At 35.2% G+C, this 115343-nt stretch carries 125 protein-coding genes, 2 pseudogenes, 2 riboswitches and 1 other annotated feature (1 of these 130 running past the window's edge); of the genes and pseudogenes, 90 read left to right on the forward strand and 37 right to left on the reverse strand.

The genetic code is table 11. The features are described 5' to 3' along the window. Positions 1-211 precede the first annotated feature (211 nt). Positions 212-1009, forward strand: coding sequence for a DUF4047 domain-containing protein (locus tag SB773_RS15565; RefSeq protein WP_410590767.1), 798 nt, complete (start codon positions 212-214; stop codon positions 1007-1009). 444 nt (positions 1010-1453) lie between these two features. Next, a complete protein-coding gene (gene calY / locus SB773_RS15570) occupies positions 1454-2047 on the forward strand; it encodes a biofilm matrix protein CalY (RefSeq protein ID WP_060751349.1) in 594 nt (197 codons plus the stop codon). Positions 2048-2129: 82 nt separating this feature from the next. On the opposite strand, the gene SB773_RS15575 is transcribed toward calY, so the two are convergent. Next, entirely contained in the window at positions 2130-2453 is a 324-nt protein-coding gene (locus SB773_RS15575) for a helix-turn-helix domain-containing protein (protein WP_002011473.1), read from the reverse strand. Positions 2454-2532: 79 nt separating this feature from the next. Next, complete coding sequence (locus SB773_RS15580) at positions 2533-2667, reverse strand: anti-repressor SinI family protein (protein WP_002011474.1); 135 nt, start codon at positions 2665-2667, stop codon at positions 2533-2535. A gap of 342 nt (positions 2668-3009) precedes the next feature. On the opposite strand from SB773_RS15580, the gene inhA1 reads away from it, so the two are divergent. The 11 genes from inhA1 (at position 3010) to SB773_RS15635 (ending at position 16143) form a co-directional block, all read left to right on the forward strand. Then, positions 3010-5397 carry a M6 family metalloprotease immune inhibitor InhA1 gene (gene inhA1 / locus SB773_RS15585; protein ID WP_410590770.1) on the forward strand — a complete coding sequence of 796 codons (2388 nt, stop codon included), beginning with the start codon at positions 3010-3012 and terminating at the stop codon, positions 5395-5397. A gap of 170 nt (positions 5398-5567) precedes the next feature. Beyond that, positions 5568-6935, forward strand: coding sequence for an aldehyde dehydrogenase (locus SB773_RS15590; RefSeq protein ID WP_410590772.1), 1368 nt, complete (start codon positions 5568-5570; stop codon positions 6933-6935). Between the two features lie 237 nt (positions 6936-7172). Next, positions 7173-8156 (forward strand): spermidine/putrescine ABC transporter ATP-binding protein PotA, encoded by a 984-nt coding sequence (gene potA, locus SB773_RS15595; protein WP_002030425.1) that lies wholly within the window; start codon positions 7173-7175, stop codon positions 8154-8156. Further along, a complete protein-coding gene (potB, locus tag SB773_RS15600) occupies positions 8153-9001 on the forward strand; it encodes a spermidine/putrescine ABC transporter permease PotB (protein WP_002126118.1) in 849 nt (282 codons plus the stop codon). The genes potA and potB overlap by 4 nt, the downstream gene beginning before the upstream one ends. A 6-nt stretch (positions 9002-9007) precedes the next feature. Next, on the forward strand, positions 9008-9808 hold the full coding sequence (gene potC, locus SB773_RS15605) for a spermidine/putrescine ABC transporter permease PotC (protein WP_002011483.1): 801 nt from the start codon (positions 9008-9010) through the stop codon (positions 9806-9808). Between the two features lie 38 nt (positions 9809-9846). Next, positions 9847-10896, forward strand: a complete 1050-nt coding sequence (potD, locus tag SB773_RS15610; RefSeq protein WP_410590775.1) for a spermidine/putrescine ABC transporter substrate-binding protein PotD — start codon at positions 9847-9849, stop codon at positions 10894-10896. Between the two features lie 59 nt (positions 10897-10955). Next, the gene (locus tag SB773_RS15615) at positions 10956-11603 is read left to right on the forward strand and encodes a phosphatase PAP2 family protein (protein ID WP_410590777.1); all 648 of its coding nucleotides are present in this window, start codon (positions 10956-10958) and stop codon (positions 11601-11603) included. A 110-nt stretch (positions 11604-11713) separates the two neighbouring features. Further along, the gene (locus SB773_RS15620) at positions 11714-13906 is read left to right on the forward strand and encodes an MMPL family transporter (protein ID WP_410590779.1); all 2193 of its coding nucleotides are present in this window, start codon (positions 11714-11716) and stop codon (positions 13904-13906) included. A gap of 99 nt (positions 13907-14005) precedes the next feature. Further along, a complete protein-coding gene (locus tag SB773_RS15625; protein ID WP_002126125.1) occupies positions 14006-14422 on the forward strand; it encodes a hypothetical protein in 417 nt (138 codons plus the stop codon). A 100-nt stretch (positions 14423-14522) separates the two neighbouring features. Beyond that, on the forward strand, positions 14523-15446 hold the full coding sequence (locus tag SB773_RS15630; RefSeq protein WP_410590782.1) for an RluA family pseudouridine synthase: 924 nt from the start codon (positions 14523-14525) through the stop codon (positions 15444-15446). A gap of 91 nt (positions 15447-15537) precedes the next feature. Beyond that, positions 15538-16143, forward strand: coding sequence for a DUF1648 domain-containing protein (locus SB773_RS15635; protein ID WP_002126129.1), 606 nt, complete (start codon positions 15538-15540; stop codon positions 16141-16143). A 35-nt stretch (positions 16144-16178) separates the two neighbouring features. On the opposite strand, the gene SB773_RS15640 is transcribed toward SB773_RS15635, so the two are convergent. The 4 genes from SB773_RS15640 to SB773_RS15655 form a co-directional block, all read right to left on the reverse strand. Continuing rightward, on the reverse strand, positions 16179-17009 hold the full coding sequence (locus SB773_RS15640) for a CAP domain-containing protein (protein ID WP_410590784.1): 831 nt from the start codon (positions 17007-17009) through the stop codon (positions 16179-16181). A 465-nt stretch (positions 17010-17474) separates the two neighbouring features. Further along, positions 17475-18803 (reverse strand): (Fe-S)-binding protein, encoded by a 1329-nt coding sequence (locus tag SB773_RS15645; RefSeq protein WP_002166117.1) that lies wholly within the window; start codon positions 18801-18803, stop codon positions 17475-17477. Beyond that, positions 18800-20212, reverse strand: a complete 1413-nt coding sequence (gene glcD, locus SB773_RS15650) for a glycolate oxidase subunit GlcD (protein ID WP_410590787.1) — start codon at positions 20210-20212, stop codon at positions 18800-18802. Before glcD ends, SB773_RS15645 begins: the two co-directional genes overlap by 4 nt. Positions 20213-20329: 117 nt before the next feature. Beyond that, positions 20330-21445 carry a CdaR family transcriptional regulator gene (locus SB773_RS15655; protein WP_002140915.1) on the reverse strand — a complete coding sequence of 372 codons (1116 nt, stop codon included), beginning with the start codon at positions 21443-21445 and terminating at the stop codon, positions 20330-20332. Between the two features lie 136 nt (positions 21446-21581). Between SB773_RS15655 and SB773_RS15660 the strand changes: the two genes are divergently transcribed. The 9 genes from SB773_RS15660 (at position 21582) to SB773_RS15700 (ending at position 29741) form a co-directional block, all read left to right on the forward strand. Beyond that, entirely contained in the window at positions 21582-22553 is a 972-nt protein-coding gene (locus SB773_RS15660) for a YncE family protein (RefSeq protein ID WP_002086851.1), read from the forward strand. Further along, a complete protein-coding gene (locus tag SB773_RS15665) occupies positions 22550-23221 on the forward strand; it encodes a response regulator transcription factor (protein WP_002126137.1) in 672 nt (223 codons plus the stop codon). Before SB773_RS15660 ends, SB773_RS15665 begins: the two co-directional genes overlap by 4 nt. A 3-nt stretch (positions 23222-23224) precedes the next feature. Further along, positions 23225-24625 carry a sensor histidine kinase gene (locus tag SB773_RS15670; protein WP_410590790.1) on the forward strand — a complete coding sequence of 467 codons (1401 nt, stop codon included), beginning with the start codon at positions 23225-23227 and terminating at the stop codon, positions 24623-24625. A gap of 229 nt (positions 24626-24854) precedes the next feature. Beyond that, positions 24855-25544: a FadR/GntR family transcriptional regulator gene (locus SB773_RS15675; protein ID WP_410590892.1), complete on the forward strand. Its 690-nt coding sequence runs from the start codon at positions 24855-24857 to the stop codon at positions 25542-25544. A gap of 168 nt (positions 25545-25712) precedes the next feature. Further along, on the forward strand, positions 25713-26432 hold the full coding sequence (locus SB773_RS15680) for a (Fe-S)-binding protein (protein WP_002011587.1): 720 nt from the start codon (positions 25713-25715) through the stop codon (positions 26430-26432). Between the two features lie 16 nt (positions 26433-26448). Next, positions 26449-27870, forward strand: a complete 1422-nt coding sequence (locus SB773_RS15685; RefSeq protein ID WP_002011586.1) for a LutB/LldF family L-lactate oxidation iron-sulfur protein — start codon at positions 26449-26451, stop codon at positions 27868-27870. Next, positions 27870-28580: a LutC/YkgG family protein gene (locus tag SB773_RS15690; RefSeq protein WP_410590792.1), complete on the forward strand. Its 711-nt coding sequence runs from the start codon at positions 27870-27872 to the stop codon at positions 28578-28580. The genes SB773_RS15685 and SB773_RS15690 overlap by 1 nt, the downstream gene beginning before the upstream one ends. Positions 28581-28692: 112 nt before the next feature. After that, positions 28693-29415: a prepilin peptidase gene (locus tag SB773_RS15695; RefSeq protein WP_113770128.1), complete on the forward strand. Its 723-nt coding sequence runs from the start codon at positions 28693-28695 to the stop codon at positions 29413-29415. A 14-nt stretch (positions 29416-29429) separates the two neighbouring features. Further along, a complete protein-coding gene (locus tag SB773_RS15700; RefSeq protein ID WP_410590795.1) occupies positions 29430-29741 on the forward strand; it encodes a cyclic-phosphate processing receiver domain-containing protein in 312 nt (103 codons plus the stop codon). 27 nt (positions 29742-29768) lie between these two features. On the opposite strand, the gene SB773_RS15705 is transcribed toward SB773_RS15700, so the two are convergent. From SB773_RS15705 to phaQ, 7 genes are all read right to left on the reverse strand, one after another. After that, complete coding sequence (locus tag SB773_RS15705) at positions 29769-30620, reverse strand: formate/nitrite transporter family protein (protein ID WP_002011581.1); 852 nt, start codon at positions 30618-30620, stop codon at positions 29769-29771. Positions 30621-30829: 209 nt separating this feature from the next. Next, on the reverse strand, positions 30830-31624 hold the full coding sequence (locus tag SB773_RS15710; RefSeq protein WP_002011580.1) for a TerC family protein: 795 nt from the start codon (positions 31622-31624) through the stop codon (positions 30830-30832). Positions 31625-31703: 79 nt separating this feature from the next. After that, positions 31704-31876, reverse strand: a riboswitch (yybP-ykoY riboswitch). Positions 31877-31914: 38 nt separating this feature from the next. Further along, positions 31915-33234, reverse strand: a complete 1320-nt coding sequence (locus SB773_RS15715) for a TrkH family potassium uptake protein (protein ID WP_410590798.1) — start codon at positions 33232-33234, stop codon at positions 31915-31917. A gap of 113 nt (positions 33235-33347) precedes the next feature. After that, positions 33348-33533: an alpha/beta-type small acid-soluble spore protein gene (locus SB773_RS15720; RefSeq protein WP_000241212.1), complete on the reverse strand. Its 186-nt coding sequence runs from the start codon at positions 33531-33533 to the stop codon at positions 33348-33350. 142 nt (positions 33534-33675) lie between these two features. Next, positions 33676-34119 carry a MaoC family dehydratase gene (locus SB773_RS15725; RefSeq protein ID WP_001067911.1) on the reverse strand — a complete coding sequence of 148 codons (444 nt, stop codon included), beginning with the start codon at positions 34117-34119 and terminating at the stop codon, positions 33676-33678. Positions 34120-34220: 101 nt separating this feature from the next. Continuing rightward, a complete protein-coding gene (gene phaP / locus SB773_RS15730) occupies positions 34221-34745 on the reverse strand; it encodes a polyhydroxyalkanoic acid inclusion protein PhaP (protein ID WP_113770126.1) in 525 nt (174 codons plus the stop codon). A gap of 42 nt (positions 34746-34787) precedes the next feature. Continuing rightward, a complete protein-coding gene (gene phaQ / locus SB773_RS15735) occupies positions 34788-35240 on the reverse strand; it encodes a poly-beta-hydroxybutyrate-responsive repressor (RefSeq protein ID WP_000903018.1) in 453 nt (150 codons plus the stop codon). A 198-nt stretch (positions 35241-35438) separates the two neighbouring features. Between phaQ and phaR the strand changes: the two genes are divergently transcribed. From phaR to SB773_RS15760, 5 genes are all read left to right on the forward strand, one after another. Further along, positions 35439-35921, forward strand: a complete 483-nt coding sequence (gene phaR / locus SB773_RS15740; RefSeq protein WP_000566956.1) for a polyhydroxyalkanoic acid synthase subunit PhaR — start codon at positions 35439-35441, stop codon at positions 35919-35921. 152 nt (positions 35922-36073) lie between these two features. Beyond that, entirely contained in the window at positions 36074-36817 is a 744-nt protein-coding gene (locus SB773_RS15745) for an acetoacetyl-CoA reductase (RefSeq protein WP_002086832.1), read from the forward strand. Positions 36818-36900: 83 nt separating this feature from the next. Next, complete coding sequence (gene phaC / locus SB773_RS15750; RefSeq protein ID WP_000206840.1) at positions 36901-37986, forward strand: class III poly(R)-hydroxyalkanoic acid synthase subunit PhaC; 1086 nt, start codon at positions 36901-36903, stop codon at positions 37984-37986. A 95-nt stretch (positions 37987-38081) separates the two neighbouring features. Further along, entirely contained in the window at positions 38082-39275 is a 1194-nt protein-coding gene (locus tag SB773_RS15755) for an NAD(P)/FAD-dependent oxidoreductase (protein WP_410590803.1), read from the forward strand. A 23-nt stretch (positions 39276-39298) separates the two neighbouring features. Beyond that, positions 39299-40648 carry a TrkH family potassium uptake protein gene (locus SB773_RS15760; protein WP_002011570.1) on the forward strand — a complete coding sequence of 450 codons (1350 nt, stop codon included), beginning with the start codon at positions 39299-39301 and terminating at the stop codon, positions 40646-40648. A 38-nt stretch (positions 40649-40686) separates the two neighbouring features. Here the strand turns inward: SB773_RS15760 and SB773_RS15765 are convergent, their stop codons facing one another. Further along, positions 40687-41070: a DUF3905 domain-containing protein gene (locus tag SB773_RS15765; protein ID WP_002011568.1), complete on the reverse strand. Its 384-nt coding sequence runs from the start codon at positions 41068-41070 to the stop codon at positions 40687-40689. 97 nt (positions 41071-41167) lie between these two features. Between SB773_RS15765 and SB773_RS15770 the strand changes: the two genes are divergently transcribed. From SB773_RS15770 to cbpA, 11 genes are all read left to right on the forward strand, one after another. Next, positions 41168-41323 (forward strand): hypothetical protein, encoded by a 156-nt coding sequence (locus tag SB773_RS15770; protein ID WP_002011566.1) that lies wholly within the window; start codon positions 41168-41170, stop codon positions 41321-41323. Between the two features lie 228 nt (positions 41324-41551). Beyond that, a complete protein-coding gene (locus SB773_RS15775; RefSeq protein WP_002030507.1) occupies positions 41552-42628 on the forward strand; it encodes a putative 2-aminoethylphosphonate ABC transporter substrate-binding protein in 1077 nt (358 codons plus the stop codon). Between the two features lie 19 nt (positions 42629-42647). Beyond that, positions 42648-43649, forward strand: coding sequence for a putative 2-aminoethylphosphonate ABC transporter ATP-binding protein (locus SB773_RS15780; protein ID WP_002086828.1), 1002 nt, complete (start codon positions 42648-42650; stop codon positions 43647-43649). Then, a complete protein-coding gene (locus tag SB773_RS15785; protein ID WP_131929218.1) occupies positions 43650-45407 on the forward strand; it encodes a putative 2-aminoethylphosphonate ABC transporter permease subunit in 1758 nt (585 codons plus the stop codon). It begins immediately after the preceding gene. A 21-nt stretch (positions 45408-45428) separates the two neighbouring features. Further along, positions 45429-46223, forward strand: a complete 795-nt coding sequence (gene phnX / locus SB773_RS15790) for a phosphonoacetaldehyde hydrolase (protein WP_044437885.1) — start codon at positions 45429-45431, stop codon at positions 46221-46223. Between the two features lie 15 nt (positions 46224-46238). After that, positions 46239-47336, forward strand: a complete 1098-nt coding sequence (phnW, locus tag SB773_RS15795) for a 2-aminoethylphosphonate--pyruvate transaminase (protein WP_044437887.1) — start codon at positions 46239-46241, stop codon at positions 47334-47336. Further along, on the forward strand, positions 47333-48517 hold the full coding sequence (locus SB773_RS15800; RefSeq protein WP_410590808.1) for a saccharopine dehydrogenase family protein: 1185 nt from the start codon (positions 47333-47335) through the stop codon (positions 48515-48517). The genes phnW and SB773_RS15800 overlap by 4 nt, the downstream gene beginning before the upstream one ends. 40 nt (positions 48518-48557) lie before the next feature. Continuing rightward, positions 48558-49340: a DeoR/GlpR family DNA-binding transcription regulator gene (locus SB773_RS15805; RefSeq protein ID WP_002030497.1), complete on the forward strand. Its 783-nt coding sequence runs from the start codon at positions 48558-48560 to the stop codon at positions 49338-49340. Between the two features lie 438 nt (positions 49341-49778). After that, positions 49779-52079, forward strand: a complete 2301-nt coding sequence (locus tag SB773_RS15810; RefSeq protein WP_410590810.1) for an NEAT domain-containing leucine-rich repeat protein — start codon at positions 49779-49781, stop codon at positions 52077-52079. 249 nt (positions 52080-52328) lie between these two features. Beyond that, complete coding sequence (locus SB773_RS15815) at positions 52329-52958, forward strand: class II aldolase/adducin family protein (protein WP_002011549.1); 630 nt, start codon at positions 52329-52331, stop codon at positions 52956-52958. A gap of 125 nt (positions 52959-53083) precedes the next feature. Further along, positions 53084-53707 (forward strand): cyclic di-AMP binding protein CbpA, encoded by a 624-nt coding sequence (cbpA, locus tag SB773_RS15820; RefSeq protein WP_410590813.1) that lies wholly within the window; start codon positions 53084-53086, stop codon positions 53705-53707. 67 nt (positions 53708-53774) lie between these two features. Here the strand turns inward: cbpA and SB773_RS15825 are convergent, their stop codons facing one another. After that, complete coding sequence (locus SB773_RS15825) at positions 53775-54545, reverse strand: divergent polysaccharide deacetylase family protein (protein WP_131246159.1); 771 nt, start codon at positions 54543-54545, stop codon at positions 53775-53777. Positions 54546-55033: 488 nt separating this feature from the next. On the opposite strand from SB773_RS15825, the gene SB773_RS15830 reads away from it, so the two are divergent. Further along, positions 55034-55315: an aspartyl-phosphate phosphatase Spo0E family protein gene (locus SB773_RS15830; RefSeq protein ID WP_002011543.1), complete on the forward strand. Its 282-nt coding sequence runs from the start codon at positions 55034-55036 to the stop codon at positions 55313-55315. A gap of 29 nt (positions 55316-55344) precedes the next feature. On the opposite strand, the gene SB773_RS15835 is transcribed toward SB773_RS15830, so the two are convergent. Further along, positions 55345-56841: a DUF3149 domain-containing protein gene (locus SB773_RS15835; RefSeq protein ID WP_410590816.1), complete on the reverse strand. Its 1497-nt coding sequence runs from the start codon at positions 56839-56841 to the stop codon at positions 55345-55347. A gap of 194 nt (positions 56842-57035) precedes the next feature. Between SB773_RS15835 and SB773_RS15840 the strand changes: the two genes are divergently transcribed. The 4 genes from SB773_RS15840 to SB773_RS15855 all read left to right on the forward strand — a co-directional run bounded on the left by SB773_RS15840 (position 57036) and on the right by SB773_RS15855 (position 60231). Next, complete coding sequence (locus SB773_RS15840; protein WP_002011538.1) at positions 57036-57482, forward strand: MarR family winged helix-turn-helix transcriptional regulator; 447 nt, start codon at positions 57036-57038, stop codon at positions 57480-57482. A gap of 160 nt (positions 57483-57642) precedes the next feature. Next, on the forward strand, positions 57643-59337 hold the full coding sequence (locus SB773_RS15845; RefSeq protein ID WP_002011536.1) for a M3 family oligoendopeptidase: 1695 nt from the start codon (positions 57643-57645) through the stop codon (positions 59335-59337). Positions 59338-59475: 138 nt separating this feature from the next. After that, on the forward strand, positions 59476-60009 hold the full coding sequence (locus tag SB773_RS15850; protein WP_002030551.1) for a DinB family protein: 534 nt from the start codon (positions 59476-59478) through the stop codon (positions 60007-60009). A 105-nt stretch (positions 60010-60114) separates the two neighbouring features. Further along, on the forward strand, positions 60115-60231 hold the full coding sequence (locus tag SB773_RS15855) for a DUF6254 family protein (RefSeq protein WP_000038354.1): 117 nt from the start codon (positions 60115-60117) through the stop codon (positions 60229-60231). Between the two features lie 9 nt (positions 60232-60240). Here the strand turns inward: SB773_RS15855 and SB773_RS15860 are convergent, their stop codons facing one another. After that, a complete protein-coding gene (locus SB773_RS15860) occupies positions 60241-61449 on the reverse strand; it encodes an ATP-binding protein (protein ID WP_044437898.1) in 1209 nt (402 codons plus the stop codon). Between the two features lie 208 nt (positions 61450-61657). Further along, a riboswitch (PreQ1 riboswitch) is annotated at positions 61658-61701 on the forward strand. 93 nt (positions 61702-61794) lie between these two features. Between SB773_RS15860 and queC the strand changes: the two genes are divergently transcribed. The 4 genes from queC to queF are packed head-to-tail and all read left to right on the forward strand — an operon-like array spanning position 61795 to position 64173. Then, positions 61795-62457 carry a 7-cyano-7-deazaguanine synthase QueC gene (gene queC, locus SB773_RS15865; protein WP_002086813.1) on the forward strand — a complete coding sequence of 221 codons (663 nt, stop codon included), beginning with the start codon at positions 61795-61797 and terminating at the stop codon, positions 62455-62457. Next, positions 62457-62948: a 6-carboxytetrahydropterin synthase QueD gene (gene queD / locus SB773_RS15870; RefSeq protein WP_002011526.1), complete on the forward strand. Its 492-nt coding sequence runs from the start codon at positions 62457-62459 to the stop codon at positions 62946-62948. The genes queC and queD overlap by 1 nt, the downstream gene beginning before the upstream one ends. Beyond that, on the forward strand, positions 62941-63657 hold the full coding sequence (gene queE / locus SB773_RS15875) for a 7-carboxy-7-deazaguanine synthase QueE (RefSeq protein WP_002086811.1): 717 nt from the start codon (positions 62941-62943) through the stop codon (positions 63655-63657). The genes queD and queE overlap by 8 nt, the downstream gene beginning before the upstream one ends. Positions 63658-63675: 18 nt before the next feature. Beyond that, the gene (gene queF / locus SB773_RS15880; protein ID WP_002140938.1) at positions 63676-64173 is read left to right on the forward strand and encodes a preQ(1) synthase; all 498 of its coding nucleotides are present in this window, start codon (positions 63676-63678) and stop codon (positions 64171-64173) included. A 50-nt stretch (positions 64174-64223) separates the two neighbouring features. On the opposite strand, the gene SB773_RS15885 is transcribed toward queF, so the two are convergent. Further along, positions 64224-64409: a YkvS family protein gene (locus SB773_RS15885; RefSeq protein ID WP_002064385.1), complete on the reverse strand. Its 186-nt coding sequence runs from the start codon at positions 64407-64409 to the stop codon at positions 64224-64226. 253 nt (positions 64410-64662) lie between these two features. On the opposite strand from SB773_RS15885, the gene SB773_RS15890 reads away from it, so the two are divergent. Together SB773_RS15890 and SB773_RS15895 are read left to right on the forward strand one after the other, a co-directional pair. Further along, the gene (locus SB773_RS15890) at positions 64663-64821 is read left to right on the forward strand and encodes a hypothetical protein (protein WP_002086806.1); all 159 of its coding nucleotides are present in this window, start codon (positions 64663-64665) and stop codon (positions 64819-64821) included. A gap of 81 nt (positions 64822-64902) precedes the next feature. Further along, positions 64903-65505: a histidine phosphatase family protein gene (locus SB773_RS15895; protein WP_410590822.1), complete on the forward strand. Its 603-nt coding sequence runs from the start codon at positions 64903-64905 to the stop codon at positions 65503-65505. 60 nt (positions 65506-65565) lie between these two features. On the opposite strand, the gene SB773_RS15900 is transcribed toward SB773_RS15895, so the two are convergent. After that, entirely contained in the window at positions 65566-66144 is a 579-nt protein-coding gene (locus SB773_RS15900; RefSeq protein WP_410590824.1) for a GNAT family N-acetyltransferase, read from the reverse strand. A gap of 261 nt (positions 66145-66405) precedes the next feature. On the opposite strand from SB773_RS15900, the gene SB773_RS15905 reads away from it, so the two are divergent. The 18 genes and pseudogenes from SB773_RS15905 (at position 66406) to SB773_RS15990 (ending at position 84627) form a co-directional block, all read left to right on the forward strand. Further along, complete coding sequence (locus tag SB773_RS15905) at positions 66406-66600, forward strand: hypothetical protein (RefSeq protein WP_060750619.1); 195 nt, start codon at positions 66406-66408, stop codon at positions 66598-66600. A 25-nt stretch (positions 66601-66625) separates the two neighbouring features. Continuing rightward, a complete protein-coding gene (locus SB773_RS15910) occupies positions 66626-66943 on the forward strand; it encodes a hypothetical protein (protein WP_060750618.1) in 318 nt (105 codons plus the stop codon). A gap of 478 nt (positions 66944-67421) precedes the next feature. After that, entirely contained in the window at positions 67422-67781 is a 360-nt protein-coding gene (nrdI, locus tag SB773_RS15915) for a class Ib ribonucleoside-diphosphate reductase assembly flavoprotein NrdI (RefSeq protein WP_000959445.1), read from the forward strand. Next, positions 67768-68466: pseudogene (locus SB773_RS15920) on the forward strand (ribonucleotide reductase N-terminal alpha domain-containing protein); the annotation flags it as partial. The gene nrdI and the pseudogene SB773_RS15920, both read left to right, overlap by 14 nt. A 401-nt stretch (positions 68467-68867) precedes the next feature. Continuing rightward, a pseudogene (locus tag SB773_RS15925) lies at positions 68868-70253 on the forward strand (ribonucleoside-diphosphate reductase subunit alpha); the annotation flags it as partial. A 94-nt stretch (positions 70254-70347) separates the two neighbouring features. Then, positions 70348-71316, forward strand: coding sequence for a class 1b ribonucleoside-diphosphate reductase subunit beta (gene nrdF, locus SB773_RS15930; protein ID WP_002011508.1), 969 nt, complete (start codon positions 70348-70350; stop codon positions 71314-71316). 422 nt (positions 71317-71738) lie between these two features. Continuing rightward, entirely contained in the window at positions 71739-73088 is a 1350-nt protein-coding gene (locus SB773_RS15935) for an APC family permease (protein ID WP_002126196.1), read from the forward strand. Positions 73089-73573: 485 nt separating this feature from the next. Beyond that, complete coding sequence (locus tag SB773_RS15940; RefSeq protein WP_060750616.1) at positions 73574-73864, forward strand: SAV0927 family protein; 291 nt, start codon at positions 73574-73576, stop codon at positions 73862-73864. A gap of 27 nt (positions 73865-73891) precedes the next feature. After that, complete coding sequence (locus tag SB773_RS15945; protein ID WP_060750615.1) at positions 73892-74140, forward strand: biotin/lipoyl attachment domain-containing protein; 249 nt, start codon at positions 73892-73894, stop codon at positions 74138-74140. Between the two features lie 144 nt (positions 74141-74284). Then, a complete protein-coding gene (locus SB773_RS15950) occupies positions 74285-76414 on the forward strand; it encodes a sigma 54-interacting transcriptional regulator (protein WP_410590829.1) in 2130 nt (709 codons plus the stop codon). A 269-nt stretch (positions 76415-76683) separates the two neighbouring features. Beyond that, a complete protein-coding gene (locus tag SB773_RS15955) occupies positions 76684-78177 on the forward strand; it encodes an aldehyde dehydrogenase family protein (RefSeq protein ID WP_410590831.1) in 1494 nt (497 codons plus the stop codon). Continuing rightward, positions 78178-79551: a putrescine aminotransferase gene (locus tag SB773_RS15960; RefSeq protein WP_002030584.1), complete on the forward strand. Its 1374-nt coding sequence runs from the start codon at positions 78178-78180 to the stop codon at positions 79549-79551. A 193-nt stretch (positions 79552-79744) separates the two neighbouring features. Next, positions 79745-80125 carry a GntR family transcriptional regulator gene (locus SB773_RS15965; RefSeq protein ID WP_060750611.1) on the forward strand — a complete coding sequence of 127 codons (381 nt, stop codon included), beginning with the start codon at positions 79745-79747 and terminating at the stop codon, positions 80123-80125. Further along, the gene (locus SB773_RS15970) at positions 80122-80820 is read left to right on the forward strand and encodes an ABC transporter ATP-binding protein (protein WP_113733573.1); all 699 of its coding nucleotides are present in this window, start codon (positions 80122-80124) and stop codon (positions 80818-80820) included. The genes SB773_RS15965 and SB773_RS15970 overlap by 4 nt, the downstream gene beginning before the upstream one ends. Continuing rightward, positions 80817-81608 carry a hypothetical protein gene (locus SB773_RS15975; protein ID WP_060750609.1) on the forward strand — a complete coding sequence of 264 codons (792 nt, stop codon included), beginning with the start codon at positions 80817-80819 and terminating at the stop codon, positions 81606-81608. Before SB773_RS15970 ends, SB773_RS15975 begins: the two co-directional genes overlap by 4 nt. A 14-nt stretch (positions 81609-81622) precedes the next feature. Next, positions 81623-82525 (forward strand): ABC transporter ATP-binding protein, encoded by a 903-nt coding sequence (locus tag SB773_RS15980; RefSeq protein WP_002030591.1) that lies wholly within the window; start codon positions 81623-81625, stop codon positions 82523-82525. Beyond that, the gene (locus SB773_RS15985) at positions 82525-83301 is read left to right on the forward strand and encodes an ABC transporter permease (protein ID WP_002030593.1); all 777 of its coding nucleotides are present in this window, start codon (positions 82525-82527) and stop codon (positions 83299-83301) included. The genes SB773_RS15980 and SB773_RS15985 overlap by 1 nt, the downstream gene beginning before the upstream one ends. Before the next feature lie 312 nt (positions 83302-83613). Further along, the gene (locus tag SB773_RS15990) at positions 83614-84627 is read left to right on the forward strand and encodes a CPBP family intramembrane glutamic endopeptidase (RefSeq protein WP_078177950.1); all 1014 of its coding nucleotides are present in this window, start codon (positions 83614-83616) and stop codon (positions 84625-84627) included. Positions 84628-84656: 29 nt separating this feature from the next. Here SB773_RS15990 and SB773_RS15995 read toward each other — a convergent pair whose 3' ends face one another. Further along, positions 84657-84839, reverse strand: a complete 183-nt coding sequence (locus SB773_RS15995) for a DUF3913 family protein (RefSeq protein WP_000707108.1) — start codon at positions 84837-84839, stop codon at positions 84657-84659. A gap of 100 nt (positions 84840-84939) precedes the next feature. After that, entirely contained in the window at positions 84940-85392 is a 453-nt protein-coding gene (locus tag SB773_RS16000; RefSeq protein WP_002030598.1) for an Lrp/AsnC family transcriptional regulator, read from the reverse strand. Between the two features lie 123 nt (positions 85393-85515). On the opposite strand from SB773_RS16000, the gene SB773_RS16005 reads away from it, so the two are divergent. The 3 genes from SB773_RS16005 to SB773_RS16015 all read left to right on the forward strand — a co-directional run bounded on the left by SB773_RS16005 (position 85516) and on the right by SB773_RS16015 (position 86983). Continuing rightward, complete coding sequence (locus tag SB773_RS16005) at positions 85516-85929, forward strand: carboxymuconolactone decarboxylase family protein (protein WP_410590837.1); 414 nt, start codon at positions 85516-85518, stop codon at positions 85927-85929. Between the two features lie 13 nt (positions 85930-85942). Then, entirely contained in the window at positions 85943-86497 is a 555-nt protein-coding gene (locus SB773_RS16010) for a cysteine hydrolase family protein (RefSeq protein WP_283749542.1), read from the forward strand. 87 nt (positions 86498-86584) lie between these two features. After that, positions 86585-86983, forward strand: a complete 399-nt coding sequence (locus SB773_RS16015) for an SseB family protein (RefSeq protein ID WP_002011614.1) — start codon at positions 86585-86587, stop codon at positions 86981-86983. Between the two features lie 27 nt (positions 86984-87010). Here the strand turns inward: SB773_RS16015 and SB773_RS16020 are convergent, their stop codons facing one another. Continuing rightward, positions 87011-87931, reverse strand: coding sequence for a S66 peptidase family protein (locus SB773_RS16020; protein ID WP_002011617.1), 921 nt, complete (start codon positions 87929-87931; stop codon positions 87011-87013). Positions 87932-88004: 73 nt separating this feature from the next. On the opposite strand from SB773_RS16020, the gene SB773_RS16025 reads away from it, so the two are divergent. Then, entirely contained in the window at positions 88005-89141 is a 1137-nt protein-coding gene (locus SB773_RS16025; RefSeq protein ID WP_215587506.1) for an NAD(P)H-dependent flavin oxidoreductase, read from the forward strand. 17 nt (positions 89142-89158) lie between these two features. Here SB773_RS16025 and dltD read toward each other — a convergent pair whose 3' ends face one another. The 5 genes from dltD to SB773_RS16050 form a co-directional block, all read right to left on the reverse strand. Next, positions 89159-90334 carry a D-alanyl-lipoteichoic acid biosynthesis protein DltD gene (gene dltD, locus SB773_RS16030; RefSeq protein ID WP_131246166.1) on the reverse strand — a complete coding sequence of 392 codons (1176 nt, stop codon included), beginning with the start codon at positions 90332-90334 and terminating at the stop codon, positions 89159-89161. Next, positions 90331-90570: a D-alanine--poly(phosphoribitol) ligase subunit DltC gene (gene dltC, locus SB773_RS16035; RefSeq protein ID WP_002011622.1), complete on the reverse strand. Its 240-nt coding sequence runs from the start codon at positions 90568-90570 to the stop codon at positions 90331-90333. Before dltC ends, dltD begins: the two co-directional genes overlap by 4 nt. 68 nt (positions 90571-90638) lie before the next feature. Further along, the gene (gene dltB / locus SB773_RS16040) at positions 90639-91805 is read right to left on the reverse strand and encodes a D-alanyl-lipoteichoic acid biosynthesis protein DltB (RefSeq protein ID WP_063219072.1); all 1167 of its coding nucleotides are present in this window, start codon (positions 91803-91805) and stop codon (positions 90639-90641) included. Further along, entirely contained in the window at positions 91802-93316 is a 1515-nt protein-coding gene (dltA, locus tag SB773_RS16045) for a D-alanine--poly(phosphoribitol) ligase subunit DltA (protein ID WP_002064418.1), read from the reverse strand. Before dltA ends, dltB begins: the two co-directional genes overlap by 4 nt. A gap of 12 nt (positions 93317-93328) precedes the next feature. Beyond that, positions 93329-93475 (reverse strand): teichoic acid D-Ala incorporation-associated protein DltX, encoded by a 147-nt coding sequence (locus tag SB773_RS16050; RefSeq protein ID WP_002011626.1) that lies wholly within the window; start codon positions 93473-93475, stop codon positions 93329-93331. Positions 93476-93811: 336 nt separating this feature from the next. On the opposite strand from SB773_RS16050, the gene SB773_RS16055 reads away from it, so the two are divergent. The 5 genes from SB773_RS16055 (at position 93812) to SB773_RS16075 (ending at position 96875) form a co-directional block, all read left to right on the forward strand. Continuing rightward, entirely contained in the window at positions 93812-94990 is a 1179-nt protein-coding gene (locus SB773_RS16055; RefSeq protein WP_410590842.1) for an amidohydrolase, read from the forward strand. Between the two features lie 223 nt (positions 94991-95213). Beyond that, positions 95214-95378 (forward strand): hypothetical protein, encoded by a 165-nt coding sequence (locus SB773_RS16060; RefSeq protein ID WP_002011628.1) that lies wholly within the window; start codon positions 95214-95216, stop codon positions 95376-95378. Continuing rightward, a complete protein-coding gene (locus tag SB773_RS16065) occupies positions 95371-95817 on the forward strand; it encodes a flavodoxin (RefSeq protein ID WP_002086759.1) in 447 nt (148 codons plus the stop codon). Before SB773_RS16060 ends, SB773_RS16065 begins: the two co-directional genes overlap by 8 nt. A gap of 24 nt (positions 95818-95841) precedes the next feature. Further along, positions 95842-96615 carry a hypothetical protein gene (locus SB773_RS16070; RefSeq protein WP_410590845.1) on the forward strand — a complete coding sequence of 258 codons (774 nt, stop codon included), beginning with the start codon at positions 95842-95844 and terminating at the stop codon, positions 96613-96615. Positions 96616-96713: 98 nt separating this feature from the next. Further along, a complete protein-coding gene (locus SB773_RS16075) occupies positions 96714-96875 on the forward strand; it encodes a hypothetical protein (RefSeq protein WP_410590847.1) in 162 nt (53 codons plus the stop codon). On the opposite strand, the gene SB773_RS16080 is transcribed toward SB773_RS16075, so the two are convergent. Continuing rightward, complete coding sequence (locus SB773_RS16080) at positions 96872-97780, reverse strand: aminoglycoside phosphotransferase family protein (RefSeq protein WP_410590849.1); 909 nt, start codon at positions 97778-97780, stop codon at positions 96872-96874. The genes SB773_RS16075 and SB773_RS16080 overlap by 4 nt on opposite strands. A 100-nt stretch (positions 97781-97880) precedes the next feature. Between SB773_RS16080 and SB773_RS16085 the strand changes: the two genes are divergently transcribed. Next, positions 97881-98390: a biotin transporter BioY gene (locus SB773_RS16085; RefSeq protein ID WP_410590851.1), complete on the forward strand. Its 510-nt coding sequence runs from the start codon at positions 97881-97883 to the stop codon at positions 98388-98390. Between the two features lie 25 nt (positions 98391-98415). Here SB773_RS16085 and SB773_RS16090 read toward each other — a convergent pair whose 3' ends face one another. The 3 genes from SB773_RS16090 to SB773_RS16100 all read right to left on the reverse strand — a co-directional run bounded on the left by SB773_RS16090 (position 98416) and on the right by SB773_RS16100 (position 100192). Next, a complete protein-coding gene (locus SB773_RS16090; RefSeq protein WP_000743737.1) occupies positions 98416-98565 on the reverse strand; it encodes a hypothetical protein in 150 nt (49 codons plus the stop codon). 18 nt (positions 98566-98583) lie between these two features. After that, positions 98584-98757, reverse strand: a complete 174-nt coding sequence (locus SB773_RS16095; RefSeq protein WP_410590853.1) for a 2-isopropylmalate synthase — start codon at positions 98755-98757, stop codon at positions 98584-98586. Between the two features lie 76 nt (positions 98758-98833). Continuing rightward, on the reverse strand, positions 98834-100192 hold the full coding sequence (locus tag SB773_RS16100) for an MATE family efflux transporter (RefSeq protein WP_002126252.1): 1359 nt from the start codon (positions 100190-100192) through the stop codon (positions 98834-98836). Positions 100193-100374: 182 nt separating this feature from the next. Here SB773_RS16100 and uppP point away from each other — a divergent pair, with 182 nt between their 5' ends. Further along, complete coding sequence (gene uppP / locus SB773_RS16105; protein ID WP_002030627.1) at positions 100375-101166, forward strand: bacitracin resistance undecaprenyl-diphosphatase; 792 nt, start codon at positions 100375-100377, stop codon at positions 101164-101166. Positions 101167-101361: 195 nt separating this feature from the next. After that, positions 101362-101826, forward strand: a complete 465-nt coding sequence (locus SB773_RS16110; protein WP_002126258.1) for an SRPBCC family protein — start codon at positions 101362-101364, stop codon at positions 101824-101826. 39 nt (positions 101827-101865) lie between these two features. Here SB773_RS16110 and SB773_RS16115 read toward each other — a convergent pair whose 3' ends face one another. Both SB773_RS16115 and SB773_RS16120 read right to left on the reverse strand, forming a co-directional pair. After that, the gene (locus tag SB773_RS16115) at positions 101866-102453 is read right to left on the reverse strand and encodes a thioredoxin family protein (RefSeq protein ID WP_410590894.1); all 588 of its coding nucleotides are present in this window, start codon (positions 102451-102453) and stop codon (positions 101866-101868) included. Between the two features lie 33 nt (positions 102454-102486). After that, a complete protein-coding gene (locus SB773_RS16120; protein WP_001287955.1) occupies positions 102487-102918 on the reverse strand; it encodes a regulatory YrvL family protein in 432 nt (143 codons plus the stop codon). 162 nt (positions 102919-103080) lie between these two features. Between SB773_RS16120 and SB773_RS16125 the strand changes: the two genes are divergently transcribed. After that, a complete protein-coding gene (locus SB773_RS16125) occupies positions 103081-103500 on the forward strand; it encodes a MarR family winged helix-turn-helix transcriptional regulator (protein ID WP_002166098.1) in 420 nt (139 codons plus the stop codon). 153 nt (positions 103501-103653) lie between these two features. Beyond that, the gene (locus SB773_RS16130) at positions 103654-103809 is read left to right on the forward strand and encodes a hypothetical protein (RefSeq protein ID WP_000184933.1); all 156 of its coding nucleotides are present in this window, start codon (positions 103654-103656) and stop codon (positions 103807-103809) included. A 22-nt stretch (positions 103810-103831) separates the two neighbouring features. On the opposite strand, the gene SB773_RS16135 is transcribed toward SB773_RS16130, so the two are convergent. Further along, positions 103832-105067: a dicarboxylate/amino acid:cation symporter gene (locus tag SB773_RS16135; protein ID WP_060750595.1), complete on the reverse strand. Its 1236-nt coding sequence runs from the start codon at positions 105065-105067 to the stop codon at positions 103832-103834. A 1219-nt stretch (positions 105068-106286) separates the two neighbouring features. Between SB773_RS16135 and SB773_RS16140 the strand changes: the two genes are divergently transcribed. Continuing rightward, positions 106287-107630 carry a TrkH family potassium uptake protein gene (locus SB773_RS16140; RefSeq protein WP_367961902.1) on the forward strand — a complete coding sequence of 448 codons (1344 nt, stop codon included), beginning with the start codon at positions 106287-106289 and terminating at the stop codon, positions 107628-107630. Positions 107631-107664: 34 nt separating this feature from the next. On the opposite strand, the gene SB773_RS16145 is transcribed toward SB773_RS16140, so the two are convergent. Then, entirely contained in the window at positions 107665-108039 is a 375-nt protein-coding gene (locus SB773_RS16145; protein WP_002011728.1) for a hypothetical protein, read from the reverse strand. A 172-nt stretch (positions 108040-108211) separates the two neighbouring features. Between SB773_RS16145 and ytfJ the strand changes: the two genes are divergently transcribed. Both ytfJ and SB773_RS16155 read left to right on the forward strand, forming a co-directional pair. Further along, positions 108212-108619 carry a GerW family sporulation protein gene (ytfJ, locus tag SB773_RS16150; protein ID WP_060750593.1) on the forward strand — a complete coding sequence of 136 codons (408 nt, stop codon included), beginning with the start codon at positions 108212-108214 and terminating at the stop codon, positions 108617-108619. A gap of 108 nt (positions 108620-108727) precedes the next feature. Further along, positions 108728-108817, forward strand: coding sequence for a hypothetical protein (locus SB773_RS16155; RefSeq protein WP_000608225.1), 90 nt, complete (start codon positions 108728-108730; stop codon positions 108815-108817). Between the two features lie 423 nt (positions 108818-109240). Here the strand turns inward: SB773_RS16155 and SB773_RS16160 are convergent, their stop codons facing one another. After that, positions 109241-109480, reverse strand: a complete 240-nt coding sequence (locus tag SB773_RS16160; RefSeq protein WP_060750592.1) for a YkuS family protein — start codon at positions 109478-109480, stop codon at positions 109241-109243. Positions 109481-109566: 86 nt separating this feature from the next. After that, a complete protein-coding gene (locus SB773_RS16165) occupies positions 109567-109806 on the reverse strand; it encodes a DUF3911 family protein (protein ID WP_002011724.1) in 240 nt (79 codons plus the stop codon). 59 nt (positions 109807-109865) lie between these two features. Here SB773_RS16165 and SB773_RS16170 point away from each other — a divergent pair, with 59 nt between their 5' ends. The 6 genes from SB773_RS16170 to leuA all read left to right on the forward strand — a co-directional run. Beyond that, positions 109866-110081, forward strand: coding sequence for a hypothetical protein (locus tag SB773_RS16170; RefSeq protein WP_078184166.1), 216 nt, complete (start codon positions 109866-109868; stop codon positions 110079-110081). Between the two features lie 141 nt (positions 110082-110222). Next, positions 110223-111119: a branched-chain-amino-acid transaminase gene (gene ilvE, locus SB773_RS16175; protein ID WP_410590860.1), complete on the forward strand. Its 897-nt coding sequence runs from the start codon at positions 110223-110225 to the stop codon at positions 111117-111119. A 15-nt stretch (positions 111120-111134) separates the two neighbouring features. Then, positions 111135-111363 (forward strand) — a binding site (T-box leader). Positions 111364-111436: 73 nt separating this feature from the next. Continuing rightward, positions 111437-113137, forward strand: coding sequence for an acetolactate synthase large subunit (ilvB, locus tag SB773_RS16180; RefSeq protein WP_002168823.1), 1701 nt, complete (start codon positions 111437-111439; stop codon positions 113135-113137). Continuing rightward, positions 113134-113643, forward strand: coding sequence for an acetolactate synthase small subunit (ilvN, locus tag SB773_RS16185; protein WP_000822948.1), 510 nt, complete (start codon positions 113134-113136; stop codon positions 113641-113643). Before ilvB ends, ilvN begins: the two co-directional genes overlap by 4 nt. 27 nt (positions 113644-113670) lie before the next feature. Further along, the gene (gene ilvC / locus SB773_RS16190) at positions 113671-114681 is read left to right on the forward strand and encodes a ketol-acid reductoisomerase (RefSeq protein ID WP_002126277.1); all 1011 of its coding nucleotides are present in this window, start codon (positions 113671-113673) and stop codon (positions 114679-114681) included. Position 114682: 1 nt separating this feature from the next. Continuing rightward, positions 114683-115343, forward strand: the 5' portion of a protein-coding gene (leuA, locus tag SB773_RS16195) for a 2-isopropylmalate synthase (protein WP_410590862.1). The gene runs 860 nt beyond the window's last position; 661 of the gene's 1521 nt are visible here — the first part of the coding sequence; it begins with the start codon at positions 114683-114685; its stop codon lies beyond the right edge, outside the window.

Raw genomic sequence — 115343 nt, forward strand, 5'->3', positions numbered from 1 at the left:
CCCCTCCAAGTAATAGTGTAACATCCATGTGTGTATATGGTCTTTTTTACACTGTCTACCTAAAGGGGATAATATCAAGTGGTAGTCTCTTTTTGTGTTAAAAGAGAAATGTAAAAAGAAACATAATTTTTATATCATTTTGTAATTCACTTTATTATAATAAAGGTATAGTTCTTGATAAAGAACAAGTTGTTCGATAGGAGAGATTAAAATGCTGAAGACACCTCGCAAATTCAAAAAGATGCTTATATTGCCATGTTTGTGCTCTATTACTTTTTATTTAGGTTCTCAAATGATGACTTATACAGAGGCAGCTTTCATTCATGAGACGAAAGTGCAGGCTACTATTTCTACAGCAAGTATTTTTCCAAAAACAGTTGATCAGTTGACAGAACAAGCTAAGCAACATAAGGAAGTAATTTTGCATGAGTATGAAGAGATGAAATCGAAAGTAACTTTCACTTCCACTCAAGAATTAGAACAGGCGCTTGTTACGTGGAAGCAAGGACGTGAGAAAATTGTTACTGAGAGGGAACTGTTACAAAAGGTATATGCATCAATAGAAAATCCTTATAACAAAGTGAAAGAAGAGTTAAAGGGAAATAAAAGTGAATCTAATAAGCAAGTATTCTCGTATGTGAATGCTGGTTTTCATATAGTTAAAGAGCACTGTGAGTATGTTGATAAAGAGGTTAATTTACAGGTGATTGATAAACAAATTCAAGCTTTTGAAAAATTATTAGTAGATGAAACAGCAAAGCAAGTGAGTGAGGCTGAGAAGCAAAAGAAATTAGAAGAGAGTAAGAAGCAAGAAGAAGCGAAAAAGCTAGAAGAGAGCAAGAAACAAGAAGAGGCGAAAAAGTTAGAAGAGAGTAAGAAGCAAGAAGAAGCGAAAAAGCTAGAAGAGAGCAAGAAACAAGAAGAGGCGAAAAAGCTAGAAGAGAGTAAGAAACAAGAAGAGGCGAAAAAACTAGAAGAGAGTAAGAAGCAAGAAGAAAAGAAGGAATAGTAAGTAAAATACAGCAGCATTTCGGAAGGAATAAATACAATGATAAGACAAATAGGTGAGAGAGCCCTACGACTCATCTATTTGCTTTGTTTTTCTTATTTCACTATTCGTGGGTATAAGGTCTTCACCTAAAAATTTAACGAATGCGAGGAAGTTAGTTGGCAGCCCACCGCTTGGTGAAGGTTAATGATTAGTGGGGATGGACAGAAAAACACTGATTAAAGTTTCACTTTATTTCTCAATACTTTTCTGAAAAAAAAGGAAAAAATGTTGAGAAATAAAAATAATCAAAATATATATTGTATTTATATAGTCTTGTTCGTTATAATGAACTTAAGGTTTTAAAAAAAGAACAAATATTAGCTAAGCTAATATAGTTTTAGTTACACCTCTTATTTTGAAATAAGAGATAAAAATACAAAAAACAGCTAGGGGGAATTGATTGTGAGTCTGAAAAAGAAATTAGGTATGGGAGTTGCATCAGCAGCATTGGGGTTATCTTTAATTGGTGGAGGAACATTCGCTTACTTTAGCGATAAAGAAGTATCAAACAATACATTTGCAGCTGGGACGTTAGATCTTACATTAAACCCTAAAACGCTTGTAGATATTAAAGATTTAAAACCAGGGGATTCTGTTAAGAAAGAGTTCTTATTAAAGAACGACGGTACTTTAGCAATTAAAGATGTTAAATTAGCGACAAAGTACAGCATTACAGATGCAAAAGGTGATAATGCTGGTGAAGATTTTGGTAAGCACATTAAAGTAAAATTCCTTTGGAACTGGGATAAACAAAGTGAGCCTGTATATGAAACAACTTTAGCGGATTTACAAAATGCTGATCCAGATCTTTTAGCTAAAGACATCTTTGCTCCTGAGTGGGGAGAAAAGGGTGGCTTAGAAGCTGGAACAGAAGACTATCTATGGGTACAATTTGTATTCGAAGATGATGGTAAAGATCAAAACAAATTCCAAGGCGATTCATTGAACTTAGAATGGACATTCAATGCTAACCAAACAGATGGCGAAGAAAAATAATAAATAAAAAAAGCGGGGATTTCCCCGCTTTTTTTTATAAAGAAAAAAAGAAGTGCCCGTTTTAAGCACTCTTTCATATGTATTATTGTTGATTTTTCTTCCATTGTGTAAATTCGAGAAATTCACGAAACTGTTCTTTTGAGACACCAGAGCTCATCGCATCTTTAACGAGCTGTGTCCATTCGGAGTCTAGATGACTTTCCGTTGTTGTTTCATCGTGAAGTAAAGTATCAACTGGAATTTGTAGAACAGCTGCAATTTTTTCAAGAAACTGAATAGAAGGGTTTTTTTGTAAATTCCGTTCTATAGAACTAATGTAAGATTTAGCGACACCAGCTTTTTCGGCGAGTTCTGTTAATGAAATGCCTTTTTGTAAACGAAGGCGTTTTATACGTTCTCCTATCATATTTGCGCACCTTTCTATCAATATGTAGTCGTCTTATGATGTGATTATTATAACATAAACTTCGTTAAAAAGAACGAGGCTATTGAGCCTGGCTCGTATGCTTCATACGTTGAAAAAAGTGTTCAATATCTTGCAGGGCAATGCCAGCATCTAGAGCTTCAAGTATTAAATCAATCCATTCTTGATCTAGTGAGTCAGCCTTATCTTTGTACAAATGTAATTCCTCCCTAATTAGTGGTCATAATTGCTGCTACAGAATATATGATAATGCAATCGGATTTTGTATTTTATATAGTGAATTATCAAATATTTTGTAGATGAAACAAAGATAAAATCCCCATTAAATTCCCTCTATGGCGATTATAAAGTTTCTGACAAATATTTTCAATATTTTCTGAAAACATTGTTGAATTGTGATATATTCGTATACTAACTATGAAATTTTTACAAATATATTAAAAAAATTACATAATATAACTAAATATTGAAAATATATTGAATTTTTAATAATATAGAGTATGTAATACATATTTTATATTAGGGGAGGCAATAAGGGATGAAAAAGAAACCATTTAAAGTGTTATCATCAATTGCTTTGACAGCTGTTCTAGGCTTGTCGTTTGGTGCTGGAAGCCAGTCTGTATATGCTGAAACACCGGAGAACAAGACAGCTACAAGCCCAGTTGATGATCACTTAATCCCAGAAGAGAGATTAGCAAATGCGCTAAAAAAACGTGGGGTAATTGATTCATCTGCTTCAGGGACAGAAACAAAGAAAGCTGTCGAAAAGTATGTAGAGAAAAAGAAGGGTGAAAATCCTGGGAAAGAAGCGGCAAGTGGGGACCAACTTACGAAAGATGCATCTGACTTTTTAAAGAAAGTGAAAGATGCAAAGGCAGATACGAAAGAAAAATCAGAGCAGCCAGCAAACGGGACTACAGCAGGAACAGGTCCAGTTAGAGGAGGCTTAAATGGGAAAGTACCAACTTCACCTGCTAAGCAAAAAGAGTATAACGGTGAAGTTCGTAAAGATAAAGTACTTGTTTTACTTGTAGAGTACGCTGATTTCAAGCATAACAATATTGATAAAGAGCCTGGCTACATGTATTCTAACGATTTTAACAAAGAACATTATGAAAAAATGTTATTCGGTAATGAGCCATTCGCGTTAGAGGATGGAAGCAAAATCGAAACGTTTAAACAATATTACGAAGAGCAATCAGGTGGTAGTTACACAGTGGACGGAACAGTCACAAAATGGTTAACAGTTCCAGGTAAAGCTGCTGATTACGGTGCAGATGCTGGTACAGGTCATGATAATAAAGGACCAAAAGGACCACGTGATCTAGTAAAAGATGCATTAAAAGCGGCTGTAGATAGCGGACTTGATTTATCACAGTTTGATCAGTTCGATCAATATGATGTAAATGGTGATGGGAATCAAAATCAACCGGACGGTTTAATCGATCACTTAATGATTATTCATGCGGGTGTTGGACAAGAAGCTGGCGGTGGTAAATTAGGTGATGATGCAATTTGGTCACATCGCTGGACAGTTGGACCAAAACCATTCGCAATTGAAGGTACACAAGCGAAAGTTCCATATTGGGGCGGAAATATGGCAGCATTCGACTACACAATTGAACCAGAAGATGGCGCGGTTGGTGTATTCGCACATGAATATGGCCATGATTTAGGTCTTCCAGATGAGTATGATACACAGTATAGCGGTGATGGTGAACCGGTTGAAGCTTGGTCTATTATGAGTGGCGGAAGCTGGGCTGGTAAAATCGCAGGAACAACGCCAACGAGTTTATCACCACAAAATAAAGAGTTTTTCCAAAAAACAATCGGTGGTAACTGGGCGAATATCGTAGAAGTAGATTATGAGAAATTAAATAAAGGTATCGGTCTTGCAACATACTTAGACCAAAGTGTTACGAAGTCAGATCGTCCAGGTCTGATTCGTGTTAACTTACCAGATAAAGATGTAAAAGGAATTCAGCCTGCATTTGGTAAACAGTATTACTACAGCACAAAAGGTGATGACCTTCATACAACGATGGAAACGCCACTATTCGATTTAACGAAAGCAACGACTGCAAAATTCGATTATAAGTCATTGTATGAAATCGAAGCAGAGTACGATTTCCTTGAAGTACACGCTGTAACAGAAGATGGACAAAAAACGTTGATTGAAAGAATTGGTGAGAAAGCAAATAGTGGAAATGCAGCTACGACAAATGGAAAATGGGTTGATAAATCATATGATTTAAGTCAATTCAAAGGTAAGAAAGTGAAACTAGTATTTGAATATATTACAGACGGTGGATTGGCGTTAAATGGATTTACACTTGATAATGCGTCACTAACTGTAGATGGAAATGTTGCATTCTCTGATGATGCAGAAGGTACACCACAATTCAAATTGGACGGTTTCGTTGTATCTAACGGAACAGAGAAGAAAAAACATAACTACTATGTTGAGTGGAGAAACTATGCGGGTTCAGATAACGCATTGAAATTTGCTCGCGGTCCAGTATATAACACTGGTATGGTTGTATGGTATGCGGATTCAGCTTACACAGATAACTGGGTTGGCATACATCCAGGACATGGTTTCCTTGGTGTAGTTGACTCTCATCCAGAAGCAATTGCAGGAACTCTAAATGGCAAACCAACATTTAAAAGCAGTACGCGATTCCAAATTGCTGATTCGGCGTTCTCATTCGACAAAACGCCAGCTTGGAAAGTTGTATCTCCAACGCGTGGAACATTCGTATACGATGGATTACCAGGGGTACCGAAGTTCGATGACTCTAAAAAGTATATTAATGAGCAGATTCCAGATGCAGGACGTATTTTACCGAAGCTTGGCCTGAAGTTTGAAGTAGTAGGACAAGCTGATGATAATTCTGCAGGTGCTGTTCGTTTATACCGTTAATACAGTAAAACTACCGGGAGATTTTCTTTCGGTAGTTTTTTGTGAGCAATGAATTTTATATAAAGGGAAAAGTTATATATAATGTAACTTTAAGAATAGAAATTTGTTACATATGAAGTCTATATAAATAATGAAAGAATTGGATAAAAATAGTGGGAGAAGGTGAGTGCATGAGTATTTCCTCTATTGTAAATAAACAAAAGGAATATTTTTACAAAGGGCATACGAGAAGTCTAGAGACGAGAAAGAATAATTTGAAGAAGCTTTATGAAGGAATTCAGCGTTTTGAGGATGAGATTTTTCAAGCGTTGAAATTAGATTTGAATAAATCAGTTCACGAATCATTTACAACAGAAATTGGATATGTACTAAAAGAGATTTCTTTTCAAATGAAGCATATTTCATCTTGGAGTAAACCAAAGCGTGTTCGCACAGCTCTTACTCATTTTGGATCGAAGGGGAAAGTGGTGCCAGAACCGTATGGTGTGACGCTTATTATCGCACCGTGGAACTATCCGTTTCAATTAGCGATTGCACCACTCGTAGGAGCATTGGCAGCTGGCAATACAGTCGTTTTAAAGCCGTCAGAGTTAACGCCAAACGTTTCAAAAGTGCTTACGAGAATGTTAGGTGAATTATTCCCAAAAGAGCTTGTATCGGTAGTAGAAGGCGGCGCTCAGGAAAGCACTGCACTTTTAAAGGAACCGTTTGACTATATTTTCTTTACAGGTAGTGTTGGTGTCGGAAAAGTTGTGATGGAAGCAGCGGCGAAAAAATTAACGCCTCTTACGTTAGAGCTTGGCGGGAAAAGCCCATGTATTGTACATAAAGATGCAAAGCTAGATGTAACCGCAAGACGTATCGTTTGGGGGAAGTTTTTGAATGCTGGGCAGACGTGTGTAGCGCCTGATTATATGTACGTTCATTCTTCAGTGAAAGAGCAGTTAATCGAGGCATTACGACATGAAATCGCAGAGCAATATGGAAAAGATGCTTTGCAAAATGACAATTATGTACGAATTGTGAGTGAGCGTCATTTTGAACGCTTATGTACATTTTTGCAAGATGGTAAACCTGTGATTGGCGGGAATTATACGAAAGAAACATTACACATCGAGCCGACAGTATTAACGAATGTTACATGGCAAAGTGCTGTTATGGAAGATGAAATTTTTGGGCCGATTTTACCAATTATAGAATATGATAAAATAGAAGAGGTAATTGAAACGATTCAGCACCATCCAAAGCCGTTAGCACTATATGTATTTTCTGAAGATAGAAAAGTGCAAGAGAAAGTGACGAGTAATATTTCATATGGCGGAGGATGTATAAATGATGTCGTATATCATCTTGCAACGCCATATTTACCTTTTGGGGGCGTTGGAAGTAGTGGATTAGGCAGCTATCATGGTGAACAAAGTTTTCGGACTTTTTCCCATTATAAAAGCATTTTGTCCCAATCTACAGCATTCGACATGAAAATTCGTTACTCTTCTACAAAAAGTGCTTTAAAATTCATACGAAAGTTGTTAAAATGATGATGGTGTTTATCAGTAGGCGTAGCCGTATGATAAAAACCCCTTCGCAACTGAAGGGGTTTTTCTGTTCGACATATGTATCATGCGAAAATGAATCAAACATACTACATAAAGAATAGAAGAGAACGCTGCTAAACAACCATTTTTGTTTGGATCGAAACAAAAAAATAGTCTATAGAACATAAATATTTATTCATGAATATAAAAATTAAAATTTAAGGTAGATAGGACGGGAAAATGAAAAAGATTATTAAAGTTGAAGCAGTAGAAAAACATTTTGGAAATCAAGTGATTATCCCCCCTCTTTCTTTAGATATTAAAGAAGGAGAATTTTTAACAATTTTAGGACCGAGTGGTTGCGGGAAAACGACTTTACTTCGTATGATCGCAGGATTTGAAACCCCAACTAAAGGGAATCTTTTATTAGATGATGAAAAGATTAACGATTTGCCGCCATACAAGCGTCATATGAATTTAGTGTTCCAACATTACGCACTATTCCCACATATGAATGTTGAAAAAAATATTTGTTTCGGTATGAAAATGCAAAAAGTATCAGCAGCAGAACAGAAAGAACGTGCGGAAGAGGCAATGCGTTTAACGCAGTTACTTGAGTTCCGTAATCGTAAACCTTCGAAGCTTTCTGGTGGACAGCAGCAGCGTGTAGCAATTGCAAGAGCAATTGTAAACAACCCACGTGTATTACTATTAGATGAGCCACTTGGAGCGCTTGACTTTAAGTTAAGAAAAGATTTGCAACGTGAATTGAAAAACTTACAACGTAATTTAGGAATTACGTTCATATATGTAACGCACGATCAAGAAGAAGCGATGAGTATGAGTGATCGTATTGTCGTTATGAATAAAGGGCATATCGAACAAGTCGGCACGCCTAAGGAAATTTACAATAAGCCGAAAACATTGTTTGTTGCGACGTTCATCGGTGAAAATAATATCGTGAAAAATGGGGAAAACTACGTAGCAGTTCGCCCTGAAAATGTAAAAGTTCGCTCGGTTGAAGAGCCAATTTTAAAAGAATACCATCTTGGACATATTGAAGATATTGAATTTGTTGGAAATATGGAAAAGCTATATGTACGTGAGGAGAAAACAGCGGAATTACTAATGGCATACCAAACTGCTGAAGAAGCAACGCAGTGGAGCATTGGAGATAATGTATATGTAGGCTGGGAGCAAGAGGACGAGGTGACCTTAAATTGAAGAAAGGGAAATTACTCGCATTACCTACAGTCGTATGGCTGTTACTCTTCTTCCTAATTCCACTTCTGTTCGTATTAGCATTTGCCTTCATGCAGCGCGGAGCATACGGGACAGTGGAAATGAAATTTACATTAGATAACATAGCACGTGTGTTTGATCCATTATATATGGGGACGTTATGGGAAACAGTGAAGATAGCTGTTATTACGACAGTACTATGTTTATTAATCGGTTATCCATTCGCCTATACAATTACAATTGTTGATCGTAAATATCGTTCTATCCTTCTATTATTGGCAACGATTCCGTTCTGGATTAACTTTCTTGTTCGTTCATACGCATGGATTGTTATTTTACGTTCACAAGGTCTTGTAAACACATTGCTATTGAAACTAGGTATTATTAGTGAACCTTTAAATCTGCTATATAATACGCCTTCTGTAATACTCGGAATGGTATATTCTTTATTACCATTTATGATTTTACCAGTGTATGCAGCAATTGAGCAGCTTGATAAGCGTAAGCTAGAGGCGGCTTATGATTTAGGAGCAACACCAGTAAAGGCATTTTGGAATGTAACAGTACCGATGACGATGTCAGGGATTACAACTGGTTCTATTTTAGTATTCGTTTCTTCTATCGGAATGTTTGTTGTATCAGACGTTATGGGTGGATCGAAAGTAGCATTAATCGGAAACGTAATTCAAAACCAATTCTTAGGTTCACGTGACTGGCCGTTTGGTTCCGCGTTATCTATGATTGTTGTTCTATTCTCTGTTCTGTTAATTTACTTATATTATCGTGCAACGAAAGTATATAAATATGATGGAAACGGAGGGGAATAGGCAAAAATGAAGAAGTTTTTAGTTTCTTATTCTTGGTTAATCTTATTGTTTTTGTATTTTCCAATGATGGTTTTAATGGTATATTCCTTCAACGATTCTCGCATTAATGCGGAATGGGAGGGCTTTACACTCCATTGGTATACAGATTTATTTCAAAAACAAGATGTTATTGATGCGTTTGTAAATAGTATGACGATTGCTGTTATAACGACAATTGTGACGACAGTTCTTGGTGTGATTTTTGCTATTGCATTACACCGTTACAAATATCGTTTTGAAGGGGCCATTAACGGTCTTGTATATTTACCAATTTTAATTCCTGATATTTTAATGGGGTTATCTTTACTTATCCTATTTAGTCAATTAGGTATGGAACTTGGAAAAACAACAATTATTATTGCACACATTACATTCAGTATTTCATTTGTTGTTGTTATTTTAGCGGCACGTCTTTCTGGTATGGGACGTGATTTAGAAGAGGCTGCAAACGATTTAGGAGCAACGCCGTGGCAAACGTTTCGTTATGTAACGTTTCCAGCAATTGCACCAGGAGTTATTTCAGCCGCATTATTAACATTCACATTATCGATTGATGATTTTGTAATTAGTTTCTTCGTATCAGGACCAGGATCAACAACATTGCCATTATACATTTATAGTATGGTTAAGCGTGGAGTATCGCCTGAAATTAATGCTCTTTCTACAATATTAATTGTTGTAATTGTAGGATTAATGGTGCTATCGGAAATTTTCCGTAATAAAGGTGCAGACGGTGAAGAGAACTCTGGAGGACACCTTCCTTTATAATACGAATGATATAGAAAGAACGAGGAGGTAATAAACCGATGAAATTAGTGAAGAGATTAGCTGGTATAGCAATTAGCTTCAGTCTTGCTACAGGTGTACTTGCTGGTTGTGGTGAGAAAAAAGAAGAATTAAACATTTATAGCTGGGCTGACAATTTTGATGAGCAAGTTTTAAAAGATTTTGAAAAGAAATATAACGTGAAAATTAACTACGATAAATATGCAAGTAATGAAGAAATGCTTGCGAAATTACAAGCTGGTGGCGCGACATATGATTTAATTCAGCCATCTGATTACATGGTGAAAACGATGGCGAAGATGGACTTATTAGCGCCTTTAGATAAGAAGAATATCCCGAACATCGAGAACCTTGTTTCTAACTTTAAAACACCTGCGTTTGATCCAGAGAATAAGTATTCTCTAGTATATACTTGGGGTGTAACAGGAATTGCATACAATAAAAAGTATGTGAAAGAAACACCTACAAGCTGGAATGATTTATGGAACGAGAAATATAAAGGACATGTTACTTTATTAAACGATTCTCGTGAAGTATTAGGAATGGGACTTAAGAAAAACGGTTTCTCTAATAGCACGAAAGAGGATGCACAGTTAAAGACAGCGTCAAATGATTTACAGAAGCTACTTCCAAACTTATTAGCATTCGATACAGATAACATTAAACAAAAATTCATTACAGAAGATGCTTGGATCGGGACAGTTTGGTCTGGAGACGCAGCATTCATTGCGAAAGACAATAAAGATGTAGGATACGTTGTACCAAAAGAAGGCGGCACAATTTGGGCTGACACGTTAGCGATTCCAAAAGGTGCGAAACATAAAGAACTTGCAGAGAAGTTTATGAACTACTTATTAGATGAAAAAGTAAGTGTGAAAAACTACGAGTCAATTGGTTACAGTAATCCAAATGAAAAAGCTCATCCTCTTCATAGTAAAGAATATCGTGATAATCACATGATCTTCTTAACAAAAGAAGAATTAGATCGTACAGAGTGGCTTGTTGATGTAGACGATAAGTTAAAAGACTACGATCGCTACTGGACAGAGCTGAAAACAAAAGGTAAATAAGTAAGAAAATGCGGTTTCTAAAGTAGAAATCGCATTTTTTCATAGTAGGAGGAAATCGATTGAACAAAAAGTTACATCAGTATGAGTTAATGTGTATCATTTTATTGTTTGTTCTATTTAGCATCATCGCTTGGAGGGTACATGTAGGTGGTGTTACAATGATGGATACATACGTACGTGATATGGTAAAAGGATTGCAAACGGAAAGCTCACTTACATTCTTCTCCTACTTTACAAAGCTAGGATCTGCAATTGGAGTTATAACGACACTAATTATAAGTTTGCTCGTTTTTTGGAAAAAGCGTTATTATGCTGCTATGATTGTGTACCCAATGGTTATATTAATGACACACCTTGTTAATAAGGGAATAAAAGAAATTGCAAAAAGAGACCGCCCATTATTAAATGAGGCACTTGACGCACTTGGGTATAGCTTCCCAAGTGGACATGCAATGCTATCTATTATAACATTCGGTTTTCTTGCCTATATCATTGCTGCGAATTTGAAGAGTGTAGCTGGAAAATGTGGTATTACGATTTCAATGGGCATATTAATTATATTGATTGGATTAAGTAGAGTCATTTTAAATGTTCATTATCCAACCGATATTTTAGCAGGTTACTGTGTAGGTGGCATTTTGTTAATCATCGCAATTTATTGTCATCGTTTACTTACCGAGAGATTGGGACTTAATAACGAGAGATAGAAAAACGTCTAGAAAAACTAGTATTATAGTTTTTCTAGACGTTTTTTGTTTACGGGGAGATGTGATACAGTATAAATGACAAGTGAATTATATAAAGTAGGTGAAAATGTGTGAAGACAAATGTACATAAAATTGATAAGTGGGGGAAGTTAGGAACTTTTTTGTATCAATTTCGTTATACAGTAATTGTAGCATTACTACTACTTGCGATAGTGCTCGGTATTTTTGCTCCAAAACTTCCAGGAGTATTGGGCGGTGATGGTTTCCAAACAGAAGGGGATTATCAAAAGACGAAGGAAATTTTAGATAAAGATTTTAAGCAGTCTCAGGATACACTTTTACTCATTTTTGAGAAGAACAAGAATGCTTCACATGAGGAGTTTCAAAAAGGTATAGAGGGAATTATAAAACATATTCAAGAGAAAGAAACGTATGAGTCTTTTCATCATCCGATAGAAAATAAAGTGATGATACAAGATGATATCGGTTATGCGACGATTTTATTTTCCGGGAAAACAAATAAAGAACGAATGGAAAAGACATTACAATTTGCCGGAAAAATCGAGAAGGAAAGTAATAGCGTATTAAAAGTAACACCGACAGGATATCCGAAAATTAATCAAGAGATTAATGAAAGAACGCAAAATGATTTAAAAGTAGCAGAGATGATTGGATTACCTATTGCTTTTCTCGTACTATTATTCTCATTTGGTAGTCTGATTGCGTCTATTTTACCGATTGTAAATGGCGCGCTTAGTGTCATTAGTACGATGGGGATTTTATATTTTATAGGTAGTGATAAAGAGCTATCTATTTTCGTGTTAAATGTTGCACCGATGATTGGGCTCGCATTATCAATTGATTTCGCACTGTTATTTGTAAATCGTTTTCGAGAGGAAGTTGCGAAGAGAACAGTGAAAGAAGCGATAGCGATTACGTATCAAACGGCAGGGCGTGCTATCGTATTTTCAGGGTTATGTGTATTCGTCGGTTTATCAGGCTTATTTTTCTTTAAGATAGATTATATTCAGTCTGTTGCTATTAGCGGGATGATTGTCGTTATTATGAGCATTTTGTTTTCGCTCACACTTCTTCCGGCGCTATTATCTTTAATTGGTAAAAGGATATTAAAAAAGAATCAGGCGGCGCCTACGCCATCAAATGTATGGCGTAAATTTGCACAGTTTGTAATGAAACATCCAATCGTCATGATTATTGTTGTTACAACATTTATTGTTATTTGTTTATTACCGCTACGTACAGCTAACTTGCAGTTTCCTGGTGTTGAAGCGTTACCTGAAAAGAGTGATACGAGAGTTGCATTTGAGAAGTATGAAGAAGCCTTTAATAAAACTGTCCAAACACACGCTGATGTTACATTAGTAGTAGAGACGAAGAAAGATATAACAGAAAAAGAAAGTTTACAAAAGATAGAAGCTGTTGTTCAAAAGTTAAAAGACGATAAGCAAGTATATAAGGTGAAAAGTGTATATGACGGGCTAAATGGAATGAAAGCAGATGAAGTTGCTGGAATGTTACAGTCGCCAGAAGCTGCGAAAATAGCTCCTGTATTTGAAGCGTATACGAAAGGGAATAAAACAACAATGGAAGTCTTTTTGGATACGAAGCCAAGTACAGAAACCGCAAAACAATGGGTTCGTGATTTCAAAAAGAATTATAAAGAAAATGATGTTACTTATTATTTGGGCGGTATGACGACGTTCCAGCAAGAGTTAGAAGATGAAATTAAAGATAAAGTTGCAATTGGTATGTCTGTTATATTTGGATCAACCTTTGTCATTTTATTATTCGCATTCCGCTCTATACTCATTCCAATTAAAGCTATTATTATGAACGTACTTAGTTTAAGTGCAACAATTGGAATTGTAATTTGGTTATTTGAAGGTGGTCATTTCGGATTAGAAGAGAGTTCAGTTTTATTTGTATTACCAATCTTTATTTTCGGCCTCGTATTTGGGCTTAGCATGGATTATGAAGTATTTCTTATTTCACGTATTCATGAGCTTTATGAAGAAACAGGAGATAACGATCAAGCAACGTTAGAAGGACTTGTTTCGACAAGTAGAATTATTACGTCCGCCGCTTTAATTATGATTGTTGTTACCGGTGCGTTCGCCTTTACTGATATTTTACCAGTAAAGCAGATGGGGCTTGGGGTTGCATTAGCAATATTTCTTGATGCAACAATTATCCGTCTTATGCTCGTACCAAGTTTAATGAAATTGTTTGGGGATTGGAACTGGTGGCTACCATTTCGAAAGAAAAGAGAAAAATCATCGTAAAAAAACTCATCTATAAGATGAGTTTTTTTTATGAATAGCAGGGCCCATATTTTGCGCATAGTATGTGATAAGAACATTACATACAAGTAGGTGAAGGCAATGTTTCGTTATTTTAAGTTTAAGCTAAATGATACAGTACAGTTTGCTGAAAACGATGGGCATATGTATCGCATTGTCGGTTATCGGTTGGAAAAAGGGTTTTACCCAAAAGATGAATGGACTCATATTATTTATGAACTGCTTAGAGACTTTGACGGGTATACGATGGATGCGGAAGAAGAGGAACTTGTAAAAGTCATTCAAGTAGAGGATGAGTATTACAAAATACAAGAAGTATCGGGGTATCGCTATCCAGTAAAAATGAAGCAAAAGCAACAAGTTATGAAAGGAGAGAAAATAGACGACTTATTAGATACGTACAACGACTATAAACGATTGGCGGATTTCTTTAAAGATTTGTTGTATGAACAAAAAGCTGAAGAAGTGTTGCAGGAGATGAAAAGGCTTAGAGCGTGAGGGGACAGTCGATTATAAGACTGTCCTCTATTTTTGACGGTGCATCAAAGTATGTTTTCCGTTACAATGAGAGAATCAATAGAAATAAGGTGATTATAGTATGGAAACAAAGAAAAAGGGCGAATGGTGCGAAATTACGGTTCCAGCGACGTGGAATGGTATAAGTATTGAGTCGTTGTTAAAAATGGAATGGGAAGTACCAAAAAAGTTATTACATCAGCTTCGTATGGAAAAAGGTGTTACGGTTAACGGAGAACAAAGGAGATGGAATGAACTTTTAAAAGAAGGAGATAAGTTACAAGTTCATATGTTTATGGAGGAGGAGTACGGCGTAGAGCCGGAATATGGTGAATTAAATGTAGTGTTTGAAGACGATCACGTACTCATTGTAAATAAGCAGGGGCAAATGGATACACATCCTTCTGAAAAAAATGGGACGGGAACACTTGCCAATCTTGTTGCTTTTCATTTTCAAATGCAAGGTTTAGAGACGAAGGTTCGGCATATCCATAGATTAGATAAAGATACGACAGGTGGTGTTGTATTCGCAAAACATAGAATTGCGGGTGCAATTATGGATCGTTTATTAATGGAACGGAAAATTAAAAGAACGTATGCGGCACTTGTTGAAGGAAAAGTAAAAAAGAAGCAAGGGACAATTGACGCGGCCATCGGAAGAGATCGACATCATGCTACAAGGCGCCGTGTTTCTCCAAAGGGAGATAAAGCTATAACGTACTATAAAGTAGAGAAATATTTTAAAAAACAAAATGCGACGCTCGTAACGTTACAGTTAGAAACCGGTAGAACACATCAAATTCGCGTTCATATGAGCTATAATGGAAATCCATTAGTTGGGGATGTATTATATGGTGGACAAACAAAATATATGGATCGCCAAGCGTTACATGCGATGAAGATTAATTTTTTGCATCCGATTACGAAAGAAGAGATCGTTGTTGACGTACCTTTCCCTACAAATTTAAACGATACAATGAAAAAACTTGAAAGAGAAAATAGGTAAAGTGTAAGTTTAAAGTTGAAAAAGGTAGATTTTTGCAGGGATTTCTCTGAAAGAGGCGAAGCCGTTAAGAGAAAAGAGAGGTGAGAATTACTTGATCAAATATAAATATATGCTAGGGATATTTTTCGCTTGTCTCTTACTTACTCTATGTATTTATCCATATTTACCAACTCGTATGGCAGTGCATTGGAACGAGAATGGTGGAGCGAACGAGTTTATGAGTAAACAAGTTGTCGTATTATTTATCCCTGTCCTTATTATTATTTTACATGGATTAGTATATGTTATTTTACATAATATATATAAGTTTAATGAAGGGGAGTATTTCATTATAAATGGATTTATAAAGAGTATTACTTTATTTATGATGTTTGTCCATATACTAATTCTCTTTATTAATTTGGGAAGTATTATATCCTTTCAGACAGGACTAACGATTGGAATTAGTATGTTTCTTTTTATGTTTAGTAAAGTGTTTAAAAAGGTGAAGGATAGAGAGAAAGAACCGATCAAATTACAAAAAATCCGTTTAGTTAGTAGGCGAATCTTTCAAGTGATGGCATGTAGCATATTATTTTCGTTGCTTTTGAGCCTGAAGTGGGGATTTTACTTGTTAATTAGTGTAATAAGCTGCGGGTCTATTTTGTTTATGTTCTACATTTTATACGCATACATATTAGAAAGCTATGAAACATAAAAAAAGAGTCTTCTTCTAGAAGACTCTTTTTTTATTTATTTCGTAATAAATTGTTGTGTCCAGTAGTTGCCGCTTTCTACATAGCCAACACCGATATGAGTGAAGCCACTATTTAAGATGTTTGCACGGTGTCCAGCACTGTTCATCCAAGCTTGTACAACTTCTTCTGGAGTACGTTGTCCTTGGGCGATGTTTTCACCTGCAGATTTATAAGAAATACCAAATTTCTTCATCATGTCAAACGGAGACCCATATGTAGGGCTGTTATGATCAAAGTAGTTGTTTTTTTGCATATCTTCAGACTTAATGCGTGCTACTTTGCTTAATTCAGTATCGATTTGTAATGCTGATAAGCCTTGTTTTGTACGCTCTGCGTTTGTTAATTCAACAACGCGTTGTTCGAATTCGCTTAAAGATTTTGCTTCTTCAGCAGGCTTTTGCTCAGCTGGTTTTTGTGTTTCGTTTTGAGTATTGTTGTTTTCAGCTGGTTTTTGAGCTTCTGGTTTAGCAACTTCTTCAGCAGGCTTTTGCTCAGCTGGTTTTTGTGTTTCCTCAGCAGGCTTTTGAGCTTCTGGCTTAGCTGTTGGTTGTTCAGTAACAACATTTTCAGTAGGCTGTTGACCAGGAATGAAGCAATCTTGTTGGAATTGTCCTTGGTTCCATTGTGCTAATGATTCAGCTCCCATAGATTGTAAGAATGCTTGTAATTCTTGTTGGCTCATTTGCTTCATCATCATTTTTGAATGCTGAATATTTTGAACCTTTATGTTAGATGGTTGTACTGTTGCAGCTTGTGCATCTAAAGAAGATACTCCTAAAGTAAGAGCTGTTGCAGCAGCTACAGATAATAAAACACGCTTTTTCATGATGTGTGTCCCCCTATATAAAGTTTTAATTTGTTTTCACACGATTTGTTTTTGACAGCCTGTCTGACTGACCAATTCATCGTAGCATACAATTTGCGAGAAAAAAGATGGAAAAAAATTCATAGACTTAAAATTTTCCTAATTTATCCTAAGAGGAGGAAAGGGATGAAATAAGAGAAACATAGAGTATAAAAGGAATTTTCAGCATTTTTATACTTGGTTTTAAGAGGGGATTTTTGGATAAATGTACCTATATTAAAAATGAAGAATCCTATTGTATCAATGATTTTAGCATTTTTTTGAGGAATATAATGGATGTATTTTTACAAAACTGTAATGTTTCTGTTGTTCTTTTTTATAATAAAGTAACATATTTTTAATGTTGTAGCGGACAAAAAAGCGGCTATCTCTTTACATAGACGAAGGAGATAGCCGTTTTCCTATTATTACGTATGTTACGAGTTATTACGAATTGGTTTCAATTGCTTCTAATAATAAGTCTACAATATGAATTCCGCGCATTTTATGAGAGATTTTTTCACGTTCAATACCTAGTTTCATTTGTAATAGACACCCAGGATTTGCAGTAACAATTGTCGCTGCAGCTGTTTCATGCACACGATCCATTTTGTAATTTAGAAATTCCATTGATAACTCCGAATGGACAATATTATAAATACCAGCAGAACCACAGCAACGGTCCGCATCTTTCATTTCGCGGTATGTTGCGCCTTGAATGGCCTCTAGTAACATACGAGGTTCCGAAGATGTTCGCATAACATTGCGTAAATGACAAGAGTCTTGATACGTAATGATTTGCGGCGTGAGTCGTAAGTCATTACGTTTATGGAAATCTAGTTCTACTAGTATAGCAGTAATATCTTTAATTTTAGAAACAAATTGCTTTGCGCGTTCAGCCCATTTGGGATCATCTTTTAACAGATAATCATAGTCTACGAGGTAAGCTCCGCAACCACCTGCATTCGTAATAATATAGTCGATGTTTAAATCTTCGAATGCTTCTATATTTCGTTTTGCTAATTCTTTTGCTCCACTCTTTTCACCAGCATGCCCATGTAATGCCCCGCAGCAACTTTGTGTTTTCGGAATAACGATATCACAACCAGCTAACTGAAGAAGTTTCATCGTTGCGTTATTTGTTTCTAAAAACATCGTATCCATTAAACAGCCTGTGAAGAATGCAACTTGTTTCTTCTTTGCCACCTCAGCAGGTAAAAATTCAGGACGATCTTTCATTGCTTTCATTTTAGGGACTTTTGGCAAAACGAGGTCCATCGTTGCAAGTGTTTCAGGGAATAACTTCATAATACCTGTTTTATGTGTTAGCGTTTGTAAACCAGAACGCTGGTAAAATCCGATTAGTCCTGTTAATGTTCGCATTCGGTTTTGATGCGGGAATAGTCCTTCAAAAACAACTTTACGAACAGCTCTCACGGGCATGGAGAACTTTTTATTTTGATTAATAATATCACGAGCTTCTTCTAATAAATGTCCATAATTCACACCAGATGGACAAACAGGTTCACAAGCGCGGCAGCCAAGGCAAACATTTAATGTATCTTCAACATCTTCATCCGGCTCAATTAAACCATCAACGACGGCTTTCATTAAGGCGATACGTCCGCGTGGGGAATGTGATTCTTTATACCCAGATTGAATGTAAGTAGGGCAAGTTGGTAAGCAAAAGCCGCATCGCATACAGTTTAGTAGTTCATCTTCACTTAATCGTTCTTTAAATTCCTTTTGAATGTTTTCTTTATTTAATGTGGTCATCGCTCAACCACCACTCTTTTACGAGAGTCTTTCGCGAACACCTTTCCAGGATTCATAATGTTGTTTGGGTCGAAGGCTTGTTTAATCCCTTGCATAGCAGCAATACCTTCTTTACCTAATTTCATTTCTAAATACGGAGCTTTCATTGCGCCAACACCATGTTCACCAGTAATCGTACCACCAAGCTCAATCGCTTTCGCAAATATTTCAGCAAAAGCTTGTTCGGCACGATGCATTTCTTCTTCATTACGGGCATCTGTCATACAAGTCGGATGCAAATTACCATCACCAGCATGACCAAAAGTACAAATAGGAATATTATATTTCTTTGCAATTGCATTAATTGCTTCAACCATTGGAGCGATTTGTGAACGTGGTACAGTTGCATCTTCTAATATTGTTGTCGGTTTTAGTCTTGCAAGTGCTGATAGTGCACTACGGCGTGCTGTACGAAGCGCATCTGCTTCGGCTTCATCTTTTGCAACGCGAACATCGACCGCATTCATAGCACGGCAAACGTTAGCCATTTTTTCGATATCGCGATTGACAACCTCGGGCGGGCCATCTTGTTCAATTAATAAAATTGCTTTAACGTCAGTTGGTAAACCGATTTGTGCAAACTCTTCTACAACTTCAATTGTTGGTTGGTCTAAAAACTCAAGTGTCGCCGGAATAATTTTATTTGCAATAATAGCAGAAACAGCTCGAGCAGCTTCGTTAATATCTTCATATAGCGCAAGCATCGTTTTCTTCGTTTCAGGCATAGGGACAAGTTTTAATATAGCTTCCGTAACAACACCAAGTGTTCCTTCAGAACCAATAAATAAACGAGTTAAATCATAACCAGCTACATCTTTTGCTAATTTACCACCAGTGCGAATGATATCGCCGTTCGGTAAGACAAGTTCAAGCCCCATTACATAATCACGTGTTACGCCATATTTTAAACCACGTAATCCGCCGGAGTTTTCATTAATGTTACCGCCGATTGTAGAAATTTTCATAGAGCTTGGATCTGGTGGATAAAATAAACCTTTTTCTTCTACTGCTTTAATAATATCAAGTGTAATAACACCAGCTTGTACAGTAATTGTTAAATTCTCTTCGTCAATTTCTAAAATATTGTTCATATGGCGGAAAATAAGGACGATACCACCTTCAAGTGGACACGTTCCAGCGCAAAGATTTGTTCCAGACCCGCGAACGTATACTGGGATTTTATGAGTGTTACACACTTTTAACACGTCTGCTATTTCATTTGTATTACGAGGAGCGATGACTGCATCAGGCATCGCTTGGAAGTTTGGAGTGGCATCATAACTATAAGTTAAACGCCCCATATTGGATGTATCTACATTATCTTCGCCAACAATAGATACGAATAAATCAATAATTTGCTTTTCTAACATTGGAAATCCCCCTCAAACTGTTAACGTATTTCGTCATAATAAAAAACGTTGTAACAGTGCTTTCATTATAATGATAAAAAAGTTGGAGGATTCTTTCTATGTACAATCATCTAAAGATTAATCAATTTTATCGTTATTTTTTGTATGATTATCTAATAAGAGGAGTGCGAAGTATAAAACATTTAAATCTTTGAATTGTTTCGGGTCAAGTCCTGTATGTTCTTCAATCTTTTTTAGCCTGTAATGCAATGTGTTAATGTGTATATGTAATTGCTCAGCTGTCTGCTTATAAGATTGGTTATAATCGATAAATAAACGTAAAGTGTGCATAAGCTCAGGAGATGATACTAAGTTTTCAATGGTACGCTCTAGAAACTGTTCTCGAGTTTCAGTAGAAATATCTTGTAAGCACATTTCTAAACGTAAATCTTCATTAAATACAATTTTTTTCGTTTCAAGTGATACTGAAAGGGCGCGTAATGCTTGTTCGTACGATAAGTTCATATTGCTTGGCGTAACTGTTTGTCCAATCCCGATATATAAAGTAATAGAAAATAAAGTTTCACAGTCTTGTTTTAACCGTTTTAAAAATTGAAAGGTTTGCTCTTTGGATTGGATTGTTGTAAACAAAATAAACCGATCATTTCCCCAGCGAACAAATAAATTTTCTTTTGCTAAAATGTTGCGCATATGTTGCCAAATTTTACGCTGGAGCATCGTATTATCTTGGGCGATTGATAATAAAATAAGTTGTTTCTTCTTATATAAATCAATGCCAAGCGTTTTTGCACGATCGAGAAAACTTGGAGACCAGTCTGTATTTTGAAGCCAATCAAAGACAAATGCTTCATAAGAACGGTGCTCAAGTTCTAGTTGTTCTAAAAAGTAGTTTTCATGAATTAATAATTCGGTCATCTTACGTAATATTTCTCCGTATTGTGAAATATTTTCAGGTTCTCCTGTAATTCCAATCACGCCGATTACTTCGTCATGGAATAGTAAAGGAAGGTTCATCCCAGCTTTTACACCTTGCAGTCGTCGTTCATCGTCTTTTGTAATAATGACAGTTTTCTTTTGTTTCGCACAGCGGAGTGCACCTTCATGAAATTGACCGATTCTTTCCGCATCTGTACTTGCGATAATAACGCCTTGTATATTAATAATAATAATGTTCTCAGTAATTAATCTGCGTACTTCACGTACAATTTTATTTGCTAAATCAGGAAAAAGCATAATTTACACACCTCAAATTCTATTTGTTGTACATTATATATGTAAGTTTATTAATAAAGGAAGATTTCACATTTTCCACACATTTATTTGTTATTTTACAATTATAACGAAATCATCCGAAGATGGAGGGAATCTTTTGAGAAAGTATGTTTTTCTTCTCTGTTTTTTATTTCTATTAGTAGGGTGTCAAGGAAGTTCGTATACACCGATTGCTAAAGATAAAAGTGTTATTATAACAACGAATATAAAGGAAGGTAGTATTAGTTTTATTGATAAAAAAACAAAGAAGCTATTAACAACATGGGAATTAAATGAGCCGATTGCGGGGGTTACGCTACTTCCAAATGGCGAGGAAATACTTGTTTATGGTAAGCAATTAGAATATATGTATGTATATTCACTAGCAGAAGGAAGACAAGTGGACAAATATAAGACTGGAAAAGGAATTGCTAATGTTATCGCATCAGATGATGGAACACAATTATTTGCTGCCGATCAAAATGAACAAAAGGTAAGGTTCTTTACAATAAAAGGAAAAGAGACAGGGAGTGTTTCAACAGGAAAAGGGCCGATAACGATGGTAGAGCATCATAACCAGTTATCTGTACTCAACTTTTATGATACGAAACTAACGACCATTGATACAAAGAAAAAAGAAGTGATACAGTCCTTTATGATTCCACCAGCATCAACAGGAGCAACGGTTAGCGCTGATGGGAAAGAAATATGGATTGGTGGACATGGTGATGGAAGTCAAGTGAATGAGAAAGTATTAGTGTATTCTTTACAGAGCGGAGAGATGATGCGTTCTTTACATGCTCCGTTTATGCCTGTGAATATAACAAAGGATGATAAGTATGTATATGCGCTAAGTCACGGTTCAAATACGCTTAGAAAGTTTGATGCAAGTACGTATCAAGAGGTAGGATTTGTAGAAGTAGGATCTAATCCATTTGCATTTTTGAAAAGCGGTGCAGAAGGATATGTAGCTAGTTATGATAGCGATGAAGTGTGCGTAATGGATATGAAGAATATGAAAATAAAACAAACAATTAAAGTCGGAAAAGGACCGTTTCAACTCATAGAGAGAGAAGGGGAAGGACAATGAGTAAATATAACGTGCTAGTCGTAGATGACGAAAGTGATATGAGGCAACTTGTCGGAATGTACTTAGATAACTTCGGATACGAGTGGGGAGAAGCTGAAAATGGAAAAGAGGCACTTCGAAAATTAGAGACGGATCATTATGATTTCGTTGTACTAGATATTATGATGCCTGAGATGGATGGGCTTTCAGTTTGTAAAGAGATTCGAAAAACGTCGGATGTACCTATTATATTTTTAACAGCAAAAGGTGAAGAGTGGAATAGGGTGAACGGCTTACGTATGGGAGCAGATGATTATATTGTAAAGCCATTTAGTCCTGGGGAACTAATTGCTCGTATGGAAGCTGTTTTAAGACGATATACAAAGCAAGAACAGCAAGAAGAGATTCAATTTGGACCGATTCTTATTAATGAAAAAAGTAGGAGGGTCGAGACGAATGGTGAGACGATTCCTCTTACGGTAAAAGAGTTCGATTTACTATATTTTCTTTGCCAACATAATGGACAAGTATTTAGCCGGGAACAATTGCTTGAAAAGGTGTGGGGATATGATTATGCAGGAAGTACAAGAACGGTAGATACGCATGTGAAAACGATGCGTCTAAAGCTAGGAGAAAGTGGAAACTACATTCAAACCGTTTGGGGTGTAGGTTATAAATTTGAGGTGTAACGTATGTTTACGATGGTACAAAAGCTTTGGCTTACAGTAGTATGTGCAGTATGTGTAACAGTTTCCTTTCTTTATTTTGTATCTTTATACTCATATGAAAAGTTATACGTTGATAATTTAAAAGATTCATTAGTAATGGAAGGGAAACGTCTTGCCACGCAATATGATAAACGTGAAGGAGTATCCACTTTTGAAGAGAAAGTAAGGGCATATGATCAAATATCTAGTTCAGATGTCCTTTTCGTATACAATCCGCGTGATTTAAGCGCATGTTTGCCTTTTGATGTTCACCATCATCCTCTTATAAGTGAAGGGGATAGACAGGCGCTATTAGATGGGAAAACTGTGACAAAGATAGGGTATGAAGAACATTTTGATCGTAATATTATGGGTGTTGTCATCCCTGTTTTAGATAATAAAAAATTAGTTGGTATTGTATACTCTTATATTCCTTTAAAAAGTATAAAAGACTTAATATTTGATATGGGTCTTATTTTAGCGCCGTTAGCACTTGCAATGATTTTAATTACAATATGGATTGGTAGAAAAATTATTATCGCCATTACGAGACCGCTTTCGCAAATGGAACGAGTTGCAAATCATTTGGCTACTGGAGATTTCTCAGAGCGGATTACAATTTCTTCAGAAGATGAAATTGGACGATTGGGAAAAGCCTTTAATAAAATGGCAAATTCCTTAGAAACAGAAGATGTAAAGCGTAAGGAATTTTTAGCTAATGTTTCGCATGAACTTAGAACACCGCTTAGTTATATTAAAGGATATAGTGAAGCTATTTTAGACGGTGTAGCGAAGGGGCCGCAGCAGGAAAAAGTAACGCAACTTATTCATAAAGAAGCAGGTCGCATGCAGCGCCTCGTTCATGATTTATTAGATCTAGCGCAGCTAGAAGGTGAACACTTTCCCTTAAAGAAACAACCTATCGTTTTTTCACAGCTTATTGAAGATGTACTAAATACGTACGAGTTACAGTTTGTAGAAAAAAACCTTCGTATTTCAACGAATTTAAATCCTGAAATTATCGTAATGATTGATGAGGATCGTATGCAACAAGTACTTCATAATGTATTAGATAATGCGATACGTTATACAAATCAAAACGGGGATATCATAATAACATTAAAGCAAATCGATGATTATTGTGAATTGCACATAAAAGATACAGGAATAGGTATTGATAGAGAGCATTTAGAAAATCTGGGGGAACGCTTTTACCGAGTAGATAAAGCGAGAAGTCGTCAACATGGTGGAACAGGTTTAGGTCTTGCAATTGTAAGGCAAATTGTTCATATACATGACGGTGAGTGGAGAATAGAAAGTGAAAAAGGTAAGGGCACGAAAGTTAGTATTAAATTAAAAGCACAAGATGAGGAGAGCATATTCTAACTTTTGGAATATGCTCTTCGTATTGAAGGTAAATAGTTACGCGTAAATGTATTAATTAATATCAAACAAATATCAAAAATTTGACTATTTTATGAACAAAACATTTGTACTTCTTACTAATTCGTTCTAAAATAGTTATGGATGCTAAGTTCTTATAAAACGTTACAATTGTTGTTTGGAAGATACTGAGGTGATTTAACTGGAGTACAAATCTATTAAACCGAAAAAAATTTACGAAGAAGTATCTGAAGCTATTTTAACAATGATTAAAAATGGTACGTTAAAACCTGGTGACAAACTACTTCCTGTTCATCAATTAGCTGAGCAGTTTCAAGTTGGCAGATCTGCTGTTCGTGAAGCGCTAAGTGCGCTAAGAGCAATGGGCTTAATTGAAATGAAACAAGGAGAAGGTACATATGTAAGGAATTTCGATCCTTCTTCATTAACAAAATCACTCAATAACAAGTTATTAATGAAGAAAGAGGATATTTTGAATTTATTAGAAGTACGGAAGGTGCTCGAAGTGGGGGCAGTTCGAGCGGCAGCGGCAAAACGTACGGAAGCTAATTTGCAAAATATGAAGCAGTGGTTAGATGAAATGGCAAAGAGTATTGGAGATGAGAAGGCTGGCGAAAAAGCAGACTTTCATTTTCATATGGGAATTGCAGAATCTTCGCATAATAACATCTTGCTTGAGCTCATGAATCATGTTTCAGAGATGATTGCTGAAACGATTGGTGAATCAAGACGCATTATTTTATATGGTGAACAAACAACATCAGAACGACTTTTAGAAGAGCATCAATCTATATATGATGCGGTGTTAAAGCAAGATGTGGAATTAGCGCAGAAAGCGATGCTAGATCATTTAACAAATGTAGAACATATTGTCACAGGTAAAAGCGATATGAATTCATAATTTAATCTTTTAAAAATCTAATTTTCTGATAAAATAGAGAGAGATTAAGTAAGCGTTTTCTTTAGGAGAGGGAGAGGATAGGCCATGGTTGAGCCTACTTCTTCTAATCTTAGTCATCTGATGACCATATGATTTTTGGCGGAGTTGTAATGAGGGGGAATTATAGTTATGAAAGTTACTTTATTTGTTACTTGTTTAGTCGATATGTTTGAAACAAACGTCGGTAAAGCAACAGTTGAAGTATTGGAGCGTTTAGGTTGTGAAATTGAATTTCCAGAAGCACAAGTTTGTTGTGGTCAGCCTGCTTATAATAGCGGCCATGTAGAAGCAGCGAAAGAAGCGATGAAACATATGATTGAAACTTTCGAAGATGCAGAATATATCGTTACGCCATCTGGATCTTGTGCGACAATGTTTCATGAGTATCCGCATGTTTTTAAAGATGATCCGAAGTGGGCTAAACGTGCACAAAAGGTTGCTGATAAAACATATGAATTTACACAATTTATTGTAGATGTTTTAAAAGTTACAGATGTTGGTGCAAGTTTACCAGGGATAGCTACTATTCATAAATCTTGTCATATGACACGCCTGCTTGGAGTAAAAGAGGCACCAGGAATTTTATTATCAAGCGTAAAAGGATTAATTGTGAGAGAACTGCCGAACGTGCAAAATTGTTGTGGGTTTGGGGGAACGTTTTCAGTTAAGATGACTCCAATTTCTGAGCAAATGGTAGATGAAAAAGTAGATAGTGTAATGGAAACAGGTGCAGATTATTTAATCGGTGCAGATTGTGGGTGTTTGTTAAACATTGGCGGACGTATTGAGCGTTTAGGAAAAGAAGTAAAAGTAATGCATATTGCTGAGGTCTTGAATAGTCGCTCATGAAGGGGGAACATAAGCTATGTCTATGAAAATCAGTGAGAAAAAATTTAATGATCGCGTTGGCGATGGAATTCAAGATTCGTTTATGCGCGGAGCGGTATCTTCTGCACAAACGCGTTTATATACAAATCGATTAAAAGCAGCTGACGAGTTGGGAAACTGGGAAGAGTGGCGTGAACTAGGTGAACAAATTCGTCAACATACGTTAGAAAATCTTGATTATTATTTAATGCAGTTAAGTGAAAATGTATCAAAAAGAGGCGGTCACGTTTACTTTGCGAAAACGAAAGAGGATGCAGCAAAGTATATTCAAGACGTTGCAAAAAAGAAACAAGCGAAGAAAGTTGTAAAATCAAAATCAATGGTAACTGAAGAAATTAGTATGAATCATGCCCTTGAAGAGATTGGTTGTGAAGTGTTAGAGAGTGACTTAGGAGAGTATATCTTGCAAGTAGATAACGATCCACCATCACATATTATTGCGCCTGCACTTCATAAAAACAGAACGCAAATTCGTGATGTATTTAAAGAAAAACTTGGATATGAAAATTCTGATGATCCATACGAAATGACAAAGTTTGTTCGTAAACAACTTCGTGAGAAATTTATGGATGCAGAAATTGGTGTGACAGGTTGTAACTTCGCTGTTGCAAATACTGGCTCTCTTTGTTTAGTGACGAATGAAGGTAATGCCGATCTTGTCATGTCGATTCCGAAAACACAAATTGCAGTAATGGGTATGGAACGTATGGTTCCGACAATGGAAGAATTAGATGTTTTAGTTGGTTTACTATGTCGTAGTGCGGTCGGTCAAAAATTAACAAGTTATGTAACAGTAGCAGGACCAATTCAAGAGGAAGAGGTAGATGGACCAGAAGAGTTTCATTTAGTCGTTGTTGATAATGGCCGCTCTCAAATTCTTGGATCGGAATTCCGTTCAATATTGCAATGTATTCGTTGTGCCGCTTGTGTTAACGTATGTCCCGTATATCGTCACGTTGGTGGACATTCGTATGGATCTATTTATTCAGGACCAATCGGTGCGGTATTAACACCGCTTTTAGGTGGGTATGACGATTACAAAGAGCTTCCTTATGCATCTAGTTTATGCGGAGCATGTACAGAAGCTTGTCCAGTAAAAATTCCATTACATGATTTATTATTAAAACATCGTCAAGTCATCGTTGAGCAAGAAGGTCGTGCCCCACTTGCAGAAAAATTAGCAATGAAAATGTTTAGTATGGGTGCTTCTTCAGCAGCTTTATATAAAATGGGATCGAAAATGGCACCGGCAGCAATGAGTCCATTTACATCTGGTAACCGTGTATCAAAAGGTGTTGGACCACTTAAAAACTGGACGGATATTCGTGAATTCCCAGCTCCAAGTAAAGAACGATTCCGTGATTGGTATAAAGATCATAAGAAAGGCGGGGACAAATAATGACAGGATTAATTCAAAACCGTGAGTCCTTTCTAGATAATATCGCAAAAGAACTTGGGCGCGCGCGTAAAACAGAAGGCATAGAACGTCCAGCATGGAAAAGTAATGTGAATGTAGAAACGTTAAAAGATTATTCACAAGAAGAATTGTTAGAAGTATTTAAAAAGCAATGTACAAACATTCATACAACTGTTGTGGAAACGACAAACGACCGCTTACGTGAAGATATTCAAAAAGTAATTGTTGAAAACGGCGGAGGACCTATTATATTATCAGCAGATGAACGTTTTGATTCCTATGGATTGACTTCTTTATTTAAAGAAGAGCTTCCAAAGCAAAATGTTGAGGTAAATGTATGGGATCCTGAGAAAAAAGAAGAGAATATGCGTATAGCGGAAAAAGCGAATATCGGTATTGCATTTAGTGATTATACTTTAGCTGAATCTGGTACGATTGTTGTACAAAGTCATAAAGGACAAGGGCGTTCTTTACACTTTTTACCGACTGTATACTTTGCTATTATTCCACGTGAAACACTTGTACCGCGTATTACACAAGCAGTTCAACATATGAACTCTCGTGTGGAAAAAGGTGAAGCAGTCGCATCTTGTATTAACTTTATTACAGGACCAAGTAACTCTGCGGATATTGAAATGAATCTTGTTGTCGGAGTACACGGGCCGTTAAAAGCAGTATATTTCATCGTATAAAATAGGGGAAAGCAGGCCGGAAAACGGCCTGCTTTTTTAATAGAATAAAGATAATATGAAGTAGAAGTTCTCTCCTTTTTTTGTTATGTTCTTTTGGAAAGGAGAGGAAGGGATGTTCACTTATTTATATGCATTGTTAATAGGTATGGTGTTTGGTTCTTTTTTTATGGTGATTGCGATGAGAGTTCCAGTAGGGGAATCTATTATTACACCGCGTTCGTACTGTCATTACTGCGAGTATACGTTACAGCCGAAAGAACTTATTCCAATCATTTCATTTTGTATACAAAAAGGGCGTTGTACGAATTGTAAGAGCAAAATCTCAAGTTTGTACATAGTATTTGAATTTGTTACAGGCAGTTTATTTTTTCTTACTGTATATGTAATTGGAATGGAAAGAGAGCTCATCATCATTTTATCGCTTTTTTCGTTACTTCTAATTATTTCAGTTACAGATTTAGTATATATGCTAATACCTAATCGTATTTTAATTTGGTTTGCGCTTTTGCTTATTTTAGAATGTATTTTTGTACCGTTAGTTACTTGGATAGATAGTTTAGCTGGTAGTGGAACTATATTCATTTTGTTATATTGCATGCAAAAGATTTATCCAGATGGTCTTGGCGGAGGTGATGTAAAATTACTTTCGTTACTCGGATGTATAGTCGGAGTGAAAGGGGTTTTTATAACTTTATTTTTAGCATCTTGCTTTAGTCTTTGTTTTTTCGGGATAGGTATAGCGCTAAAACGTATAAACATAAGAACTCCAATTCCGTTCGGACCTTTTATTAGCCTTGGAGCAATATGTTATGTGTTGGTCACATATGCAAAATAGAGAGGAGATAGAAAATGAATGTATATATGGATGATCAAAGAAGTTGCCCATACGGATATGTTTTGGCAACTACAGTAGAATCTGCCTTGCAAATTGTTAGGGATAATGAGGTGAATATTATTTCCCTCGATTATAATATGGGATGGCGACAAAAAAGTGGGTTAGATTTCGTAGAAGCTTTCTGCAACGAAGGTTTACATGTTAATGAAATTCACCTTCATACAAATGATGTCATCGGTATGCATCAGATGAAAAAGAGCATAGAGAGAGGGAAGGAAAACGGGGAAATTAATCCTTATATTGCCTTGAAATATGTAGGGAGCTAAAAACTCCAAAGTAAAACTTTGGAGTTTTTAATGTTTCATATGTGCTTGTAAAGGAATAATTTCCTCCGTTTGAGCTCCAACTAATTGAGTTTTCTCTTGTTCAACAACAGGTGCTTTCTTTGTTAAGTAATGATATACCATACCGACAAATACGGATCCGCCAATAATGTTACCGATTGTAACTGGAATTAAGTTATGAATAGCGCCCGCAAAAGAAATTGTCTCAGGATGTGGTGATACTAAAGATAAAGCAAACAGTGATAAGTTTGCAATGCTATGCTCATAACCAGATAAAAAGAAAGTGAAAACGAGCATCATCATCATTAATATTTTTGCTGTGTCACCTTTCACTTGAGAAGGTAAGAAGCAGGCAAGACATACGAGCCAGTTACATAAAATCGCTTTAAAGAATAATTGCATTGTAGGTGTATTCATCTTTCCTTCAACAACTTTATTCATTAAATGACTGTGATCAATTGCTTCGAAAATTCCAGTTGCGTAAAATAGTAAGGCAAAGAATAAAGCGCCAGCTAAGTTACCTGCATAACAAGCAACCCAGTTGCGGAGTGTATCAGAAATCGTTGTTTCTTTTCTTAAAGTTGCCACTGTGAAGTACATTGTATTGCCAGTAAATAATTCAGCGCCGCCATATATAATAAGCACGAGAGCAATTCCGAAAAACATGGAGGAAGCTAAATATGTTGCTGGTGAATCTGCAATATGAAAAAAGTTACCTAATTTAAAACATAGTACAATAATAAAACCGATATAAATGCCCGCAAGTGCAGCACGAATGAAATATTGCATTGGATTTATATCTAGCATTTGTTTTTTGCTCTTAGCCAGTTTTACAACGTAATCTAATCCTTGTTCTAGCATGAGTAATACGCTCCTTTAATACATCGTCTATAAATACTCCTTATATGAATAAGGTACATGGATTTGTTCATAGTTTCAATAAGTTTGTGCAATATTTCACAAAAAGGACATACATCTAGAAAGGAAGCGTTTACAAAAGGTAGTATAATGGAATTTTTTCTGAAAGTAGAGAGGGGAATTGAAACGAGAAAAAAGAAAAAGCGCTGTAATTACAGCGCTTTTTCGTCTAAATTCTTTTCTACTTTTACTTCTACTTCTTTCGAGAAGAACCAACCGCAAACTGCGATTCCAACTAATACAATCCAGAATGTAAGCTTCCACGGAGTGGATTCTGGGAATGAATGCGGAAGGACATTTAAAGCAGGGTGTGCTAGCGTATAAACTGTTAATTTCACACCAACCCAACCTACAATTAAAAATGCTGCAGTTTCAAGTCCTGGTTTACGTTTTAATATTTGTACGAAAGCAGTTGCTGCAAATCGCATTATAACTAATCCGATAAGTCCACCTGTAAAGATAACGATAAATTGACCTGTATCAAGACTACCAATCGTACCTAATCCTGTTTTCGGTAAAGTCACTGCTAATGCAACAGCAGCTAAAATTGAATCAACTGCGAAGGCGATATCAGCAACTTCGACTTTAAATACAGTCCACCAAAAGTTCTCTTGTTTTTTCTTTGCTTCTTTTTCTTCTGTTTCTTCATGTGTATTCTTTTTAACATACGTTTTAAATAAGTGATTCCCCGCGATAAACATAAGATAAATCGCACCAATTGCTTGCACTTGCCATACATCTACTAGGAACGAAATCATAAATAGTGATCCGAAGCGGAAAACGAAGGCTCCTGCTAATCCATAAAATAGTGCTTTCTTTCGTTTTTCTTCTGGTAAATGTTTTACCATAATTGCGAGAACGAGAGCGTTATCAGCCGCTAAAATCCCCTCTAGTGCAATTAGGATGAGTAATACCCAACCATACTCCAATAATAATGATACATCCATGTACATTCTCCTCTCATTTCTATAAAGACTAAACAAGTGAAGAAGTTCCCCACTGTTTAGTTTCCCCATACTCCTGCCTATCAACGGTGGAAGGAATTTGAAAACAAAAAAGACCTCTGCCGTTGATAGGCAAAGGTCTTGCTAGACATATGTAATGAAAATGCCAACAAAGCCGGAAGAACTAAGTTCTACGTAATGACGACTTTGTTTCCAAGAAATAGTTCTTGGACGCTACTCCCCTTTGGAGATATGCTATTGTACTCTCATTATATGGATAATTTATACGGTTGTCAACCTGTTAAAATATCTTCGTTTGGATATTTTATTTTTCTTTGTTTTTTACGTGCAAATGAAAAGGCTAATGTTAAAGGCCCCATCTTTCCAAAAAACATCATAAAGATAATAATTGTTTTGCCGATGATTGTTAAGTGTGGCGTCAAATTCATGCTAAGGCCGACAGTTCCAAATGCTGAAAATACTTCAAAAGTACTCATTAATAAAGGAACCTTCTCAGTGATGCTTAAAATTAAAATGGAAAGAAAAATAAAAGAAATTGAAATAATAGTAATCGTTAATGATTTGACAATGAGCGTATCTTTAATGGATTTTTTAAACACGACAATATCATCTTGTTCTTGCAAAAATTTAAATACGCCGAAAAACATAATCAAAAAAGTCGTTAACTTAATCCCACCACCAGTTGAAGCACTACCAGCACCAATAAACATAAGAAGCATCATTAATAAAAGTGAAGGTTTTGATAATGCAGAGATATCAACAGTATTAAACCCGGCAGTACGTGTTGAAACCGCTTGAAAATAAGCAGCCATACCTTCTTCAAATGGTGTAAAACCTCTCATGGAAATTGAATTATGGAACTCAAATATAAAGATAAAAGCTGTAGCAATAATATTGACGATTAGAGTAGAAGAGAGCATAAGCTTTGAGTGCAAAGTAAGGTTTTTAAAGTTTTTCTTTCTTTTTATATCTACGATAACCGTAAAACCAATCCCACCTAAAATGATGAGAGAAGAAATAACGAGATTGACGAGAATGCTATGGGAGTGCGACATTAAATTATCGCTCCACACAGAAAACCCAGCATTATTAAAGGCTGAGATAGAATGAAAAAAGCTGTAATATATACCTTTGGCAACCCCATATTTTGGTACCCATTCAAAAGAGAGAAGTAAAGTAGAGATACATTCTACAGTAAAAGAGAATAAAAATAATGCTTTTGCAAGACGAATGATTCCGCCAACATTTGTTTGGTTTAATGCTTGTTGTAATAAAATCCGGTTTTGAAGGCCGATTTTTCTGCCGAGCATAATTGCGATTAAAACAGCAAAGCTCATAATGCCAAGCCCACCAACTTGTATAAGTGTTAAAATGACACATTGGCCAAATAAGGTAAATACTTTACCAGTGTCCACAACACCAAGCCCTGTAACCGTACAAGCAGAAACCGTTGTAAATAAGGCATCGAGCCATGAAATGGACGTTGTTGTAGCAATTGGCAATTTCAATAGGCATGTACCGATAATCGATAGCATAATAAAAGATACAGTAAGAACACGGGGAGGACTCATGCTAATGTTAATCCGTTTCATTTCACATATCGTTCCTTTCGATTTGCTCTTACTAGTATGTGAAGAAGCACTATTATGTATGTTAAAAAAGAAAGAGGCAGAGAATATCTGCCTCTAAGCCATAGGTTATATAGTTATCCGCGTAATTGTTGTTGAGCTAAAGCAACAAGACGTTTCGTTACTTCACCGCCAACTGATCCGTTAGAACGAGATGCTGTATTAGATCCTAAGCTTACACCGAATTCTTGTGCGATTTCATATTTGAATTGTTCAAGTGCTTGCTCTGCACCCGGAACTAGTAATTTGTTTGTTTTCACCATGTTGATACACATCCTTAAAGAGTAATCCAGTTTAGCTAAGTGCTATCTGGTAATGTTATTTTATGTGTAAACGACGTACTCATACACGGAAGTAAACGGTGTGATTAGAAGTTCTTGGATAGAAAAAAGAGTAGCAAATTTGCTACTCTTTTTTCAGTATTGTCGCTGTACCTTCTACGACAATATCATCAGATTGATTATATATGTTTGTTTGCAATGTGATAATTTTTTTATCGTCCCGTTTTTTAATAACTTCTGCCACAACGCGAAGTGTATCACCGATTTTGACAGGAGCACGGAATGAAACGTTTTGTGATAAATAAATCGTATTTTTGCCAGGAAGTTTCGTTCCAAGAATGGTAGAAATAAAACTTGAAACGAGCATGCCATGGGCAATACGTTCTTTGAACATTGTCGTTTTTGCAAAAGAGTCTAGAATGTGAATAGGATTTACATCTCCAGTCAATTTTGCAAAATTGATAACGTCCTCATCCGTAATTTTTTTTGTCAGTGATGCTTGATCACCGACTTGAATCTCATCGTAACGAAGCTCCGGAACAGTTTGTGCTTCTTGAAATGGATTCATTTTGTCCTCCTTCTTTTCCATATCGAAAAATGTAAGCCATCTTGATGTAGTAGGAGGAAGAAAGAGTTTTGTTTGTGCTGCAGTTAGTTGCCACATTTTTCTTACTTGATGGAAGTAAATAGATTTTTTGAGTTTTCCTCGAACTGCTTTGCGAGTTCTAGTTGTTTGGACTTGAACTCTCCCAAAAAAACTTCTAACTGTTTTTGAACCTCTTCACGTTGCGACTGTTGTTGTTCGATAAAGTGTTTTGTTGTTTCTTCAAATTGGCCGCTAGTTTGAGTAAGAATAGACAAAGATGTTTTCGTAGGCGAAACAGTAAGTTGGTGCATTTGATTAGAAAGCTCATTCCACTTTTCTTGCCACTCGTTAATTTGATCATTTAAGGAGTTTCCAGTTAATTGCTTCACATAGTCTGTATATTGGTTATTGAACTGAGTAGTGAATTGGTGTAGTTCTTTTTCTAGTTCATCTACTCCTGATGTTAATTTATGCAAAGCGTCTTGTTGTTGTTTTAACGTTTCTAAAGTAAGTTGCTCTAATTGTTTCCCAGCTGAAGAGAAGAGGGAAAGAGATTGAGACCAGTTTTTCCAAAATGCATCGACTAATTCGTATGGCTTAGTTTCCATTGTTTGACCTCCAAATGTTTTTTTGCATATTGTGAACGCAGATTACTCTGCTGTACCACCAGGTGAAGATGAAGAATCCTTTTCATCCTTTTCTGGAGAAGTAGAAAATGGAAAGAATGCATTGGTGTATAACGTGAAAAACGTCCGCAACATATTTTGATAATGTTCAAAAGAAGTCGCACATGTTGTTAAATATTGCTCTCCATATTCTGTTAAAGAATAAATTCGTTTCGCTGGCCCGCCTTCGCTTGTATCCCAAGTAGAAGAAATAAGATTTTCTTTTTCTAATTTGCGTAGTGTCCTATACACATTACCTTGGTCAACAGAAGAAAAGCCGATGTCCATTAGCATTTGAATAAGTTTGTAACCATGAAGACTCCAGTCTTTTAGACAGAGAAGTAAGAAAGGAACTAAGAAGTTTTTTGGCATGGAGTTTGGTTGTTTCGCTTGGTTTTTTTCCAAACTTTCTGGGTGTTCTGGTTCATTATGTAGCATGATTGTGCATCACCTCATGAATCAGTTAGATGGAATTTTTTGCTTATAAGTGCAATTTACACCTATCTGTTTTTAATGTCAATACATTTGTTAGAAAATAAAGAAAAATAAAATATATACTTGAAGTTTTATTCGGAATATTAGAAAATAGTGAATAGGTTGAATTGTTTCAAAAACGAAAAAGGGAGTGTAGTCGAAGTGATTGATCAAAAATTCGATCCATTGCAAGCATGGAAAAATGCTTATGAACAAACCGAAACATTTTGGGGAAAAGCGCTCAATGAAACAATTAAAACAGAAGAATATTCTGCTTGGATGGGCAGCGTTTTAGATTTGAATTTGTTTTATCAAAAAGCATTAAATGATACGACAAAAAATTATTTAGAACAGGTGAATGTGCCGACGAGAGAGGATATCGCTAGAGTAGCTACGCTTGTTATTAACTTAGAAAATAAAGTTGATAACATCGAGGAAATTCTAGAAGAGAAAGTGGATTCATTAGGACAAGCTCCTACATTAAAGCGTGATGTTACGAAAGTAAAACAAGATATGCGCACGTTAGAAACGAAAGTTGATCAAATTTTAGAATTGCTAGAAAAGCAAAATGCAGTACTAGCTAAACTACAAGTACCTGTAAAAGAAGAAGTAAAGCCTGTAAATAAGCCAGAAAATAAAAAATGATAATGGCGTTTGTTTATAACGTGTAAAAGAGAGAGGGAGAATCTCTTTTCATGTATAAACAACGAAACATAATTAATATATGGACTCAATTAGTATGAGTACCAAAATGATTCATAACAATCGTTCACAAATTCATTTAAGGGGGAAAAGAAATGGTTCAATTAAATGGCAAAGTAGCAATCGTAACAGGTGGGGCAAAAGGAATTGGAAAAGCAATCACAGTAGCATTAGCAGAAGAGGGAGCAAAAGTAGTTATTAACTATAACAGCAGTAAAGAAGCAGCTGAAAACTTAGTAAATGAATTAGGAAAAGAAGGACATGACGTTTATGCAGTTCAAGCGGATGTTTCTAAAGTAGAAGATGCAAACAGACTTGTAGAAGAAGCTGTGAATCATTTTGGTCAAGTTGATATTCTTGTTAATAATGCTGGTATTACAAGAGATCGTACATTCAAAAAATTAAATCGTGAAGATTGGGAGCGCGTAATTGACGTGAACTTAAGCAGTGTATTTAATACGACAAGTGCGGTACTTCCATACATATCGGAAGCAGAAGAAGGAAGAATCATTAGTATTTCTTCTATTATTGGCCAAGCTGGTGGATTTGGACAAACGAACTACTCAGCAGCAAAAGCAGGTATGCTAGGATTTACAAAATCATTAGCGTTAGAACTTGCAAGAACAAATGTAACTGTAAACGCAATTTGCCCAGGATTTATTGATACTGAAATGGTAGCAGAAGTACCAGAAGAAGTGCGTCAAAAAATCGTTGCGAAAATCCCGAAAAAACGTTTTGGTCAAGCTGATGAAATTGCAAAAGGTGTAGTATATCTATGCCGTGACGGTGCGTATATCACAGGTCAGCAATTAAACATTAACGGCGGATTATACATGTAATGAAGTAAGAAAAAAGTGCATATCCATAGCAGGAATGCACTTCTTTTTTTAGAAAGAAATTGACCAAAAAGGAGATAGGAAAAATGACTACATTCGTAACGGAATGGGAAAAGCAATTGGAGTTGTACCCAGAAGAATATCGTAAAGCATATCGCCGTGTGAAAAGAGCGAGCGAAGTTTTATTACGCGAACCAGAACCACAAGTTGGTTTAACACCGAAAGAGGTTATTTGGACGAAGAATAAAACGAAGCTGTATCGTTACATTCCAAAACAAGAAAAAACACAGAGAGTTCCAATCTTATTAATATACGCTCTTATTAATAAACCGTATATTATGGATTTAACTCCAGGAAATAGTTTAGTGGAATATTTAGTAGATCGTGGTTTTGATGTGTATATGCTTGATTGGGGCACATTCGGTTTAGAAGATAGTCATTTGAAGTTTGATGATTTCGTGTTCGATTATATTGCAAAAGCAGTGAAAAAAGTAATGAGAACTGCAAAATCGGACGAGATTTCTTTACTTGGTTATTGCATGGGTGGAACGTTAACATCTATTTATGCAGCGCTTCATCCGGACATGCCAATTCGTAACTTGATTTTTATGACAAGTCCTTTTGATTTCTCTGAAACAGGATTATACGGTCCTTTATTAGATGAGAAATATTTCAATTTAGATAAAGCGGTTGATACATTCGGAAATATTCCGCCAGAAATGATTGATTTCGGAAATAAGATGTTAAAACCAATTACAAACTTTGTCGGTCCATATGTTGCTTTAGTCGATCGTTCAGAAAATGAGCGCTTCGTCGAAAGTTGGAAATTAGTTCAAAAGTGGGTAGGCGATGGTATTCCGTTCCCAGGTGAATCGTATAGACAATGGATTCGTGATTTTTATCAAAATAATAAATTAGTGAAGGGTGAACTCGTTATTCGCGGACAAAAGGTAGACCTTGCAAATATTAAGGCGAATGTCTTAAATATTTCTGCGAAACGTGATCACATTGCTCTGCCATGTCAAGTAGAAGCTTTACTTGATCATATTTCTAGCACAGATAAACAGTATGTATGTTTACCGACAGGACATATGTCTATTGTGTATGGTGGAACGGCTGTAAAGCAAACATATCCGACGGTTGGAAATTGGCTTGAAGAGCGTTCTAATTAAAGAGAAGAAATCCAACTAGCTTATGTTAGTTGGATTTTTTTATGGAAAATGACGAAACATAGGAAGGAGAAAATTACATGGTAGGAGTATAATATATGAAGCTTATGACTGGTAAGTTGTTTTGGAGAGCTGGAGTTTCTGTACCTTGTTATCCAACGTTAGAAAATGATATGATATGTGATGTACTAGTAATTGGAAGTGGAGAAGCAGGTGCTCATATAGCGTATTCGTTAGCTAAAATTGGAATGCGTGTTATGCTCATTGAAAAAAGAGCAATTGCATGTGGTAGCACAGCTGCAAATACAGGATTATTACAATTTGTTCATGATAAATCGTTGACCTCTCTTATTCATACATTTGGTGAAGAGAAAGGGGTACGAGCATATAGACTTTGTTATGAAGCGCTGCAAACAATGGAAAAGGTTGTGCCAACTCTCGATATTGATCCCCATTTTATTCCGCGAAATAGTTTGTATTATGCAAGTAGAGATGAGGATATTTCATTTTTACAAGAAGAATATAATACGTTACGCCATTATGGATTTCCAGTTGAATATTTTACAGAGTCTGATATTAAGAAACGTTATTCATTTACAAAACAAGCAGCGTTATATACAAGCGGTGATGCAGAAGTGAATCCGTATATATTAGCGCATAGTCTTTTGCATAAAGCGAAACAAATAGGCGCTACTATATATGAACATACAGAGGCATTACATATTAAACAAATCCAAAATGATTTAATTTGTTACACGAAAACAGGAAATAAAATTGTAGCAAAGAATATTATTATGGCGACAGGTTATGAAGCAATTTTTGGAAAGAAAGAAAAAAATACAACAGTAGAAACGTCTTATGCCGTTGTGACAAATAAGATAGATTATTTTGAAGGCTGGCATGAGCAATCGTTAATTTGGGAAACAGCACGTCCGTATTTGTATAGTCGAACGTATCAAAACCGCATTGTTATAGGCGGATTAGATGAGGCGCTGAAAATTCAAAAAATCGGCGATACGAAATTATTGCATAAGCGTGATCTTCTTATTAACATTGTAAAAGAAATGTTTCCGCAGTATAAAAATATACGGGCAGAGTACTATTGGGCAGCAGCATTTGGTGGCAGTCATGACGGTCTTCCTATTTTAAAAGAAGATAAAAAAATACATAATTTATATTACGCACTGCCGTATGGGGGAAATGGAACTGTATACGGAATGGTATTTGCGAAACTATTTCAGCAGTTATTTACAAATGAAGAAAGTGATGATTTTTCTTTATTTAATCGATAGAAAAAAGGTAGCGAAGTGATGGAATGAGAGATATAAAAAAGTTTTTACAAAAGTTACGTCCCGTGCAACTTATCGTTGTATTTTATTTACTGGCGGTAGTTGTATCGGTAATTTTGCTTAGTTTACCATTTGTTACGAAGCCTGAAGTGAAATGGACATTTATCGATGCACTATTTACATCTGTTAGTGCGGTAAGTGTTACGGGACTGTCTGTTGTTACGATTTCAGATACGTTTACAACGGCAGGAATTATTGTTTTAGCCCTTATTTTACAATTAGGCGGATTAGGAATTATGGCGCTTGGTACATTCGTCTGGATTATAACGGGGAAAAAGATTGGTTTGCAAAGAAGAAGATTAATTATGGCAGACCATAACCAAGGGAATTTATCGGGCCTTGTAGAATTGATGCGTTCTATTTTAATTGTAATTATTTCGATAGAACTCATTGGAGCAATACTGTTAGGTACAAGGTTCTTACTATATTTCCCGACTTGGCAAGAAGCATATTTTCACGGTTTCTTTGCCGCTGTGAGCGCAACAACGAACGGAGGATTTGATTTAACAGGACAATCACTTATTCCGTACAAAAAAGATTATATTGTTCAAATGATTCATATGTTGCTTATTATTTTAGGAGCTATCGGTTTCCCAGTGTTAATGGAAGTAAAACAATTCCTTAGTAAAAGGCGACAACAACTATTTCGCTTTTCGTTATTTACAAAATTGACGACAACGACATTTTTTGTACTCGTTATTGTTGGAACAATTATGATTTTTCTATTAGAACGAAATCATTTTTTAGTAGGAAAGTCATGGCATGAAACTGTATTTTATACATTATTCCAATCTGTGACGACGCGAAGTGGAGGACTCGCTACAATGGACATACGTGAATTATCACAACCAACGCTTTTATTTATGAGTATATTAATGTTCATTGGGGCATCTCCAAGTTCAGTTGGGGGCGGAATACGTACAACAACATTTGCAGTTAGTATATTATCGTTATATACATTTGCAAGAGGCGGGAGAACAGTCCGAGTTTTCAAACGTCAGCTACATGAAGAGGACGTGTTGAAAGCATCTGTCGTTATGACGATGGGGATTTTATTATGTGCCTCAGCGCTATTCATTTTATCTATTACGGAAAATGTACCGCTTATGAGCTTAATCGTTGAAGTTTGTTCTGCTTTCGGAACGACGGGACTATCAACAGGTGTTACTCCTGATTTAACAACTGTTGGTAAACTTGTACTCATTGTACTTATGTTTATCGGACGCGTCGGTATTTTGACATTTATTTTAGCTAGTGGTGGAAGAGAGCAACCAGCTCGCTATAAATATCCGAAAGAGAGAATTATTATTGGATAGTATGAAACCATTCTACCTATGTTAGGTAGAATGGTTTTTTAGTCGTTAATTCCGAATTGGGGATGCATAAAAGCATCATTTTTATTATCAACTTCGTTTTTAAGTAATTCTTGATTTTCTTCTGCAATCCATCCGATATCATTTGTAGGATGGATCCATTCTTCCCCAGCCATAATGGCAGGATCTACCTCATCACTCCAATTATTAAGAGGACTGTTAGTGGAATCGTATTTACTGTCTCCAATTACAACATCATATTGATTTATAAAAGGTTGTTGCATCTTTTTGCCTGTGCCTTTAAAAGAAGGAAAGTTCATTTGATGAGGGAGCGTCTCGTCTAAAATTGGCGATTGTATCGTTTCTTTTTCTTTCAAAGTAATCGCTCCTTTTTGTAATGGCTTGTTCGTATGTAGTATTTCCATCTATAAGCTCTTATGTACTTGTTAACACTTCCCAGTAATAATTACTGTAAGTTGTTTCAAACTAGAATAGAAAGTTATTTCGTGAGAGCAGGTGAATATGTTGGTAAAAAGAAAAGTAAAACAAAATGCAGCAATTAATAATAATAAAACTCCGAAAGAAAGCTTACCAGATGCAGAATTTGCATTAGAGTATGAAGGAGAAAATAGTGCGAAGTATGCAAATCGTAATTCAAAAAAAGGTAAACAAAAATGAGGCGTTTTTTACAAACGCCTCATTTTTTTGTGGGATTATAAAGGTTTTTTTAATTATTTGTAAATTGCACGTTTGATATTGGCAGAAAAATGCGAAAAAACATAGAAGTAGCAACGTATTACACAAAAACAAACAACAAACAAAAGATTAATGTTGGTTTAATACTGCTTTTACACTAGTTGTTTATATTAGAGTTGTACATAAGATTTGTAAAAGGAGAGAGAGACAGTGAAAAAAACAATCTTTAAAGCTGTAGCAACTGGAATGGTATTTTCGTTATTAATGGGGTGTGGTGCAAAGAAAGAAGAAAGTGCTGGAGCAAAAGTAAAAGATGATAAATTATCTGGATCATTAACTGTTTACACAGCGATTGAAGAAGAGCTTGTACCGATTTATCTTGATTCTTTTAAACAGAAGTACCCAGACGTGAAGTTGAACATTGTTCGTGATTCAACAGGAGTTATTACAGCGAAATTGCTAGCTGAAGGAAAAAATACACAAGCAGATGTTGTATGGGGAACTGCAGCGTCTAGTCTATTAGCTTTAGAGAAAAAAGATATGTTAAAAGGATACTCTCCAAAAGGAGCAGATCGTGTCCTTTCGCAATTTAAAGACGATAAGAAACCAGAAAAATGGGTAGGAAATACTGCATTTATGACGGGGATTGCTGTAAATAAAGAAGAATTGAAGAAGAAAAATTTACCGATGCCAGAATCATATGAAGATTTAACGAAACCAGAATATAAAGGAACGCTAGTTATGCCGCATCCGGCTTCTTCTGGAACAGGATTTTTAACAGTTTCTGCATGGCTACAAATTATGGGAGAAGATAAGGGCTGGGATTACATGAAGAAACTTCATGATAATATGGCAACTTATACTCATTCAGGTTCAAAACCAGCGAAATTAGCAGGCGCAGGTGAATATCCAGTTGGTGTATCAATGGTTTATAGTGCTTTGAAAGAGAAACAAAAAGGTGCACCAGTTGAAGTTGTACTGCCGAAAGAAGGATTAGGCTGGGAAGTAGAAGCGAACGCACTTATTAAAAAAGATAATGCTAAAAATGATAAATTAGCGCAAGCATTTTTAGATTGGGCAATTACAGATGATGTAATGAAGTTATACTTCGAGAAAAATGGATTTGCGACAATTAAAAATGATTATAAACTTCCAGATGGATTCCCTAAAGATGTGACGGAAAAGTTATATAAAAAGAATGACTTTAAATGGGCAGCAGAAAATCGTGACAAAATTTTAGAAAAATGGGAAAAAGAGTTTGGCCAAAAAGCAGAACCGAAAAAGTAAGTGAGTGGGAGAGAGAAAAATGAGCGAATATTTATCAATTCAACACATCCAAAAACAGTTTGATGCATTTACAGCGTTAAAGGATATTTCTTTTACTGTGAAAAAAAATGAGTTTGTTTGTTTATTAGGCCCAAGTGGTTGTGGGAAAACGACATTGCTCCGAATTTTAGCGGGGCTAGAAGAGGCAACAACAGGTAGTATTGCTGTGAATGGAAAAGATATTACAGCATTACCACCTGGAAAGAGGAACTTCGGAATGGTTTTTCAATCGTATGCATTATTTCCGAATTTAACTGCACTTGAAAACATTGAATACGGCTTAAAAACAAAAAAATATGGAAAAGCAGAAGTAAAAGAAAAAGCGCTATCGGCGTTAGAACTTGTTGATTTGCTGAATGTAAAAGATAAATATCCTGCTCAAATGTCTGGTGGACAACAGCAGCGAGTAGCACTTGCACGTGCGCTCGCTCTGTCTCCCGATATTTTGTTACTTGATGAGCCGTTATCTGCTTTAGATGCAAAAGTGCGTGAAAAGTTGCGCAGAGAAATGCGTGATTTGCAAGAAAAAGTGGGAGTAACAACTATTATGGTAACGCATGATCAAGAAGAGGCATTAACGATGGCTGATAAAATTGTTGTAATGAATCATGCGGAAATTATGCAGATTGGAACACCAGAGGAGATTTATCAAAGACCAGCCAATCCGTTTGTGGCAGATTTTATTGGTTCTATTAATTTCTTTTCGAAAAATAACGAAGAACATGCGATTCGTCCTGAACATGTAACAGTTGTACAAAATAATGGTATTAAAACAGTTGTAGAAAGCATGGAATTTCGCGGTTCTGTATACCGGACGGAAGTGCGGGTCATAGAAGAGAAAACACACCTTTATAATGAGAAAATTGTAGTGGATATATTGGCATCAGAAGTAGAGGAAACTGCTATTAGAAAAGGAAAACCAATTCAAATCTCTTTCTCAGAAAATCATATGTTGTCATATGGAAAGAAGGTCATTGTATAGATGGAGATGTTAGAAAACTTTAAGGCAGAAAGTACAAAAAAAAAGATTAAGAGACGTATCGGTAAAGAAGAGTGGATACAAAGACTATTAATTATTGGTATGCTTCTTTCATTTTTTATCATGCTTGTATTGCCTTTATTACAACTGTTTACACAAGCCTTTTATGATAAAGATGGAGCTTTTGTTGGTGTTGCGAATTTCAGTAAATATTTCACAACACCAACGCTAGTTCAATCACTACAAAATACGATATGGATTTCGGGCGCTACAACAATTATTTCAGTTACACTCGCTTTCGCTTACGCATATGCGATCGCTCGTACAAATGTTTTTGGAAAGCGCGTATTTCAATACATAGCATTATTACCATTATTCGCACCAACGATGATGCACGGTATTGCGCTTACATATTTATTTGGTAATCAAGGGTTAATAACAAAAGGGATGTTTGGTTTATTTGAAGGAATACAAATACCGTTATACGGACCAGTAGGAATTGTAATGGCTGAAGTTATGTATACATTTCCGCAAGCATTCCTTATTTTATTAATTGCTCTCCAAGGTTCTGATTATCGTTTATATGAAGCTTCTAATATGTTGGGTGCAAGTAAAGTGAAACAGTTTTTTACGGTTACTTTACCTAGTGTGAAATACGGATTAATTAGTGCGATGTTCGTTGTATTTACACTTAGTTTCACTGATTTTGGGGCACCTAAAATTGTTGGAGGACAATATAACGTACTTGCTACTGACGTATATAAGCAAGTAATTGGACAGCAAAATATGTCCATGGGCGCAACTGTCGGAATGATTTTATTGATCCCAGCTATTTTCGCATTTGCAGTTGATCGTATTACGCAAAGAAAACAGGCGAATCTCTTATCTTCAAAAGCAGTACCTTACAGAATAATAAATAATAAGAAAAGAGATGTTATTTCATTCGTATATTGTAGCGTAGTCACGTTTATGATCATTCTTTTATTTGTGGCAGTTGGTATTGCTGCAAGTGTGAAAGTATGGCCATATAATATGAGTTTTACACTTGAGCATTTTAATTTTTCAAGTTTGACAGGAGACGGAATTGAAGCATTTAAAAATAGTGTAATTGTCTCAGCTATTACGGCAGTTATCGGGGCGATTTTAACATTTGTGTTCGCTTATGCGATTGAAAAAATAGAACAGTTACAGTTTTTCAGAAAAGTAGGCTACTTTTTCTCTATTGTACCGTTAGCGATTCCTGGATTAGTACTTGGATTAGGATATGTCTTTTTCTTTAGTCAACCAACAATTCAAATTCTAGGACTTTCAGTAACAAATCCGTTTCATTCCTTATATGGCACAATTGCTGTTTTAGTATTAGTAAATATCATTCATTTTTACTCTGTAACGTTTGTTACCGCAACGACTGCTTTAAAGAAACTAGACCGAGAGTTTGAACTTGTTTCACAGTCGATGAGCGTACCGTTTTATAAAACTTTCTTTCGAGTAACAGTACCGATGTGTTTACCAGCTATTTTAGAAATGGTTATGTACTATTTCGTAAATTCAATGGTGACTGTATCGGCAGTAGTGTTCTTATATGCGGCTGATTTTAAACTAGCTGCTGTATCAATTGTAAATATGGACGATGCAGGAAATGTAGCACCAGCAGCTGCAATGAGTGTACTTATTGTTGTTACAAATATTGTAGTGAGGGTTGTATATGAATGGGGAACGAAAGCACTTCGTAACCGAACGTCACAATGGCAAAAAAGATAAGTAAGAAGGGTGATGGATAGAATGAAAATTGAAGCAGTTATTTTTGATTGGGCAGGTACGACAGTTGATTACGGATGTTTTGCACCATTAGAAGTATTCATGAAGATTTTTCATAAACGCGGTGTTGAAATTACAGCAGAAGAAGCTCGCAAACCAATGGGGTTATTGAAGATTGATCATGTTAGGGTATTAACGGAAATGCCCCGTATTTCGAATGAGTGGAAGCGTGTCTTCGGACAATTACCAACAGAAGAAGATATTCATGAGATGTATGAAGAGTTTGAAGAAATTCTCTTTGCTATTTTACCGTACTATGCCACGCCAATTGATGGGGTAAAAGAAGTGGTTTCCTCACTACGTGAAAGAGGTATTAAAATTGGATCAACAACTGGTTATACGAGAGAAATGATGGACATTGTTGCAAAAGAAGCAGAAATACAAGGGTATAAACCTGATTTTCTTGTGACGCCAAATGATGTTCCAGCAGGTCGTCCATATCCGTGGATGTGTTATAAAAATGCGATGGAACTCTGTGTATACCCAATGAATCATATGATAAAAATTGGAGACACCGTGTCAGATATGAAAGAGGGCAGAAATGCTGGAATGTGGACAGTTGGTGTAATCCTCGGTAGTAGTGAGCTCGGTTTAACGGAAGAGGAAGTTGAGAATATGGATCCGTTAGAGCTTCGTGAAAAAATAGAAGTAGTTCGTAATCGTTTCATTGAAAATGGGGCTCATTTTACAATTGAAACGATGCAGGAGCTCGAAAACGTAATTGAACATATCGAGAAACAAGAACTTATTATTTCATAAAGGGGGCACACGATCATGAATGAAAATCACTATTTATTATTAACACCAGGACCATTAACGACAACAAAAACTGTAAAAGAAGTTATGTTATACGATTGGTGTACGTGGGATGTTGAATATAACACGATGGTGCAAGATGTAAGAAATAGGCTTGTATCGTTAGCGACAAAGGAAGAAGAAAAGTACACAACAGTTTTAATGCAAGGAAGCGGTACGTTTTCGGTTGAAGCAGTGATTGGTTCTGTTATTCCTAGAAACGGAAAGCTGCTAGTTTGTACAAATGGTGCGTATGGTAAGCGGATTGTACAAATGGCAGAGATGTTACATATAGATGTGGTGGTCAGTCAAACAGAAGAGTGGGAGCCTACTAATATTGCAGAAGTAGAACAGTTATTACAACAAGATAAAGAGATTACGCATATTGTAGTTGTTCATTGTGAAACAACTACAGGTATTATTAATCCAATTGTAGACGTATGTAAATTGGGAAAACAATATGGAAAAGTTACACTGGTTGACGCAATGAGTAGTTTCGGTGGTATTGAAATAGATATCGCTGAGTTGCAAATTGACTTTCTAATTAGTAGTGCGAATAAATGTATTCAAGGTGTTCCCGGATTCGGTTTTGTCATCGCAAATCGTGATGAACTATTGAAATGTAAAGGGCAAGCTCGTTCTTTATCATTAGATTTATATGATCAGTGGGAAACGATGGAAGAGCAAAATGGGAAATGGCGCTTTACTTCACCTACACATGTTGTACATGCTTTTTATCAGGCATTGCTTGAATTAGAAGAAGAAGGCGGGGTAAGAGCCCGTTACAATCGATATTATAGCAATCAAAAACTACTAGTGCACAAAATGAAAGAAATAGGCTTTAAGCCATTATTAGATGAAAAATATCAATCTCCTATTATTACATCTTTCATTTATCCAGAAGCAGGATTTGAATTTTTGCAGCTATATAATGAATTAAAGCGATATGGATTTGTTATTTATCCAGGTAAAATTTCGAAAGTAGATACGTTCCGCATTGGAAATATCGGTGATGTACATGAAGACGATATTAATCGCTTAGTTGATAGTATTGCTAAAGGGGTTGTTATAGGGTGAAAGTATTTTGCTTAGGTGGAGCAGGTAAAATTTGTCGTGAAGCAATTTTAGATTTAGTTCAATTTTCATCTTTTGAGACGATTACGGTAGCCGATTTTAATGAAGAGGAAGGCCGAAAAGTAGTAGAGTGGTTAAATGATCCTCGTGTTGATTTTGTGAAAGTCGATGTGACAAATCATGAGGATACGGTCGCAAAAATGAAGGGCTATAACATTGTAATGGATGGTACGACGATAAAGTTAAATGGATTGTCTACTCGCTGTATCGCAGATGCCGGTTGTCACGGTGTGAACTTAAATGGATTTGGTGAAGAAAATGAATTCCACTCTAAATTTGTTCAACATGGAACAACATGTTTACCTGGGTTTGGTATGACACCAGGTGTAACGCAAATGATGGCCATGTATGCAGCAAATCAGTTAGATACTGTAGAGTCAGTTCGAGTAAGTCATGGCTCGTATCGTCCAATTGCTTTTTCTGCATCAATTACAGAGACAACGACATATGAATATGATCCACATTTGCCGACGCGTACAGTTTATGAGGAAGGTGAATTTAAGCAAGTACCTCCGTTTGCGCGCCCGAGAGAAATTGAATTACCAGCACCTTACGGAAAAACAATGCAGTATATAATCCCGCATTCAGAAACGATTACGTTAGCGAAGGCACTGGAAGATAAAGGTGTACAGCTTATTGAAACAAGAGGAACTTGGCCAGAGCAAAATATGCAGCTCGTTCGTGCTTTATATGATTATGGTATATTGCGTAATGATCAAATTGAAATAAACGGTAAAGAAATTGGTATTATGGATTGTATTTCGAAGTATCTATTAAAATCGAAAGAAGGACAAGCAACAGAGCTTTATGGTTATGCACTTCATGTAGAAGTAGTAGGTATGAAAAATAATCAAGAACAAAGGCATGTGTTATACCATACGCATCCGCTATCTGACGGTTCTGTAGTAGGTTGGGAGAAATTAAGGGCCTATACAAGAAATGTTGGTATCCCATTTGGAATCGCTACAGAGTTAATTGCAAAAGGAGTAGTTAATAAAGTCGGTGTTATTACTCCTGAAGAATCTTTCGAAAATCCACAAATTATTTTTGACGAACTAGAAAAGCGCGGTATTTATATTCATGAAGAGATTTTCACTGAAAAAGAAAATTATAACTTTGTATAAGTAAGACAGTTTATGAGGTAGATATAAATGGGGTGAGGCTATGTCTGTAGTAGGTGAAGAGAGAAAGAGGACAATTCTTGAGAAGGTAGAGTTTAAAGGAAAAGTAAAAGTTTCAGAATTAGCGAGAGAGTTCGCAGTATCAACAGAGACGATTCGTCGGTATTTAGAAGAATTAGATCGTGAAAAAAAATTGAAGAAAGTGTACGGTGGAGCCGTTCAACTTCCGGGAGCTGGGATAGAGGCACCGATGTTAGAACGAGAGATGCTGCATATAGAAGAGAAGAAAAGAATTGGGTATAAAGCAGCAACGTTTGTGGAAGATGGAGATGTTATTGCGATTGATGATGGAAGTACACCACTTCAAATGGTGCCATATCTTGTTCATCGTAAAAATTTAACGATTGTAACAAGTTCATTTCCAGTAGCAACACAATTAATTTCTTCTATTAATAAAAAGATGTTTCACGGTGAAGTTTTATTTATAGGCGGGAAAGTATCTCCAAAACATTCACGTGTGTCGGGGTCTATTTCACAGCAAGTAATTCATCAATTTCATTTTCATAAAGCATTCGTTTCGATTGATGGGTTGTTGCAAGGTTTTGGGGTTTCTAGCTTTGAATTAGAAAAGGCGAAACTGTCAGAAGCGATGATGAAATTAGCTGAGAAAACGTATATTTTATGCGATCATACAAAGGTAGGCGTCAAAGGGAACTACCGAATAGCAGGATTTTCTCGTATTCAACATATTATTTGTGATAAGAAAATGCCCTATAGTTTTGAAGAAGAAGTCAAAAAGCATAATATTCAATGGACAGTTTGCTAAATGAATTGAATACGTTTAGACTCCCACCTAATTTTTAGGTGGGAGTTTTACTATCAGCAAGTAAAAAAATAAAAGCTTTGTATTTATGCAAAAAGTGGACACATTTTCTCATCTCGTTCATATAATTTACCAATACAAAAAAAGTTGGTCGAAGGAAAGAAGGGAAAGTATGTCGGAACGGATATATAATAAACTTGTATTGTATGCAAACATTTTGCAAAAAATTGGTGTTATTAATGAAAAAGAAAAAAGTGAAATCCTTCATACGATAGGCAAAAAAGCCCTTTGAGTAAAGGGTTTTTTATTTTTTATCTATGGAAATATAAACTTAATGTAATATTCTTATTGACAATGATAATGAGATTCATTATCATTTATTATGTTAGTAATTGATAGTAATTATCAATTGAAATATATATAAGATAAGGGGATATTATTTTGAAAAAAAGTTATATTAAAGCTCTAGTAGTAGCAACAACATTAGCTATTCCATTTGCTGCGTATTCTACTCCAGCGTTAGCAGCAATAAAAATTGAAGCAAACCAGTCGGTAGCAGCAGCCAGTGATCGCACGTATGATACTGAGATTAAAATATATAAGGATCAAAAAGATGAGCCATCTATGGTTTCTCAGTACATAAAAAATCCTAAAGTAGCAATTGAAGATGGGAAAAAAATCGTTACTGTAACAATACAAGATAGCGATTATTTTCAATATCTTAGAATAGAAGATAGAAATCAACCTGGTGTATTTCATGATGTGAAAGTTCTGTCAGAAGATAAAAGAAAAAATGGAACGAAAGTAGTCCAATTTGAAATTGGCGAATTTGAGCAGAAGCACAATATGCAAATGCATATATTTATTCCGGCTATTGGATATGATCACAAATATCAAGTTCAATTTGAAATTAAAGATCCAACTGTAGGTGAAAAAGAAACAGAGAAACCAGATGATAACTCTAATTCAGGCAATACGGAAACAGATAATCCAGTTGATAATCAAAATATGATAACAGATAACAAATTAAGAGAACTTGTTAATAAAAAAGTATTTAATAGAAAAGATTTAAATACACCAATTACGAAAGAAGAGTTATTACAAGTAAAGGACTTGTTTTTAAACACGAATGAGATTCTGGATTATAGTGCATTAAAATATATGCCAAATTTAAAATCTTTAACAGTTGCGAATGCGAAGATAACAGATCCGTCGTTCTTTGCGAATTTAAAGCAATTAAATCATTTAGCTTTGCGAGGTAATGAATTTTCAGATGTAACACCACTTGTTAAGATGGAAAATTTAGAATCTCTTGATTTGAGTAATAATAAAATTACAAACGTTGCACCACTAATTGAAATGAAAAATGTAAAAAGTTTATATCTATCAGGCAACCAAATAGAAGATGTAACAGCATTAGCGAAAATGGAACAACTAGATTACTTGAATTTAGCAAATAATAAAATTACGGATGTTGCTCCATTAAGCGCATTGAAAAATGTAACATACTTAACTTTAGCAGGTAATCAAATTGAAGATATTAAACCGTTATATTCATTACCTTTAAAGGACTTAGTATTAACGCGTAATAAGGTTAAAGATTTATCGGGTATTGATCAAATGAATCAATTAAATAAATTATTTATCGGTAAAAATCAAATTGAAGATGTGACACCACTTGCTAAAATGAATCAGCTTACAGAATTAGATTTACCTAATAATGAGTTAAAGGATATTACTCCATTATCAAATCTAGTAAACTTACAAAAACTTGATTTAGAAGCAAATTATATTTCAGACTTATCGCCAGTTAGTAAGTTGAATAAGTTAGTATATTTAAGTTTTGTTGCAAATGAAATCCGCGATGTTAGACCAGTAATAGAACTAAGTAAGAAAGCTTATATTAATGTCCAAAACCAAAAAGTCTTTTTAGAGGATACAGAAGTAAATAAAGAAGTAAAAGTACCTATATACGAAAAAGACGGCGAGGTATCTACAAAAATCCGTCTGAAGAGTGATGGTGGTACGTATAGTAATGGTGTAGTGAAATGGAGTACACCAGGTGAGAAAGTATATGAATTTGGTGTGAAAGATCCATTTGCGGATACAGGAATCTTCTTTACAGGATCTGTAATTCAAAATGTAGTAGAAAGTAAAGGGGACAACAATTCTAAAGAAGACAATACTTCTAAAGAAGATGAGAAAGTAGAGGTAGTAGAATTTAAAGATGTACCAAAAGGACATTGGTCAGAAGAAGCAATTCATTATTTAGCGAAAGAAAATATTTTCAAGGGATATGGAAATGGACAATTTGGATTTGGGGATAATATTACTCGTGGACAAGTTGCATCTTTAGTACAAAGGTACTTGAAATTAGAAAGTAAAGTAGAGCAGAAAGAGATGTTTACTGATATGAAAGGGCATATGTTTGAGCAAGATATTGCTACAGTTGCACAAGCTGGAATTATGCAAGGAGATGGTACAGGTAAGTTTCGTCCAGAAGGAGTATTAACTAGGTACGAGATGTCAGTAGTATTACAAAAAGTATTTCAGTTAAATGAAACTGAAAATAATTTGGAGAACTTTACAGACGTACCAACAGGTCATTGGGCAGAAGGATATGTGAAAGCATTAGTGGATAATAATATATCAAAAGGTGACGGGAATGGGAACTTTTTAGGGGATGATTTCGTAACACGTGAGCAATATGCGCAATTTCTGTATAAGGCAATAAAAAAATAATAAATGAGAAAAATACGTTATTCTTTAATAAGAAGAATAACGTATTTTTTATATGTACAAAATCAAGTGCTAAATAGACAGGAGTGTTTACATGTGATAGGCCTATTTTTCCGATAGGTGCTGAAACCATATTGACAAAAAGGCATTCTCGTGTGATAATTCAATTAAATTTTTAGAATAATCAAAAAACATTCCTTTTATATAGAAAGGATTTGAATATTATATTAATATTACGCCGGGGGTGACGAAATGTTATTTTTTCTGAAAAAATGGAACGAATTAAAAGATGTGAAAGCAGAATTGGCACTTCGCGATTGGTTTTATGGTACGAAAATTAGTTTATCGATGTGTACGTCAAAAGAGCCATTAACATTTTTAGTGAATGTAGAGGGAAGAGATAAAGGGGTATTTTCTGAAGAAGATTTTATTGTCGTAAATTGCATGTGTGAGCCAGTATTTGAAAACGAAGAAAAACCAGCTATAGAGTCATTTATGCATGCGGATATTTATAAAAAAAGTAGTGCAGAATGCATTTTACAAGTCCAGACTGTAGATAGTCATTTAATGTCAGAGCTATATGGGAAAGAAGGAGAAGTAACATTCGAAAAACGTAGTGTGGAACGTGTTTTTGGAAAAGACGGTATTACAGAAATGACAATTCCAATTGTAGAAGATGAAAAGAAATTCGCTAATTTATTAGAAAATAATGTTCCGAATTTTATTGAAGGTGGAGGAGTAGTCCTTGTTCATAATTACGGAATGATTGTGTGGGGGAAAACTCCAGAAGAAGCGAAAAAATGGTTGGAAGGTATAGAGTATTTAATGAACTATCACGTAAAGCTTTTAATGATAAAAGGGGCAAAAAGTTCTGTTATATAAAGATGTATTCACAGAGATTACCATCCCTTAAAAATGAAAGCGTTTTAAAAAGAGATTTTACTCATAAAATATAGGTCTCCTTATTATATATAGATTACATGTTGACATGTAAGGAGGAACATATTTTGCGAGTTAAATATCATTTTCTGCCAAAACAGCAGGTGACATTTTGCAAAACGAATGATTCTGGTGAAAAGGCGTTACAAATTATGAATGAAACGGGATTTCGCACAATTCCTGTATTAGCAGAAAATGAGAAGGAATTCACGGGGATTATTTATAAAGTAGATCTTTTAGAAAAGAAGTGTAATAGCAGATTAGAGGATGTAAGTACAGAAGATGTACTGGAAAGTCCAAATTCGTTTATTTTTGAAAAGGATTCTTTTTTTAGAGCTTTTTACGTTATTCGTCGTCTCCCGTTTTTAGCGGTTTTAAATGAGTATAATGAATTTGTCGGCATTTTAACACATTCTAATGTATTTGATGTCATTGAGGATTCGTTCGGTATGCGGACGGGTGGTTATATATTAACAATTGCAACACAAGATTGTAAGGGAACAATTAAAGAGCTTGGGACATTATTAAAAGCATATAATATCGGTGGACTGTTTACGCTTGATAACGGTGATCAATATATTCGCCGTGTTATCGTAAATATATCGGATGAGTTAAATGAAAAAAAATTAAAGCAATTAATTGAAAAGATAGAGAAAAAGGGATTCAGGGTGAGTCATGTAGATTATATTTAAGTTGAAAAGGAAAGGTACCTATCTGCTATGTGTAGATAGGTATCTTTTTTAGTGCGAGAAATGAATTTTATTTTGAAACAGAAGGTGGAGATAATGCTAAATCAGATAAAAAAATAAAGTCTGCATGCTCACGAATTTTAGGAATAGAAGTTTCGATAATACGTGATGTAATTTCACCTGGAGCCCCAACGTGTCCGATAGCTACCATAATGGGTTTGTCTTGGATTTTTTTTATGAGTAATTGTGCTTGTTTTGAAATGTGACTTACCGTATATACATCATCAAAAAATAATTGGTTTTCAATAATAGGAACGCCTAATTCTTTACCGATTTTTGGGACAACACTATTAGGGTTTGTTTTACTATCTAAATAAAATAAACCGTGCTTTTTACAGGCAGAAAGTATAAGACGTACAATCCTTTCATCAGCGGTTACTTTTGATCCCATATGATTGTTCATTCCTATTGCATGAGGTATTTCTTGAATTGCTTGTTCGAGTCGTTTGTTTATTTCTTCATCGCTTAAATCTGTTGTAATCGCTTTTGGTCCAAGCCACTCTTTTTTTCCTCTAATTGGTTCCATTGGCATATGTATAATAACTTCATGCCCTTTTTTATGGGCAGCTATTGCATCTTGTTTAGTAGAAGGAAGAAATGGCATAACAGCAACAGTGAGTGGAATAGGAAGTGATAACATCTTATCTGTGCCTTTCATATTATTGCCGAAATCATCGATGACAATAGCAACTTTATTCGTATGAGCGTTTGCTTGAATAGGAAAGAGGAAGAATGGTATGAACAGGGTGAAGATAAGAACTGTAATAGTATATTTGCGCATATAAATATTTCCTTTCTATTTTATCCCGCTATTTGCGGGCAGTAAGACTCCCACCTCAAAATTTGGCTGGAGTAAAGAAGTTAGGTGGAAAATCCACTGCCCGTAAACGCCCGATTGGTGAAAGCTAATAATTAGTGGGGATGGACAAAACCCCCACTGATTAAAGTTCACTTTATCAATCATCATTATGTTTTGCGTTTTTACATAAATTAAACAAAAAATGTCGAAGAAAAGTACATTGAAAATAGAGAATCCACTGTTTACTGAGTATTTACAAAAAAGAAGATGAAAAAAATGTCTATTATTGCGAATGTATTTACAAAGATAGAATAATTTGTAATAATTCTCAAAGTGAGGGTAAAGATTTGTAAATTACAGGGGAAAAATGTTAAATTTTCTGATTCTTCAATTTTAAATAAAATTAAGTGTTTAAAGGGCTAAAGTAGAAGAGGCGTTGAGAGTATAGAAGAAAAATAAGGGGGATATGGATGTTTACTGTAAAAAGGAAGTACACATTAGAAAAGCTTTCGCATGATATTCATATGAAACGTGAAGAAATGATTCATTTAGGATTAACAAGTGGGTTAAATAGTATGGAGACAATTCAAGTTAGTCAAGAATTGGACAAGCTTATCGTACAGTATCAGCGTTACAAAGAAAAACAAACACCGAAATGGTTTTCAATTATAAAGGTTCCTATTTTTCAAATTGGGTATGAAGGGAAATCAAACAATTTTTGGAGAATGTTTGTAGCTGGTTTTATGAAATAAGTATAATTACCCTTTTAGGATAAGGATAATTATACTATGTGTAATGGAATCTCTATATGAACTGTCGTTCCTTTGTTTTCTTTACTATCAATAAAAATATGCCCATTGTACATCTCTACAATTCGTTTACATATAACAAGCCCAAGACCTGTTCCAGTATCTTTATTAGTAAAGAACGGATGAAAGAGGTGTTTTTGAATATGTTTAGGAATCCCTTTTCCAGTATCAATAATTTGCAAGTGTGCGTGTTTTTCGTTGTTTGTTACTACAATGGTTAATGTATCACCAGAAGCCATGGCTTCAATTGCATTTTTTGTAATGTTTAAAACCACTTGTTTCATATGGTCTTTTGAGCAACGTATATGAACAGGGTGGTCTGGCAAATGTAAATGAAATACAATGTTATGTAGATTCGCTTCAGATTGGATAATTAATGCTACCTCATTAAGAATCGTTCTTACATCATATGTTTGTTCAATGATGGCAGTTGATTTTCCAAGAATAAGAAATTCGCTTACAATTTCATTAATCCGCTCTATTTCTTGTTCGATTACAGAAAAGTAGAACTGATCCTGTTCATCTTTATATTTCTCTTTTAACAGAGCAACGAGTCCTTTAATTCCAGTAAGAGGGTTACGGATTTCATGAGCTGTACTAGCTGCAAAAGTTCCAACCAATTCAATTTTTTGTAGTTCATTTTGTTGTCTTTCTAGTTTTGTTTGACGTTTTAATAACATATATTGAGCAAGTAAAAATAAAATAGACATTAAAAATAAAGTAGCTATACACTCTATTGAAACTAACTGGTATAAAGTTTGTTGATGAATAGGTAACGGAGAAACAGAGACTTTCCAATTTAATCTTTGGAGTGGGGTAGTAAGCATGTTAGAATGCCCATCGCTTGTTTCGTTATTATCATCGGTTAGAAAAACTACATCATGTTTATCAGTCACTTCGAAATGATATTGTGGTTTAATAGCATTTAAAGAGGCTGAAATGTAGTCAAAGCGTAAACTTGCTAATAATAAGCCTGAGAGTTCCTTTTGTCTATTAAATATTGGAGACGCAATCATAATAGCTTGATGTCCAAGAACGCGATCTGTAATAACTGATGATACAGTTGTTTTCTTAGATTGCAATGCATCTTGGATGTATTGGCGGTCAGAAACGTCAATAGGCGGCGAATCGCCTTGGGATGCGAGTGTAATCATCCCATCTGTCGTAGCGTAATATAGACCGGAAAAACGTTCATCATTTCCATCGGTATCATGTACAATCTGTTTAATCCCATTGATGTTTCCAGTTTCGGTCCCTACGACTTTTGCGAGCATTTCTAAGGCAGATATAGCTTCACCAAGGTGATGGTCTAAATAGTCTCTATATAAAAAGAGAACAGTGTGAGCAGATAGTTTGTTTGCCTGTTTCATTTGATAAGTGTGATATGAAAAAAATGTGGCACCAATCCCTATCGTTGGCAGTATAACAAGCAGTATGTAAAAAACTATGCTTTGTAATTTGACTTTCAAATTTGGTACTCCTTCTTTTTTTATTATCATTATATATAAACTATGTTAAAATTGTCATGTTTTTATTCAAGAATCATTTGCATTACATCAGGGAAAGGAAAAGGAATGAGTGAATATTCATTCGGAAGTTGTAATGAGGTGCTACGTTGCTTTTCTTTTTGTTGCGGAGAATTTAAGTGAAGGGTTGAAATGGTATGACATCAAATAATGAGCGAGAAGACATTTCTCAATCTTTAAAAGTATTTATTGCATTATCCCGTGTACATCGTTCTGTTATGGATACTACAAATAAATCCATACAAAGTAACGGATTAAATCCAACTGAGTTTGCTGTATTAGAATTACTATATCATAAAGGAGGCCAACCACTTCAGCAAATCGGTGAGCGTATTTTAATAGCTAGTGGCAGCATTACATACGTTGTAGATAAGCTAGAGAAAAAAGGGCTTGTAAAACGAATTCCATGTCCAAATGACAGGCGTGTTATTTATGCACAATTAACGGAGTCTGGAGAGAGCTTTATTGCTTCTATTTTTCCAGGTCATGAGCAAGTTATATATCAGTCTTTTGAAATGTTAACGAAGGATGAGAAGGATGAATTACTCGAGCTATTGAAAAAAATTGGAAAGTATGAAAAATGATGATATGTTCCAAAGGAGCTTTGGATAAAGAAATCCAAGGCTTTTTTGTGTGCATGTAGTTATGACATCATCTACCGCATTTTGCTGAAGAATAAGAGGAGATTTGTAAGTAAGAATTGAATTATAATAATGATGCATATAATGGAGAGGGGGCTCGTTCATGTCATTTAAAGACTATGAATATAAACGGCCAAATATTGAAGAATTAAAAGGGAAATTTACTGTTGCTTTAGAGAAGTTTGATAACGCAAAAACTGTAGAAGAACAAAAACAAGTTATCAATTCAATTAACGAAATTCGTAATGACTTTGGTACAATGGGGAACCTTTGTTACATTCGTCATTCTGTTGATACGACAGATGCCTTTTATAAGGATGAGCAGGATTTCTTTGATGAATTCTCTCCAGTTGTACAAGGGTATGGTACAAAGTATTATAATGCGTTAATTCATTCTCCATTCCGCGAAGAATTAGAAGCGTATTATGGAAAGCAATTATTTGCTCTAGCTGAATGTGATTTAAAAACATATTCAGATGAAGTAGTGAAAGATTTACAATTAGAGAATAAATTGTCTTCACAATATACACAGTTATTAGCATCTGCAAAGATTGACTTTGCAGGAGAAGAAAGAACGTTATCGCAACTTATTCCGTTTATGCAAGGAAAAGAAAGAAGTGAACGTAAAGCAGCAAGTGAAGCATACTACGGATTTTTAGCTGAGAACGAGGAAGAGTTAGATCGTATTTATGATGAGCTTGTTAAAGTGAGAACGAAAATCGCAAAAACACTTGGTTTTAAAAACTTTGTTGAATTAGGATATGCAAGAATGTATCGTACAGATTATAATGCTGAAATGGTAGCGAACTATCGTCAGCAAGTATTAGATTATATCGTTCCAGTTGCAACCGAGTTAAGAAATAGACAAAAAGCACGCATTGGTGTAGAAAAGCTCGCTTATTATGATGAAAACTTTGAGTTTGCTACAGGTAATCCAACTCCAAAAGGCGATGCCGATTGGATTATTAATCACGGGAAAACGATGTATAAAGAATTATCAGCTGAAACAGATGAGTTTTTTAATTTCATGCTCGATAATGATTTATTAGATTTAGTTGCGAAAAAAGGAAAAGCTGGCGGTGGATATTGTACATATATCGAGAATTATAAAGCGCCATTCATCTTCTCAAACTTTAATGGAACGTCTGGGGACATTGATGTATTAACACATGAAGCTGGCCATGCTTTCCAAGTATATGAAAGTCGTAAGTATGAAATTCCAGAATATAATTGGCCAACATATGAAGCATGTGAAATCCATTCAATGAGTATGGAATTCTTTACATGGCCATGGATGAAGTTATTCTTTGAAGAAGATGCGGATAAATATTATTTCTCACACTTAAGTTCAGCACTTCTATTTTTACCGTACGGTGTATCTGTAGATGAATATCAACATTATGTATATGAAAATCCAGAAGCATCGCCAGCAGAACGTAAGTCAGCATGGCGTAACATAGAGAAGAAGTATTTACCACATCGTGATTATGAAGATAATGATTATTTAGAGCGTGGTGGTTTCTGGCAACGTCAAGGTCATATTTATAGCTCACCTTTCTATTATATTGACTACACGTTAGCTCAAATTTGTGCACTGCAATTTTGGAAACGTGCAAGAGATAATAGACAAGAGGCTTGGGAAGATTATGTGAATCTTTGTCAACAAGGTGGAAGTAAATCATTCTTAGAATTAGTAGAAGTTGCAAATTTAACATCACCATTCGCTGAAGGGTGTGTAAAAAGTGTAATTACAGAAATTGAAGCGTGGTTACGTGCTGTCGATGACACAAAATTGTAAAAAAACATGCACTTTTTTCCTATGTTTAACATCGACATAATAGAAAAATGATGAGATAATAAAAGAAAATTCAGAATTATTTCAGGGGTGTTTCTAATGGGGAGCGCCCCTTTTCACCAACAAAAGGGGGAAAGCACTATGCTTCAATCTAATATGGATGTTAGTTTAGAAACTTTAGTCCACTCATTACAGTCTACACGAAGCACGCTGTTATCAGAAATTGAAATGTTAAATGATACGGAGGTGAATGTAAAGCCACGCCGTGATAAATGGAGTATTATTCAAATTTTGCATCATTTGCATTTAGTTGAACAGTCTGTCACATCTGCCCTTGTATATGCTTTGCAAAAAAAAGAAAGAAAACTTGCTCCATTTAAAGACCTCCAACTTACGCTTGATCGCACACATAAAAGGGAAGCTCCTCAACAAATGAAACCAACAGAAACATTAATGAAAAAACTGCAAGGAATTCAATTACTAGAACATTCACGACAAGAATTATTACATGCCCTTCATAGTGTAATAGATGAAAAAGAATTATTTGAAAATGGATTAAAACATCCTATTTTTAATGATTTGAATTTATATCAATGGGTTCAATTTCTAGATTTACACGAACAAAGACATCTTACACAGCTAAAAGAAGCGAAACATGCAATTTTACAGCGTTAAAATGAAAGAAGTGGGGAACCGCTTCTTTTCTTTTTTACTCATGCATAGTTTTCTTTCTCATTTTGGAATACTACATGGAGAAAAGAAAAGAAGGAGTTGAAAAACATGTCAAAGAAAAAGAGAGAAGAAGAGCGCGCCTGGAAAGCTCGGAAAGAAAATCAAAAGCCGCATGGGAAAGTGAAAGCTTTTGCAGAATTAGTTGAAGGAACAGAAAAAACGTGATGAAGTTCATCACGTTTTTTGTATGAGTGGGAAAGTTAATAAGAAAGTTGTACCTGTCCCTTTTTCGCTTATAATATCAATCTTTCCATCCATTGCTTGAATGACGCTGAAGACGACCATCATTCCGAGTCCGGTACCTTTTTCTTTCGTTGAGTAGAAAGGTGATCCAAGGCGTTTTATTTGTTCTTGATCCATACCAACTCCTGTATCTTTTATATATAATTGTATATGTTTATGGTCTGGAACTAATGTAAGAATAAGGTCGCCACCTGTAGGCATAGCCTCAATACAATTTTTAAAAATATTTAATAAACATTGGTTCAGTTTTTGCTTTTCGCCAGCGATAAAGAAAGATGTACTTTGTTTTATATAATTTATACGAACATTTGCTAAATTGGCGAGAGGTGTGATCAAAGACAACGCATGAAGTAATTCTTCCTCTACTTGTAATTGTTGTTCTTTTTCAATACTCGGTTTTGCAAAAGTTAAGTAGTCTGTAAGAACGTGATTTGCTTGTTCGATACCATTAATGGCTATGTCGATATATAATTTTCGTTCTTTCTCAGAACATGTATCTGACTGTAAAAGTTGTAAAAAACCTTTTGTTGCAGTTAAAGGATTACGAATTTCATGAGAGATAGAAGCTGCCATTTCGCCGATTAAATGAAATTTCTCAGCGTTCATAAGTTCATTTTGGAGACGAACTTGCATTTGTAATATGTGTAGTAAATATAAAATAAGGATCGTGCCAATCATCGTACATAGTTCGTACACAATGATATGTGGTATATAATCTGCCTCATTTGTAACACTTGCAAGGAAAAATGGTATCCAACTAAATCCATAAGTAAGACTGTAAAAAATAGCAAGTGTTATTTTTATATGATTAGAACTTCGATTAAAAAATTTGTATGTTAATAGTAGAACAATAAATAGGAGAATAGAAGCGATAAAGGATGGAAACGCACCTATTCCTCCCAATAAAAAGCGATAAATGTTTAATACAGCTAAAATAGAACCACCAGCAATAGGCCCTCCCGTTAACGTGCCGACAATTAATACGATATGTCGCATGTCGAACTGAAAACCATTATTTGTTTTTGCTGCGAAAGTGATACATAGTATGGTAGCGAGGCAACACAATACAATAAATATGGCTGAATTTAATTTAGGAGATCGTTTCCCTTTCTGATTCCAAAATAAATGATATACGAGCATTGTAACGAGAATAGATAATATATTTAAAAAGAGGTAAATAATAAAGAGTTCCAGTGGGATGCCTCCTCTCTTCTAACATTAAATTAATCATACTATAAAATGAAATAAATGAAATGCGAAATAGCGGAAAAAATCAGAAATTTTTTCTGGTAGTATACAATATGTTACAATAATCTTTGTCAATGAAAGAAGAAATTCCGTGCACTGCATGGGAGAGGTTCGCGAACTCCCTCTATAAAAAACTATGGAAACAACAATATCATTAGGTATTGTTTTGTTTTTTTATTGTGACAGTTCAAGAACGTTCTTTCTTCTTATTCGTAGTAGAGAAGGAGAATGAGTGAAATGAAAAAAGAAAAAGCAGTTGTTGTTTTTAGTGGTGGACAAGATAGTACAACATGTTTATTTTGGGCGATACAGCAGTTTGAAGAAGTGGAAGCTGTAACATTTAACTACAATCAACGTCATAAATTGGAAATTGATTGTGCAGCGGAAATTGCGAAAGAGCTAGGAATTAAACATACGATACTAGATATGAGCCTATTAAATCAACTTGCTCCAAATGCGTTAACGAGAACGGATATGGAGATTACACATGAAGAAGGTGAATTGCCATCAACATTTGTAGATGGACGAAATTTACTATTTTTATCATTTGCGGCTGTATTAGCAAAACAAGTTGGAGCACGTCATATTGTAACGGGTGTATGTGAAACTGATTTCAGTGGTTATCCAGATTGTCGTGACGTGTTTGTGAAATCATTAAACGTTACATTAAATTTATCTATGGATTATCCGTTTGTTATTCATACACCACTTATGTGGATTGATAAAGCAGAGACATGGAAATTATCTGATGAACTTGGAGCATTTGAGTTTGTTAGAGAAAAAACATTAACATGTTATAACGGAATCATTGGTGATGGTTGCGGTGAATGTCCAGCATGTCAACTTCGTAAAGCGGGATTAGATACGTATCTACAAGAACGCGAAGGAGCGAGCAACTAATGGATAACTTTTTTGGATTTCGCATCGTAGAAAATTTGCAAAAAATGGACAAGGATATTCAGCGTGAACAACTCAAATATCATAATAAAAGAGTAATGGTCAGCAAGGAATTTACATTTGACGCAGCGCACCATTTACACTGTTATGAAGGGAAATGTAAAAATTTACATGGACACACATATAAAGTCGTATTTGGAATTAGCGGATATGTAAATGAAATAGGCCTTGCAATTGACTTTGGAGATATAAAAGAGATTTGGAAAAATGAAATAGAAATTTATTTAGATCATCGTTATTTAAACGAAACATTGCCAGAAATGAATACGACTGCTGAAAATATGGTCGTTTGGATTTATGAAAAGATGGCAGAAGCATTAACGAAAGATAATCGTGCGAACGAATATAAGGGAGCTCGTGTTGAATTTGTTCGTCTTTTTGAGACGCCGACTAGTTATGCGGAAGTAAGACGGGAGTGGATGCTCGATGAGTAAAATCCCCGTCTTAGAAATATTTGGTCCAACCATTCAAGGAGAAGGGATGGTTGTAGGACAAAAGACAATGTTTATCCGTACAGCGGGCTGTGATTATAGCTGTGCTTGGTGTGATTCTGCTTTTACATGGGATGGATCGGCCAAAGATCAAATTAAACAAATGACACCGGAAGACATTTGGAATGAGCTTGTAGAAATTGGTGGAGAAAATTTTTCTCATGTTACGATTTCGGGTGGAAATCCTGTTTTGCTGAAAAATATGCAATTTCTTCTTTCTATATTAAAGGAGAATGGAATGCGAACAGCGGTAGAAACGCAAGGGAGTAAATGGCAAGATTGGTTGCTTCAAATTGATGAGGTAACGATTTCTCCAAAACCACCAAGTTCAACTATGAAAACAGATTTTCAGATGTTAGATTCTGTTATTCATAAACTAGCAGGGAAAGATTTTAGTTTAAAAGTAGTAGTATTCGATGATCAAGATTTTGAATATGCAGTTAAGATGCACGAGCGTTATCCGAATGTACCATTTTTCTTACAAGTAGGGAATGATGATACGAAAACAGTGGATGATGCGGTGCTTATAAAAAAACTATTAGAAAAATATGAGTGGCTTATTGAAAAAGCTGTGAATTGTAAAGAAATGAATGATGCGAAAGTACTGCCTCAGCTTCATGCGTTAGTATGGGGAAATAAACGAGGGGTATAATGAGAAGGGATGTTTAAAATGGCAGGAAGATTAGATGAAGATTTAAAAGATGTAACATTATTAGGAAATCAAAATACAAAATATGTATTTGAATATAGCCCGGAAATTTTAGAGGTATTTGATAATAACCATCCAAACCGTGATTACTTTGTAAAATTCAATTGTCCTGAATTTACAAGTTTATGTCCGAAAACAGGACAACCAGATTTTGCAACAATTTATATTAGCTACATTCCAGAACAAAGAATGGTAGAGAGTAAATCTTTAAAGCTATATTTATTTAGCTTCCGAAATCATGGTGACTTCCACGAAGATTGCATGAACGTTATTATGAATGATTTAATTAAATTAATGGATCCACGCTATATTGAGGTATGGGGGAAATTTACACCACGTGGTGGTATTTCAATCGATCCTTACTGTAACTACGGCCGCCCAGGAACTAAGTATGAGAAAATGGCAGACTACCGCATGATGAATCACGATTTATATCCAGAAAAGATCGATAATCGTTAATATAGAAAGAAAGGATCTGTATGATATACAGATCCTTTCTTTCTATTATATTATGCATGCTGATTAATGACAGTATAGTTTTTATGGCTTACAACTGTAAGAGGTTCCATATCTAGTTCTCTAAAATTCTCCATAATTGTTATATCAACAATAACGGAGTTTTGATTTACCTTTTGAACACGGCCTTGCATTCCACCTTTAAATTCAATGATATCTCCAGTTTCTGCGATCTGCATAAGCAACTCTCCTTGTTCCAGTTTTCCCAAAAAAAGAATAATTTGGGCTTTTTTATTTCTTCTTATTTTGAACTATATTTACTACTTTGTAAATGTTTCCAAAGTAAAAATTCGAAAAATATTCACTTTTTGTAAGGAAATATGTAAAAAATATTGTTTAGGAGAGGAATGATGAAAATGCATACATCTTTATACGGGAGTATAATAAAAGATACAATGACCTACTAAAGTGGGAGAAATTAGGGGCTGGAAAATGATGTTTGAAATTGTGGGGAGCTTTATAGCGATTTTATTATTTTTATTTTCATATATACAGTTGAAGAAAGTGCGTCATCATGAAACAACTACATATTTTGATGGACTGGATGGTGTGCACACTTCGATAACACATGATAGTGGTGGGGATATATAACTTTCTTTTTATGCATGGTATGATGGCAATAAGAAATAGTACGTAATATAGTTCGTAAGTGATGAATGGGGAGTGGAAAGAATGCGAATTTCTTTTATTCGTCATGGTCGTTTGGACAGTACTATAGAGCCAATGACAATTATTTCATTTCGTGAATGGATGAAGCAATATGATTTAGGGACTACAGTAAAAGAAACTCCTATACCAATTGAAACAATTGAGGCGATTGAATCAGCGAAACTGGTTGTAACGAGTGATCAAAGGCGCGCTGTACAGTCAGCGGCTGAGTTATTGGATTCCCTATCTTTTGTGCAAAATCCTCTTTTTAGGGAAGCTGAAGTTCCAACGAGTTTTTATGCTCCAAAATGGTTGAAATGTAAACCGAATGTATGGATGTTTATTGGACGTACACGATGGATAGTTGGTTATAGTAAAGAGGTTGAGTCTTATAAGGAAGTACGAGAAAGAGCAAGACAAGCCGCTAATATGTTGCACCGCTATGCGCTCGTACATGGGCATATTGCCCTTGTAAGTCATAGTTATTTTAATGCGATGATTGGGACTGAACTGAGGGCAATGGGGTGGTCTGGTTCGCCTATTTTCCATAGGAAGCCATGGGGATGTACAACGTATACATTTCATGAGGCGATGGATGGAAATGTATTAAATACAAAATTAATTTAAAAGAGGCTGTCCCTTTGGCAGCCTCTTTCTCTACATAACAAGTAAAAAAGAATTGTCCTTTTAAGATATAGAAACCAATGACCGTAATGGTTTTATTAGATGGGCATACGGTTCACCGACGAGCATAACGGTTTTATCTTCTTTGTAACCAAGTTTTTCATATAGTGAAAAAGCGCGTTTGTTTTCTAAATTAACAAGTAAGGCGATTTTTTTATGCCCTTTTTCAGTTGCATGAAGTTCAGCTGCATCGATTAATTTAGAGCCAATACCACGTCCACTGTACATACTTGAAACTGACAATGTGTCAATATAATACTCATCAAGTTCAGCTTCTTTTTCTAACGTAATGGATTCGTCTTCATGTAGTTCTCTTAAGTAGTGCATGATTGGTGCATCAAGTTGTTCAGCGTCACTACCGTGATAAACGACAATAACCCCAACTACCTTTCCACCTTGTTCAGCCACTAAACAGTTTTCATAGCTCAATCGATTATTTTCTTTTACGAACCATGTTTCAAGTCCTAGTATTACTTTTGCTTCAACTGTGCTACCTGTGATTTTTTCAGCAATTTCGTGCAGAGCGTTATACAATAAAGGTGCTACTTCTAACGCATCTGTCTTTTTTGCTTTCCGAATCATAGTATCCCTCCTAGTTCTAAATGTATATTGTAGCATAAAATAAAATATCAAACAGTGATTTGGAACTTTGTTATACAGGGCATCAAAAAGTTTGATATAGAGAAGTAGCTATGTTAGTATATGATATTTAGTGTGAATATAATAAAGTGATATAGATATAAAAATAATGAAAGTGAATTACATAATAGTAACGGGATAATTTTACCGTTGTGGACCTATAGAAGATGCGATAGAATAAAATATTGCAGAGAGGTGAAATACATGGATAAACAATTAGCAAATACAATTTTGGATCAGCTGAAAAATGGTGAAATAAAGGAGTATGTTGCGACGAAAGATGTATTTTATACGTTCAGAGAAGTTGTTGTGAATCGAGAAGATTTTAAACATATTATCGGGAACGCAAAGCGCGGTGGACAGGTAATTTATACATATTCAGAAACACCACGTTCATAAATAGAAGATAAAGGAGAGGAGAATTATGGGAGATTTTAAACAAGGCATATTGCCACATTGGGATTACATGTGGAAAGATAGAGCTGGGAATAGGTTTATGGGAATGGTTATGTATCCAGAGAAACGAAAATGTTCAGCAAAAATGCTTCAGAAAATAAAAAGAGCATATGAGCAAGCAATAGAAATTAAAGTAACTGTACAAGTTCAACATACATATCAGTACGTAGAAGGAATGATCGTATACTTTGATGAAGAAGCTCCTGTATGTACAATGCTCGATAAAGATGAGAATCCACATCATATATTTGTAAAAGATATTTTGCGTATTGAGCAGCCTGAATGATTTTTTTCATAAATAAATTGAAGTTCCATAATAATAATCTTTTTCTATAATAGTTATCTTTTAGTATGTAACGAGGAACGAAAGAGTATGTATAAATATTTAATAAAGTAAAATTGATAAATGTAATCGTTTTTTGGAACAGATTATCGTTTAAGGTCTGTTCTTTTTTGCGTGATGCTGGAGAAATATATTACTCCAGCATTTACTGTTTTATGACAAAAAATATTGTTAACTTTTTTTAAAATAAGGTTAAATTCGTTGACAACTTTTTTGAAAAGCACTTTATTGACATGAGTTTTAGAATGTTGTTTCATAGTCTTTGTATTGAAAAAAATCGACGGTCATGTCGAAAAGTGAAATTTAAAAAAAGAAAGAATTTATACGTATATCTTGTGTCTTATTTTGAAACGTAATACAATATATAGAGAAATCAAGAAACGACATACAGAGAATATAGATTGGAGAGGGAGGGTCGGAAATGTTAGTTGCATATGATTCTATGACAGGAAACGTGAAGCGTTTCATTCACAAATTAAATATGCCGGCCGTTCAAATTGATGAAGCTCTAGTATTAGATGAGGACTTTATTCTTATTACGTATACAACAGGTTTTGGAAATGTACCGGAACGTGTTTTAGACTTTTTAGAACGCAATAATGAAAAATTAAAAGGCGTATCTGCAAGTGGCAATCGTAATTGGGGAGACATGTTTGGTGCAAGTGCTGACAAAATCTCTACTAAATATGAAGTGCCTATTGTATCAAAATTTGAGTTATCTGGAACAAATAATGATGTAGAATATTTTAAAGAAAGGGTGCGGGAGATTGCGACACATTGAACTGAATAATGAAATCACGCAAATGCAGGACGGTTTTTATCAGCTTCATAAAGATAAAGAGGCATTAGAAGTCTTTATGGAAGAAGCTAGAGAGAATACCGTTCATTTTAATAGCGTGGCAGAGCGAATGGAGTATATGACAGAACATGATTACTATTACAACGTTCTGGACGAGTATAGCTTGGAGGAAGTAGAAGGAGTTTATAACATCGCTTATGGTGAAAACTTCGAGTTCCAATCTTATATGGCAGCATCTAAGTTCTATAAAGATTATGCGTTAAAAACGAATGATCAAAAACAATACTTAGAAAGCTATGAAGATCGTGTAGCAATTGTGTCATTATACTTAGGACGCGGTGATGTTGCGAAGGCAAAACACTTCGCAAGCATGATTGTAAAACAAAACTACCAACCAGCGACACCAACCTTTTTAAATGCGGGACGAAGCAGAAGAGGAGAAATGGTGTCTTGTTTCTTGTTAGAGATGGATGATAGCTTAAATTCAATCGGCTTTAACATTAATACTGCAATGCAATTATCGAAAATCGGTGGTGGAGTAGCTTTAAACTTATCTAAGCTACGTGCACGTGGTGAGCAAATTAAAGGTATTGATAACGCCGCAAGTGGTGTAGTACCTGTTATGAAATTACTTGAAGATTCGTTTTCGTATGCGAATCAGTTGGGTTAACTTTATGGCTCAACTATAAAACCAGGTCAATTGCTGGAACGCCTGAGTATATCAAGGTAGGATACTACGAAGAAATTACGTAGCGAACCCTGAAAATCCAAGATTGCAGGAAATCAGCAGCCGAGCTCCTAAATTTATTAGATAAGGAGAAGGTTCAACGACCAAGTGGCTATGTAGGTGACTAAGTAGCTCGAACCTGGCTTCTCAAAACAACCAAATTCAAAGGGTGTATACAGTTATTATAGTTTATGCCATATTCATGTGCATCAAACATATGATAAATGGTTAAATGAAGAATTTGGCGAGAAGAAGATATGGTCTGAACTCTATAGCGATATAGAGAGGATAGCAGAAATGACTATCCCCCATACGTTTTGACGATATGGAGTAACAATATGCAACGAAAAGGTGCAGGTGCAGTATACTTAAACATTTTCCATTGGGATATTATTGAATTCCTTGATACTAAAAAAATCAATGCCGATGAGAAGAGCCGTATTCAGTCTCTATCAATCGGAATTATCGTTCCAAGTAAGTTCTTTGAACTTGCTGAGAAAAACGAACCTTTCCATGTTTTCGCGCCTTATACAGTATTTAAAGAGTACGGAAAACATTTAGATGATATAGATATCGACGAAATGTACGATGAATTAATGGGCAATCCGAAAGTGAAGAAGAAGCCATTAGATATTAGTGCGCGTGATATGCTGATTAAAATTGCTATGATTCAGCTTGAGTCTGGTTACCCATACTTAATGTTTAAATCAAATGCAAATAACCAGCATCCACTGAAGGATATTGGAACTGTGAAGATGTCGAACTTATGTACAGAAATCTTCCAGCTACAAGAAACTTCTGAAATAAATGATTACGGTACAGAAGACATTATCCGTCGTGATATTAACTGTAACTTAGGATCGTTAAATATCGTAAACGTAATGGAAAATAAAGAAATTCGTGAAGCAGTTCATGCGGGAATGGAAGCTTTAACAGCTGTTTCTGATATGACGATCATTCCGAATGCCCCAACTGTGAAAAAAGCAAATGATGAGCTTCATTCAGTTGGACTTGGAGCAATGAACTTACACGGATATTTAGCAAAAAATAAAATCGCTTATGAAAGTGCAGAAGCGAAAGAATTCGCTCGTACATTCTTTATGATGTTAAATTACTACTCGATTGAGAAAAGTATGGAAATCGCTAAAGAAAAAGGCGAGACATTTAAAGACTTCGATAAGTCTGATTATGCAAACGGCACATACTTTGCAAAGTATGAAACGACAGATTACAGCCCAGTAACTGAAAAAGTTCAACAATTATTTGAAGGAATTCATATTCCAACAAAAGAAGATTGGACAAGTTTAAAAGGGCAAGTACAGAAGAATGGTTTATACAACTCATATCGTCTTGCAATCGCTCCGACACAATCGATCAGTTACGTTCAAAATGCAACTTCAAGCGTAATGCCGATCGTAAATCAAATTGAATCAAGAACATATGCGAATGCGACAACATATTATCCAATGCCGTATTTATCAAAAGATACGTTCTGGTACTATAAATCTTCTTATGATATGAATCAGTTTAAATTAATTGATTTAATCGCAGAAGTTCAAGAACATATTGACCAAGGAATTAGTACAATTCTTTATGTTAATAGTGATATTTCAACACGTGAGTTAGCACGTTACTACATTTATGCACATAAAAAAGGCTTGAAGAGTCTTTATTATACGAGAACACGTAAATTAAGCGTGGAAGAGTGCGTGGCTTGTACCGTTTAATATAAAAAATGAGACATTATGAGCAGGGTTTTTCTGAACCCTGCTCATGCTTAGTTATCAATTTTTTATGTTTATTTAGAGAAGGGGCGATTTAATGCGTGCGGTAAACTGGAACAAAAAAGAAGATGATTTTAGTTTAATGTTTTGGAAGCAAAACATCGCTCAGTTTTGGACAGAAGAAGAAATCGCAGTGTCTTCTGACAAAAATACTTGGGCACAATTATCAAAAGAAGAGCAAATTGCTTATAAGCGTGTATTAGGTGGTTTAACACTTTTAGATACGAAACAAGGTGGCGAAGGGATGCCACTTGTACTTGTTCATCTTGAAAATTTACAAGCGAAAAGTGTATTAGCTTTCATGGGCGCTATGGAAGAAGTACATGCGAAGAGTTACAGCCATATTTTCACAACGTTAGCTACTGAAGAAGAAATTGATGATATTTTTGAATGGGTAGATAACCATCCATTACTTGAGAAAAAAGCTGGTATTGTTACTAGTTACTATCGTCGCTTATTAAAGCCTGAAGTAACGAAAAAAGAGTTATACATGGCAATGGTAGCAAGTGTGTTCTTAGAAAGTTACTTATTCTATAGTGGATTCTTCTATCCACTTTACTTAGCGGGTCAAGGTAAATTGACGGCAAGTGGTGAGATTATTAACCTAATAATTCGTGACGAGTCAATTCACGGCGTATTCGTTGGTATTTTAGCACAACAAATCTTCACAGAACTTTCTGCAGAAGAGCAACAAGAAGTACAAACGGAAACGCAAGAGTTATTAATGGAACTGTATGAAATTGAATTGGCATATACAGAAGAAATTTACACTTCTATCGGTCTTGTAGAGGATGTAAATCGTTTCGTTCGTTACAATGCGAATAAAGGACTTATGAACTTAGGACTTGAGCCGAAGTTTGAGGAAGAAGAAATTAACCCAATCGTTTTAAATGGTTTACGTACAGATACGAAAAACCATGACTTCTTCTCTGTAAAAGGAAATGGTTACGTAAAAGCAACGAATGTTGAAAAGTTAGCAGACGATGACTTCGTATTCAATTTTTAATATAGTGTTATAGAAAAAGCTGTCTTTATAGAAAAGACAGCTTTTTTGCTATGAATAGTTTACATAATGTTATTATTTCATGGAAATATTTTTATCTTGTAAAAGCCCAATTTTTGAGGAAGTGAGAATGAAAAAACAAGGATTAAAGTTTTATTTTTCATATTTAGTCGTATGAGAGATTGAATAACTTATGTCAAAATGAATAAAAAATGAGAAGAAATGAGGACCAACTCCACCTATACGTTCTTTTTAGTATTGAATTTTCAAATGCTAGAAATTTTGGCTTGAAAATTGCATGAATATTTAAAAAGAAACAAAAAGGGAGGTAATATGCGGTGTGATATATAGTAATTTGAAAACGCTTCCTTTTAACTGTCGATTTTTAAATGGAAATTAGATAGAGAAAGTAGGAGGAATGATAGGTGGGAAAAGTAGTTGGTTTAAAACGTTCATTAGGGCTTTGGTCAATTGTTATGCTAGGGGTCGGGTATATGACACCGATGGTTGGGTTTGACACATTTGGAATCGTTTCTGAAAAAACGGGTGGTCATGTTCCAGGAGCTTATCTTATTGCATTAGCGGGGATGTTGTTTACCGCTGCAAGCTACGGAAAAATGGTAAAGGCTTTTCCTACCGCAGGATCTGCTTATACGTATACACAGAAGACAATTAGTGCAAGGCTTGGGTTTCTTGTTGGATGGTCCGCGTTATTGGATTATTTGTTTCTACCAATGGTGAACGCACTATTAACGAGAATTTATATGTCAGCATTTTTCCCAAGTGTTCCTAGTTGGGTATGGGTCATTGGCTTTGTTCTCCTGGTTACATTAATAAATATGATTAGCGTAAATGTTACTGCTAATTTCAATACGTTCTTAGTAATATTTCAAGTGTTAGTAATGGCCGTATTTGTTTTTCTAGTTATAAAAGGCTTATTAGCGGGAGAGGGAACAGGAGAAGTTTTTTCCATTCAGCCGTTTTTTCAATCAGATATACAAATATCACCGTTAGTTGCAGGTGCAACAATTCTTTGTTTCTCATTTTTAGGTTTTGATGCAGTAACTACATTTTCAGAAGAGACACCAAACGCCAAAAAAACAATTCCTCGAGCTATTTTTCTTACTGCTTTAATCGGCGGAGTTTTATTCATTACTACAACGTATTTTACACAATCTATTTTTCCAGATACATCTGTATTTAAAAATCAAGAATCAGCATCCCCAGAAATTGCGCTATATGTTGGCGGGAAATTATTTCAAGCTTTCTTTTTAGTAGGAACCCTTATGGGGACACTTGCGTCTGGTTTAGCTTCTCATACAAGTGTATCTCGATTATTATACGTAATGGGGCGAGATAATGTAATTCCGAAGAAAATATTCGGATACATTCATCCTCGCTGGAGAACCCCAGTATATAATATTATTTTTGTAGGAATTATTTCGCTCTTCGCTATATTCATTGATTTAGAAACAGCAGCATCTCTTATTAACTTTGGAGCGCTTATTGCATTTACATTTGTTAATTTGTCTGTAATTTCTTACTATATAATCAAGAAAAAAAGATATAAGACGATAAAAGATTTCTTAAATTACTTAGTTATGCCTATTTTGGGTGCTGCTACTGTAGCCGTACTATGGTTTAATCTCAATATCCATTCACTTATTTTGGGACTTTGCTGGGCTGCTATTGGAATTGGGTACCTTCTATATGTTACAAATATGTTCCGTTCAGCTCCTCCGCAAATGCATTTTGAAGAAGCACAGGAAATATAAAGTGAAACTATAATCAGTTGGGTGGGGCATCCCCCGCCGATTATTAGCCCTCACCAATCGGGCGTTTACGGGCAGCAGGGCTCCCACCTAACTTCTTTGCTCCAGCCGAATTTTGAGGTGGGAGTTTTACTGCCCACAAATAGCGGGATAAAAAAGAAAAAGAAATCGGGAATGGATCCGATGTCTTTTTCTTTGAAGATTGGGCAACCATGCAGTATTGCATAATTCATTCAACGATTCATAAGGAAGAGGGGCAAGTCTAGGGAGTATGGCTGATAAAAGATGATCAATATAGTATTTTCATTTGGCACAATTATTGCTTTGTACAATTAGTAAAAATATAAAAGGGGGGTGTTATTGTCGTAATCCAAGTAGAAAACAAATACAGTTGAACTTGAAAATCATTTCATTGAAGGTGGTTGCAAAGTTGTAGGAATAGCATGTCTAATATGCTAGTTGCATTTTTAACCTAAAGGAGGGACCAAATGAAACTGGATATTTTATTAGAAGAAGTGGAGAGACAACAAATTGGCTATTATTGCATTTTGTCGAATAGTCATCGTTACGATATAGCTGTTACGTATTCGCAACAGTTTCTTGGAAAAGCAATGGTTACTTCAATTCAAAATGGGAGAATGGTTTTATTAAGTCAAGAAGATATTGGAGAGGAACAATATTGGGCAACAAGGCTAGGCATTGAGGTAGAGGACATAGAAGAGTTTCAAAGCTTTTTCTATATGATTCTTCAGTCACAAAGGTTAGAAGAACAATATTAATAGAATAAAAGAAAGGGATGATTGATTATGTATTATGATATTATTACGAGTCCGTGTTATGGAATAATTGAAAAAGTGTCTATTAATAAGGATTCTCGAATTTATGAATGGGAGCCATTATTCGCTATTAAAGATATGAATGGTAAACTGGAAGTAATTAAGATGGGATGTAGTGGAGAAGTTCAATCTTTAGAAGTAGAGGCGGGAGATAAAGTAATTCCAGGTATGGTATTAGCTTATATTCAAGAAGATCTTTTCGTTAGTGGTAGTGATTAATGATAGAACTATGAGGAAGATGGAGGCACTCATCTTCCTTTTTTTATTAAATAAAGAAAGAAACGTTTTATTTTCAGATTAATTAAAAAAATCTGTATTTAATGATACAATACAAATTAAATAGTTCAAAGGAGGAATAGCAGCATGTTTTCCATCGCTCATACAAAAATTAGACCCATAGTTTCTCTACCTATCGATCAATCTGAAAAGGAATGGAATATAGATGTTAAAAATATAAAAGAATCGTTTCTATTTTTAAAAAGAGGAGAGGAATTATTTGCATACGTTCATGTGAAGGATCTGCTATCAAATAGTAAGGAATTAACTTCTAAGCTATTACTTTCAAATGCTGTTTCACTAGATACAATATGTCATCTTAGTAAAGATATTTCTTTAACAGCTCTTTTTCAAATTATTGGAGCGCCGATTGCCATAGTAAAAAATGAAGTGGATGAGCTAACAGGATATATAAGAAGAGAGGATGTTTTTGCAGAGCTATTTAAACAAGAAAATCAGAGTGTTGATATATTGAAAATTATTTTAACGTCTATTCCAATGGGGATTTTTGTAGTAGATCGAGAAAAGAAAATTGTAAATTGTAATGAATCTGGTTTGAAGATGATTAAATCGACTCCTGAAAAAGTTATGAATGTACCAGCAGAACTGATTTTTAATGGAGAACACATTAATAACGTATTTACAAAGGGAAAAACGATCTTGAATCAATTACAAATCACAAATGAGATGGGTGTATTAGTTGACTATAGTCCGATTCCAAACTTTGATCAAAGTATTGAAGGAATGGTTATTATTGTGCAAGATTTGCCGATGGTCGAGGACATGGCGATGGAAATTGAATATATAAAGGATTTAAATAAAGATTTACATGCAATTTTGTCTAGCATTTATGATGAAATATTAGTTGTTAATCATAAAGGGGAATTAATTCGTTATAGTGAAACTGTTATCAATGATTTTTGGGGGAGTAATTTGAAGGACTTGTTAGGAAAAAATCTTTTAGACCTAGAAAAGAAAGGATTATTTAGTCCATCGGTTACGCGATTAGTGTTGGAAAAACAAAAAAAGGTATCAGTTGTACAAGAAACAAAAAGCGGAAGAAAAATATTAGCAGTTGGAAACCCTGTATTTAATGAAAACGGAGAGCTTCATCGTATTATTATTGCCTCCAGGGATATTACCGAAGCAACGAGATTGAAGACGGAATTACATGAAATAAAGAAGATATCAGAGCAATATAAGAAGGAGTTAGATGACTTTAAAAATAAAGATCGTTTTCTTAAGAAGCTTATTTACTGTAGTCCGAAAATGGAGCAAATTATTAACCAAGCTAAAAAAATAGCAGATTTTTCTTCCAATGTTCTTATTTCTGGAGAATCTGGCGTCGGAAAAGAAGTAATTGCTCAGGCAATTCATCAACTTGGAAACCGATCTTCAAAGCCATTTTTAAAATTAAATTGTGGTGCAATTCCAGAAACTTTGCTAGAAAGTGAACTATTTGGTTATACGAAAGGTGCTTTTACAGGAGCCGATAAAAATGGAAAAGAAGGATATTTTAAGCGAGCTGATCAAGGTATTTTATTTTTAGATGAAATTGGAGAAATGCCTTTACATTTGCAAGTAAAATTGCTTAGAGTCCTGCAGGAACAAGAAGTAATTCCTATTGGAAGTACAACACCTATGAAAATAAATGTACAAATTATTGCTGCTACAAATAAGAGTCTTGAAAAGATGGTCGAATCTGGAACATTCCGTGAAGATTTGTTTTATCGGCTAAATGTAATTCCGTTGCGAGTGCCTCCTCTACGAGAGCGAATGGAAGATGTTCCGGTACTTGCCTTTCATTTCTTACAACAGTTAAATGAAAAATATAATAAAAATTATCATTTAACTCCAGATGCGCTTAGCTTACTAGAGTTTTACTCATGGCCAGGAAATGTACGTGAATTACAAAATATGATTGAACGTTTAGTAGTATCAGCAGACGATCCAGTAATTGAAGCGGAGTTTGTTAGTAAGTTTTTAACAACTGGTTATGCCTTTAAAAAATCAAAACCAGCTATTACAAGAGTGTTACCATTACAAGAAGCACTACATTCTGTAGAAGAACAATTGATTTTACTGGCAATGAAGCAGTACAAAACAACGACTAAGGCTGCAAAAGCTCTTGGAATCAGCCAATCTTCAGTGAGTCGTAAATATCAAAAAATTGTTAGTGAAAAAGGGATAGCGGCTGATATCATCTCTTATTCCTAAAAAAGGAGAAGGTCACATAGACTTCTCCTTTTTGTGTGCGCTCAGCATGTGCATATTCTCTAGGAGTCAAGTCCCGAGTGGTGAAGGCGGTAGCGGAAATGATTAACATTCCGTTTTATGCAAAATGGAATAGTGTATGCGAGAATGCATAAATTGTTTATTGTTTTTAAGAAAATAGTCAGTTTATGTATGATTCCTTTGGATTTTAAATATTGGCATGAAAATTGCTTATAAATATATAAACGATCGATGAAGGGGGATTCAATATAGTGCTAGATTTAAAAATGTATGTAAACGGTGAATGGAGAGAGTCTAGTAATCAAGAGAAAAGAACGATTATTAACCCTGCGAATGGCAAGGGTATAGCATATGCACCTGAGGGAACGATTGAGGATGCAAAATACGCGATAGAAGTGGCAAGAATGGCTTTCGATAGCGGAATTTGGTCAGCGACATCCACTGCTGAAAGGGCATCATATTTATTTAAAATAGCAGATGAAATTGATAAAAATATGGAAGAATTAGTGTACCTTGAAACAATGGATAATGGAAAAACATACCGTGAGGCAGAAGGAGATATTGGAGATGCAGCGGCTTGTTTTCGCTATTATGCCGGATTGATTACAAAGCCAGATGGTCAAACATATCATGTAGCCGATCCGATGCAAGCGATGGTTGTAAGAGAACCAGTTGGTGTTTGTGGATTAATTGTTCCATGGAATTATCCGCTATTGATGAGTGTATGGAAAATTGCACCTGCTTTAGCAGCTGGAAATACAATTGTGTTTAAACCTTCTGAAGTGACACCAATCACTGCAACAAAGCTATTCGAAATCCTTGAAAAAGTAAGGCTACCAAAAGGTGTTGCCAATATGGTAATGGGGGCTGGTCCAATAGTAGGAAATGAAATTGCAGCGAGTAATAAAGTGGATATGATTTCCTTTACAGGTGGAACAAAAACAGGTAAGCACATTATGAGAACAGCGGCTGATAATATGAAAAAGATTTCGTTAGAACTTGGAGGGAAATCTCCAAATATTATTTTTGCAGATGCAGATTTTGAGACCGCTATTGATTATGCTCTATTCGGTATTTATGCAGGTAGCGGACAAGTATGTTCAGCAGGATCAAGAATCCTTGTAGAAGAAAAGATTTATGATAAATTTGTTAATAGTTTTGTAGAGCGAGCACAGCAAATTAACGTTGGACCTGGTGATAATCCAGAATCAGAAATGGGGCCACTTGTAAGTCAAGAACATATGGAAAAAGTATTACGCTATATTGAAATTGGGAAAGACGAAGGTGCAAACGTTGCTTGCGGAGGTAGACGAATAATGGAGGATGGAAAAGGTGATGGTTTCTTTATTGAACCAACAGTCTTTGTCAATGTAAAACCTGATATGCGCATTGTCCAGGAAGAAATCTTCGGTCCTGTTGTAGTAATTCAAAAGTTTAAAGACGAACAGGAAGCAATTGAGTTGGCAAATGGTACAGACTATGGTTTGGCTGGAGGAGTATTTACAGTCGATGGTGCAAAAGCAATGCGTGTGATTCGCAAACTTCGCGCAGGAATTACGTGGATTAATAGCTATCATCCAACATACAATGAGGCGCCTTGGGGCGGATATAAGCAAAGTGGTATAGGTCGTAGTCTAGGAACGTTTGGTTTAGAAGAATTTCAAGAGATTAAGCAGATTAATATAAATCTAGAAGTAGAACCTATTGGTTGGTTTGCAAATAAAAAAAATGTAGAGGTGAATTAGATGGAAACGAACGTGAAAAATAAATTGAATGAGAAAGAATCAAATGTAAATGAGTATATTACGAAAGTACTACAGTTAATTGAAAAAGAAAAGGTTACTGAAGAAGAGGCAAACTGGATTCAAAAAGAAACAGTAGATGGATTTAGAGAGCATGTAAACCCTGGTTTTCTTGCTTATAGAAAAACAGTAACAAAAGATGGACAATTTGCAGCAGTAGAATGGTCAGATGAAGGATCTTGCTTCATGGATATTAATGGTAAAAAGTATATTGACTGTTTAGGTGGATTTGGAATTTATAATGTTGGTCACCGTAATCCGAAAGTGGTAAAAGCTGTAACGGATCAATTAAAGCGTCAAGCATTGCACAGTCAGGACTTACTAGATCCACTTCGAGCAATGCTTGCAAAGATTTTAGCGGATATTACACCTGGTGATTTGAAATATGCCTTCTTCACAAATAGTGGAACAGAAAGCGTAGAGGCAGCATTAAAACTAGCAAAAATGTATAGTGAACGAACAACTTTCATTGCTACAACGCGTGCTTTCCATGGTAAGAGCCTTGGTGCTTTATCTGGGACGGCAAAAGGAATGTTCCGTAAGCCATTTTTACCATTAATTCCGGGTTTCCGTCATGTTCCGTTTGGCGATATTGATATGATGAGAAAAACATTTGAGACATGTGCATTAGTGGGAGAAGATGTTGCAGCAGTTATTTTAGAACCAATTCAAGGAGAGGGCGGTATTATTTTACCTCCAGAAAATTATTTGAAACAAGTACGAGAGCTTTGTGATGAGTTTGGATCACTCCTTATCTTTGATGAAGTACAAACTGGAATGGGACGTACAGGAAAAATGTTTGCTGCAGAATTATATGATGTCGTGCCGGATATTATTTGTCTTGCGAAGGCGTTTGGTGGAGGTGTAATGCCAGCGGGAGCTATTGTTGCGAAAGAAACAGTATTCAAAAGTTGGTTTGAAAATCCATTTATGCACACAACAACATTTGGAGGAAATCCACTTGCATGTGCTGCTGCAATTGCAACAATCCATGTTTTATTGGAAGAGAAATTACCGGAACGAGCGATGGAAGTTGGAGAGTATTTCTTAAATGGATTGAAACAAGCAGCAGAAGGACACGAAGATAAAATCTTTGAAATTCGTGGTCAAGGTTTAATGATTGGGATTGAATTCCATAAAGACGAGATTGGTTATGAAGTGTCAAAGGCGATGTTTGATCAAGGCATTCTTGTTGCGGGAACATTAATTAATTCAAAAACTATTCGTATTGAACCATCCCTTACAATTAGTTATGAAGAAGTAGATACAGTTATTAATACGTTTAAATCTGTGCTAACTCAAGTAAAAGTAAAATAAATTTTGTATAAGGTTATATGTGAATTCAAACGATTGAAACTATAATTAGAATAGATTTACCTGTATGTTATTACAGGAAGGCAGTGTAACGAAAAGTTACACTGCCTTTTTATTACATTTTTTGTTGTAAGTATTTACATGTAATTTGTCTTAGTGTACTATTTAACTAACACACTAAGACAGGAGGGGAGAAATGAAAATTGAGTTTTCTCCAAATACACCAATTTACATTCAGGTAATGGAATACATAAAGAAAGAAATTGTAACGGGTCATTTATTGCCTGGCGATAAAATTCCCTCCGTACGTGAATTAGCGAGTGATTTACAAGTAAATCCAAATACGATTCAACGTACATTTCAAGAGTTAGAGCGGGATGGAGTTGTTGTAACACGTAGAGGAATGGGGCGATATGTAACGAATGAAGGGGAGAAAATTATGGAGCTGCGAAAAGATATGGCGAAAGAATTACTTCATTCTTTTATAGATGGAATGGACAATTTAGGTTTTTCAGAAGAAGAAATTCTTACAATCCTTCGTTCTTCATTACATGAGAAAAGGGAGGAGAGCGAATGACAGAGTTATTAAAAATAGAAAATCTATGGAAGCGGTACGGATTAAAAGCAGTGATCCGTGAGTTAAACATAGAGATTACAGAAGGAAAAATCGTTGGGCTTGTTGGAGATAACGGGAGCGGGAAAACGACGTTATTGAAAATGATTGCAGGCCTGCAGCATCCTTCTGAAGGTAGTATTACAATAGATGGTAAAAAGGTAGGATTAGAGACGAAAAAAATCGTTTCATTTATGTCCGATAAGCCAGTCTTTGATGATTGGATGACTGTAAAAGATGCTTTATTTTTCTATAGAGATTTTTATAAAGACTTCGATATTCAAAAAGCAGTAGATACGATTGTGGAATTCAAAATACCGTTAGAAGAAAAAATTAAAGCATTGTCAAAAGGGATGATTGAGAAGCTGCAAATCATTTTAACATTTTCTCGAAAAGCGAAGTTATTCGTACTGGATGAACCGCTTGGCGGGATTGATCTCGTTTCTAGGGAGCATGTACTTGAGCTAATCCTTAAATTTTATCGTGAAGATTGTACGCTGCTTATATCAACTCATTTAATAAGAGAAATCGAAAATATATTTGATGAAGTAATCTTTTTGAAAGATGGAGAAATAATATTGCATGAAAATGTGGAAGAACTTCGATTTCAAAAGGGGAAGGCAGTACATGAGCTGTTTAAGGAGGCCTATGAGAAATGAGTCAGCTTTTTCTTTATCTGTATAATTGTAATAAGAGAAAAATAGCCATTATTTACTTCGGATTTATTACAGTTTCATTAATTCTTTTATTTAATATGAAAGGAGTTTCAGGAGCTAGAATTTCAGGTAGGCAAGATATAATCATTATTATATTTTTTATCGTACTAGGTATAAATGGATTCGCAATTCTTCTAACAGGTATATCGTCTTTTCGAAAAATGCTAAAAAACTCTATGCTACGTTGTACTTCTATTTCAGCACAAAAATATATATCTGCAAATGTTTTATTTTGTGTACTACTCTTTATGATTTTGCTAGGAATAGGAATCATTTTTCTATACTATTTTTCTTTAAATATTTATAATGGAAAAACAGATTTAGGTGTTCAGCAAGCAATCCACAGTTTATATGATTATGGAATATTACATCATATGTTATCTATTTTCTTATGGGGACTAGATTTTGTTAATATGCTAGTTTCTATTTATTTAATTATAGTAATTACGAAGCTATTCAATGTGAAATCATCGATGAGTAAGATTGTTTGCGTAATCTTATTCGTTGTTTTTATCGCATTTAATGGGGGAATAACATATATCTTTCAGCAAATAGAAAAGTATGTGTTTGCCATAAATAATATTGGATTTATAGATCAAAACGGCTTTTTAAATACATCATTTTATTCTGGTACAGATATTACAGTTTTAAATCTATGTTTTAACTGTTTATTAACAATTACATTATTAGTAGTTACAGGGCGCATCATCGACAAAAAACTAGAAGTTTAAAGGAGGAATCATCATTGGGAAATGTAGTAGTGAAATTAGAAAATGTCCGAAAAAAAATCGGTAGAACAGAAATTATTCGGGGCTTATCATTTGAGGTTCGAGAAGGAGAGGTATACGGATTCCTTGGACCGAACGGTAGCGGTAAGACAACGACAATTCGTATGATGACAGGTCTTATTTCTATGACAGAAGGCGATATTACAATTTGTGGTCATAGTATTCGCACAGAGCGTGAAAAGGCGCTAGAGCAAATTGGAGCGATTGTAGAAAATCCCGAGCTATATGATTATATGACTGGAATGCAAAATTTAAAGCATTTTGCGAACATGGCGATTACCCCAATTAGTAAAGAGCGCATCGCTGAAATTGTAAAGCTTGTTGAATTAGAGCATGCGATTCATAAAAAGGTGAAAACATACTCACTTGGTATGAAACAGCGTTTAGGAATTGCGCAGGCGTTACTTCATCAGCCGAAAATCTTAATTTTAGATGAACCGACAAATGGATTAGATCCAGCTGGTATTCGCCAAATTCGTGATTATTTACAACGATTAGCGAAAGAAGAAAATATTGCAGTCATTGTATCAAGTCATTTATTAAGTGAAATTGAATTAATGTGTGATCGCGTAGTTATTATAAAGCAAGGTGAGTTTGTACAAGAGTATAACTTACATGAACAAGCGAAGCATGATGAAACAGTTGTAGTTGCATTTGAAGTAGATCAAGTTCAAAAAGCGAACGAAATTATTAAAGGTAAAGTACAAGGAAATGTAGCTGTGGCATCTGTAATGAAAGAAGAGATTCCGCAAATTGTAAAACAGTTAGTGAATGCTGATGTACTCGTATACGGTGTTACTGTTCAAAATAAAACGTTAGAGGATGAGTTCTTAGCGATTACAGGGGGAGTGAAAGCGTAATGTTTAAATTAATTCAAAATGAATTTTTAAAGTTACATGCGAAAAAAGGTATGTACATTTTAATAGGTGTAATTGCAGCATTGGAGATTTTGGGAGTTTTAGCGATGCTGAAATGGGGAGGAGGAAATGAGTTTAAAGGATCATATTTAGATTTTGTAAGTTCAGAGATTGGTTTAATTACCTTATTTGCAACAATTTTTGGAATTACGATTGCGTCTCGTACAATTACTGATGAGTTCCAAAAAGGTACAATTAAGCAGTTATTAATCCGTCCGAGAAAACGAATTACAGTTTTGTTCTCTAAATATATTACAGTGTTACTTACTATATTATTTATCATATTTGCTAGCACGTTAATCGCAATGATTATTGGCGGGATTGTAATGGACGGTAGTAAAACAGGAGTAACGTTAGGAATCGTAATGAAGTCCATTTTATATCAAGTACTTTCACCGTTCTTCTTTGCAACTCTTTCATTTTGCTTAGCTAATGTATTTAGAAATTCTGTATTACCATTAATTATTTCGTTGTTCTTATTCTTCTTACAAAGTGCAATTACAATGGTGCTTATGATGTTTGCTAAAGGTGTTGCAAAGTTTGTTGTATTCTCGCATTTAAATTTAAGTGTGTACGACAGCAATAAATTAGTAAGTGGCGGAGTAGAACCACCATTTACAGAATTTACGTTTACAACTTCATTATTACTTGTAGTTGCATACTTTGCTGTATTACTTGTAGCATCAAGTGTATTATTCCAAAAACGTGACGTATTATAGTAGAAAAATCCCCGTGTTAACGGGGATTTTTATTAACCAGCTTTTTTGATTTATGTAGCTTTTAAGTGTGGCAGATACATATTTACTTAGGAACATAATTGTAACTAAGTTGAAGAACATTGATATGGTATATCAAATAGGATTGTTATTATGTAATTTAATACGTATATTATTCGGAATAAAGTGAGAAAAATAGGAAGATTTTCAACTATATTCATATTATAATTTAGTTATCCGGCCATTTGTGGAGAAGGGCTACCCATAAAATACTGATTAAAGTTTCACTTTATATCATCTCTGGAGGTGTTCAATATGCAACATGCATTTTCACGTATAAGGCTACGTAGTTTTTTTGGATGGATGATTATAGGGATGTTCCTGACGATGATTCCATTAAATTTATCAGGTGCTTCTGACAATACGATAGAGTTGCTGTCACAAATATCAATATTTTTTGCATTTCCACTATTGTGGCTATATTTAAAAACAAGTAAAAATAATGTTGTTTTTAAAAGTTTTTTTGATAAGCCCGGACGTTTACATTGGGGGTTAATTGTATTAGCAACGATCATGGGAATGATTTTTGCAGTCGGTATATCCCAAATTCAATTTTATATTTTAGCACATACTTTACCTAATTTCTTAGTTACCATGTTAGAAGATGGAAATGTAATTAATACGAGTAACATATACATGACGATATTTACTTTCATTTCAGCATGTGTATTAGCCCCAATAATGGAAGAGGTTATTTTTAGAGGTTTTTTCTTGCAGCGAATGGCTTACAAATGGGGGATTAAACGAGCGGTTATTATATCCTCTCTTATTTTTGGACTAGGACATTTTGATGTTATCGGTGCTTTCATGTTCGGTGTTATTATGTGCCTTCTATACATAAAGACAAAAAATATATGGACGAATATTGCTGTGCATGCTCTAAATAATTTGATTGCAACGAGTATGCAATTTGTAGGTGGAGATGGAAGTGACGCAATCTCGATTACTGAATTACAAGCACAAAGTAATTTATGGATCGGCATTGGTCTTGTGATTATCGGTTTATTATGGTTCATTCCTTTTACTTGGAACCAATGGCGTACAGTAAAAGAAGTTGGTGTGCCACCGATTCGTTTCATAAATGAAGAAAAAGTAGTGAATACATCAGAAGAAAATGAAATATATAGCCAAGTGATAGTAACAGATAGATTGATGGCTGTAGAATTACCTGATGAAGCTGTAAATAAGCTTCGGTTAGAAGAAAATGATTATGTAACAGTTTCTGTAGAAGAAGATAAAATTGTTATAAAGAAAGCGCATAATAGATAATTAAAAAGTAGCTTCTAAAGAGCTACTTTTTAATTTGTAATAATCTCTACACGAAAATTATTACCGTTCTTTACATATTTAATATCTGTAACGATCCGAACGGTTTTTAGAAGTTCAACTTTTTCACCAATTCGTGGGATGGTCGGAACATTGTCCCAAATACCAAGCAAGTCATCTAATTGTGCCGTTTTTTCATAAAACCAGATTTTCAATGTAAAGCCCCTTTCTCGAACTTTATGTATTTTAATACATGATATATCATTTTTATTCTTAATGTAAGGGGTTTTTACTCTTTTTGTGAATAAAGATGAATTAAACTTCTGGGAATATATGTTCAATGTCCGGAGTAAGAGCTACTTCTGATAATACGATATGAGAAACTGTCGTTGCATATGAAGAAACATCATTGATAAATTCTTCAAGTTCAACGAGTGAAGGAACAGAGATTTTTACAATGTAGCATAAGCTTCCTGTTACTCGGTAACAAAAACTTGCAGATGGATAAGACTGAATAAACTGTTGCATACGTGTTGTATCACCATTTTTTAAAGTGATTTCTAAAATACAATCTAAAACAAGTCCTGCTTTTTTATAATTGATATCGATTGTGTATTTTTGAATAATCCCCTCACTTTCAAGTTTACGTACACGTTCTGTAGTAGACGGAGCCGATAAGTTTACTCGTTTTGCTAATTCACGCATCGAAAGGCGGCTATCATTATATAATTCATTTAAAATTTTTCGATCAACACGGTCTAATTGCATTTGTAAATATACCTCCAGTAAAATGATGATTTTTGTAAAGAAAAATTTAAAATTAAGATTCATATGAAATGTAAAGTGAACTTTATTTATTTTACAATAAAAAAGAAGGAAATAGGAGGGGAAATGGTGGAGAGAATTACATTATCAAATGTAGGAGATACAAAGTTTCAAAAATTATTAGGTCATAATCCAGATATATTAAATTCGTGGAGTACGTTAGAGAATACACTGTATAGTACAGGGGCCCTTTCCGTAGAGTTAAAGGAGCAAGTAAGAAGAACATTAGCGTTTGGGAATGAATGTCCGTACTGTATGGCAAAGGGAAAGCCGGATGATATACAAAAAATAGAAGAAATTAGCGTAGCCGTTACTTTTGCGCATGCATTTGTTCATGACCAAAAGGCGATAGATGATAATATGTTTCATATATTAAAACAATATTGGACTGAAAAAGAAATTGTAGAGCTTTGTGCCTATATTTGTTTTATTACTGCTTCGCAGCAACTTGGTTTTCTGTTTCAATTACAGCCTAATTAATTAGGAGGATATTATGCTTAATCAAGCAGCACTTATAATCATTGATGTACAGGAAGCATTCAACTTACCATACTGGGGCGTGAGGAATAACCTTTTGGCGGAAGAAAATATGAAAAGTTTGTTAGAAGAATGGAGAAAAAGAAAACTACCAGTTTTTCATATTCAACATGTAAATAAAGAAAATGTTCAATCGATGTTTTATCAACATGCGGAAACGGTAAACTTTAAAGAAGAAGTGCAACCAATGCCAGATGAAATAATTATCCAGAAATCCGTTAATAGCGCGTTCATTGGGACAAATTTGGAAGAACAATTAAGAGAACAAAATTGTAATACGGTAGTGATTGTAGGATTAACAACAAATCATTGTGTGGAGACTACAACACGGATGGCAGGTAATTTAGGGCTTACAACGTATTTAGTGAGCGATGCGACGGCTACATTCAATCGTAAAGTTCTGGACGGGACAGAGTATAGTGCAGAGGACATTCACAATATGACACTTGTAAACTTACATGATGAATTTGCCAAAATCGTTACGACTGAAGGTGTTTTAAAATTATTTTAAGAAAATAATTGTGGAATTATGTAGAAAAAAATAAGAATATTTCGTATAATCTAAGTATAATCATTTTGAAAATAGGGGTGGCATCATATGGAGCAAATTCCAGTAAAGAAAATAGAAGAAGTACTCGTTTTAGCAGGAGATGATAAACAAAAGCAAAAGGAATTTTATGAATTGCTCTTAACAACGGAGTTTTATGTTGCTGGTTCACTTGAAGCAGAAGACGGGGCAACGGAAGGAACACTTCGTTTGCGTCATTTCCAAGGAGAGGGTAGATGGATCGTTCCGTTCTTTACACAATTGAAATTTGTAAAAGATGTGTTGCCAGAAGGTACACCCCTTATTACGATACGTGGAAAAGAATTATTGGGTAGCATCGAGAAAGATGCGACAGCTGTATTAAATGTTGGAACAGATATGAGTAAAACATTTATTCCAGAAGAAATTGCAGAGATAGCATCAGGACGAATCTTTAATTATTATAAGTAAAAGGAAAAGCTTAGCAGCTTTTCCTTTTTAATTTGAACATGGAGTGGCTATACCAGAAGAAATAGAAACAGTTTTGTTAGTTGTATTTATTGTTGCTGTAGCTCCGAGGGGAATACCGATATTTGGACTTATATGTCCAATCGGTAAACCGAATAACACAGGTATATTATATGGCGTGAAATATTCATATAATATTGTTTGCAATGATTGAGATGGCTTAGAAGGGTTGCAGTCGTGACAACTTGTAAAAATAACGCCGCTGCATTCATTAAACTGTCCAGATAAAAGTAGTTGATTTAACATCCGGTCAATGCGGTACGGTTCTTCACCAATATCTTCAAGCAATAAAAGTTTATTTGACGTATTTATCTCATAGGGCGAGCCAATTATACTTGTTAACACAGTTAAATTCCCTCCAACTAATGTGCCTGTAACTGTACATGGAGAGGTAGGTACGATACATTCTGATGCATATAAGATAGATGAATACGGATGGAATAGTTGATTGAAAGAAGATAAGGAGAGAGAATCTATACCTTTTCCTAATTCTTCAATCATTGGACCATGAAAAGTAACCAGCTCCGCATAACGTGAAAAGGCAGTATGTAAAGCCGTAATATCGCTATATCCCCAAAAAATCTTTGGATTCCGTTGAATGATTTCATATTGAATGTAAGGGAGGAGACGAGCGCTGCCGTAACCACCTCGTGCACAAAAGACTGCTTTGACCTCAGTATTTGTAAATGCTTCATGTATATCATCAAGACGAACTTGATCACTTCCAGCTAAATATCCATATTTTTCATAAACACTCTTTCCAATTATTACGGATAATCCCATCTCTTGTAATACGTTCACACCTTTTAATATATTCTCAAGTGTTGGTGGGCCAGATGGTGCAATAACCATTACTGTATCACCTTTTTGCAACGCATTTGGATAAATCATTGTTCTCAGCCTCCTTCTCTTTCAATATATTCGCTTGAGCGAAAGTTCAATCCTTGTAAAAGAAGGGGAAAGCATGTCATATAAAGAAGGTATAGGGAAAGTAGGAGGGAAAATGATGTTTACAAGTCGAGTAGTAGATATATTACAAATTAAGTATCCGATCATTCAAGCAGGTATGGCAGGAGCGATTACAACGTCAGAACTTGTTGCAGCTGTGAGTAATAGCGGAGGATTAGGTACGCTTGGAGCAGGGTATATGAGCCCAGAACAAATCCGTGAAGCGATTTATAAAATAAGGGAACTAACAAATAAGCCTTTTGGTGTTAATTTACTTTTAACGAAAGAGATACAGATAGAAGAAGAGAAGGTAAACGAGGCGAAAGTATTACTTAGTGGAGTGAATAGAGAATTAGGTATAGAGGAAGAAAAGACTTTAAAACTTCCAAAAAGCTATAAAGAACAATTACAAGTATTATTAGAGGAAAAGGTACCAGTCGTTAGTTTTGCATTTCAAACGTTAGAAAAAGAAGAAATAGATGATTTGAAAAAGGAAGGGATAAAAGTTATCGGAACAGCTACCCATGTAGCGGAAGCGAAAGCACTTGCTAAGTTAGGCGTAGATATTATTGTCGGGCAAGGTAGCGAGGCAGGAGGGCATAGAGGAACGTTTATTGGGAAAGAACAAGATGCGATGATTGGTACATTTGCATTAATCCCGCAATTAGTAGCGGAAGTACCTCATATCCCGATTGTTGCAGCAGGTGGTGTAATGAATGGGCAAGGGCTTGTTGCGGCATTTGCGTTAGGGGCAGAAGCTGTTCAAATGGGATCAGCCTTTTTAACGAGTGAAGAAAGTATTACGCATGACGTGTATAAAGAGGCGATTTTACATAGTACAGATACGAGTACAACGGTAACCCGTGCGTTTTCCGGGAAATATGCACGGGGTATTCGTAATGAATTTATAGAGAAACATGAAGGAAGAGAAGAGAATTTACCGATGTATCCAGTGCAAAACGTATTAACTTCAAAAATACGTCAAGAAGCAGCGAAGCAAAATAAGGAAGAGTATATGTCGCTTTGGGCGGGACAAGCATCATCATTAGCACGAACGGAATCAGCTCAGCACGTAGTGAAACGTGTCATGAAAGAAGCAGAGAACGTAATTGAACAATTACAAGATGTATATAAAAAAAGACCACTTGAATAATTCAAGCGGTCTTTTCGTTAGTTTGCTTTATAAAATTGTTGGATAGCTTCGTCGATGTAAACCCAGCCTTTCCAACCTAAGTGCATATGATCTTTTAAGAAGTACTTATCATATTCATGATTTGAGAAATCAGCAATTGGATAGCCAGCTTGCTTAATTTGCTCATGAACTTTATTGTAGTATAATTCGCGTTTTTCTTTCGGGAAGCCAGCGTAATCATACCAAGGACCTTTTACAGGAACAGAAATGAAGAGCGGTTTTGCGCCAGATTGTTTTAATAAATCAAGTACAATTTGTAAATCTTCATATTCTGGTGATTGGTCATAAGCATCATTTTTTAAGTAACCTTCACGTTGTTTTAATTTCTTCTTAATTTTGCTATTGAAGTAATCATCTTCGATGCCATATTCGTTAGAGCTTGATTCTACTGCACCTGTTTGATCAGCATGCTTACGAGCTTCTTCCCAGTTCATTTGTTTCAATGATGGATCAAGCTGTTCTTTATGCGGCTTAATATTAAACATAACTGTAAATAAATCTTTACGATCTAGAATGTTACGATAAATATAAGCGAAAGGTTTAGCAGCAAGTGCTTTTACTTTATACTTTGTATCATCGTAGGCGATACCTTCAAGCGAAATTTTTAATAAAGTTTCTTTTTTAACAATCTCAAAGTTTAATAAGCGTTTTGCAATTTGTTTTTTCATTTCAGGTTTTAAATCATCGTTGAAAATGAAGTGGTAACCTTGTTGTTTTGAAAAGTTAGGTGCAAAGTGTGTCTCATCAATACCTTGTGGTACAAACCATTGCGGAGAAAGAACGAATATCATTTTCTTATCTTTCAATTGATCCATTGTAGATGTGAAGTTTAATACATGTACAAGGTCTTGTGTTCCACCGCGCCCAAGTAGGAATGGTGTGAATCCTTCAGGCTTTACTTTGAAATAATTCGATGGATGGAAAGCATCCATACGTGCGAATTCCGATGAACCGTACATCGGAAGATATTTCGGGTCTGCTAACATCTTTTGCTGTAAAATCATACTTTGAATCTTTTCTTCTTTTAAAGAAGTCGCAGCTTGTTCTACTTTCTTATCACTTAAAAGTGGGAGTAGGAAGCGCGTAGGAATAAGTAAGAATACAGCAAAAAGGGCCAATGCTAAAAGCATCGGACCAAATTTCACTTTGTTCATCGGATTTCTTCTAACTTTTTAATAACCATATTTGGTGTAGCCCACTCATCGCGGTCAAAATCAGAAATAGAAACTTCAATCTCTAAACGCTCTTGGAATTCTACTAATAAAGATACTACAGCGAAAGAATCAAGAATACCTTCTTCAAATAATTGAACATCTAAGTTTTCTTTCACAATATCGTTTTCACATACTTCTTCTAAAATATCTAATACTTGCTCTTTGAATTCTGCCATTTTTAAAATCTCCTTTATATCCGAAATATATTATATGTGCAACTTCTTAATAGTATAAGAAGGGTGCATTAAAAGTATCTGTTAAGGTGTCCAGAGAAGATCAGGAAACCGAAACATACAACGTGGAACGTAATTACAATCGCAAGGACGTGTGTAAATTTATTGTTTGGCCAAAACTTATGCTTCTTGTTTTTTCGTTCGAAAATATCGAATAAAATAAACAGTGCGGCATGATATAGACCATAAATAACATACTGCGCAACAGCGCTTCCTTGGATGTGCCAAATTCCCATAATGAAAAAGTTTAAAAATGCACCGATATACGAAATTGTGTAACGGTTCTTAATTAACTTTTTCTTCGTTGCAAAAAAGACGAAACGCATGTAAATAAAATCACGGAACCAGAATGATAAACTCATATGCCAGCGGTTCCAGAAGTCTTTAATGTTACGACTAAGGAATGGCTTATTAAAGTTTTCTGGAGTTTTAATTCCCATCATGTAACTGATACCAATTACGAATGCACTATAACCTGCAAAGTCAAAGAATAACTGCATGCTAGTAGCGTACATAAAAATCACATTAGATAAAAGTGTATCTTGATTGGCGAATACTGCCTTTACAAGATATGTTGTTATCAAGTGCGCGATTATAAATTTATACAGAAAACCTTGGAAAATACGGTTAATCCCTGTATATAGTAACTTTTGATATTCCTCAGCACTAGGCGGCTTTTGAATATCTTTTTGGAATCTACGGTAACGATCGATAGGTCCACTTGAAATCGCAGGGAAGAATAAAACGAATTCCCAGAAATTAAAGAAGGAAAGTTCTTTAATTAAATTATCACGAACTTCAAAGACCATCTGTACAGCTCTAAATGTTACGTAAGACATACCTGCGAAAACAATAAAATGCAATTCAGGTACAAACGGTGCGATTTTTGCCAAAATAAGCGGTAAAATCGATAAAATAACAGCTATACAAAACGTGAATGTACTATTATTTTGTTTTCTTAACATTAAATAGCCTTTAATAAGGGCATATTGCCAAATAATAAATGCGGCTAACATGATTGCTTGCTTCGGTTTATCAGAGAAGATAATAACGAGCATTACTAATGTTAAAACGGCATTATATTTACGCAACATTTTACCTTTTAATCCAGCTATGATAGTAGGTATTAATAAAATGCCTACTATAGCGAAAAAATAAAATGATCCATATGCGGTCATGCTGTAACCTCACTCAATAATTTTTTGCGATCTACCTTTCCATTTGGTGTCATTGGAATAGAAGAGTGATACATGAATTTACGTGGAATCATGTAATTTGGTAATCGCTCATTGAGTTCTTTTTTGATTGCAGATGTTAATTTGAATTCTTTTTCAAACGAATGCTCTCCAGGAACAACAACCGCTAATAAGTAATCATATTTTTCACCTTTTTTAATTGGAACAACAACTGCACCTTCTACGTAAGAACACGCGCGAAGATGATGTTCGATTTCTTCTAATTCCATTCGATAACCATGAAGCTTAATTTGGAAATCAAGACGACCATTATAGAATAGAAGACCATTTTCTACATAGCCAGCATCACCTGTTTTATAGGCGCGCTCACCATCAATCATGGTAAATACTTTTTCTGTTAATTCAGGGCTTCCTAAATAGCCAACGCTTACGCTTGGACCGACAATTACGATTTCACCTTTTTCACCGTCAGGTGCAATTGTACCATCTTCTTTCATAATAAGAAGGCGACAGTCTGATTTACAGTAGCCAACTGGAAGTGATTTGTATTGATCAAGCACTTCTTCTGTAACGTGAATGCCTGTTACAGCAACAGTAGCTTCTGTTGGACCGTACGTATTCATAATTGCTGCTTTCGGGAAACGCTCAATTAATTTTCTAGCTACTTCATTTGGTAACACTTCACCGCAGAATAAGAATGTTTTCATGTTTGGTAGCATACTTTCAGAGAAAGAGGCTTCCATTAAACACATTTCTGCGAAAGATGGTGTCGAAGTCCATACTTGTATATCCGATTGCTCTAAAGAAGCAAACAAGTCTTTTGGACGTGCAATCATATCTTTATCGATTGCCCAAAGTGTACCACCTGTTACTAATGATGGGTAAATATCCATTACAGATAAATCGAATGAGAAAGGTGCTTGGTTTAAGAATACTTGCCCTGTTTGTAAGTTGAAATCTTCTACAGCCCATTTTGTAAAGCTAACAAGACAGTTATAAGTAATCTGAACCCCTTTCGGATTACCTGTACTTCCTGATGTGTAAATAATGTAGAAGTTCTCATCACCTTTTACCGCATGTTCAGGATTTGGAGTATTCCCTTTATGAGTAAAGAAAATATCTTTTAAGTTATCTTCACTTGTAATGCGAACTGGTAAGTCCGTTACCGTTACTTCTGCCCCTGATAACAGTAATTTCGCACCAGAACTTTCAGCAATACGTTGTACACGATCAGCGGGAATAGATAAATCTACAGGAATGTAAGCATGTCCAGCTTTTACACAACCTAAAAAGTTAATAATCATTTCAGGTTGCATATGGCCATAAACCATAATTGGTGAACGATCATCTGGATACTCAGAAGAAATCCAATGTGCTAACGCATCAGAATCTTCCTTTAATTGTTTGTACGTAATTTTCGCATCTCGCCAAACAAAAGCGGTTTGATCAGGCGTTTCTACAGCCCACTTTTCAATTTGTTCTAATAACTTCATAACGTTCCCACCCTAGAATTCATTGTAAATAAATGTACTTGTGTTTGTATCATGGAATCCATACAACCAAAGTAATGCAAATAAAATTGCAAGGTAATAAACCGTCTTTGCAACCCATTGTGTGAGTGGTTGAGACCATATCTCTTTTAATCTTTCCATGTCTTTCCCTCGCTTAATGAAATAATAGCTCTTTGTAGGTATCATGTCCTACATTATTGTGAAAAAAACAAAATCCCACATTTTAGGTAAAAATAAGTCAAAAGGCTCTTTTCTGATATTAGCACTAAATACTAAAAAAGAAAATCCCTAACTTAGCAATTATATTACATTCAGCATGAATTTGTAATGGGTTTGACATGTAAATAGGAAGTGGATTGTGTGAAGGCGTGAAAATATAATATTTGTTTTGTTATTCCTGAATTGGAGTGGGTTAATAATCACTGGGTACTTAGTACATTTTCAAGGTATAGAGCCTTTTAAAAGGAGGTAATTATTATGAAAAGAGAGTGGAGGAGTTTTATTTCAGAGGAAAATATCATTAAATGGAGACGGCATTTCCATAAGTATCCGGAATTATCGTTTCATGAAAAAGAAACTTCGCAATTTATATATGAAACATTATGCTCATTTTCTTTTTTTGAAGTAACGAGACCAACGCAGTACAGTGTGCTAGCAATTAAAAGAGGAAGGCAACAAGGAAAAGTAGTTGCGATTCGAGCTGATATAGATGCTTTACCAATCCAAGAGGAGACAAGGAAACCTTATACGTCTGTGCATAAAGGAATAATGCATGCATGCGGGCACGATGCACATGCAGCTATTTTATTAAGTACAGCAGAGACGATAGCAAATATGAAGGAAGATTTTGCAGGCGAAATCCGTCTGTTCTTTCAGCACGCAGAGGAAGTGTATCCCGGTGGTGGACAAGAAATGGTGGAGGTCGGTGTTATGGACGGCGTCGATTATGTAGTAGGTTTGCACGTTATGTCTGGATTAGAAAGTGGAAAGATAGGAATTGTATATGGCCCTATGATGGCAGCACCAGACGTATTTACAATTGAAATTTTAGGAAAGGGTGGTCACGCGGCACGACCAGAAGAAACGATAGATCCTATTGCTATCGGAGCACAAATTATTACAAATTTACAACATATCGTATCAAGAAATACAAGTGCTTTTATGCATAGAGTAGTGTCAGTTACACAATTTCATGGGGGGATGGCCGATAATATCATTCCTAGTGCAGCAGCTTTAATGGGAACTGTTCGATCTTTTAATCAAACATTAAGAGAGGAAGCAAAAGAGAAAATTGAGCAAATTGTAAAAGGAATTACAGAAGCACATGGGGGAGATTATACATATACGTATCGTTACGGATATGATCCAGTTGTTAATAATGAATACATTACGAAAATAGTAGAAAAAAGTGCGATAAAATTGTTCGGAAATCAGCGTATTGTGCATCTTGAACCTTCTATGGGAGGAGAAGATTTTTCAGCGTATTTAAGAAAAGCACCTGGTTGTTTCATTAAATTAGGAACAAGGAATAAAAATATTGATACTTGTTATCCACATCATCATCCGAAATTTGATGTGGATGAATCGGCTTTAATTAATGGAGTGGAACTATTTTTAGAGACAACTATAAGACTACTAGAAACTGATAAAGCATAAAAAAAGGCAACTGCACTCTATTGCAGTTGCTTTTATTTCTTCCGTCAGAGAGGGCTGAGAAAGAACTATGCTCATTTATAGTATATGAATAGCTAACGGACAAGCTTGTACATTTTAACTATTTTTTAAAAAATAGTTATTGACTTTGATAATCAATTTCAATTAATCTAATGGTATAATTGAAATTGATAATTATTATCAACGAAACAGATGAGGAACCTTAATGAGAAAAACATTTCACCTTTTACGAAGGGGATTAAAAAATAAAGATGTTGATAAGCATATTGAATGGCAACGAAATGTAATTCGTTCTGAATATGTAGATGAGAAGAGTACACTTCAAACAGAAAAAGAGATACAAGGTAAAAGGAGAGGTTCAGTTGAGTAAGTTAGTAATGATTTTTGCAAGTATGAGTGGAAATACAGAGGAAATGGCTGACCATATTGCGGGTGCGATTCGTGAAACAGAAAATGAGATTGAAGTAATTGATATTATGGATACACCAGAAGCTTCTATATTAGAGCAATATGACGGGATTATTTTAGGTGCTTATACTTGGGGAGATGGTGATCTTCCTGATGATTTTTTAGATTTTTATGATGCAATGGATTCTATTAACTTAACTGGTAAAAAAGCAGCTGCATTCGGTTCTTGTGATTCGGCTTATCCGAAATACGGGGTAGCGGTTGATATTTTAATAGAAAAGCTGCAGGAGCGCGGGGCAGCAGTTGTGTTAGAAGGATTGAAAGTAGAATTAACGCCAGAAGATGAAGATGTAGAAAAATGTTTACAGTTTGGAGCTGAATTCGTAAAACACCTTTCTTAATGGCAGAAGGGAGATGAAGAGCAATTGCATGAGAAAATCTCAATCAAAACGATGACAGATTACCATTTGTATGATTTTATGCGTTGTCCGCATAAATTTTATTTCCGTCATATAAAAAGAAGAGAACCTTCTTCATTTGAATGGCAACAAATAGCGCAAATGATTGTGAATCAAATTATTAATGAATATTACACGCTACCTGCGGGCCAACAAACGAAAATTGTACTTTTAATATTAATAGAAAAGTATTGGAGAAAAGTAAGGATTAATATGTTTGCTTCAAAGGCGGAGTACTATATTGTTTTAGCAAAGCTAACTGATCACTTATTACAGTTTGTTGAAAGGGATGATAGTCAGGCACCGCCGTTATTTTTATATGAGAAGTTTCAAACATATATGGAAGAGTTAGGTGTCCACATGTCATTGACATTTGAAGTTGGTGAGTGGAGTGCTGAATCGTTTGTAATTAAAAAGTATGTTATCGATGCGGATGAGGAAATGCTTGCTCTTTGTCAGAAGCTAATGACAGTATTCAGTTATAAAGCTTTCGGTATTCTTCCAGGGAAAATTGAAGTTATTAATTTAATAGAAGGAACTAAGTATGAGTACATTCCAAAGCAGGAAGATATTATAACTGGAATGGATGATTTATTTAGAATGAAAGAAATGTTGCAGCAACCTGAGCACTATACAGAGCGTCATTTTCGTTCTGAGTGTATGAGTTGTGCGTTTCGTAGTGAATGCCAAAGGGAAGAAGTAAAGAAAGAAGCGAAGCAGAAGAAAAATATAGTACATTAAAGGATGCAAATTTGCATCCTTTTTTGTTATTGACATGAAAAGCTTTTCATCATTTACGGTATATGAGTAGCAGATTTTAATAAGAGGAGGAATAATCAATGAAAGATGAAACGGTAGTATTTCAATGGTTAAAAGAACAGAATGCTCCTTTTGGAATTCAACTGCAAATTTTACAGGCATTTCAATTGTATAAAGTTATTTTTGAAATGGATAAAAAGTTAATGATGTATGAGGAGAGAGAGTATAGGGAGAGAATTTAATCTCGTCCCTGTAGTATTGCTTTAAGCTGTTCTTCATTCTTCTTTAATGTTATTTCGTTGTTTGTTTCAATGTTATAAATAAGGTTATGTAGTAAAGGGCTGTATTGATAAAAGGTAGTGATGCGGTGAATGAGTAATGGATCGCGGTGAGAAATAACTGCACTGTATTGTTCATATACAGATGTAGTAAACTCATGACCGAAATCATAATATAGCCCAGCAAAATCAAAAGCGGGATCGCCAATTTGAGCATCTCCAAAATCGATAACACCTGAAATGGTTTTGTTCTGCGTATTAAATAAAATGTGATGATGTGTAAAGTCAGCATGAATGATTGTATTTTGAAAGGTAGATTTAGCTATATTGGCAAAGAAATTTTCGAATAAACGATTTAAGGCTGATTTCTGTAATGAAGTAAGATTGTTAGTAAGAGATTGATTTAATTTTGTTTGTAGCTCTTTCCAGTAGATAAGTGTTTTTTCGATAGGGAATCCTAGCGTTTCAACACGTTTTAAAGGAATACTATGTAAAGTCGCAAGGAAAGTGGCTAATTGTGTAATAATTACTTCAAGTTCTTTTTTCTCTAGCTTTGCAACTAGTTCAGTTGTTAACGGTTCACCATGAATGAGAGGATAATAGCTGCAAAATGGAACAGTATTACAATCATTCTTATACAATAAATGATACTTAGGAATCTCGATTTCTTGTAATGAATGAGAAAGAATTGTGCACAGTTCTTTTTCTAACGGAATTCGGTTTGCATATTCAAGTTTTCGTGGGAAACGAAATAGTAGTTCGTCATTTATAATAACCGTTATATTATCCCACCCTTCTTCATTTTGCATATATGAATGTATAGAAAGATCTGGTAGAGCTTCTTTTATATATTGTTTGTAAGAGTCCATAATTGTTCCTCGTTTCTAAGTTAAAGGTAGGTTATTCTACTTTATGATATCAGAATTTTCTTTCTATATGTTAAAATATAACTATCATTAATGGAGGAGGGTGGGGTGCATTACGAAGAAAAGAATATTAATCATTTCTCTATGTATCGCTTTTGGATTGTTTTGGCCATATAAAGAGGAGGTTTTTGCTACCTTTAAACCGATAGATCGCTACGAGTTAAATAAGGAATTAAAGAACAAAAGTATAGAAACTTTAACTGATAAAGAAATGAAAATGATAGGAGAACACTTTGTGACAGCGCAACTAGCAGTGTTTGAGTTTAATAATAAAGAAGATGTGAAACGAAAAGGTGAAGAAATATTTGTAAGTAGAGGGTATGAACAGTTAATAGAAAATTATTACCCAAACCGTTTTCGGGATTTAGAGTATAAATTTACAAACGAAGAGATACGTGAAGAGACAGATGAGAGTTTTCGCTATCATGCTGTAGCGTACGTTACTGGTATTGAAAATGGCAAGAGAAGTGAAATGAAATTAAATTATGACATGAAAATTGTAAAGGTTAATAATTTATTCATGGTGTTAGAACAAAAACAATATGTACAATAAAAAACCCTCTAGAAGCAGAGGGACTTTAAAGATTTTCATTTTGTTGACCAAGTTCTTTTTGAGCAATGTATAAATTTCCTTGCTCAACTTGTTTCAGTGTATGAACAGAATCTCCTGCATATCCTTTTTCTGTTTTAACAGTTCTTTTTGAACGATTTGAATCTTGTTTCTTCATATAGTAGACCACCCTTCTTTAAAAATAGATGAAAATGATGAGCACGAGTAATACAGCTGCGAAAATGGTAATGCCCATTAAAAAAGAAGTATTTTTATATTTAGGTGGCTTATGTACATCTTGCCGATATCCAGGTGAAATTTCAGGGGCGAATTCTTCATCGAATGATTGTTTCTTTTGTTTTTCGTCCATATGTATCCACCTTTCTTTTTCATTATGTTACACGTTACAAGAAAAAATATGCATGAAGAAAACAGCCGCTATATCATTAGCGGCTGCTTTGCGTTGTATATTTTCTTTGTACTTGAAAGAGACGGATAAGCAGGAAGATTGCTCCAAATGCTAGACCGATAATAAGACCAATCCAATAACCTTTTGCTGCCCAGTCAGTATAAGTTGCTAACATGTAGCCAAGAGGTAGACCTATTACCCAATAAGCTATTAATGTCATAATTAAGGCAACATTTACGTCTTTATAACCACGAAGTGCTCCTTGTACTGGAGTTGCAATAGCATCTGAAATTTGAAATAAAATCGCGAATATAAGAAATTCTTTAGCTAAATGATGGACATTTGCATTTGTCGTATAAATAGAAGCAATTTCATCATCAAAGAAATAAAGAAGGATTGAATATAAAAGAGCGAAAGCAAGGGCTAACCCAATTCCGATAAATCCATATTGTTTCGCATTATTGTATCGTTTTGCTCCAACTTCAAATCCAACGGCTATCGTCATTGCCATTGCTAAACTTAAAGGAGTCATATATAACAAGGAAGCAAAGTTCATAGCTGCTTGATGTGCTGCTATTGTTGTCGTACTAAAATTACTCATCATAAGTGTTACCGCAGCGAAAATACTCGTCTCAAAAAAGATAGCAAATCCGATAGGGACGCCAAGTTTCAGGAATTCCTTCCAGATTGTAAAGGAAGGGCGGTATAACTGTTTAAAGATATTGAAAGAAGCGAAAGGCTCTTTCGTACGAATAATAATAACCGTAATAATTAAAATACACCAATAGGTTGCTGCAGAAGCGATTGCCGCACCAACACCACCGAGTTTTGGAAAGCCAAAGTGACCAAAAATTAATAAGTAATTTAATACTACATTAATTGGTAATGATAGTAATGTAATAATCATCGTTGTTCGAGTTTTTCCTAATGCATCAATAAATCCACGTAAAACGGTGTAAGTAAATAAAGGGATAATTCCAATCGCGATAATAATTAAAAATTGTGCTGCAATACGTTCCACGGGTTCTTCTAATTGCATGCCATTTAAAATAGGTGAAACAGCGAAGAATCCGATAAGGATAACAACGAAACTAGCACAAATTGCTAAATATACTGCTTGTATGACAATGTGGGGAACGTCCTCCTTTTTCTTTGATCCAACGAGCTGTGCAACAATAGGAGTAGTAGCCATTAAAATTCCTGTTAAGCCGGTACTAACGGGAAGCCATATACTTGTTCCGATAGCAACACCCGCTAAATCAATAGGACTCGCATGTCCTGACATTGTCGTATCAAAAAAGCTCATCGCAAATAATGACATTTGCGTTACAAAAATCGGGAAAAAGAGTAATAAAAATTGCTTTAACTTTTGTGAGAATGAATTAGTTTCTTTCATAAAATCCCCTTTCAACGTAAAAAACAAACTCTTATTATCATACAATTTAATCAAAAAATAGAAAAGAAATAAGCGTATACAACAAATGAAATCAATAAAAAAAGGATGCACTTTGAAAAGGGATAAGGTATTATGATAAGGTGTGAAAAAATTACATATTCGTTATTAAGGAGGCACTACTTGTGGCTGATTGGTTAATTGGATTAATCATGGGTGCTGTTGAAGGTTTAACAGAGTTTTTACCAGTATCATCAACAGGACATATGATTTTAACAGGACACTTAATTGGATTTGAAGACGATAGAGCGAAAGTTTTCGAAGTTGTTATTCAGTTGGGATCGATTTTAGCAGTTGTTGTTATATTTTGGAAACGTTTATGGTCATTAGTTGGAATAGGGAAAGTAACTGATGGACCATCTTTAAATTTATTACATATTATTATCGGGATGATTCCTGCCGGCATACTCGGCGTACTATTCCATAGCGCAATTAAAGAAGTTTTATTCGGTCCAGGACCGGTTGTTATTAGTTTAGTAGCTGGTGGTATTTTAATGATTGTTGCTGAGAAGTTTTCAAAACCAAGTACAGCAAGAACGTTAGATGAAATCACATATAAGCAAGCATTTACAATCGGAATGTTCCAATGTTTAGCACTTTGGCCAGGATTTTCTCGTTCTGGATCAACAATAAGTGGTGGTTTATTAGCACGTGTTTCGCATACAGCGGCAGCGGAATATACATTTATTCTAGCGGTGCCAATGATGGTAGCTGCAAGTGCCTTAGATTTAATTAAAAGCTGGGATATATTAAGCGTGGCTGATATACCGTTATTTGCAACTGGATTTATTACAGCATTCGTTGTTGCGATGCTTGCAATTGTTTCATTCTTAAAATTATTAGGTCGTGTAAAACTAACACCGTTCGCTTACTACCGTTTCATTTTAGCTGCGGTATTCTATTTCTTCATTATGTAAGTATAAAATATCAGCAATACCATATAGAATAGACACTTGAAAAAAAAGTCTACTCTGTAGGGTATTTTTTTATAGAGAGAGAAAAATGAAACTTTCACCTTCAATTACTTGTATTTCACCATGTGAAATATGCCATAATGATTTCGTTATAATAATTTTAAGGAAATCGATAGGGTATTTGAGAGGAGCAATTTAGTGAGTTTTGCAATAGAAATAGTAATTCCAGCACCAATTGATGTTGTATTTGATTATGTGCACAATGACGAGAAAATACTAGAATGGAGTACCTTTATGGTAGAAAATAGGTATCCTTCAAATATAGATGTTGAAAACCCTCGTGAAGGTGACAAATATATATCTGTGCAAAAGATGGGGAAGAAAATATATGAATTTGAGGCGGAAATTTTAGAGTATGATGAACCGTATATCGTTTCAGTTGGATGTGAGATGAAGCAAGGTTATACAGCTGCAACTTATATGTTAGAAGAGGATGAAGAAGGTACATCGCTTACTTTAATCGTAGAATTTGAACCGAAGAATTTTTTATATAAGATTATGTACAAGTTGACTGGGTGGATGACACGTGGAATATACATGGGTGAAATGGAACGTTTAGCAGCGTGCGTAGATGCTGTATATTCTCAGAAAAAAGGATTATAATTTAGTAAAATAAAAAACATGCCGAATTCGGCATGTTTTTTATTTTACTACTTTTTCAATCATGCTTTCCATTACATGTTCCCAAAGAGAAGTATCATCAGCTAATGTAGCACGGAAATTAGCATACATTTCTTTTTGTTTCTCTTCGAATGTTGGATCTTCTTTTTCAGGTAATGTAGCGCGCATTGAAGTTACTAATTCTTGTATTTTTGGAGCTCGTGGTCCAAAGACGGCTTGTTCATTTCCGTCTTTATCAATGAAAATAAAGATTGGAATCGCACGTGCTGTTCCGTTTGTTAAGTATTGATCCATTAACTCTAAGTTTTCATCGCGAATTAATAAACGCATATCAATATTTGCAACTTCAGAAATTCGTTTCATAACAGGTACACATAAAAGAGCATCGCCGCACCAATCAGCTGTTAATACGATAACACGCCAGCCGTCATTTTGGCGTTCTTCTAATATAGGAAGTAATTCATTTGGAATTAAAAAGTTATTGTAAATGTGTAGTAGCTCGTATTGGTTTACTTTCATTTCATTCACATATGTATCAAATGACATGCCTTTATCAGCCCATTGTAGTAAGTTCATAAGTAACACCTCTTTAGTATAATTTATTTTTATTGTACCAATTTTTATATAGAAAAGCTTGTATTCTTACTCTTTCTTATCACTAAATAATTTATTTAGTGTGTAAAGGAATAGTGCGACACATAATTCAGCTATGTTGGACATTTGTACACTCTCTATCCAGTCATCGGCGGTATGTATGACAAACCAATCTAACGTAATTTCAATTATAGAGAGCAGAGCAATTGAGAGCCAATTGGGCATACTTGTCATCATTGGATGTAGGAGCACTTTAAAGAAAATGAATATAAAATATGTAATACCATCTAATAAAAGAATAAGTAAAAAAAAGAGTAGTAGAGCTGTTCTTGATGAATATTCTATACCTGTAATTTGAAAGATTCCTACATATACAAAGAATATAAATGCAAAGAATATAATGAGAATAAGAATAACAACACTAATAATAATAGTCTTATCTTTTAGACTGAGATTAGAAAATTTGTCTTCTTCACTCATTATTCCAACTCCTTTTTCTGGAAAATCAATTTCATTGTACCATGAAATATCTATTAAAAAACTACGAATTATGGGAAAATAAGGTGACAAAAAGTAAGATTTCATGTAAAATTATTAATAAGGTTTTTATTTAACTAAATGAAATAAAAGGGGCTGTCAAAATTGTCTCAAAATCGAGAACAATTAATGGAAGAACTATCGACAAATGTGTTTGCTATGTTTCGCACGTTGCGTAATGATATTGGAAAAATATTTGGTGGTTACATACCGTGGAATGAGTTCATCGTCCTTAGAATATTGAATCGTACGAATAAAGAAATGGTATCACGTGTAGCGAATGAGTTAAATGTGTCGAATAGTCATATTACAGCTGTTACAGAAAAATTAATTAATAAAGGTTTTGTAACTCGTTCACGCTCTACGTCAGATCGCCGAGTTGTATATTTGGAGATTACAGAACAAGGGAAAGATTTAGTGGCGAAAATGGAAGGTGAGAAAAAGAAATATTTACAAGAAAGATTTTCCGCACTTTCAGAAGATGAAATGGATATAATGATATCTATTTCTAAAAAACTTATTTAAATAATTACAAATAAGAAAACGCTTACCTAATGAAAAAGAAGACCTTCCTCATATATGGAAGGTCTTCTTCTGTGTGTAATAGATGATAAAAAATAAAATGTGTATGAAAAAAGATAGAGCGCCATACTACTAATAAAGGAAGGAGGTAGAAATATGACGAATCGTAATGGTAGTAAAGGTAGCGGAAATCAAGGTTCACCGAAATCAGGGCAATTCCAGCAGGAGTTTAGTACTGAATTTGAAACAGGTAATGATAATAAAGGAAAAGAATATCGTTCGAAAAAAGGAAGCAAATCAAAAAAGGAGTGAATATATTCACTCCTTTTTTGATTTAAGATGCTGCCGATTGATCTGTATTATATTTTTCTTCTGATTTTGCGACAATCATTGCGCAAATTGCATCACCGGAAATATTTACAGCTGTTCTAGACATATCTAGGATGCGATCAATACCGATAATTAAAGCAATACCTTCTACTGGTAGGTTTACTTGATTTAAAACCATCGTAAGCATTACAAGTCCAACACCTGGTACACCAGCAGTGCCGATACTAGCTAGTACAGCAGTTAATACGACCATGGCTAATTGTGCTAATGTAAGTTCAACTCCGTACACTTGAGCGATAAATACAGTTGCCACACCTTGCATAATGGCAGTGCCATCCATATTAATCGTTGCACCTAGTGGTTGTACAAAAGAGCTTATCGCTTTTGGAACTCCAAGTTTTTCTTGTGCGGTTTTCATAGCAAATGGAAGAGATGCATTAGAGCTAGATGTACTAAATCCAATTGCCATTACCGGTCCGAAATGTTTAAAGAAACGAATAATACTTTCTTTTGCCAATACCTTTAATAAGCCGCCGTATACGAAGACACCGTGAATAATGAGTACCAACATAACGACAATCATATACTTGAACATCGCAGCGACGCCTGCAAGACCCATTTTACCAACGGACGAAGCGAGCAACCCGAATGTTCCGATTGGAGCTAATTTCATGACGAGATTAACAAGATACATCATTAATTCGTTGCCCTGTTCAAGTAATGAATGGATACCTTGAACTCGTTTTCCTAAAACAGCTAAACCGAGTCCGATTAATGCGGCAAAGGCAATGATTTGTAACATGTTACCATCAGCCATCGCTTTTGCTGGATTATCTGGCACAATATTCAGCAATGTATCAACGAAAGATGTTTCAGTTTTTGCACCTTCATACTTAAGCCCGTCTGTTTTAAAGTTACCGCCAGCTCCTGGTTTTATGATAAGTGCAAATGTAACTGCAATAGAGATAGCGACAGCTGTTGTTACGAGAAAGAATGAAATTGATTTTAAACCAATTCTTCCAAGTTGTTTCGGATCTCCAAGACCAGCAGCCCCAAGTACGATAGAAATGAACACAACAGGAACAACTAGCATTTTAATAAGTCGAATAAACAATTGACCAAGTGGATTGAACGCATATTGATTCAATGGCTCAAAAATAGATGGAGCAGCTAAATTTAAAGTGAGTCCGACAACTAGACCGAGAAATAATGCAATTAAGATTGCCTTTGTTTGTTTCAATAAAAACCCCTCCTTTGTTTTTGTAAAATTGCTTTCTAAATTAATTATACCGAAAAAATACCTATTTTAACAATATTTTCTGAATATTTAGTATAAAATGGTCTGTTTCAATGTATATAGTCCAGTTTTGCTGAAATATGTGGAAAGAATACATTTATGTATTTGGAAAAAAAATAGACCATCACATGATGGCCTAGGGAAGGGGACAATTTATATCAATTTAATTAGGGATGGAAGCTATTCAAAGACACTGGGGAATGTCTTATAAATTAGGGAGGAACAGCTTCGATACATATACTATAAAAGATAGATGTGAACATAGAGTGAAAGAGAGAGGGAGTTTTAAGTAAGAAGAAAGAGAGAATAAAAAAAATAAGACCATCACATATAGGATGGTCAAAGGAAGGGGACAATTTATGTCAATTTAATTAGGGATGGAAAGCTGTTCAAGACACTGGGGAATGTCTTATAAATTAGGGAGGAACAGCTCCGATACGTATACTATAAAAGGTAGATGTGATCCTCGTGTGAACATGGAGTGAAAGAGAGAGGGAGTTTCAAATAAAAGATAGAAAGAATAAAAAAATAAGACCATCACATATAGGATGGTCAAGGGAAGGGGACAATTTATGTCAATTTAATTAGGGATGGAAGCTATTCAAAGACACTGGGGAATGTCTTATAAATTAGGGAGGAACAGCTTCGATACATATACTATAAAAGGTGGATGTGATCCTCGTGTGAACATGGAGTGAAAGAGAGAGGGAGTTTCAAATAAAAGATAGAAAGAATAAAAAAATAAGACCATCACATATAGGATGGTCAAGGGAAGGGGACAATTTATGTCAATTTAATTAGGGATGGAAAGCTGTTCAAGACACTGGGGAATGTCTTATAAATTAGGGAGGAACAGCTCCGATACATATACTATAAAAGGTAGATGTGACTCTCGTGTGAACTTGGAGTGAAAGATAGGGGAATTTGAAAAAGGATAAAATAGTTGTTGTAAGAGTTATAGTATAAGTGGAGATATCATAGAAAATATTCTTTTGTAAAACGATAGGAGTCTGAATATAAATAAAAGTTGAAATCTATGAAAAAAAGGATTATGCTCAACTATATTATAAGAATATAAGGTTTATCCCGCTACTTGTAGGCTCTTAAAGAGTCTTTATTTATGAGGGGATAAAAGCTTCACTTGATAAAGGGAGTTAGTGATATGGAAGTAGCAAAAAAACAAGGGTTGTATAATCGTTTTATACGATTGAATCCACCACAAATTTTAGCATTAGGCTTTTTTTGTTTAATTGTGGTCGGAGGATTGTTATTAAAGTTACCGTTTGCAACGAAAGTACATATTAGTTGGGTAGATGCTTTCTTTACAGCTACGTCGGCAGCGACTGTAACCGGTTTAGGTGTTGTAGATACTGCGAGTACGTTTACGATGTTTGGTGAAATTGTTATTATGTTTTTAATTCAAACGGGTGGTCTCGGTCTTATGACGATAGCCATTTTAATTGTTTGGGTATTAGGGAAAAAAATTGGTTTACGCCACCGATTATTAATTGGAGAAGCATTTAATCAAACAAATATTGGTGGTCTTGTGAAATTAGTAAAACGTGTTTTTATTTTTTCTATTTGTATTGAGCTAATTGGAGTTATCTTTTTATCGATTCGCTTTATTCCAGAGTTTGGTTTTGGAAAAGGTTTATACTATAGTGTTTTTCACGTTATTGCGTCATATAATAATGCCGGCTTTGCGCTTTGGCCAGATAATTTAACAAGATATGTAGGAGATCCTATTATTAATATTGGGATTTGTTCTTTAATTGTAATAGGAGGGTTAGGATTTACGGTATTAATTGATATATGGTATAGCCGTAGTTTCCGAAAATTATCACTGCACTCCAAAATCATGATTGTTGGAACGATAGCACTTAATGTTATTGCGATGATTGTGATTTTTGTATTGGAATATAATAATGTGAAGACTTTGGGGCACTTATCTTTAAATGAAAAATTATGGGCTTCGTTCTTCCAAGGAATTACACCTCGTACAGCTGGTTTTAACACGGTAGATTATGGGGGGATGGAAGAGTCATCGATACTATTTACAATGGTATTAATGTTTATTGGTGCGGGAAGTGTATCGACAGGCGGTGGAATTAAGTTAACGACATTCGTTATTTTAATTACATCAGTTCTTTCTTTCTTTAGAAAGAAAGAGGATTTTGTTTTATTTCAGCGTACGATTAAAATGTCGACAGTAACGAGAGCGTTAGCAATTGTCGTTGCTAGTCAAATACTTATTTTTACAGCGGTATTTGTATTAATGCTTACAGAAGACTTCAGTTTTATTCAGTTATTATTTGAGACAATTTCAGCGTTTGGTACAGTAGGGTTAACAATGGGGATTACTGCGAAGCTATCGGCGTTTGGAAAATGTATTATTATGTTTGTTATGTTTTGTGGATTAATCGGACCGTTAACACTTGTGTTCTCTTTGGCACGACCAGCAAAACAAAAAATTAAATATCCATCAGAAGATGTATTTACAGGATAAGGTATCCCGCATAAAGCGAGATACCTTTTTCTTTTTAAAAAAGAGAGAACAATAAACCAATAAGCGCCACTCGGAATAAAATCGCAATGAGTGCAGCGATACCACCCACAATGGCAGCGGTACCGCCAGTTACAGTAGCCCCGCGATTATAAGCGTAAATACCAAGTAGAACAGACACAAGACCAAATAGTGTTGGGAATGTGAATAATGATAATATTGCTAAGGCAAGAGCAATGAAACCAGCAGTCGATCCAGCTGCAGACGATCTTACATCATCGTTATCTTTATCATCATAATCGATACGCTGTGGTGCAACTTCAGCTGCGTATTCTTCTTTATAATCACTATCTATTCGATCTCTTTTTTTATATTCATCAAATTTCTCAGTCAAAGTAAGGACTCCTTTCATAACAAGGTTCAATAGTAGTATGTATCTCTTTTTCCTTTTTATCCGAGCATGTACAGGGAGTAATATCCAATTGGAAAGTGGAAAATGTTTTTTCAAAATAGGAAAACTTAGTATGACTTCCTCTATTTTGGAAAGTATAAAAAAGAATAATAAGGAAAGGGTGTAGTACATAATGGAACATCCAATTGAAAATTTAATGAAAACAGCAATGACAAATTTAAAAGAGATGGTAGATGTAAATACGATTGTTGGAAGTCCGGTTTCAACAGCTGACGGAAATGTAGTATTAACAGTATCTCAAGTGGCTTTTGGTTTTGGAGCTGGTGGAAGTGACTTTAAAGGGGATTTTATTTCTGAAAAACATAACGGCGGACAAGGGAAGCATAAAGAGAACAGGCAAAGTCATCCATTCGGAGGCGGAAGCGGGGCTGGGGTTTCAATTAGCCCAGTTGCTTTTTTAGTAGTTGGTTCTAACGGTGTGCAAGTGTTGCATCTCAATAGTAGTACACATTTAATTGAAAAAGCGTTAAATACTGTGCCAAGCACTGTGGATAAATTTGTGAATGGTCGCCAAAAGTGAACTTGCATTTTTTAGGAATTATGATATATTAGAAAAAGTGCGCTTTATGACGATCGGAATAATTGAACTGTAAATATATATGATGTGTGGAATAAGGGAGAGGAATTTATGATTAATATCAAAAACTTAGTAGTTGGCTTATGTATGTTAGTAAGCGGTTTTGTTGTATATGTAATAAAAGAAAAAGCTCCATTCTAAAACAGACAAACCGTTAATGTCTGTTTTTAATTTGTAAAAATTGTTGACAAGTTATTGTATTGGTGTTAAAATTTTAATTCGTGTCTCGGTTAAAGCTAGTGTAAAGTAAATAAATCTTATGAATATAATACGAAAAGTTTGCGAAAGATCGGGTAGTCTTACCAACAACTTTTGTGAACAAACCCTATAAATTGTATATGTAAGCTTTATATGTATACTAGTGAATCAAGGAGCGGTCAGTGGAACCGTAATGATGAGAGAGAGGTAGGGCTTTCATCCAGTATATGTTACTTTCCCGTTAGGTGAATATAAAAAAGAGGGCTCCTTTTCAAAAGGAGCCCTCTTTCTATAGATAAATTGAAACTATAATCAGTGAGACCATTCTCGTTAAATGTTAGCTCACAAATAATGTGATAAAAATGATTAAGCGCGGTTTTCAACTTGCTGACAAATTTCATCTGTTGTTAAACCATGTGCTGTAATTACAGATCCTTTTATCGATGTATCTGCAATGCCCATTATATTAGAATCTTGCCCAGTTACAACACAACAATCACAACCTTGTGCATCGTTTTCAGAGTTAAGTGAAACGACTTCATGCCCTTGTTGCTGAAGAGCTTGTTGAACATCAGTTAAAGAGTTCTCAACACCAATTTTAGCCATAATTTTCACCTCCTACCATCTAGTTGCTAGTATGCTCAAGTTCATAGCATATATTTATGAAAAGATGGTAGGAAGAGAATATTTGTTTAGTCGTTATATACACCAGTAAGCATTTGACTTACGAATTGATCGTTTAATGTATCTTGTGCTGAACTGTTATTAGACTGAATATCGATTGAAGCTGTGTAGTTGTTATGTTTCCTACTATTTGGTTCTACTTCAACGTAATTATCGAATTTACAAAATCCTTTCGTATCCATTAGGTCAAATAGTTGTAGCATTTCTACTACCTCTTGTCTCGTTCCTTTAATTTGTACACACGCCATTGTTATTTCCTCCTTCAATTTGACAAATTGTTTTTTAAAAATAGGATTATGATTACGAAATGAAAAATATGAATGTTATTTTTAGACAGCGTTATTTTTGTTATTTTCCCCCTTTTTCACCAAAAGTCGTTGTATATTCCCGGATTTATAAAATCGGACGTCCGTTTATTGAATACAATAGATTCGTATCAATTGGCGAAAACCCTTCTTTTAAACAAATATTTTTTTTAGTAGAATTTGACGAAAAAAATTTTTTGACTTTTTGTAAACGTTAACAATGTTATTAAATCAATATAAACAAAGATGTACGTACGATTAAAAATTAAAAATTTTCTAAAAATTCACTTGATTTATTTGAAAAGGAGAGTAGACTAGGAAACAATAAAAAACTCATAGAACATAGGGGGCGCTTTCAAGTGAACGAGCAGTGGATTTTCTTAAATGGAGAATTTGTTCCAAAAGACGAAGCAAAGGTTTCAGTATATGATCATGGCTATTTATATGGCGATGGAGTGTTCGAAGGAATTAGGGTATATAGCGGTAATGTTTTCCGTTTGAGAGAGCATCTTGTCCGGTTATATGAATCAGCGAAATCCATCATGTTAGAAATTCCATATACGTTAGAAGAAGCAACGAAAATCGTTGTTGAAACGATTCGACAAAATAAATTATCTAATGGATATATCCGCCTCGTTGTATCAAGAGGACCTGGGAACTTGGGATTAGATCCCGATTCTTGTACGAAACCAAATGTAGTAGTAATTGCAGAGCAATTATCTTTATTTCCACAAGAATATTATGAAAAAGGGATTCCGATTATAACAGTTGCAACGCGTCGCAATCGCCCGGATGTTTTATCGCCTCAAGTAAAATCTTTAAATTACTTAAATAATATTTTAGTTCGCATTGAGGCGAAATTAGCTGGAGTACAAGAAGCACTTATGTTAAATGAACAAGGATATGTAGCTGAAGGCTCTGGAGATAATGTATTTATTGTGAAGGGAAATAAATTAATTACACCACCAAGTTCTGCTGGAGCGTTAGAAGGTATTACACGAAACGCGATTTTAGAAATCGGCGAAAAACTTGGATATGACGTAAGAGAAGAATTATTTACAAGGCATGATGTATATGTAGCTGATGAAGTGTTTTTAACAGGAACAGCTGCTGAAGTAATTGCTGTTACGACAGTAGATGGAAGAACGATTGGTTTAGGTAGAACAGGGCCACATACGAATCGTTTATTAGAAGAATTCCGTAAATTAGTTGTAGAAGATGGAGAGAAAATTTACGAAGAAAATAAAGTTGGATAATAGCTCTTATGACATGATAAAGCGTTGATAGGGAGGAGTAGTTGACTGTGAAGCCTCACAGAGAGTCGGTGGTTGCTGGAAACCGATGGTTCACGTCGACGAACATCACCCTTGAGTGCTAAGTTGAAACGTTTGTTTAGGCTTAGACGGTAGCTCCGTTATTAGCTAGACTCATATCCCGAGTCACTGAGGCAAGAGTAATCTTGCAAAGAAGGGTGGTACCGCGAAATCTTTCGTCCCTTCAGCACATAGCTGGAGTGTGGACGTAGGATTTTTTTATTTTATAAATGTTTTAAAAAAGGGGGCTTATAAGAAAAATGTCTTCAAAAACGGAAGAGAAACTGGCAACTGGTGCACAGCTATTGTTAGAAGCGCTAGAAAAGGAAGGAGTAGAGGTGATTTTTGGTTATCCAGGTGGTGCGGTTTTACCTCTATATGATGCGCTTTATGATTGTGAAATTCCGCATATTTTAACGAGGCATGAGCAAGGTGCAATTCATGCTGCTGAAGGATATGCAAGAATTACAGGAAATCCAGGAGTGGTAATTGCAACAAGTGGACCGGGTGCTACAAATGTTATTACTGGTCTAGCTGACGCGATGATTGATTCATTGCCACTTGTTGTATTTACAGGGCAAGTAGCAACAACGTTAATCGGGAGTGATGCTTTCCAAGAAGCTGATATTATGGGGCTTACGATGCCGGTGACAAAACATAATTATCAAGTACGAAAAGCATCGGATTTACCCCGAATTATTAAAGAAGCATTTCATATCGCTAGAACAGGAAGACCAGGCCCAGTCGTAATTGACCTTCCGAAAGATATGGTAGTAGAGAAAGGTGAGCGATGTAGTGATGTACAAATGGATTTACCAGGATACCAGCCTAATTACGAACCGAATCTACTACAAATAAACAAATTATTACAAGCGATTGCGACTTCAAAAAAACCGTTAATTTTAGCTGGAGCAGGTGTATTGCATGCAAAGGCATCGAAAGAATTAACAAGCTTTGCTCGTAAATATGAAATTCCTGTTGTTCATACATTACTTGGTCTTGGTGGTTTTCCGCCAGATGATAAATTATTTCTTGGGATGGGAGGAATGCACGGTTCTTACACGGCTAATATGGCGTTATACGAATGTGATCTACTTATAAATATAGGAGCAAGATTTGACGATCGTCTTACTGGAAATTTAGCTTATTTTGCTAAAGAAGCGATTGTCGCACATATAGATATTGATCCAGCGGAAATCGGAAAAAATGTGCCGACTGAAATTCCAATTGTTGCGAGTGCGAAGCAAGCATTAGAAGCTCTACTCAACTTTAAGGAAGGGGAAGTAAATCACAATGATTGGCTCTCATTATTGAATAGTAGAAAAGAAAAATACCCTCTTTCTTACAAAGAGCATTCGGAATGTATTAAGCCTCAATATGCAATTGATATGCTATACGAAATTACGAAAGGGGAAGCGATTGTAACGACAGATGTTGGGCAACATCAAATGTGGGCAGCTCAATATTATCCGCTGAAAAATCCAGATAAATGGGTAACTTCTGGAGGCTTAGGAACAATGGGCTTCGGATTTCCAGCAGCAATAGGTGCACAAATCGCAAAGCCTGAAGAACTAGTTATTGCAATTGTCGGTGATGCTGGATTTCAAATGACCTTGCAAGAACTAAGTGTATTAAAAGAGCATTCTTTACCAGTTAAAGTGTTTATTTTAAATAATGAAGCTTTAGGAATGGTAAGACAATGGCAAGAGGAATTTTATAATGGGCGATATTCGCACTCCTTACTTTCATGCCAACCAGATTTTGTTGCGCTTGCCAATGCTTATGGCATAAAAGGTGTTCGTATTGAAGACCCACTTCTTGCAAAGCAACAATTACAGTATGCAATTGAGTTAAGAGAGCCTGTTGTAATTGATTGCCGCGTACTTCAATCCGAAAAGGTAATGCCGATGGTTGCCCCAGGAAAAGGCGTTCATCAAATGGAGGGAGTGGAGAAAAGGTGAAGAGAATTGTAACAGCGACAGTTCGAAATCAAAGCGGTGTGTTAAATCGAATTACAGGTGTTATGACACGTAGACATTTTAATATTGAAAGTATTTCAGTAGGTCATACGGAATCATCGGATATTTCGAGAATGACGATTGTTGTACACGTTGAAAATGAACAGCAAGTTGAGCAGTTAATTAAACAACTTCATAAGCAAATCGATGTACTGAAAGTATCAGATATTACAGAAGAAGCGATGATCGCTAGAGAACTTGCACTTATTAAAGTAGCAACGTCTGTAGCAAGAGCAGAATTATATAGTTTAATTGAACCGTTCCGAGCCGCTGTAATAGACGTTGGGAAGGATTCCATAGTGGTGCAAGTAACAGGTACCCAGGAGAAAGTAGAAGCGTTAATTGAATTACTTCGTCCATATGGTTTGAAAGAAATTGCTAGAACAGGTGTAACAGCATTTACACGTAGTATGAAAAAACAAGATAAACAAGTTATGTTAATTCAATAATTATTTAAAAAATAGGGGGAAATGAAAATGGCGAAAGTTTATTATGAAAAAGACGTAACGGTAAATGTATTAAAGGAAAAGAAAGTAGCAATCATCGGATATGGATCGCAAGGCCATGCGCATGCGCAAAACTTACGTGATAACGGATTTGATGTGGTAGTAGGACTGAGGAAAGGGAAGTCATGGGATAAGGCGAAAGAAGACGGTTTTTCTGTATATACAGTAGCGGAAGCAGCAGAAAAAGCAGATGTAGTAATGATTCTACTACCTGATGAATTACAGCCGGAAGTATATGAAGCTGAAATTGCACCAAACTTACAAGGCGGCAATTCTCTCGTTTTCGCGCATGGATTTAATGTTCACTTTGATCAAGTAAAACCGCCAGCTAATGTAGATGTATTTCTAGTAGCACCGAAAGGTCCAGGACATCTAGTACGTCGTACGTTTGCGGAAGGGGGAGCTGTTCCTGCATTATTTGCAGTATATCAAGATGCAACAGGAGTTGCGACTGAAAAGGCACTTTCATATGCAGATGGAATTGGGGCGACGAGAGCAGGTGTATTAGAAACAACGTTTAAAGAAGAAACAGAAACAGATTTATTTGGAGAGCAAGCTGTACTTTGCGGCGGAGTAACTGCACTAGTAAAAGCTGGGTTTGAAACGTTAGTTGAAGCTGGTTATCAACCTGAACTTGCATATTTTGAATGTTTACATGAACTGAAACTAATTGTTGACCTTATGTATGAAGGTGGACTTGAAAATATGAGATATTCAGTTTCAGATACAGCGCAGTGGGGGGACTTCGTATCAGGGCCACGCGTTGTTACTGAAGATACGAAGAAAGCGATGGGTGCAGTACTAGCAGAAATTCAAGATGGTACATTTGCAAGAGGCTGGATTGCAGAGCATAAAGCAGGAAGACCAAATTTCCAGGCGACAAATGAAAAAGAAAATGAACATGAAATCGAAGTAGTTGGACGTAAATTACGTGAAATGATGCCTTTTGTACAGCCCAGAGTAAAGGTAGGGATTAAATAATATGAAGCAAATTTTGTTCATGGATACGACGCTTCGTGATGGCGAACAATCACCAGGAGTTAATTTAAATGAACAAGAGAAATTACAGATTGCGAGGCAACTAGAGAGACTTGGTATTAATGTAATGGAAGCTGGATTCGCAGCAGCTTCTGAAGGTGATTTTCAATCGGTAAAACGTATCGCAAATACCATTCAAAATGCTACGGTTATGAGTTTAGCTAGAGCGAAAGAAAGTGATATTCGAAGAGCCTATGAAGCTGTGAAAGGCGCTGTCTCTCCTCGTTTACACGTATTTTTAGCTACGAGTGACATTCATATGAAATATAAGCTTTGTATGTCAAAAGAAGATGTATTAGATAGCATACATCGCTCGGTTACGCTCGGGAAATCACTATTTCCAACAGTTCAATTTTCAGCAGAAGATGCAACAAGAACATCGAGAGCATTTTTAGCTGAAGCAGTAGAATTCGCGATTCGCGCAGGAGCGAATGTAATCAATATTCCTGATACAGTTGGATATACGAATCCAGAAGAATATTATTCTCTTTTTAAATACTTACAAGAATCCGTTCCGTCGTATGAAAAAGCAATTTTCTCTTGTCATTGTCACGATGATCTTGGGATGGCAGTAGCGAATTCGTTAGCTGCGGTTGAAGGCGGAG

The organism is Bacillus sp. SIMBA_074 (genome assembly GCF_046534555.1).
Lineage (GTDB): Bacteria > Bacillota > Bacilli > Bacillales > Bacillaceae_G > Bacillus_A > Bacillus_A mycoides.

Coding starts and splice junctions, on each gene's coding strand:
- SB773_RS16025 (WP_215587506.1), top strand. CDS start 88,005: ATGTCATATAAAGAAGGTATAGGGAAAGTAGGAGGGAAAATGATGTTT.
- SB773_RS15990 (WP_078177950.1), top strand. CDS start 83,614: ATGCAACATGCATTTTCACGTATAAGGCTACGTAGTTTTTTTGGATGG.
- SB773_RS15945 (WP_060750615.1), top strand. CDS start 73,892: ATGTATTATGATATTATTACGAGTCCGTGTTATGGAATAATTGAAAAA.
- SB773_RS15900 (WP_410590824.1), bottom strand. CDS start 66,144: ATGATTCGGAAAGCAAAAAAGACAGATGCGTTAGAAGTAGCACCTTTA.
- SB773_RS15690 (WP_410590792.1), top strand. CDS start 27,870: ATGACAGGATTAATTCAAAACCGTGAGTCCTTTCTAGATAATATCGCA.
- SB773_RS16080 (WP_410590849.1), bottom strand. CDS start 97,780: ATGGACTCTTACAAACAATATATAAAAGAAGCTCTACCAGATCTTTCT.
- SB773_RS15655 (WP_002140915.1), bottom strand. CDS start 21,445: ATGCTTTTTCCTGATTTAGCAAATAAAATTGTACGTGAAGTACGCAGA.
- queD (WP_002011526.1), top strand. CDS start 62,457: ATGGATAACTTTTTTGGATTTCGCATCGTAGAAAATTTGCAAAAAATG.
- ilvC (WP_002126277.1), top strand. CDS start 113,671: ATGGCGAAAGTTTATTATGAAAAAGACGTAACGGTAAATGTATTAAAG.
- SB773_RS15575 (WP_002011473.1), bottom strand. CDS start 2,453: ATGATAGGAGAACGTATAAAACGCCTTCGTTTACAAAAAGGCATTTCA.
- SB773_RS15725 (WP_001067911.1), bottom strand. CDS start 34,119: ATGAATCCATTTCAAGAAGCACAAACTGTTCCGGAGCTTCGTTACGAT.
- phaC (WP_000206840.1), top strand. CDS start 36,901: ATGACTACATTCGTAACGGAATGGGAAAAGCAATTGGAGTTGTACCCA.
- queC (WP_002086813.1), top strand. CDS start 61,795: ATGAAAAAAGAAAAAGCAGTTGTTGTTTTTAGTGGTGGACAAGATAGT.
- SB773_RS15850 (WP_002030551.1), top strand. CDS start 59,476: ATGCTTCAATCTAATATGGATGTTAGTTTAGAAACTTTAGTCCACTCA.
- SB773_RS15590 (WP_410590772.1), top strand. CDS start 5,568: ATGAGTATTTCCTCTATTGTAAATAAACAAAAGGAATATTTTTACAAA.
- SB773_RS16000 (WP_002030598.1), bottom strand. CDS start 85,392: ATGCAATTAGACCGTGTTGATCGAAAAATTTTAAATGAATTATATAAT.
- SB773_RS16020 (WP_002011617.1), bottom strand. CDS start 87,931: ATGATTTATCCAAATGCGTTGCAAAAAGGTGATACAGTAATGGTTATT.
- SB773_RS16160 (WP_060750592.1), bottom strand. CDS start 109,480: ATGGCTAAAATTGGTGTTGAGAACTCTTTAACTGATGTTCAACAAGCT.
- SB773_RS15745 (WP_002086832.1), top strand. CDS start 36,074: ATGGTTCAATTAAATGGCAAAGTAGCAATCGTAACAGGTGGGGCAAAA.
- dltC (WP_002011622.1), bottom strand. CDS start 90,570: ATGGCAGAATTCAAAGAGCAAGTATTAGATATTTTAGAAGAAGTATGT.
- SB773_RS15815 (WP_002011549.1), top strand. CDS start 52,329: ATGTTATTTTTTCTGAAAAAATGGAACGAATTAAAAGATGTGAAAGCA.
- SB773_RS15840 (WP_002011538.1), top strand. CDS start 57,036: ATGACATCAAATAATGAGCGAGAAGACATTTCTCAATCTTTAAAAGTA.
- SB773_RS15670 (WP_410590790.1), top strand. CDS start 23,225: ATGTTTACGATGGTACAAAAGCTTTGGCTTACAGTAGTATGTGCAGTA.
- SB773_RS16170 (WP_078184166.1), top strand. CDS start 109,866: ATGAAAAATATGAATGTTATTTTTAGACAGCGTTATTTTTGTTATTTT.
- SB773_RS15970 (WP_113733573.1), top strand. CDS start 80,122: ATGACAGAGTTATTAAAAATAGAAAATCTATGGAAGCGGTACGGATTA.
- SB773_RS15630 (WP_410590782.1), top strand. CDS start 14,523: ATGGAAACAAAGAAAAAGGGCGAATGGTGCGAAATTACGGTTCCAGCG.
- SB773_RS16155 (WP_000608225.1), top strand. CDS start 108,728: ATGATTAATATCAAAAACTTAGTAGTTGGCTTATGTATGTTAGTAAGC.
- SB773_RS15975 (WP_060750609.1), top strand. CDS start 80,817: ATGAGTCAGCTTTTTCTTTATCTGTATAATTGTAATAAGAGAAAAATA.
- SB773_RS15860 (WP_044437898.1), bottom strand. CDS start 61,449: ATGCTCGTATATCATTTATTTTGGAATCAGAAAGGGAAACGATCTCCT.
- SB773_RS15960 (WP_002030584.1), top strand. CDS start 78,178: ATGGAAACGAACGTGAAAAATAAATTGAATGAGAAAGAATCAAATGTA.
- nrdF (WP_002011508.1), top strand. CDS start 70,348: ATGCGTGCGGTAAACTGGAACAAAAAAGAAGATGATTTTAGTTTAATG.
- inhA1 (WP_410590770.1), top strand. CDS start 3,010: ATGAAAAAGAAACCATTTAAAGTGTTATCATCAATTGCTTTGACAGCT.
- dltD (WP_131246166.1), bottom strand. CDS start 90,334: ATGAACAAAGTGAAATTTGGTCCGATGCTTTTAGCATTGGCCCTTTTT.
- SB773_RS16055 (WP_410590842.1), top strand. CDS start 93,812: ATGAAAAGAGAGTGGAGGAGTTTTATTTCAGAGGAAAATATCATTAAA.
- potC (WP_002011483.1), top strand. CDS start 9,008: ATGAAGAAGTTTTTAGTTTCTTATTCTTGGTTAATCTTATTGTTTTTG.
- SB773_RS15665 (WP_002126137.1), top strand. CDS start 22,550: ATGAGTAAATATAACGTGCTAGTCGTAGATGACGAAAGTGATATGAGG.
- SB773_RS15845 (WP_002011536.1), top strand. CDS start 57,643: ATGTCATTTAAAGACTATGAATATAAACGGCCAAATATTGAAGAATTA.
- SB773_RS15695 (WP_113770128.1), top strand. CDS start 28,693: ATGTTCACTTATTTATATGCATTGTTAATAGGTATGGTGTTTGGTTCT.
- SB773_RS15715 (WP_410590798.1), bottom strand. CDS start 33,234: ATGAAACGGATTAACATTAGCATGAGTCCTCCCCGTGTTCTTACTGTA.
- SB773_RS15700 (WP_410590795.1), top strand. CDS start 29,430: ATGAATGTATATATGGATGATCAAAGAAGTTGCCCATACGGATATGTT.
- queF (WP_002140938.1), top strand. CDS start 63,676: ATGGCAGGAAGATTAGATGAAGATTTAAAAGATGTAACATTATTAGGA.
- SB773_RS16060 (WP_002011628.1), top strand. CDS start 95,214: ATGAGAAAAACATTTCACCTTTTACGAAGGGGATTAAAAAATAAAGAT.
- phnX (WP_044437885.1), top strand. CDS start 45,429: ATGAAAATTGAAGCAGTTATTTTTGATTGGGCAGGTACGACAGTTGAT.
- SB773_RS15910 (WP_060750618.1), top strand. CDS start 66,626: ATGGGAGATTTTAAACAAGGCATATTGCCACATTGGGATTACATGTGG.
- SB773_RS16050 (WP_002011626.1), bottom strand. CDS start 93,475: ATGGAAAGATTAAAAGAGATATGGTCTCAACCACTCACACAATGGGTT.
- SB773_RS15940 (WP_060750616.1), top strand. CDS start 73,574: ATGAAACTGGATATTTTATTAGAAGAAGTGGAGAGACAACAAATTGGC.
- glcD (WP_410590787.1), bottom strand. CDS start 20,212: ATGTTAGAAAAGCAAATTATTGATTTATTCGTATCTATTGTTGGCGAA.
- SB773_RS15755 (WP_410590803.1), top strand. CDS start 38,082: ATGAAGCTTATGACTGGTAAGTTGTTTTGGAGAGCTGGAGTTTCTGTA.
- SB773_RS15760 (WP_002011570.1), top strand. CDS start 39,299: ATGAGAGATATAAAAAAGTTTTTACAAAAGTTACGTCCCGTGCAACTT.
- SB773_RS15785 (WP_131929218.1), top strand. CDS start 43,650: ATGGAGATGTTAGAAAACTTTAAGGCAGAAAGTACAAAAAAAAAGATT.
- potA (WP_002030425.1), top strand. CDS start 7,173: ATGAAAAAGATTATTAAAGTTGAAGCAGTAGAAAAACATTTTGGAAAT.
- SB773_RS16095 (WP_410590853.1), bottom strand. CDS start 98,757: ATGGACGAAAAACAAAAGAAACAATCATTCGATGAAGAATTCGCCCCT.
- SB773_RS15985 (WP_002030593.1), top strand. CDS start 82,525: ATGTTTAAATTAATTCAAAATGAATTTTTAAAGTTACATGCGAAAAAA.
- SB773_RS15770 (WP_002011566.1), top strand. CDS start 41,168: ATGTTGGTAAAAAGAAAAGTAAAACAAAATGCAGCAATTAATAATAAT.
- SB773_RS15685 (WP_002011586.1), top strand. CDS start 26,449: ATGTCTATGAAAATCAGTGAGAAAAAATTTAATGATCGCGTTGGCGAT.
- queE (WP_002086811.1), top strand. CDS start 62,941: ATGAGTAAAATCCCCGTCTTAGAAATATTTGGTCCAACCATTCAAGGA.
- SB773_RS16120 (WP_001287955.1), bottom strand. CDS start 102,918: ATGAGTGAAGAAGACAAATTTTCTAATCTCAGTCTAAAAGATAAGACT.
- SB773_RS15885 (WP_002064385.1), bottom strand. CDS start 64,409: ATGCAGATCGCAGAAACTGGAGATATCATTGAATTTAAAGGTGGAATG.
- phaQ (WP_000903018.1), bottom strand. CDS start 35,240: ATGCTACATAATGAACCAGAACACCCAGAAAGTTTGGAAAAAAACCAA.
- SB773_RS15720 (WP_000241212.1), bottom strand. CDS start 33,533: ATGGTGAAAACAAACAAATTACTAGTTCCGGGTGCAGAGCAAGCACTT.
- SB773_RS15830 (WP_002011543.1), top strand. CDS start 55,034: ATGTTTACTGTAAAAAGGAAGTACACATTAGAAAAGCTTTCGCATGAT.
- SB773_RS16130 (WP_000184933.1), top strand. CDS start 103,654: ATGACGAATCGTAATGGTAGTAAAGGTAGCGGAAATCAAGGTTCACCG.
- SB773_RS15950 (WP_410590829.1), top strand. CDS start 74,285: ATGTTTTCCATCGCTCATACAAAAATTAGACCCATAGTTTCTCTACCT.
- potD (WP_410590775.1), top strand. CDS start 9,847: ATGAAATTAGTGAAGAGATTAGCTGGTATAGCAATTAGCTTCAGTCTT.
- phnW (WP_044437887.1), top strand. CDS start 46,239: ATGAATGAAAATCACTATTTATTATTAACACCAGGACCATTAACGACA.
- SB773_RS15890 (WP_002086806.1), top strand. CDS start 64,663: ATGATGTTTGAAATTGTGGGGAGCTTTATAGCGATTTTATTATTTTTA.
- SB773_RS16140 (WP_367961902.1), top strand. CDS start 106,287: ATGGAAGTAGCAAAAAAACAAGGGTTGTATAATCGTTTTATACGATTG.
- SB773_RS16005 (WP_410590837.1), top strand. CDS start 85,516: ATGGTGGAGAGAATTACATTATCAAATGTAGGAGATACAAAGTTTCAA.
- SB773_RS15625 (WP_002126125.1), top strand. CDS start 14,006: ATGTTTCGTTATTTTAAGTTTAAGCTAAATGATACAGTACAGTTTGCT.
- SB773_RS15640 (WP_410590784.1), bottom strand. CDS start 17,009: ATGAAAAAGCGTGTTTTATTATCTGTAGCTGCTGCAACAGCTCTTACT.
- SB773_RS16015 (WP_002011614.1), top strand. CDS start 86,585: ATGGAGCAAATTCCAGTAAAGAAAATAGAAGAAGTACTCGTTTTAGCA.
- SB773_RS15805 (WP_002030497.1), top strand. CDS start 48,558: ATGTCTGTAGTAGGTGAAGAGAGAAAGAGGACAATTCTTGAGAAGGTA.
- SB773_RS15680 (WP_002011587.1), top strand. CDS start 25,713: ATGAAAGTTACTTTATTTGTTACTTGTTTAGTCGATATGTTTGAAACA.
- ilvB (WP_002168823.1), top strand. CDS start 111,437: ATGTCTTCAAAAACGGAAGAGAAACTGGCAACTGGTGCACAGCTATTG.
- SB773_RS16010 (WP_283749542.1), top strand. CDS start 85,943: ATGCTTAATCAAGCAGCACTTATAATCATTGATGTACAGGAAGCATTC.
- SB773_RS15780 (WP_002086828.1), top strand. CDS start 42,648: ATGAGCGAATATTTATCAATTCAACACATCCAAAAACAGTTTGATGCA.
- dltA (WP_002064418.1), bottom strand. CDS start 93,316: ATGAAGTTATTAGAACAAATTGAAAAGTGGGCTGTAGAAACGCCTGAT.
- nrdI (WP_000959445.1), top strand. CDS start 67,422: ATGTTAGTTGCATATGATTCTATGACAGGAAACGTGAAGCGTTTCATT.
- SB773_RS15565 (WP_410590767.1), top strand. CDS start 212: ATGCTGAAGACACCTCGCAAATTCAAAAAGATGCTTATATTGCCATGT.
- SB773_RS16165 (WP_002011724.1), bottom strand. CDS start 109,806: ATGGCGTGTGTACAAATTAAAGGAACGAGACAAGAGGTAGTAGAAATG.
- SB773_RS16090 (WP_000743737.1), bottom strand. CDS start 98,565: ATGAAGAAACAAGATTCAAATCGTTCAAAAAGAACTGTTAAAACAGAA.
- phaP (WP_113770126.1), bottom strand. CDS start 34,745: ATGGAAACTAAGCCATACGAATTAGTCGATGCATTTTGGAAAAACTGG.
- SB773_RS15765 (WP_002011568.1), bottom strand. CDS start 41,070: ATGGAAATACTACATACGAACAAGCCATTACAAAAAGGAGCGATTACT.
- SB773_RS15895 (WP_410590822.1), top strand. CDS start 64,903: ATGCGAATTTCTTTTATTCGTCATGGTCGTTTGGACAGTACTATAGAG.
- SB773_RS15705 (WP_002011581.1), bottom strand. CDS start 30,620: ATGCTAGAACAAGGATTAGATTACGTTGTAAAACTGGCTAAGAGCAAA.
- SB773_RS15905 (WP_060750619.1), top strand. CDS start 66,406: ATGGATAAACAATTAGCAAATACAATTTTGGATCAGCTGAAAAATGGT.
- ytfJ (WP_060750593.1), top strand. CDS start 108,212: ATGGAACATCCAATTGAAAATTTAATGAAAACAGCAATGACAAATTTA.
- dltB (WP_063219072.1), bottom strand. CDS start 91,805: ATGACCGCATATGGATCATTTTATTTTTTCGCTATAGTAGGCATTTTA.
- SB773_RS15645 (WP_002166117.1), bottom strand. CDS start 18,803: ATGACCACATTAAATAAAGAAAACATTCAAAAGGAATTTAAAGAACGA.
- SB773_RS16145 (WP_002011728.1), bottom strand. CDS start 108,039: ATGAAAGGAGTCCTTACTTTGACTGAGAAATTTGATGAATATAAAAAA.
- SB773_RS16100 (WP_002126252.1), bottom strand. CDS start 100,192: ATGAAAGAAACTAATTCATTCTCACAAAAGTTAAAGCAATTTTTATTA.
- SB773_RS16075 (WP_410590847.1), top strand. CDS start 96,714: ATGAAAGATGAAACGGTAGTATTTCAATGGTTAAAAGAACAGAATGCT.
- SB773_RS15965 (WP_060750611.1), top strand. CDS start 79,745: ATGAAAATTGAGTTTTCTCCAAATACACCAATTTACATTCAGGTAATG.
- SB773_RS15855 (WP_000038354.1), top strand. CDS start 60,115: ATGTCAAAGAAAAAGAGAGAAGAAGAGCGCGCCTGGAAAGCTCGGAAA.
- SB773_RS15710 (WP_002011580.1), bottom strand. CDS start 31,624: ATGGATGTATCATTATTATTGGAGTATGGTTGGGTATTACTCATCCTA.
- SB773_RS15825 (WP_131246159.1), bottom strand. CDS start 54,545: ATGCGCAAATATACTATTACAGTTCTTATCTTCACCCTGTTCATACCA.